This is a genomic window from Marinobacter nanhaiticus D15-8W (assembly GCF_036511935.1).
Taxonomy (GTDB): Bacteria; Pseudomonadota; Gammaproteobacteria; order Pseudomonadales; family Oleiphilaceae; genus Marinobacter_A; species Marinobacter_A nanhaiticus.
This window is the reverse complement of sequence record NZ_AP028878.1, coordinates 3054360-3169702: the sequence shown is the minus strand read 5'-3', so window position 1 is coordinate 3169702 and position 115343 is coordinate 3054360. Positions and strand designations below refer to the sequence as shown.

Annotated in this window: 97 protein-coding genes, 7 tRNA genes and 1 pseudogene (1 of these 105 only partly in view); 75 read left to right on the top strand and 30 right to left on the bottom strand. The window is 58.5% G+C overall.

Annotation, left to right across the window (positions count from 1 at the left end):
* Nucleotides 1-35 precede the first annotated feature (35 nt).
* Both lptF and lptG read left to right on the top strand, forming a co-directional pair.
* Nucleotides 36-1142: an LPS export ABC transporter permease LptF gene (lptF, locus tag RE428_RS14080; protein WP_004582658.1), complete on the top strand. Its 1107-nt coding sequence runs from the start codon at nt 36-38 to the stop codon at nt 1140-1142.
* Complete coding sequence (lptG, locus tag RE428_RS14075) at nt 1135-2196, top strand: LPS export ABC transporter permease LptG (protein ID WP_004582657.1); 1062 nt, start codon at nt 1135-1137, stop codon at nt 2194-2196. The genes lptF and lptG overlap by 8 nt, the downstream gene beginning before the upstream one ends.
* 3 nt (nt 2197-2199) lie before the next feature.
* Here lptG and RE428_RS14070 read toward each other — a convergent pair whose 3' ends face one another.
* A complete protein-coding gene (locus RE428_RS14070) occupies nt 2200-2691 on the bottom strand; it encodes an RDD family protein (RefSeq protein ID WP_004582656.1) in 492 nt (163 codons plus the stop codon).
* A gap of 190 nt (nt 2692-2881) precedes the next feature.
* Between RE428_RS14070 and RE428_RS14065 the strand changes: the two genes are divergently transcribed.
* The 7 genes from RE428_RS14065 (at nt 2882) to RE428_RS14035 (ending at nt 9604) form a co-directional block, all read left to right on the top strand.
* Nucleotides 2882-4081: a DUF5610 domain-containing protein gene (locus RE428_RS14065; RefSeq protein ID WP_154660772.1), complete on the top strand. Its 1200-nt coding sequence runs from the start codon at nt 2882-2884 to the stop codon at nt 4079-4081.
* Nucleotides 4082-4333: 252 nt separating this feature from the next.
* Nucleotides 4334-6961, top strand: a complete 2628-nt coding sequence (alaS, locus tag RE428_RS14060) for an alanine--tRNA ligase (RefSeq protein ID WP_004582654.1) — start codon at nt 4334-4336, stop codon at nt 6959-6961.
* Nucleotides 6962-7104: 143 nt separating this feature from the next.
* The gene (locus RE428_RS14055) at nt 7105-8340 is read left to right on the top strand and encodes an aspartate kinase (RefSeq protein ID WP_004582653.1); all 1236 of its coding nucleotides are present in this window, start codon (nt 7105-7107) and stop codon (nt 8338-8340) included.
* Nucleotides 8341-8526: 186 nt separating this feature from the next.
* Nucleotides 8527-8730, top strand: coding sequence for a carbon storage regulator CsrA (gene csrA / locus RE428_RS14050; protein WP_004582652.1), 204 nt, complete (start codon nt 8527-8529; stop codon nt 8728-8730).
* Between the two features lie 152 nt (nt 8731-8882).
* Nucleotides 8883-8973, top strand: a tRNA-Ser gene (locus RE428_RS14045).
* Between the two features lie 156 nt (nt 8974-9129).
* A tRNA-Arg gene (locus RE428_RS14040) sits at nt 9130-9206 on the top strand.
* A gap of 321 nt (nt 9207-9527) precedes the next feature.
* Nucleotides 9528-9604, top strand: a tRNA-Arg gene (locus tag RE428_RS14035).
* A 231-nt stretch (nt 9605-9835) separates the two neighbouring features.
* Here the strand turns inward: RE428_RS14035 and RE428_RS14030 are convergent.
* The gene (locus RE428_RS14030) at nt 9836-10354 is read right to left on the bottom strand and encodes a CHRD domain-containing protein (protein WP_040882715.1); all 519 of its coding nucleotides are present in this window, start codon (nt 10352-10354) and stop codon (nt 9836-9838) included.
* Between the two features lie 189 nt (nt 10355-10543).
* Here RE428_RS14030 and RE428_RS14025 point away from each other — a divergent pair, with 189 nt between their 5' ends.
* The 4 genes from RE428_RS14025 to RE428_RS14010 all read left to right on the top strand — a co-directional run bounded on the left by RE428_RS14025 (nt 10544) and on the right by RE428_RS14010 (nt 15118).
* Nucleotides 10544-11428 carry an alpha/beta fold hydrolase gene (locus RE428_RS14025; protein WP_205624623.1) on the top strand — a complete coding sequence of 295 codons (885 nt, stop codon included), beginning with the start codon at nt 10544-10546 and terminating at the stop codon, nt 11426-11428.
* Between the two features lie 251 nt (nt 11429-11679).
* Nucleotides 11680-11931: an OadG family protein gene (locus tag RE428_RS14020; RefSeq protein WP_004582649.1), complete on the top strand. Its 252-nt coding sequence runs from the start codon at nt 11680-11682 to the stop codon at nt 11929-11931.
* Nucleotides 11932-11973: 42 nt separating this feature from the next.
* Nucleotides 11974-13770 carry a sodium-extruding oxaloacetate decarboxylase subunit alpha gene (gene oadA / locus RE428_RS14015; RefSeq protein WP_004582648.1) on the top strand — a complete coding sequence of 599 codons (1797 nt, stop codon included), beginning with the start codon at nt 11974-11976 and terminating at the stop codon, nt 13768-13770.
* A gap of 13 nt (nt 13771-13783) precedes the next feature.
* Nucleotides 13784-15118, top strand: coding sequence for a sodium ion-translocating decarboxylase subunit beta (locus tag RE428_RS14010; RefSeq protein ID WP_319802692.1), 1335 nt, complete (start codon nt 13784-13786; stop codon nt 15116-15118).
* A 594-nt stretch (nt 15119-15712) separates the two neighbouring features.
* On the opposite strand, the gene RE428_RS14005 is transcribed toward RE428_RS14010, so the two are convergent.
* A complete protein-coding gene (locus tag RE428_RS14005) occupies nt 15713-16483 on the bottom strand; it encodes a DODA-type extradiol aromatic ring-opening family dioxygenase (RefSeq protein WP_004582646.1) in 771 nt (256 codons plus the stop codon).
* Nucleotides 16480-16920, bottom strand: a complete 441-nt coding sequence (locus tag RE428_RS14000) for a DoxX family protein (protein WP_051079872.1) — start codon at nt 16918-16920, stop codon at nt 16480-16482. The genes RE428_RS14005 and RE428_RS14000 overlap by 4 nt, the downstream gene beginning before the upstream one ends.
* 156 nt (nt 16921-17076) lie before the next feature.
* On the opposite strand from RE428_RS14000, the gene RE428_RS13995 reads away from it, so the two are divergent.
* Entirely contained in the window at nt 17077-17976 is a 900-nt protein-coding gene (locus tag RE428_RS13995; protein WP_004582644.1) for a LysR family transcriptional regulator, read from the top strand.
* A gap of 12 nt (nt 17977-17988) precedes the next feature.
* Here the strand turns inward: RE428_RS13995 and RE428_RS13990 are convergent, their stop codons facing one another.
* From RE428_RS13990 to imuA, 3 genes are read right to left on the bottom strand one after another with little or no spacing between them, the layout of a single operon-like run.
* The gene (locus tag RE428_RS13990; protein WP_004582643.1) at nt 17989-21114 is read right to left on the bottom strand and encodes an error-prone DNA polymerase; all 3126 of its coding nucleotides are present in this window, start codon (nt 21112-21114) and stop codon (nt 17989-17991) included.
* Between the two features lie 6 nt (nt 21115-21120).
* Nucleotides 21121-22533 carry a Y-family DNA polymerase gene (locus RE428_RS13985; RefSeq protein ID WP_004582642.1) on the bottom strand — a complete coding sequence of 471 codons (1413 nt, stop codon included), beginning with the start codon at nt 22531-22533 and terminating at the stop codon, nt 21121-21123.
* Between the two features lie 11 nt (nt 22534-22544).
* Nucleotides 22545-23237 carry a translesion DNA synthesis-associated protein ImuA gene (imuA, locus tag RE428_RS13980; protein ID WP_004582641.1) on the bottom strand — a complete coding sequence of 231 codons (693 nt, stop codon included), beginning with the start codon at nt 23235-23237 and terminating at the stop codon, nt 22545-22547.
* Between the two features lie 226 nt (nt 23238-23463).
* Between imuA and RE428_RS13975 the strand changes: the two genes are divergently transcribed.
* The 13 genes from RE428_RS13975 (at nt 23464) to pyrF (ending at nt 39094) form a co-directional block, all read left to right on the top strand.
* A complete protein-coding gene (locus RE428_RS13975; RefSeq protein WP_004582640.1) occupies nt 23464-23805 on the top strand; it encodes a 4a-hydroxytetrahydrobiopterin dehydratase in 342 nt (113 codons plus the stop codon).
* A 170-nt stretch (nt 23806-23975) separates the two neighbouring features.
* On the top strand, nt 23976-24830 hold the full coding sequence (gene purU, locus RE428_RS13970; RefSeq protein ID WP_004582639.1) for a formyltetrahydrofolate deformylase: 855 nt from the start codon (nt 23976-23978) through the stop codon (nt 24828-24830).
* Nucleotides 24831-25165: 335 nt separating this feature from the next.
* The gene (gene gyrA / locus RE428_RS13965; RefSeq protein ID WP_004582638.1) at nt 25166-27772 is read left to right on the top strand and encodes a DNA gyrase subunit A; all 2607 of its coding nucleotides are present in this window, start codon (nt 25166-25168) and stop codon (nt 27770-27772) included.
* A 47-nt stretch (nt 27773-27819) separates the two neighbouring features.
* A complete protein-coding gene (serC, locus tag RE428_RS13960) occupies nt 27820-28911 on the top strand; it encodes a 3-phosphoserine/phosphohydroxythreonine transaminase (RefSeq protein WP_004582637.1) in 1092 nt (363 codons plus the stop codon).
* Nucleotides 28904-30001 (top strand): prephenate dehydratase, encoded by a 1098-nt coding sequence (gene pheA, locus RE428_RS13955; RefSeq protein ID WP_004582636.1) that lies wholly within the window; start codon nt 28904-28906, stop codon nt 29999-30001. Before serC ends, pheA begins: the two co-directional genes overlap by 8 nt.
* 91 nt (nt 30002-30092) lie before the next feature.
* The gene (gene hisC, locus RE428_RS13950; protein ID WP_004582635.1) at nt 30093-31211 is read left to right on the top strand and encodes a histidinol-phosphate transaminase; all 1119 of its coding nucleotides are present in this window, start codon (nt 30093-30095) and stop codon (nt 31209-31211) included.
* Complete coding sequence (locus tag RE428_RS13945; protein WP_051079806.1) at nt 31204-33456, top strand: bifunctional prephenate dehydrogenase/3-phosphoshikimate 1-carboxyvinyltransferase; 2253 nt, start codon at nt 31204-31206, stop codon at nt 33454-33456. The genes hisC and RE428_RS13945 overlap by 8 nt, the downstream gene beginning before the upstream one ends.
* Nucleotides 33453-34133, top strand: a complete 681-nt coding sequence (gene cmk / locus RE428_RS13940) for a (d)CMP kinase (RefSeq protein WP_004582633.1) — start codon at nt 33453-33455, stop codon at nt 34131-34133. Before RE428_RS13945 ends, cmk begins: the two co-directional genes overlap by 4 nt.
* 131 nt (nt 34134-34264) lie before the next feature.
* Nucleotides 34265-35956: a 30S ribosomal protein S1 gene (gene rpsA, locus RE428_RS13935; RefSeq protein ID WP_004582632.1), complete on the top strand. Its 1692-nt coding sequence runs from the start codon at nt 34265-34267 to the stop codon at nt 35954-35956.
* Between the two features lie 397 nt (nt 35957-36353).
* Nucleotides 36354-36650, top strand: a complete 297-nt coding sequence (locus RE428_RS13930) for an integration host factor subunit beta (protein WP_004582631.1) — start codon at nt 36354-36356, stop codon at nt 36648-36650.
* A 170-nt stretch (nt 36651-36820) separates the two neighbouring features.
* Complete coding sequence (locus RE428_RS13925) at nt 36821-37123, top strand: lipopolysaccharide assembly protein LapA domain-containing protein (protein ID WP_004582630.1); 303 nt, start codon at nt 36821-36823, stop codon at nt 37121-37123.
* A complete protein-coding gene (gene lapB / locus RE428_RS13920; protein WP_004582629.1) occupies nt 37123-38292 on the top strand; it encodes a lipopolysaccharide assembly protein LapB in 1170 nt (389 codons plus the stop codon). The genes RE428_RS13925 and lapB overlap by 1 nt, the downstream gene beginning before the upstream one ends.
* A 73-nt stretch (nt 38293-38365) precedes the next feature.
* The gene (gene pyrF, locus RE428_RS13915; protein ID WP_004582628.1) at nt 38366-39094 is read left to right on the top strand and encodes an orotidine-5'-phosphate decarboxylase; all 729 of its coding nucleotides are present in this window, start codon (nt 38366-38368) and stop codon (nt 39092-39094) included.
* Nucleotides 39095-39376: 282 nt separating this feature from the next.
* Here pyrF and RE428_RS13910 read toward each other — a convergent pair.
* Both RE428_RS13910 and RE428_RS13905 read right to left on the bottom strand, forming a co-directional pair.
* Nucleotides 39377-39452: transfer RNA gene (locus RE428_RS13910), tRNA-Asn, on the bottom strand.
* Nucleotides 39453-39552: 100 nt separating this feature from the next.
* Entirely contained in the window at nt 39553-40737 is a 1185-nt protein-coding gene (locus RE428_RS13905) for a pyridoxal phosphate-dependent aminotransferase (RefSeq protein ID WP_004582627.1), read from the bottom strand.
* Between the two features lie 225 nt (nt 40738-40962).
* On the opposite strand from RE428_RS13905, the gene uvrB reads away from it, so the two are divergent.
* Nucleotides 40963-42987: an excinuclease ABC subunit UvrB gene (uvrB, locus tag RE428_RS13900; protein WP_004582626.1), complete on the top strand. Its 2025-nt coding sequence runs from the start codon at nt 40963-40965 to the stop codon at nt 42985-42987.
* A gap of 18 nt (nt 42988-43005) precedes the next feature.
* On the opposite strand, the gene RE428_RS13895 is transcribed toward uvrB, so the two are convergent.
* Nucleotides 43006-44127: a GNAT family N-acetyltransferase/peptidase C39 family protein gene (locus tag RE428_RS13895; protein ID WP_004582625.1), complete on the bottom strand. Its 1122-nt coding sequence runs from the start codon at nt 44125-44127 to the stop codon at nt 43006-43008.
* 278 nt (nt 44128-44405) lie between these two features.
* Between RE428_RS13895 and RE428_RS13890 the strand changes: the two genes are divergently transcribed.
* Nucleotides 44406-45908 carry a RimK family protein gene (locus RE428_RS13890; protein ID WP_004582624.1) on the top strand — a complete coding sequence of 501 codons (1503 nt, stop codon included), beginning with the start codon at nt 44406-44408 and terminating at the stop codon, nt 45906-45908.
* Between the two features lie 31 nt (nt 45909-45939).
* Here the strand turns inward: RE428_RS13890 and RE428_RS13885 are convergent, their stop codons facing one another.
* A complete protein-coding gene (locus RE428_RS13885) occupies nt 45940-47094 on the bottom strand; it encodes a cation diffusion facilitator family transporter (protein ID WP_004582623.1) in 1155 nt (384 codons plus the stop codon).
* A gap of 492 nt (nt 47095-47586) precedes the next feature.
* Here RE428_RS13885 and RE428_RS13880 point away from each other — a divergent pair, with 492 nt between their 5' ends.
* Entirely contained in the window at nt 47587-48630 is a 1044-nt protein-coding gene (locus RE428_RS13880; RefSeq protein ID WP_004582622.1) for a quinone-dependent dihydroorotate dehydrogenase, read from the top strand.
* A gap of 259 nt (nt 48631-48889) precedes the next feature.
* On the opposite strand, the gene rmf is transcribed toward RE428_RS13880, so the two are convergent.
* The gene (gene rmf / locus RE428_RS13875) at nt 48890-49099 is read right to left on the bottom strand and encodes a ribosome modulation factor (RefSeq protein ID WP_004582621.1); all 210 of its coding nucleotides are present in this window, start codon (nt 49097-49099) and stop codon (nt 48890-48892) included.
* Between the two features lie 452 nt (nt 49100-49551).
* Between rmf and rlmKL the strand changes: the two genes are divergently transcribed.
* Nucleotides 49552-51723, top strand: a complete 2172-nt coding sequence (gene rlmKL, locus RE428_RS13870) for a bifunctional 23S rRNA (guanine(2069)-N(7))-methyltransferase RlmK/23S rRNA (guanine(2445)-N(2))-methyltransferase RlmL (protein WP_004582620.1) — start codon at nt 49552-49554, stop codon at nt 51721-51723.
* Between the two features lie 18 nt (nt 51724-51741).
* On the opposite strand, the gene RE428_RS13865 is transcribed toward rlmKL, so the two are convergent.
* The gene (locus RE428_RS13865; RefSeq protein ID WP_004582619.1) at nt 51742-52365 is read right to left on the bottom strand and encodes an outer membrane beta-barrel protein; all 624 of its coding nucleotides are present in this window, start codon (nt 52363-52365) and stop codon (nt 51742-51744) included.
* A 155-nt stretch (nt 52366-52520) separates the two neighbouring features.
* Nucleotides 52521-53015 (bottom strand): hypothetical protein, encoded by a 495-nt coding sequence (locus RE428_RS13860; RefSeq protein ID WP_004582618.1) that lies wholly within the window; start codon nt 53013-53015, stop codon nt 52521-52523.
* A gap of 209 nt (nt 53016-53224) precedes the next feature.
* Here RE428_RS13860 and RE428_RS13855 point away from each other — a divergent pair, with 209 nt between their 5' ends.
* Complete coding sequence (locus RE428_RS13855; protein WP_004582617.1) at nt 53225-54520, top strand: M18 family aminopeptidase; 1296 nt, start codon at nt 53225-53227, stop codon at nt 54518-54520.
* 76 nt (nt 54521-54596) lie between these two features.
* On the opposite strand, the gene RE428_RS13850 is transcribed toward RE428_RS13855, so the two are convergent.
* Nucleotides 54597-54672, bottom strand: a tRNA-Asn gene (locus RE428_RS13850).
* 92 nt (nt 54673-54764) lie between these two features.
* On the opposite strand from RE428_RS13850, the gene RE428_RS13845 reads away from it, so the two are divergent.
* Entirely contained in the window at nt 54765-55775 is a 1011-nt protein-coding gene (locus tag RE428_RS13845) for a YheT family hydrolase (protein WP_004582616.1), read from the top strand.
* Between the two features lie 4 nt (nt 55776-55779).
* Here RE428_RS13845 and RE428_RS13840 read toward each other — a convergent pair whose 3' ends face one another.
* Nucleotides 55780-56409 (bottom strand): arylesterase, encoded by a 630-nt coding sequence (locus tag RE428_RS13840; RefSeq protein WP_004582615.1) that lies wholly within the window; start codon nt 56407-56409, stop codon nt 55780-55782.
* 52 nt (nt 56410-56461) lie between these two features.
* Here RE428_RS13840 and RE428_RS13835 point away from each other — a divergent pair, with 52 nt between their 5' ends.
* Entirely contained in the window at nt 56462-57247 is a 786-nt protein-coding gene (locus RE428_RS13835; RefSeq protein WP_004582614.1) for an ABC transporter ATP-binding protein, read from the top strand.
* Complete coding sequence (locus tag RE428_RS13830; protein ID WP_004582613.1) at nt 57247-59733, top strand: ABC transporter permease; 2487 nt, start codon at nt 57247-57249, stop codon at nt 59731-59733. The genes RE428_RS13835 and RE428_RS13830 overlap by 1 nt, the downstream gene beginning before the upstream one ends.
* 81 nt (nt 59734-59814) lie before the next feature.
* On the opposite strand, the gene RE428_RS13825 is transcribed toward RE428_RS13830, so the two are convergent.
* From RE428_RS13825 to RE428_RS13810, 4 genes are all read right to left on the bottom strand, one after another.
* Nucleotides 59815-60486 (bottom strand): substrate-binding periplasmic protein, encoded by a 672-nt coding sequence (locus RE428_RS13825; protein WP_227500251.1) that lies wholly within the window; start codon nt 60484-60486, stop codon nt 59815-59817.
* Nucleotides 60487-60888: 402 nt separating this feature from the next.
* Nucleotides 60889-62076: an iron-containing alcohol dehydrogenase gene (locus RE428_RS13820; RefSeq protein WP_004582611.1), complete on the bottom strand. Its 1188-nt coding sequence runs from the start codon at nt 62074-62076 to the stop codon at nt 60889-60891.
* A complete protein-coding gene (locus RE428_RS13815) occupies nt 62073-62621 on the bottom strand; it encodes a hypothetical protein (RefSeq protein WP_004582610.1) in 549 nt (182 codons plus the stop codon). Before RE428_RS13815 ends, RE428_RS13820 begins: the two co-directional genes overlap by 4 nt.
* A 284-nt stretch (nt 62622-62905) precedes the next feature.
* Complete coding sequence (locus RE428_RS13810) at nt 62906-64189, bottom strand: M48 family metalloprotease (RefSeq protein WP_004582609.1); 1284 nt, start codon at nt 64187-64189, stop codon at nt 62906-62908.
* A 201-nt stretch (nt 64190-64390) separates the two neighbouring features.
* Between RE428_RS13810 and RE428_RS13805 the strand changes: the two genes are divergently transcribed.
* The 7 genes from RE428_RS13805 (at nt 64391) to RE428_RS13775 (ending at nt 72040) form a co-directional block, all read left to right on the top strand.
* On the top strand, nt 64391-65122 hold the full coding sequence (locus RE428_RS13805; RefSeq protein WP_004582608.1) for a DUF599 domain-containing protein: 732 nt from the start codon (nt 64391-64393) through the stop codon (nt 65120-65122).
* Between the two features lie 25 nt (nt 65123-65147).
* Entirely contained in the window at nt 65148-65621 is a 474-nt protein-coding gene (locus RE428_RS13800; protein ID WP_004582607.1) for a PaaI family thioesterase, read from the top strand.
* Nucleotides 65618-66052: a PaaI family thioesterase gene (locus RE428_RS13795; RefSeq protein WP_004582606.1), complete on the top strand. Its 435-nt coding sequence runs from the start codon at nt 65618-65620 to the stop codon at nt 66050-66052. The genes RE428_RS13800 and RE428_RS13795 overlap by 4 nt, the downstream gene beginning before the upstream one ends.
* A gap of 193 nt (nt 66053-66245) precedes the next feature.
* Nucleotides 66246-68141, top strand: a complete 1896-nt coding sequence (gene htpG / locus RE428_RS13790; protein ID WP_004582605.1) for a molecular chaperone HtpG — start codon at nt 66246-66248, stop codon at nt 68139-68141.
* A gap of 118 nt (nt 68142-68259) precedes the next feature.
* Entirely contained in the window at nt 68260-68481 is a 222-nt protein-coding gene (locus RE428_RS13785; protein WP_004582604.1) for a DUF2835 domain-containing protein, read from the top strand.
* Between the two features lie 286 nt (nt 68482-68767).
* Complete coding sequence (gene katG / locus RE428_RS13780) at nt 68768-70942, top strand: catalase/peroxidase HPI (RefSeq protein ID WP_004582603.1); 2175 nt, start codon at nt 68768-68770, stop codon at nt 70940-70942.
* A gap of 120 nt (nt 70943-71062) precedes the next feature.
* Nucleotides 71063-72040, top strand: a complete 978-nt coding sequence (locus RE428_RS13775; RefSeq protein ID WP_004582602.1) for a tRNA dihydrouridine synthase — start codon at nt 71063-71065, stop codon at nt 72038-72040.
* A 110-nt stretch (nt 72041-72150) separates the two neighbouring features.
* Here RE428_RS13775 and RE428_RS13770 read toward each other — a convergent pair whose 3' ends face one another.
* Nucleotides 72151-73368 (bottom strand): integrase core domain-containing protein, encoded by a 1218-nt coding sequence (locus RE428_RS13770; protein ID WP_227500176.1) that lies wholly within the window; start codon nt 73366-73368, stop codon nt 72151-72153.
* 210 nt (nt 73369-73578) lie between these two features.
* Nucleotides 73579-75303 (bottom strand): proline--tRNA ligase, encoded by a 1725-nt coding sequence (locus RE428_RS13765; protein WP_004582601.1) that lies wholly within the window; start codon nt 75301-75303, stop codon nt 73579-73581.
* 203 nt (nt 75304-75506) lie between these two features.
* Between RE428_RS13765 and RE428_RS13760 the strand changes: the two genes are divergently transcribed.
* The 3 genes from RE428_RS13760 to RE428_RS13750 all read left to right on the top strand — a co-directional run bounded on the left by RE428_RS13760 (nt 75507) and on the right by RE428_RS13750 (nt 77195).
* Nucleotides 75507-75911: a PaaI family thioesterase gene (locus RE428_RS13760; protein ID WP_227500299.1), complete on the top strand. Its 405-nt coding sequence runs from the start codon at nt 75507-75509 to the stop codon at nt 75909-75911.
* A gap of 69 nt (nt 75912-75980) precedes the next feature.
* The gene (locus RE428_RS13755; protein WP_004582599.1) at nt 75981-76601 is read left to right on the top strand and encodes a TetR/AcrR family transcriptional regulator; all 621 of its coding nucleotides are present in this window, start codon (nt 75981-75983) and stop codon (nt 76599-76601) included.
* A gap of 24 nt (nt 76602-76625) precedes the next feature.
* The gene (locus RE428_RS13750) at nt 76626-77195 is read left to right on the top strand and encodes a lipocalin family protein (protein ID WP_004582598.1); all 570 of its coding nucleotides are present in this window, start codon (nt 76626-76628) and stop codon (nt 77193-77195) included.
* Nucleotides 77196-77232: 37 nt separating this feature from the next.
* Here the strand turns inward: RE428_RS13750 and RE428_RS13745 are convergent, their stop codons facing one another.
* Nucleotides 77233-77721, bottom strand: a complete 489-nt coding sequence (locus tag RE428_RS13745; protein WP_004582597.1) for an Lrp/AsnC family transcriptional regulator — start codon at nt 77719-77721, stop codon at nt 77233-77235.
* A 250-nt stretch (nt 77722-77971) separates the two neighbouring features.
* Between RE428_RS13745 and leuA the strand changes: the two genes are divergently transcribed.
* Nucleotides 77972-79654: a 2-isopropylmalate synthase gene (leuA, locus tag RE428_RS13740; protein WP_004582596.1), complete on the top strand. Its 1683-nt coding sequence runs from the start codon at nt 77972-77974 to the stop codon at nt 79652-79654.
* Nucleotides 79655-79770: 116 nt separating this feature from the next.
* Here leuA and RE428_RS13735 read toward each other — a convergent pair whose 3' ends face one another.
* From RE428_RS13735 to xseA, 3 genes and pseudogenes are all read right to left on the bottom strand, one after another.
* Complete coding sequence (locus tag RE428_RS13735; RefSeq protein ID WP_004582595.1) at nt 79771-79980, bottom strand: cold-shock protein; 210 nt, start codon at nt 79978-79980, stop codon at nt 79771-79773.
* 407 nt (nt 79981-80387) lie between these two features.
* Nucleotides 80388-82277: pseudogene (locus RE428_RS13730) on the bottom strand (propionyl-CoA synthetase); the annotation flags it as partial.
* A 235-nt stretch (nt 82278-82512) separates the two neighbouring features.
* A complete protein-coding gene (xseA, locus tag RE428_RS13725; RefSeq protein ID WP_004582593.1) occupies nt 82513-83895 on the bottom strand; it encodes an exodeoxyribonuclease VII large subunit in 1383 nt (460 codons plus the stop codon).
* 337 nt (nt 83896-84232) lie between these two features.
* Between xseA and guaB the strand changes: the two genes are divergently transcribed.
* The 6 genes from guaB (at nt 84233) to RE428_RS13695 (ending at nt 90882) form a co-directional block, all read left to right on the top strand.
* Nucleotides 84233-85696 carry an IMP dehydrogenase gene (guaB, locus tag RE428_RS13720; protein ID WP_004582592.1) on the top strand — a complete coding sequence of 488 codons (1464 nt, stop codon included), beginning with the start codon at nt 84233-84235 and terminating at the stop codon, nt 85694-85696.
* 149 nt (nt 85697-85845) lie between these two features.
* Nucleotides 85846-87423, top strand: a complete 1578-nt coding sequence (gene guaA / locus RE428_RS13715) for a glutamine-hydrolyzing GMP synthase (protein ID WP_004582591.1) — start codon at nt 85846-85848, stop codon at nt 87421-87423.
* Nucleotides 87424-87470: 47 nt separating this feature from the next.
* Nucleotides 87471-88004, top strand: a complete 534-nt coding sequence (tadA, locus tag RE428_RS13710; RefSeq protein ID WP_004582590.1) for a tRNA adenosine(34) deaminase TadA — start codon at nt 87471-87473, stop codon at nt 88002-88004.
* A gap of 65 nt (nt 88005-88069) precedes the next feature.
* Complete coding sequence (gene galE / locus RE428_RS13705) at nt 88070-89056, top strand: UDP-glucose 4-epimerase GalE (protein ID WP_004582589.1); 987 nt, start codon at nt 88070-88072, stop codon at nt 89054-89056.
* 39 nt (nt 89057-89095) lie between these two features.
* Nucleotides 89096-90445, top strand: coding sequence for a UDP-glucose dehydrogenase family protein (locus RE428_RS13700; RefSeq protein ID WP_004582588.1), 1350 nt, complete (start codon nt 89096-89098; stop codon nt 90443-90445).
* Nucleotides 90446-90447: 2 nt separating this feature from the next.
* Complete coding sequence (locus RE428_RS13695) at nt 90448-90882, top strand: HIT domain-containing protein (RefSeq protein WP_004582587.1); 435 nt, start codon at nt 90448-90450, stop codon at nt 90880-90882.
* 23 nt (nt 90883-90905) lie between these two features.
* On the opposite strand, the gene fabR is transcribed toward RE428_RS13695, so the two are convergent.
* Nucleotides 90906-91541, bottom strand: coding sequence for an HTH-type transcriptional repressor FabR (fabR, locus tag RE428_RS13690; protein ID WP_040882709.1), 636 nt, complete (start codon nt 91539-91541; stop codon nt 90906-90908).
* 406 nt (nt 91542-91947) lie between these two features.
* Between fabR and RE428_RS13685 the strand changes: the two genes are divergently transcribed.
* The 16 genes from RE428_RS13685 to nadA all read left to right on the top strand — a co-directional run bounded on the left by RE428_RS13685 (nt 91948) and on the right by nadA (nt 105034).
* Nucleotides 91948-92202 (top strand): FmdB family zinc ribbon protein, encoded by a 255-nt coding sequence (locus RE428_RS13685; RefSeq protein WP_004582585.1) that lies wholly within the window; start codon nt 91948-91950, stop codon nt 92200-92202.
* Between the two features lie 39 nt (nt 92203-92241).
* Nucleotides 92242-94056, top strand: coding sequence for an aspartate--tRNA ligase (gene aspS / locus RE428_RS13680; RefSeq protein WP_004582584.1), 1815 nt, complete (start codon nt 92242-92244; stop codon nt 94054-94056).
* A 118-nt stretch (nt 94057-94174) separates the two neighbouring features.
* Entirely contained in the window at nt 94175-94924 is a 750-nt protein-coding gene (locus RE428_RS13675; RefSeq protein ID WP_004582583.1) for a YebC/PmpR family DNA-binding transcriptional regulator, read from the top strand.
* A gap of 33 nt (nt 94925-94957) precedes the next feature.
* On the top strand, nt 94958-95476 hold the full coding sequence (gene ruvC / locus RE428_RS13670; protein WP_004582582.1) for a crossover junction endodeoxyribonuclease RuvC: 519 nt from the start codon (nt 94958-94960) through the stop codon (nt 95474-95476).
* Nucleotides 95477-95803: 327 nt separating this feature from the next.
* The gene (gene ruvA, locus RE428_RS13665; RefSeq protein WP_004582581.1) at nt 95804-96427 is read left to right on the top strand and encodes a Holliday junction branch migration protein RuvA; all 624 of its coding nucleotides are present in this window, start codon (nt 95804-95806) and stop codon (nt 96425-96427) included.
* A gap of 273 nt (nt 96428-96700) precedes the next feature.
* The gene (ruvB, locus tag RE428_RS13660) at nt 96701-97720 is read left to right on the top strand and encodes a Holliday junction branch migration DNA helicase RuvB (protein WP_004582580.1); all 1020 of its coding nucleotides are present in this window, start codon (nt 96701-96703) and stop codon (nt 97718-97720) included.
* Nucleotides 97721-97722: 2 nt separating this feature from the next.
* Nucleotides 97723-98160, top strand: coding sequence for a tol-pal system-associated acyl-CoA thioesterase (gene ybgC / locus RE428_RS13655; RefSeq protein WP_004582579.1), 438 nt, complete (start codon nt 97723-97725; stop codon nt 98158-98160).
* 45 nt (nt 98161-98205) lie between these two features.
* On the top strand, nt 98206-98898 hold the full coding sequence (tolQ, locus tag RE428_RS13650) for a protein TolQ (protein ID WP_004582578.1): 693 nt from the start codon (nt 98206-98208) through the stop codon (nt 98896-98898).
* 71 nt (nt 98899-98969) lie between these two features.
* Nucleotides 98970-99410 (top strand): protein TolR, encoded by a 441-nt coding sequence (gene tolR, locus RE428_RS13645; RefSeq protein ID WP_004582577.1) that lies wholly within the window; start codon nt 98970-98972, stop codon nt 99408-99410.
* 6 nt (nt 99411-99416) lie between these two features.
* Nucleotides 99417-100469, top strand: a complete 1053-nt coding sequence (gene tolA / locus RE428_RS13640) for a cell envelope integrity protein TolA (RefSeq protein WP_004582576.1) — start codon at nt 99417-99419, stop codon at nt 100467-100469.
* 39 nt (nt 100470-100508) lie between these two features.
* Nucleotides 100509-101798: a Tol-Pal system beta propeller repeat protein TolB gene (tolB, locus tag RE428_RS13635; protein WP_004582575.1), complete on the top strand. Its 1290-nt coding sequence runs from the start codon at nt 100509-100511 to the stop codon at nt 101796-101798.
* Between the two features lie 49 nt (nt 101799-101847).
* Entirely contained in the window at nt 101848-102417 is a 570-nt protein-coding gene (pal, locus tag RE428_RS13630; RefSeq protein ID WP_004582574.1) for a peptidoglycan-associated lipoprotein Pal, read from the top strand.
* Between the two features lie 24 nt (nt 102418-102441).
* Nucleotides 102442-103200 (top strand): tol-pal system protein YbgF, encoded by a 759-nt coding sequence (gene ybgF, locus RE428_RS13625; protein WP_040882707.1) that lies wholly within the window; start codon nt 102442-102444, stop codon nt 103198-103200.
* A 135-nt stretch (nt 103201-103335) separates the two neighbouring features.
* Nucleotides 103336-103411, top strand: a tRNA-Lys gene (locus tag RE428_RS13620).
* Nucleotides 103412-103469: 58 nt separating this feature from the next.
* Nucleotides 103470-103545: transfer RNA gene (locus tag RE428_RS13615), tRNA-Lys, on the top strand.
* Between the two features lie 427 nt (nt 103546-103972).
* On the top strand, nt 103973-105034 hold the full coding sequence (nadA, locus tag RE428_RS13610) for a quinolinate synthase NadA (RefSeq protein WP_004582572.1): 1062 nt from the start codon (nt 103973-103975) through the stop codon (nt 105032-105034).
* Nucleotides 105035-105526: 492 nt separating this feature from the next.
* Here the strand turns inward: nadA and RE428_RS13605 are convergent, their stop codons facing one another.
* On the bottom strand, nt 105527-106744 hold the full coding sequence (locus RE428_RS13605) for an integrase core domain-containing protein (protein WP_227500176.1): 1218 nt from the start codon (nt 106742-106744) through the stop codon (nt 105527-105529).
* Nucleotides 106745-106993: 249 nt separating this feature from the next.
* Complete coding sequence (locus RE428_RS13600; protein ID WP_004582571.1) at nt 106994-108472, bottom strand: M48 family metalloprotease; 1479 nt, start codon at nt 108470-108472, stop codon at nt 106994-106996.
* Between the two features lie 126 nt (nt 108473-108598).
* Between RE428_RS13600 and RE428_RS13595 the strand changes: the two genes are divergently transcribed.
* Together RE428_RS13595 and RE428_RS13590 are read left to right on the top strand one after the other, a co-directional pair.
* On the top strand, nt 108599-108826 hold the full coding sequence (locus tag RE428_RS13595; protein WP_004582570.1) for a sulfurtransferase TusA family protein: 228 nt from the start codon (nt 108599-108601) through the stop codon (nt 108824-108826).
* 37 nt (nt 108827-108863) lie between these two features.
* Nucleotides 108864-109934: an AI-2E family transporter gene (locus RE428_RS13590; protein WP_004582569.1), complete on the top strand. Its 1071-nt coding sequence runs from the start codon at nt 108864-108866 to the stop codon at nt 109932-109934.
* An 84-nt stretch (nt 109935-110018) separates the two neighbouring features.
* On the opposite strand, the gene RE428_RS13585 is transcribed toward RE428_RS13590, so the two are convergent.
* On the bottom strand, nt 110019-110489 hold the full coding sequence (locus RE428_RS13585; protein WP_004582568.1) for a peroxiredoxin: 471 nt from the start codon (nt 110487-110489) through the stop codon (nt 110019-110021).
* Between the two features lie 218 nt (nt 110490-110707).
* On the opposite strand from RE428_RS13585, the gene dapA reads away from it, so the two are divergent.
* The 5 genes from dapA to RE428_RS13560 all read left to right on the top strand — a co-directional run.
* Complete coding sequence (gene dapA, locus RE428_RS13580; protein ID WP_004582567.1) at nt 110708-111583, top strand: 4-hydroxy-tetrahydrodipicolinate synthase; 876 nt, start codon at nt 110708-110710, stop codon at nt 111581-111583.
* Between the two features lie 53 nt (nt 111584-111636).
* Nucleotides 111637-112695, top strand: a complete 1059-nt coding sequence (gene bamC, locus RE428_RS13575) for an outer membrane protein assembly factor BamC (RefSeq protein WP_004582566.1) — start codon at nt 111637-111639, stop codon at nt 112693-112695.
* Nucleotides 112696-112744: 49 nt separating this feature from the next.
* On the top strand, nt 112745-113458 hold the full coding sequence (gene purC / locus RE428_RS13570) for a phosphoribosylaminoimidazolesuccinocarboxamide synthase (protein WP_004582565.1): 714 nt from the start codon (nt 112745-112747) through the stop codon (nt 113456-113458).
* Between the two features lie 36 nt (nt 113459-113494).
* Nucleotides 113495-114259, top strand: coding sequence for a TIGR04219 family outer membrane beta-barrel protein (locus RE428_RS13565; RefSeq protein ID WP_004582564.1), 765 nt, complete (start codon nt 113495-113497; stop codon nt 114257-114259).
* A 202-nt stretch (nt 114260-114461) separates the two neighbouring features.
* A protein-coding gene (locus RE428_RS13560; RefSeq protein WP_004582563.1) for an NAD-dependent epimerase crosses the window boundary here: on the top strand, nt 114462-115343 show its 5' portion. It continues 126 nt past the right edge of the window; 882 of the gene's 1008 nt are visible here — the first part of the coding sequence; its start codon is at nt 114462-114464; its stop codon lies beyond the right edge, outside the window.

The following is a 115343-nucleotide window of genomic DNA, read 5'->3' as shown; positions in this document are numbered from 1 at the left end:
ACGCCGTCCATCCGTTTTTCTTGGGTAGGGATATTTTGCGCATTATCTTCCGCTATCTGACCCGCCAGGTCATTGTCAGCATGCTGGCCGTCACCGGTGTGCTGTTGCTCGTTTTCATGAGCGGCCGCTTTATCAAGTACCTCGCGGATGCGGCACAAGGCAAGCTGGCCGGCGACGTGCTATTCATGATCATGGCATACCGCTTTCCGGGTTTCCTCGAATTGATCCTGCCGCTGGGCCTGTTCATCGGCATTCTCCTGGCCTATGGCCGCATGTACCTGGAAAGCGAAATGACGGTGTTGTTCGCCTGTGGGGTCAGTGACCGGCAGGTGCTGACGCAGACGATGGTGTCCAGTCTGGTCGTCATGCTGATCGTCGGTGCCATGAGTCTCTGGATCACGCCCTGGGGCATGCAGAAGGTTGAGGACATCATCAACGAGCAGCGTCAGGCAACGGAGTTCGAGATGCTCTCGCCCGGACGCTTCCAGAGTCTGTCGTCCGGTAGCCGGGTGACCTACACCGAGGCGCTCAGTGAAGACAAGCAGCAGTTGATTGGCGTATTCATCGCGGAGTTTGGTGAGGATGGTTCAGGCCTCAGTTTGACCACCGCCGAGTCTGGTTCTCAGTTTGTGGATGAGGACACCGGTAGCCGGTTCCTGGTGCTGGAAAACGGTCAGCGCTTCCAGGGGGCGCCAGGCCGACTCGACTACACCGTAACCACCTTTGATGCCTATGGGCTGAAGATTCTCGGGCCCGAGTCGGTCCGGGAGAAGAGTGACGAGGAAGCGATCCCCACGCTGGAACTGATGCGCTCCGACGACCCTGAATTACGGGCGCTATTCCACTGGCGGGTGTCGTTGCCGCTGATCGTCCCGATCGTAACGTTGCTTGCGGTCAGGCTCAGCCGGGTCAATCCGCGACAGGGTCGCTTCTTTCACTTGCTGCCCGCGATGATGATCTACATCGTTTACCTGGGGTTGTTGATCGTTGCCAGGGACGCCCTGGCCAAGGGCGATGTGCCTGAATGGCTGGGGCTCGCCTGGGTGCACGTGCTGTTCCTGGCCATTGGGTTGTGGCTGCAGTACGGGTCTGACTGGCGGCGTCGGCGCAAGCTCGAGAAGGAGGGCGCCGCTCATGCGTAAGCTGGATCGCTACATCATCAAGACGGTCGGCGGCGCCATGATTCTGGTGATGCTGGTGGTGCTATCGCTGGACGTCATCTTTGCCTTCATCGCCGAGCTGGAAGACACAGAGAACGACTACCAGGTCCTGCAAGCACTGGGTTATGTATTGATGACCCTGCCGCGCCGGATCTACGACTACTTGCCGCTAGGCGCCTTCATGGGGTGCCTGATCGGGCTGGGCGCGCTGGCCAGCTCATCGGAACTTGTGGTGATTCGCGCCGCTGGCGTGTCCATACGCCGAATCGTCTGGTCGGCCATGAAGCCCACGCTGGTGGTGGTGATCATCGGTCTCCTGCTGGGCGAGTTCGTGGCACCGCACTTCGAACGGATTGCCCAGAGCCAGAAGGCGATTGCGACCGGAGCGGGCAGTAATGTGGCGTCTTCGGATGGCCTGTGGCACCGCGAACGCGATACCTTCATGCATATGAATGCCGTACAGCCTGATGGTGTGATCTACGGTTTGTCGCTGTTCGAGTTCGATGAGGAGCGCTGGCTCGTCGCAGCGACCTTCGCCGAAAAAGGCACCTACCACGGCGACTACTGGCTACTTGAGAATACCGTCACCACGAGGATCTCGAAAGACAGCACATCGCATCACGAGGCGCCCCAGTTGCGCTGGGAAACGGAACTGTCTCCCAGTGTTCTGAGTGTATTGATCGTCAAACCGGAGAACCTGTCGATCAGCGGTCTCTACACATACGCCCGCTATCTGGACGAACAGGGGCTCAGCTCAAATAGCTACTGGCTGGCATTCTGGAAGAAGGTTCTGGGCCCCGTCGCCATCGCCGTGCTAGTGCTGGTGGCCATCTCGTTCGTCTTCGGCCCGCTGCGCTCGGTCACCATGGGGTTCCGGGTGTTCACCGGGATTATCGTGGGGCTGATTTTCAAGTATATGCAGGACTTGCTTGGCCCCATGAGTCTGGTGTTTGGCTTCAATCCGATCCTCGCAATCGTGGCGCCGATTATTCTGAGTGCGATTGTGGGCGCGGTCCTTATGAGGCGTGCGGGTTAATTTTTATTTCTTCATTTCCTTCGGCACCCGCACCACTTTGCTATCCGAAAAACGATCCGTCCAACTCTTGCTCTCGCTATCCCAGAGCATCCACAGATACCCTAATCCACAGGCGAACCAGCTAACCCAGCCCATCAGGAAACGGAGCAGGGCCTGTGGCCAGCGGATTGAGGTGCCGTCCGGATTTTCGATGCGTACGCGCCAGACCTGCATGCCCAGGGTCTGGCCGGTGCGGGTCCAGAAGTAGCCGAAGAACAGGAAAAGCACGACGAACAGGAATGAGGTGAGCAGGGGATCGCTGTTGATCTGGCCGGATTCCGCCATCTGTTTGTAATCCTCGAAACCCACGACCCAGGCAGCCAGCATGGTGTAGCCCCACGTCGCCACGATAAGCACCGCGATACAGATCAAACCGTCGTACAGCATCGCCAGCAAACGTTTTAGCAGGCTGGCAGGGGGCAGGAGTTCTTCTTCCGGGTGAAAGCGGCGGGGCATAGGGGCTCCGGTTGGCGATGACTTCTATGGATACATCCTTCGCAGTCCGGAAGAGGGTATGCAACCGGGTGCTCTCGAGGGCGGCCAGTATACCGAATCGGTCCTAAAGTTTGACCTCTTCCGGCCGCTAAAGAGCCATAGCCAAGATTCCCAGTCCGGCTTTGAATCATTGATCGCGAGGGCAAGCGCCATGGTTTCTTCCATTAATAGTCCGGGATCTGATTACGCCACACGTCAGGGCGTGGACCGCCAGGGAGCGGGTAGCGCCAATCGTAATGCAGTGCCTGAACGCGTCCAGGGATCCGAGTCACCTTCGATCCGTACGCCTGAAGACGCGATCAATGTGCTGCGTGCACGACTGGATCAGCGTCTGGGGCAGGCATTGGGGGAATCCTCCGGTGCTGCGCGGGCGCCCCGTGGCGATTTCAAACCACCCAGCGCGGCGGATGTGGCCAGTCGGGTGCTGGGGTTTGTCCAGAGTCGGTTGCAGCAGGAAGCGGACGCCGGTGCCGACGCAGAGCGCCTGTCGAATCTTCTGGAGCAGGCTCGGGCCGGCATCGAACAGGGTTTTTCGGAAGCCCGCGAGCAGATCGAAGCGCTGGGTATGATGAACAAGGCCCTTTCTGCCGATATCGACGATAGCTTCAATCGTATTCAGCAGGGGCTGGAAGACCTTGATAACCGCTTTCTGGGCGAAGTCCCGGGTGGCGGACGGGTCGAGTCAGCATCGGCCACGCGCATTGAAGCCTCTTCACGTGAGCAGTTGGCCTTCGAAGTTCGTACCCGCGATGGGGACGTGGTGACGGTGCGTATGGATGAACTGCGTTACGCCGGCGCAAGCTCTGCATCGGTTAGCAATCAGCGGGGCTCGGCCAGTGAATCGTCCGCAGTGAGCCTTTTTGCCGGTCGTTATGAATTTTCGGTCGAGGGTGACCTGGATGCGGGGGAGCGCGAGGCGCTGACCGCGCTTTTTGAAGATGTGCAGAAGGTGGCCGGCCAATTCTTTGAGGGCGATGTCCAGGCGGCTTTCCAGTCGGCGCAGAAGCTTAATATGAGCGGTGATGAACTGGCGAGTTTCAGTCTCAACCTTTCATCAGTGCGTTCGGTGAGCGCCTCGACTTACGAGTCGATTTCCGAGCGACCGTCTACATCCACGCAGCTGAGACCGCTGGCCGGGGTGGCCAGGGACATCCAGAGCCTGGCGCAGGATGCTTTCGACAAGGGGCTGAATAGCGAAGCATTGAATAGTCTTATGGAAGAGATGATGTCTGATGCGCAGGCCCGTGCATCGAAAAACCTTGAAACCGGTAATCAAGACCTCATGGATAGCTTCTGGAAGGCGATTATTGGTTCGCTCAATCAGGCTGAAGGTGATACAAGCGAGAATTAATCTTGTTTGGCTTGCCAGTTAACCTCGAATCACTGTCTACGCCGCCTTCTGGGCGGCGTTTCTCGTTTTTAACCCCTACGGCCTGTGCTAGAGTAGCGCCCTTATGCATGGTATTTACGCCAGACTGAACGCTGACTAAAAACATCCAGGACGTACTCAGAGACGTGTCTATTTTGAAGGATGTGTTTAAGGGAAGGCGGTCAGTCTTGGCCTGTTGAATCGAATTTCTGACGAGGCGATCGGGACACGGCTATGAAAACCGCAGTATTGCGCCAGACTTTCCTGGAATATTTCCAGCAGCGGGGGCATGAGATTGTTCCCAGCAGCTCACTGGTTCCCCATGACGACCCGACCCTGCTGTTCACCAATGCGGGTATGAACCAGTTCAAGGATGTATTCCTGGGCCGTGAAGATCGGGGCTACAGCCGTGCCACCAGTTCCCAGCGTTGTGTGCGTGCCGGCGGCAAGCACAACGACCTGGAGAACGTCGGTTATACCGCGCGTCACCACACCTTTTTCGAGATGCTGGGTAACTTCAGCTTCGGCGACTACTTCAAGCAGGAAGCGATCGAATACGCCTGGACCTTCCTTACCGGGGCAGATTGGCTGAACCTACCCAAGGAAAAGTTGCTGGTTACCGTCTATGCCTCTGATGAAGAGGCCTACCAGATCTGGAACGAGCAGATGGGTGTGCCGGCGGATCGTATTGTCCGCATCGGCGACAACAAGGGCGCGCCCTACGCCTCCGATAACTTCTGGCAGATGGGCGATACTGGCCCCTGCGGCCCGTGTACCGAGATTTTCTACGATCATGGCCCAGAAATTCCCGGTGGCCCTCCCGGTACGCCGGAAGAGGATGGTGACCGGTTCATCGAGATCTGGAACGTGGTCTTCATGCAGTTCAACCGCACGGCTGACGGTGATATGCAGCCACTGCCCAAGCCTTCCGTTGACACCGGCATGGGCCTGGAACGTATCGCCGCTGTCCTGCAGGGTGTACACAGCAACTATGAAATCGATCTGTTCCAGGATCTGCTGAAAGCAGCATCGGACATCCTGGGTGGTGTGGACACCGAAGAAGCTTCACTACGGGTGGTTGCCGACCATATCCGCTCCTGCGCCTTCCTTATTGCCGATGGCGTAATGCCATCTAACGAAGGGCGTGGATTCGTCCTCCGCCGGATCATTCGTCGCGCTGCCCGGCACGGCAACAAGCTGGGTGCCCGCGAGCCCTTCTTCTACAAGCTGACCGGTGCGCTGGCCGATCTCATGGGTGAGGCCTATCCCGAGCTGGTCCGAACCCGTCCCCAGATTGAGAAGGTGCTGCTGCAGGAAGAAGAGCAATTCGCCCGTACCCTGGACAAGGGTTTGCGACTACTCGAACAGGATATCGCTGACCTGAAAGGAAGTGAGATTCCTGGCGAGACTATCTTCACGCTGTACGACACCTATGGTTTCCCGGTGGACCTGACTAACGATATCGCCCGCGAGCGGGGTCTCAGCCTCGATTACGCGGGTTATGAAAAGGCCATGGAGGCCCAGCGTGAGCGAGCCCGTGCGGCGTCCAAGTTTGGTATCGACTACAACGTTGCTGCCGGCATCGAGGGGAGCACCGAATTTACCGGTTACGAGCAGGTCGATGGTCACGAGACGATCCGTACCGTGTTGGTCGATGGCGAAGCGAAGAACGCCCAGGCCGGCGACGAAGCGGTCGTGGTGCTCGAGCGCACGCCGTTCTACGCGGAATCCGGTGGTCAGGTTGGCGATACCGGGCTGCTGACCTGGAGCGGCGGTCGCTTCCAGGTAACGGATACTCGCAAGGAAGGCGGCAACCACCTCCACATCGGTACGGTGATCGAAGGTGAGTTGTTCCCGGGACTCGAGGTCGACGCGCGCATCGATCATGCCCGTCGCCAGGCCATTGCCCTGAACCACTCCGCCACGCATCTCCTGCATGCGGCCCTGCGTAATATCCTCGGGGACCATGTGACCCAGAAAGGTTCGTTGGTCGAAGCAGAGCGTCTGCGTTTCGACTTCTCGCACTTCGAACCGGTGACGCCGGAGCAGCTCAAAGCGATCGAAGCTCAGGTCAACGACCAGATTCTAGCCAATGAAGCCGTTGGTATCGAAGTTACCGATATGGAGCAAGCCAAGGCCAAGGGGGCTGTGGCTCTGTTCGGCGAGAAGTACGGCGACGAAGTGCGCGTATTGAGCATAGGCCGGGACAACTTCTCCGTCGAACTCTGTGGTGGTACTCACGTCGCCCGCACCGGAGACATTGGTGCTTTCCGGATCACATCCGAGAGTGGAATCTCCTCCGGCGTGCGCCGGATAGAGGCGGTTACGGGCAAGGGTGCACTAGCCTGGATGGACGAAACCGAGGCCCGACTGCGTAAGGTCGCCGGCCTGGTCCGCGGTAGTCGCGACAGCGTTATCGAAAAGGTCGAATCCACACTGGAGCGCAATCGTCAGTTGGAGAAGGAGCTTGAGCAGCTCAAGGCCAAACTTGCGAGTTCCGCAGGGTCTGATCTGGCCGGATCAGCTGTCGACGTCAACGGCCTGAAAGTCGTGGCGTCAGAGCTGGAAGGGGCGGACCGCAAGGCGCTTATGGATACCGCCGACCAGCTGAAGAACAAGCTGGGCTCCGCCGTGGTTGTGCTCGCGAGCACGGAAGACGGCAAGGTAACGCTGGTTGCCGGCGTGACCAAGGACGCCACCAGTCGCGTACGCGCCGGTGATTTGATGAAGAAGCTGGCGGAAGCCGTAGACGGCAAAGGCGGCGGTCGCCCGGACATGGCTCAGGGAGGAGGATCCAATCCTGCCAAACTGCCTGATGCCTTGCAGCAGGTTGCCACCTGGGTCAACGAGGCCACGAGCTGAAACAGTATTCAGCACATTGAACTGCCTTTATAATCCCGTCGCTGTGCCCTAAGGTGGCTGGCGACGAGATTGAATGGCGGTGTGCTGGCCCCGTCGATGCACGGGCAGGACACGAGACTGACAGGCGGAAATTAAGGAAGACGATGGCACTTCTGGTCCAGAAATACGGCGGCACCTCGGTGGGCACTATCGAGCGCATCGAAGCAGTCGCAGAGCGGGTGGGGCGTTCCCGCGATCAGGGACACGACGTGGTTGTGGTCGTCTCGGCCATGAGCGGTGAGACCAACCGTCTGATCGGTCTGGCGAGTCAGATCATGGAAGAGCCGACCCCGCGTGAAATGGATGTTCTGTTGTCCACCGGCGAGCAGGTTACGATTGCGCTGCTTTCCATGGCGCTACAAAAGCGAGGACTCGAAGCGCGCTCCTATACCGGCTCGCAGGTGCGTATCCTGACAGACAACGCGCACACCAAGGCGCGTATCCAGAGTATCGACGAAGCCAACATGCGTGGCGATCTGGAAAAAGGTCGAGTGGTCGTGGTGGCTGGTTTCCAGGGCGTTGACGAGCTGGGTAACATCACGACCCTGGGTCGCGGGGGGTCCGACACGACCGCTGTGGCGCTTGCTGCAGCGCTGAAAGCGGACGAGTGTCAGATCTATACTGATGTGGATGGTGTCTACACGACCGATCCGCGTGTCGTGGACAGTGCGCGCCGCCTCAAGCGCATCACGTTTGAGGAAATGATTGAAATGGCGAGTCTGGGCTCCAAAGTGCTCCAGATCCGTTCGGTGGAATTTGCAGGCAAGTACAATGTGCCACTTCGGGTGCTCTCCAGCTTCGGCGAAGGTGAGGGTACCCTGATTACGCTTGATGACGAGGGTGACATGGAACAACCGGTGGTTTCCGGCATTGCGTTTAACCGGGATGAGGCAAAGCTGACGATTTCAGGCGTACCTGATACACCGGGTTGTGCCCTTCGTATATTGAAGCCGGTAAGCGATGCCAATGTCGAAGTCGACATGATTGTCCAGAACGTCGGCGTCGATAACCGTACGGATTTTACCTTCACGGTACATCGTAATGATTATAAGCGTGCACGAGCCATCCTTGAGCAGGTAGCCTCTGATCTGTCAGCCCGGGAAGTCAGCGGCGACAGCCGCATCGCAAAGGTCAGTATCGTCGGTGTGGGTATGCGGTCGCACGCGGGTGTAGCAACACGGATGTTCGAGTCCCTGTCCAACGAGGGTATCAATATCCAGATGATTTCCACCTCCGAGATCAAGATCTCAGTGGTGATCGATGAGAAGTATCTTGAGCTGGCTGTTCGTGCGTTGCATAGCGCCTTCGAACTTCACCAGCAGGATGATGGCGAGGCTTGATTGGCGGACTGATGGTTACTCCGTCCAGGTCTCGGCAAAGAAGGGAACGATTCGGTTTGCTGGCCCTCTTAGTGATTGTCCCTACGGATAATTCCGGGTTACGGAGGCTGCGTCGTCCCGTTATAAAGCAGGTAGTTTAATTTTAATCGTCGGAACAGGTAGCTCTGGACAAAAGGAGTAAAGGACATGTTGATTTTGACCCGCCGCGTTGGCGAGACCCTGATGGTTGGTGACGAAGTCACCGTCACGGTACTGGGGGTAAAGGGTAACCAGGTGCGCATTGGCGTCAACGCCCCCAAGGAAGTTGCCGTACACCGTGAGGAAATCTACCAGCGCATCCAGCGTGAGAAGACGGATCCGGACGCAGAACCAGAGCCGGGCAATATGTAAAAAGCCAGAAAAACCCGCCGCAGAACTGCTGGCGGGTTTTTTGTATCCAGACAACGCATCCATCACGTAAGAGATTGAAATCGATAATGGAAAAAAGCGTTGTCAACCCTATGAAAACAGAAAAATTGTGGTACTATACGCCGCGTTCTCAAGGAGAGGTGGGTGAGTGGCTGAAACCAGTTCCCTGCTAAGGAACCATACGCATTGCGCGTATCGAGGGTTCGAATCCCTCCCTCTCCGCCATTTTTCTCTCGGAGAGAAATAGAGGGCATCTGCTCTAGCAAGGCAGAAATAAGCTTTATTGGAAGTGCGGCTGTAGCTCACTGGAGCACCGGCCCACTGGATAAAGTACCTGGCTACGAACCAGGCGGTCAGAGGTTTGACTGAAAAGTTTTTTGCGCGGCTGTAGCTCAGCTGGATAGAGTACCTGGCTACGAACCAGGCGGTCGGAGGTTCGAATCCTCCCAGCCGCGCCACTATTCAAGATCAATGTCTCGTGTGTCCAAAGTTATTGGCGTCGAGAAGTTGATGGGATTCGAACCGAAAGAGGTTCGACCGAAGCATGCAGCGCATGCTGAGGAGCGCCGACGCGACGCGGCGGCGACCCCGAAGGGGCGAGGGTCACAGGCCCGAGTAATCCTCCCCTGGCAGTAACTGCCAAACTGGATGGCCGGGCCTTTCGAGGGTTCGACCAGAAAAAGTTTCAAGCGGCTGTAGCTCACCGGAGCGCCGGCCGGCTGGATAAAGTACCTGGCTACGAACCAGGCGGTCGGAAAATCGACCGATTTTGTTGTTACGCGGCTGTAGCTCAGCTGGATAGAGTACCTGGCTACGAACCAGGCGGTCGGAGGTTCGAATCCTCCCAGCCGCGCCATATCAAACAAAGAACCCCGCTCTGAGCGGGGTTTTTTGTTTGCATAGCGTAGAGTTCCGACGGGATTCGAGCCGAAAGAGGTTCGACCGGAGCGCGCAAAGCGCGCGGAGGAACGTCGGAGCCTGCGACGACGGCCCGGAGGGCTGGGCCGAAGGCCCATAGTCATCCTCCCAGCCGCGCCATATCAAACAAAGAACCCCGCTCTGAGCGGGGTTTTTTGTGTCTCCCTATTTACATCTCATGCGAATGCCCATGAGTCTCCATCAGCTGACCCCGAATCGCCCCCTTCTCAAAGTCCGGATTATGCACATTGATGTAGAACTCCTCCGGGTTCTGCAGTATGCGCTGTACGATGCCTGATTCGCCGGTCGGGAACTTGCCCTTTTCGCCTTCGGTCAGGCAGTCCCCGGCATTGCCGTCCTCCGGTCCGGCCAGATTGGCAACGACATCGCCATTTTCACCTTGTCTGGCCTCGTGGATATGGGCTGCCATGCCTTCTTTTACCGGCACCATTTCAATTTCGCTGACGACGATAACGTAGCAAAGCGTTGTCGGATCGCCGTCGACACCGAATACATAGCCTGTGCCGGTGCCATCCCTGTCTCCCTCCGAGCCCACCATCGCTGAGCCTTCAAGATTAGCCTTGAGAACCGGGTTTGTATGTCCGGCAAGGCACGTGGTCGCGGTGAGAAGCGAGCCGCATATGAGGCCGGCGAGGGTGAGTGCTCTTTTATGGGTTGGGTTGTCCATGAATCCTCCAATTAGCGTTGCTGTGCATCTTGTTGGCAGAGTCGCTGCCCTCTTCGAGAACGTTTGGGGATTCGGTATGGATGCACTGTGCAATTTTTTGGTTTGTGACGATTGGCGTGCTCGAGTGGAGTAAGGTAGCTTTGAGGCTGTCTCCAACCCACTCGCTGCAATAACCCATTGGAGAAACTCTTGCCGGAAACCACAGACTTTAAGCGGATAGTGCTCGCAGACTGGGTCAATCTGGCGCGCTTCAACACCCTTGGTGGCTTCAAGGTGGCTTACTGGACGGCGGGGAAGGGTGAACCGCTGGTATTGATCCACGGTTTTCCAGCATCATCGTGGGATTGGTCAAAGCTCTGGTGGCCCCTGGCGCAATCCTATCGGCTGATTGCGATGGATCTTCTCGGTTTCGGCTTGTCTGACAAGCCCTGGCCCCATCGCTACACCATCGGCGAGCAGGCGGAGCTGATACTGGCGCTGCTGGAGGCCCAGGGTATCGACCGCTTTCATGTCCTGGCCCATGACTACGGCGACACGGTGACGCAGGAGCTGCTCGCGCGCGACTTGCAGGGCGGTGAGCGGCGCATACGATCCGTCGCGTTACTCAATGGTGGATTGTTTCCCGAAGCACATAAGCCACTCTTCGTGCAAAAGCTGATGGCCAGCCCCCTGGGGCCCGTTACCAGTCGTTTAATGAGTCGGAGCGCTTTCGGCCGAAATATGACGCGTATTTTCGGGGTTGATAATCCGCCCGACGGTATCGAGCTGGATGGCTTCTGGCATCTGATCGAGCGTGGGCAGGGTGTGCGCGTCATGCCAGGCCTGATCCGCTACATGGCCGAGCGGGAGCAAAACCGGTCGCGTTGGGTGGGGGGCCTAGAGGGCGCGATTTGCCCTTTGCGGTTCATCGATGGCGTCGATGACCCGATTTCCGGTGAGGAGATGGCGAAGCGTTACGAGGCGGTGGTGCCCAATCCCGATGTCCTCCGTATCCCCGGTTGTGGCCATTATCCCCAGCTTGAGAAGCCGGCAGAGGTCTTTGCTGCTTATCAGTCTTTTCGTAAGTCTCAGTAAGCAACCAAAAACAATTACTTATGTGGGGTTTTAAGGGCCGGCGCGTAGCTGTGGCTCTGGCCCATTCTGACGGTTTTTACGGATTGCTTTGGTTGCTCACTAGTGTCGAAAACGGTAAATTACGCAGGATTTTGCCATCCGATTTTAAAAGGCCGCGCCTGGAACCCGCGCTGCAGGAGGCTTCCTGCGTTAGGGACCGCTATGGCGAGGCGGGCAGGATCGGGTAAATCCGCATAAAAAGGTATAACACCATGGACGATTTGATGACCAAGGCCTTCGAGCTGATGGTCGCAGGCATGGGATTCGTCTTTGTTTTCCTGATAATCCTCGTGTTTGCAACCATCTCGATGTCCAAGGTTGTGGCCAAGTTTACGCCACCGGAGCCGGCTACCCCGGCACGTACTCCGCGCGCCAAGCCTTCAGCGCCTGCGTCGGTTGATCCCGACACAGCCGAGGCCATCAAGCAGGCGGTCGCGAAGTTCAGGTCACGCCACAAGAAGTGACCCCAGAATACTATTAGAACCTTTAAACAGAAGGCTGACACGATGACAGATTCAAAGAAACCATTGGGGATTACAGACGTCATCCTGCGTGACGCGCATCAATCCCTTTTGGCCACCCGGATGCGGCTGGACGACATGCTGCCGATTGCCGAGAAGCTCGACAAGGTCGGTTTCTGGTCGCTCGAATCCTGGGGCGGAGCGACGTTTGACTCCTGTATCCGCTACCTGGGCGAAGACCCCTGGGAGCGTATACGCGAATTGAAAAAGGCCATGCCCAACACCCAGCAGCAGATGTTGCTGCGAGGCCAGAACCTGCTGGGGTACCGCCATTATGCGGATGATGTGGTTGACCGTTTCTGTGAGCGCGCCGCCGAGAATGGCGTCGACGTATTCCGTATCTTCGATGCGATGAACGACCCCCGTAACCTGGATCGCGCGATCAAGGCCGTTCGCAAGACTGGCAAGCACGCTCAGGGCACCATTGCCTACACTACAAGTCCGGTGCATACCATCGACATGTGGGTCGAGCTGGCGAAAGAAGTCGCCGCCATGGGCGCTGACTCCATCGCGATCAAAGACATGGCGGGTATTCTTAAACCGTACGTTGCCTATGATCTGGTCAGCCGTCTGAAGAAAGAGCTCGATATCCCGATTCACATGCAGTGCCACGCGACCACCGGCATGTCTACCGCTACTGCCATCAAGGCCGCGGAAGCCGGTATCGATAACGTGGATACCGCCATTTCCTCCATGAGTATGACCTATGGTCATTCGCCCACAGAGGCTGTCGTTGCGATCCTCAAGGGTACGGACCGAGATACCGGTCTGGATCTGAACTTGCTCGAAGAGATCGCCAGCTACTTCCGTGAGGTCCGCAAGAAGTACGCGAAGTTCGAGGGCAGTCTCCGGGGTACCGATTCCCGCATCCTGATTGCCCAGGTACCGGGCGGCATGTTGACCAACATGGAAAACCAGCTGCGTGAGCAGAATGCGAGCGATAAGTTCGACCAGGTACTGGATGAGATCCCCAAGGTTCGTGAAGACCTGGGCTTCATTCCGCTGGTCACCCCGACGTCCCAAATCGTGGGTACCCAAGCGGTACTGAACGTTCTGACTGGCGAGCGCTACAAGTCCATCTCCAAAGAAACCTCAGCCATCCTCAAAGGCGAGTACGGTGCGGCACCGGCGCCGATGAACAAAGAGCTACAGGAGCGTGTTCTGGATGGCAAAGAGCCCGTTACGTGTCGTCCGGCCGACCTGCTTGATCCGGAAATGGACAAACTGACCGAAGAGCTGAAGAAGCTTGCAGAAGAGAAGGGTATCAAACTGGCGGCAGACACTGTCGACGACGTCCTGACCTACGCGCTCTTCCCGCAGATCGGTCTCAAGTTCCTGGAAAACCGTGGTAACCCCGATGCGTTTGAGCCGGCACCGACTGCAGAAGACGCGAAAGCGGCAGCGGCACCAGCGAAATCCAGCGGCCCTGAAACCTACACCGTGACGGTCAGCGGCAAGGAATACGTTGTCGCCGTTTCCGAAGGTGGTGAAATTTCCCAGATCGAGGCGAAAGGTGGCGGCCAGCCTGCGGCTGCAGCTCCGACCCAGCCGGCGGCTCCTTCAGGTGGTGGCGAACCGGTGGTTGCACCGCTGGGGGGCAACATCTTCAAGGTACTGGTTTCACCTGGCCAGGCTGTGGAAGAGGGCGAGGTGATGATCATCCTGGAAGCGATGAAGATGGAAACAGAAATCCGCGCACCCCAGGCCGGTACCGTAGGTGAAGTCTTCATCAAGGTCGGTGACGCCGTCGCTGTCGGTGATGAAATGCTGACAATCGCATAAGGGCCAGCATTCCATGGATAAAATGATGACGCTATGGACAGGCAGTGGCCTGTTCAACATCGAGTTCGGCCAGGTGATTATGATCGCCGTGGGCCTTCTGCTGCTGTTCCTTGCCATTCGTAAGGGGTTCGAGCCGTTGCTGCTGGTCCCAATCGGGTTCGGTGGCATTCTGGCGAACATTCCGGAGGCAGGGCTTGCCCTGACTGCGGCTGAAAACGCAATCCATTTCGCGCTGAAGGACGGATCCACACAGATTTTGGCCGCCCTTGCTGCGCCGCTGGATGTAGCCTACCAAGCCGGGCAGGCGGTAACGCCCGAGCTGAAGGAGGCCTTCAAGGTAGCGGTTAAAGAGGCCAGCTACTCCGAAATGGCGATGGCGAACTCCATTGCTCAGGATTTCGGCTATGGCAATGGCATGCTGTATAACTTCTATTCCGTGGTTATCGGCAGCACCATCGGGCCCCTGGTCATCTTCATGGGTGTCGGCGCGATGACCGATTTCGGTCCGCTGTTGGCTAACCCGAAGACGATGTTACTGGGCGCTGCGGCGCAGTTCGGTATTTTCGGTACCGTTCTCGGTGCCGCGCTGCTGGACTGGACCGGCGTACTGCAGTTCAACATTCTGGAAGCGGCGGCGATCGGCATCATCGGTGGTGCAGATGGCCCGACCTCTATCTACGTCTCCAGTGTTCTGGCTCCGCATCTTCTGGGTGCGATTGCGGTGTCGGCCTACGCCTACATGGCCATGGTGCCGATGATCCAGCCGCCGATCATGAAGGCACTGACTTCCCAGAAGGAGCGCGCCATTAAGATGACCCAGCTGCGCCCGGTCAGCAAGCGAGAAAAGATCACCTTCCCGCTAGTGGTCCTGATTGCGGTGGTTCTGTTCCTGCCGGATGCAGCACCGCTGCTGGGTATGTTCTGTTTTGGTAATCTGATGCGTGAATGTGGTGTCGTTGAGCGGCTGAGTGACACCGCACAGAACGCACTGATTAACATCACGACCATATTCCTGGGTCTGTCCGTTGGCTCTAAGCTGATGGCGGATAAATTCCTGGACGCCCAGACCCTGGGTATTCTGGGCCTGGGTATTGTGGCTTTCGGGATCGGTACCGCCTGTGGCGTCCTGATGGCGAAGCTCATGAACAAATTGAGCAAGGAGCAGATCAATCCGCTGATCGGCTCAGCTGGGGTGTCGGCAGTCCCGATGGCGGCCCGCGTATCCAACAAGGTCGGTCTGGAAGCCAATCCCCAGAACTTCCTGTTGATGCACGCCATGGGCCCGAACGTGGCTGGCGTCATTGGCTCTGCAGTTGCAGCCGGTGTCATGATCAAGCTGCTTGGCTGATCAGTCTCAGCGAGAAACGAAGCCCCGCAATTGCGGGGCTTTTTTATGGTTCATCGCATTCTAGCGGGAATCCGCGTAACGGAAAGCATTCCGGGAATGGGCTGCCCGTCGGGCCGCTCCGAAGCTGAAGGGGGTGTTGTAAAAGTAGCCGTATCTCAAAAATATTGGCATAAACTCCCTCTCCCCTCGCGGGAGAGGGCCGGGGAGAGGGGGTAGCGCCGTCAGGCGCTCATCGTTGCCAGAGCCGACTTCTGGCGAGGCTTTGCCTCGTCCCCTCTCTCCAAACCTCCGCTCCGCGCCCCAGCCCGTCGCCAGAGGCTCTGGGCGTTCCGGCGGGCGAAGCGCTGCTTCGCTACTTCCGCCTACACCCCGCGAGGGGAGAGAGGCTTAAAGCCGCAAGTTTTTGCAGCGCCCTCTAAAGCGTCGGCTACATTTCCAAGATAACTCGAGTATGTAGCAGATGCTTTAGCTTCTGAGGCGCCGAAGGTGCCCATGGTCTTACGACTCGTGGAGGACTCTTGGCCCTGTCACGCTAATCGGCGATGAACCTTTTTTATGCCCGAACTATTGCCTCCTAAAAGTTGCAAGTGAGCTTCAAGCGAGAGCGGGTTGGCCAAAGGACCAGCAATCCATGGCAAGTGCGCCATACTCGATGCTTTGGTGCAGCCGTTGGGCTTTTCCCGGTGCGGCCGCGGCAATTAGGAGCGGCAGAAAGTGCTCCGGGCTTGGATGGTGATTTCGGGCATAGGGGAGTGCTCGCCAATTAATGATTCGCTCGCGCTCAGCACCTTCGAGAATCTCCTTCAAACCATCGACAAAAGGGGCCACATCCGGATGTGAAGGCGCATTCCAGTTAGGTGATAGGGCGCGCAAGTTGTGCGTCAGGCTACCGGTACCGATGAGCAGGTAGCCCTCACGTTCGAAGTCAGACAACGCCTTGCCCAGCGCCCAGAGCGCTCGTTCGTCGTAATCTACAGGGAGCGATACGGGAACTATCGGAATGGCAGCATTCGAGTCCAGTAGAGCCAGCGGTACCCATGCGCCATGATCAAGACCGCGGCCCGAAGTTAGCGTTGCCTGAAAACCTCGTGCCGCCAGGTGTGCCTGAATCTTCTCGGCCAACGCCGGATCTCCGTTAACTGGCCACTTGAATTCGTAGAGTTCCTTCGGGAATCCGCGAAAATCGTAGATCAGGTCGTGTTGCGCTGTGTGGTCGACCTGTAATTGGTCACTTTCCCAGTGGGCAGAGATGACGATGATGGCCTTTGGGCGGGGGAGCTCCCCGCCCAGTTGTTTCAGGAACCGGTGTGCCGGCGTCTCGTTGAGCAGAAGCGTCGGCGCACCATGCGAGATAAACAGGCTCATGATAAGGCAGGGCTCCGGTTTGCATGGATCAGGCCCAGTTTACTGGATCTACGCAGCGCCAGCGCACCGTCGCCGAGTAGCGCTTGCGCCAGGGTGGCTACCGTCAGGAACAGCGGGTACTCCCATCCGCCGCCTGCATTGGTGAACAGCCAGCCATTAGCTGCGTGTGCCCAGGTGGCGCCAGCCATAACTGGAACGGCGAGCAGGGCCGCCCAGCGGCTTTCTATCCCCAACACGAGTGCGATACCGGTCGTCGCTTCAACCAGAAAGACGGCATAGGCGGTGATCCCGGGAAGTCCGATGCTTTCGAAGAATGCGGCCGTTCCGGGCAGCGTGAAGATCACCAATTTAAGCCAGAGACTGTGGGCGATCAGGATAAGGCCCAGACTGATCCGTAGTGTAGTGATGCCATAGCTTTCTAGGGTTTGCTCATTCATTTCCGTATCCTCGATAAAGCGGTTCAGGTTCGGCGTTGCCGCCATTGATGGAGCTACTTTAGAATTGCGAATGAGCAAATAGAATGGTGAATATCGCATTCATGATTTGCAATAACGCAAAAAAATAGGTGCGGTCGTTAGTTGAGGTCTAGTGCTATGGATTGGGGACTTTTACCGGATTTCCTGATGATCGTCCGGGCCCATTCGTTGACGGGTGCGGCGGACCGACTTGGCGTCAATCACAGTACGATCTATCGGCGCTTGAATCAGTTGGAGGCGCAGCTTAACTGCCGCTTATTCGAACGTCTGAACACCGGCTACCGCCTGACCCCAGAGGGTGAGGCACTGCTATCCCATGCGGAAGCCATGGAAGCCGAAGCCTTCCACGCGGAGCGGCTGCTTGGTGGTGCGGACGTGACCTTACAGGGCGAGGTGCGGCTGACAGCGCCGGAAAATCTGGTTTATGACTTTCTGCCGGATTATCTCGAGCGATTTCAACAGCAATACCCGGACATCCGGGTAAGTGTGCTAGTGACCAATACCGACCTCGATCTCAATCGACGCGAAGCGGACCTGGCCCTGCGAGCTACACCGAGTCCGCCGGATTATCTGGTTGGTCGCAAGCTGACCGATATTGGCTGGGCGGTGTTCGGAGCGCCAAAGCTTATCGAAGTGAAGGGGGAGCCAGTGGATCTCAAGGCTGCTTGCGATTACCCGTGGGTTGGGCCGGAAGCCGCCTTGATGCACATACCGGGCTATCGCTGGGTTGTCAGTCAGGTGCCGGAGAAACTGATCGTCATACGCGGTAGTACGCTGAATGCCATTGCCCGCTTTGCCCAGGCGGGGCTGGGGCTGGCGGCGTTGCCAATGGATCAGGTCAGACAGGAACTGAAGCCGGTGCTGGCATTATCCACTACACCCCTGAGTGGCCTCTGGCTTTTGACCCACGCCGACCTGCGCAACGTAGCCCGCATCCGGGTGCTGATGGATTTCCTGGCAGACGCGTTTCGTGAGGATCCGCGCTGGCCTTCGTTTCGGGGTTTTAGTTCGACCTGAGGCTCGCGCTGTTCAGCGAAAATCCCTTGAGCGAACCTTTAGTGTACCCAGCAGGTGGCTGAGGTCGGTCAACTTACCGGCTATCACGTGAACGATGTCGCCTTCTCTTTCCAGAATACCCTTCACATGCAGCAGCCGTGACTTGATCAGCGGCTGGCGCTGTTGTCGGGCGGTATTGAGCCAGACCACCACGTTAGTGTTACCGGTTTCGTCTTCCAGGGTGATGAAAGTGACGCCTTTGCTGGAACCAGGGCGTTGACGGCCGGTTACCAGGCCCGCCACGTGTACTGGGCGCCCGTTGGGATAGGTTTTCAGGCTTTCGGCAGTATGGCAGTGCCGCAGGTGGCCTTGCTCTCGAAGCAGTATGAGAGGATGGCGCTGCAGTGTCAGACCCTGACTGGCATAGTCCTCCAATATGTCCTCACCCTCTGAAGGAAGGGGCATGCGAATGGCTTCGTTGTTTCTCCCGGATGTCACGGTATAGGTTTGCCGGCTTTCCTGCACGATCTGTGGGCTCCCCTGCACGAATAGGGGGGCAGGCGCATCGTATTCGAGAATGTCCCAACGAGCCTGGTGCCGGTTGTCGCTGAAAGTGCGTAAGGCTCCAGCGCTGGCCAGGCACTCCAGATCCTGGTTGTCGATACCAGTAAGGTGTCGGATCTGATCTATGGAGGCGTATCCCTGTTCGGGGCGTGAAGCGACGAGCTTCTCTGCGCCAGTCCGACTTAATCCTTTCACCAGTCGAAGGCCTAGGCGCAGGTGCTCATGCTGGTTCTCCAGGGTATGGTCCCAATCGCTGTGGTTGACGTCGATGGGATGGACAACGACATTATGGCGGCGAGCATCCTGTACCAGCTGCGAGGGGGAATAGAATCCCATGGGTTGGCTGTTGAGGAGGGCGCAGTAGAAAACGGGAGGGTAGTGGCATTTGATCCAGGCGGAAACGTACACCAGCAGTGCAAAGCTGGCTGAATGGGATTCAGGGAAGCCGTAGCCGCCGAAGCCGCAGAATTGCTTATAAAGCTTTTCCGCGAAATCCTGGCTATAGCCTTTGGCCCGCATCCCGTTGATAAGTTTGTCCCGGAAGGGCGTCAGGTCACCATCCGATTTCCAGGCAGCCATGGCCCGGCGTAGGTTATCCGCTTCGCTGCCACTGAAGCCAGCAGCCACCATGGCAAGCTTGATGGCTTGCTCCTGAAAGATAGGCACGCCAAAAGTCCGCTCCAATACCTCGCGGATATCGTCATTGGGGTAGTCCACGGGTTCCAGCTTGTGCCGACGTTTCAGGTAGGGGTGGACCATATCGCCCTGGATGGGGCCGGGCCGGACAATGGCTACCTGGATGACCAGGTCATAGTATTCGCGCGGTCGCAAACGCGGCAGCATATTGATTTGGGCTCGGGATTCCACCTGGAAAACACCAATGCTGTCGCCGGTACAAAGCATGTCATAGACGCGCTCGTCTTCCGGAGTGACATCTGTCATTCCAAAGGGTCGGTTTTCCTTCTTGCCGATCAAATCGAAGGCTTTACGAATGGCGGAAAGCATACCCAGCGCAAGTACATCGACCTTCATCAGATCCAGACTTTCCAGGTCGTCCTTGTCCCATTGGATGACCGTGCGATCCACCATGCTGGCATTTTCGGTGGGCACCAATTCCGCCAAAGGCCCTTCGCTGATAACAAACCCGCCGACGTGCTGCGAGAGATGGCGAGGAAAGCCCAGCAGGCTATTAACCAGTGCCATGAACTGCTCTACGGCCTTGGCTGTTTTCGCGATGCCTTTGGCCAGTAATTGCTCGCGCCAATCCTGACCTTTGTCGCGCCAGTTTACGCTGCCAATCATTTGCTCGAGCAGATGCAGGTCGAATCCCAATGCTTTGCCCACATCCCGGATGGCACTCCTTTGACGATAGCGAATGACGGTGGCTGCCAAGGCGGCTCGCTCCCGACCGTAACGCCGATAAATATACTGGATAACCTCCTCTCGGCGTTCGTGCTCGAAATCCACGTCAATATCCGGTGGCTCATCCCGATCTTCTGAAATAAATCGCTCGAAAAGTACTTTGATCTTGTCCGGTGCAACCTCGGTAATACCCAGGCAATAGCACACCACTGAGTTGGCTGCGGAGCCGCGGCCCTGGCAAAGAATGCCCTGTGCGCGTGCAAACTGGACAATATCATGAATCGTCAGGAAAAAGGGTTCATATTCTTTATCGGCAATGAGCTTCAGTTCTTTTTCAACGAGTGCACGAATAGGCAGGGAGAGGCCTCTGGGGAAGCGTCTCTGAATACCTTCTTCCGTAAGCTGGCGTAAATAGCTTGCGGGCGTGTGCCCCCGAGGGATCACTTCCGGCGGGTATTTATACTTGAGTTCGCCGGGACTGAAGGTGCATCGGTCAGCAATAACCAGGCTCTGTTCCAACCATTCTTCGGGAAACAGCCTTTCCAATGTTTTGATCGGGCGCAGGTAACGCTCGCCGTTGGCAAACAGGTGGTGACCGGCTTCGGCCACCGTGCAGCCGTGGCGGATGGCGGTCAGCACGTCCTGCAGGGGTTGCCGGCCGCGCTGGTGCATGTGCACATGGCCGGTGGCAACGATAGGCAGGCTTAGTTGGCGCCCGAGCAGCCGCCAGTTGGCCATGTTCTCCTCATCCTGGTCGGTCAGGCTGCGCTCAGCCATGATCCAGAGTCGACCGGGGAACAGCGACCTGAGCCACTGCCCCCGTTCTGTTTCTTCGTTGGACAGGGTGGGCGCCGCGCCCCAGAGCACCAGGCATTCATCCAGCGTGTGGGTGTCCAGGTCTTCGCCAAAGAGGGCATAGCTCCCTTTTTCCGCCCGGCGGCGTGCGGTGGTGATCAACTGACAGAGTTGGCCATAGCCTTTTCGGGTTTGGGCCAGTAGGACCAGTACGATGTCCGGATCTTGTAGGTAAAACTCGCTGCCAGTAATCAGTTTGACCTTCTCGTTTGCCTTGAGTGCAGCGTAGGCCCGGGGCATGCCGGCGACCGAACATTCGTCGGTGATCGCCAGTGCCGTGTAGCCCTGCTTCTCGGCTTCCTCCGCCAGTTCGTGGGGGTGGGACGCGCCGCGCAGGAAGGTGAAGTTGCTCAGGCAGTGGAGCTCAGCGTAGGCCATAAGGTTTCACGCAAACCAGCCATGGATATACCAGCCACCGGTGACGTCCCGGAACAGCCAGCTCGTTTGCCCGCTATGCAGGCGGGCGATGTAGTAGTCCCGCTGGATTCTTTCGCCGTCCCACCAACCGGCGCTGATGCGCTCCGGTCCGGTGAGCCATTCCTTAGGCATCTCAATCAGCGGTTGCGGCTTCCCCAGCAGCCAGAGTGGCCGGCGGGGCAGGGTGACTTCCGTACCCGCAGCCTTGCTCTGCACGGGGGCGGCGAGCCAGGCCTGCTCGGGGCGGTGATCGGCGTTCAGGCTCAGGGTATTCAGGGCCTCGTCTCCCAGACGGGCCTGCAAGCGACTGAGCAGGTGCTGCCGGGCTTCGTCCCGGGAGGCGGCGGATTCGCCGAACAGGTCATCGCCAATCGGTGCATCCCGGCGCATGAAGCGTCTGACCTTGATTGAAAGACCAACAGCTGGTGATCCCAGCTCGTGGCGTTCCAGTCTCAACCGCACCAGTGCAACGAAGGCGGAGGCGCGGTGCTCGGGCGCGGTTGAGCGAATCTGCAGTGGCGTCACTGGCTGGTGTCGATGGCGGATCTCAAGCTGGAGGGTGTCGGTATCCTGCTGACGCCAGCGCAATTCCTCTTCTAGCTCCTGCAGTGCACGTTGCAGGGGGAAGAGCAGGCCACTGCTGTGCTCGACATCCTCGGCAAAATCCAGGCGACGATGGAAATAGGGCGGCGGCAGCCAGTCGGTTTGCGGATCGGCGGCGCTGCCTTCGATCTTTTGCAGGGCCAGGCTGGTTTCTGGTCCCAGGCGTCGCGCCAGTTCCCGATCCGGTAGACGCAATACCGGGCCCAGGGTATGCAGCCCCATGCGTTGCAGGCGCTCGATAGCCTGTTCATCCAGATCGCTTTCGGTGACTGGGAGTTTGTCCAGCGAGTGGCGCAGACGTTGTAGGTCTTCGCTGCACTGCCCCATTCGGCCTCGGGCCAGGATGCGGGCGGCCTGAGGGGTTGGCCCGCAGGCGAGCCAGGCGGTCAGGTGGCGTTGTTTCAGGTTGGTCTGAAGTTTCTCCCACAGAGCCGGGAGACTGCCGTGCAGGCGCCTCAGGCTGCCGGCTTCGGTAAGAATGCCGTCTGGTGGGTAGAGCGTAATGCGGGCCACGTCTCGGTAGAGCCACACTGCCTGCTGTTCCAGGACCCTTGCCTGTTCCTCCATGTCGGCCTCGATCAGATGCAACCCTTCAGCCAGGGCGGATGCCGTCTGGGCGGTCTGGCCGACGGCGACGCCCAGCTTCTCCGCCTCCGGATTGAGCTGGAGCACTCGTGGCGGTCGGCCGCTGATCAGGGCCATGGGGCGGGAGGTTGCCTCGCTCTGGCTGAAATGCTCCAGCAGCAGGTGAGGAAAGTGGAGGTAGAGCCATAGCATGAGCGTCGATCTCAGGTATTCGGCCGCGACCAGGGGCCCTGGATGATTTCGGCGGTCCGGCTGCGGGGCAGGTCCACCACCGGCGGGATCGACACCTTGAGGTCCGCCACGGGCCAGCCGCCACGACGCTTGATAATGTCGGTCTGCAGTGTCCAGCCGTCCTGCGGTGCCAGTTTCAGGCGCAGGGCTGCGGGGGAGTGCTCCTCGGCATGGCGGGCATCGCGGAACAGGATACACAGGTTGTCCCCGGCTTCGGCGGCCAACTGGATGCGGCGGATATCGCTGCGCTTGATGCTGTCGAGCCAGACCATGACCAGGCCGGTGGTGGATGAGCGCAGGCAGTTTTCCAGGGTCCAGAGCTGGTCTTCCCGGCTTTGGGTGCGAACCTGGACGACGTGGGCGATGTCCACCTTGGCCCGGGCCAGGGCCGGGGCGTAGGGGATATGGGGTGCATCGATCCAGAAAGCGGTCAGGCCTTCCCCGGTGAGCTTGCGCAAGACCGGCAGGATCAGTTGGAGTTCGCCGATACCGTAATGCGGTAGCAGGCATTCGATCATGGCGCCGCGAGGCCAGCCGGCGCCGGGCAGGTGCTCGTCCAGCGGACTGAATCCGGTGGCTTCGGCGTCGGCCCGGGTCTGGCGCTTTTGCTGACTGGCTTGCCAGACCTGGGCGTTGTCCAGCAGTTTGTCGATGATTTCACTCATACAGCTGTCTTGCTCAATACTGTTTATTTATACAGTATATTGTCAGGTGACTGCTTTGCAAAGCCCGGTTCGGGTCGCAAGTCCTGGCTGGGTCTCCCGGGCCTTGGCGCAACTGGTCCAGCCCGGAGTCGGGTCTTGACCGTATCCAGCGGTGAGCGCAGGCTGACGCATTACCCGTGGCTATTCGTTCGAAACGACTATCAGCTACAGAAGCGAGGAGGGTGTTATGACTGAGTTGAAATCGCAGTCCTGTGAGGCCTGCAAGGCCGATGCACCGCAGGTCACCGGTGACGAGTTGGCCAGTCTTCAGAAAGAGGTGCCTGAGTGGGCACTGGTCGAGAAGGGAGGCGAGCAGCAGATCGAGCGCACCTTCAAGTTCAAGAATTTCGCCGAGGCGCTGACCTTTACCAACAAGGTGGGGGATTTAGCGGAGGCGGAAGGGCATCATCCAGCCCTGCTCACCGAATACGGCAAGACGACCGTCAACTGGTGGACTCACAAGATTGGCGGCCTGCATCGCAACGATTTCATTATGGCTGCCCGCACGGACGAGCTATTCGGCGAATGATGGGAATCACCGAGTAAATACGGATGCTTCCTGCCGGGTTGGTGGCTTACGCCGGCCCGGCCAATCCGTTATCATGCACCGTTTTCCAGGGGCGCATGCCATCCAGATTGGCTCTCTTAGGCATCCCGGATTCAAATGGTTTCAAGTAAGGCATGGGGCTGTGGTAACGCATGGAACATACGTATCGTCTGGTGATTTCCTGTCCTGACCGGGTTGGCATTGTGGCCAAGGTCAGTAATTTCCTGACTACCTATAACGGCTGGATCACCGAAGCCAGTCACCACGCCGACAACCAGGCCGGCTGGTTCTTCATGCGCCATGAGATCAAGGCCAGCTCGATTCCTTTCGGTCTCGACCAGTTCCGCGCTGCTTTCGAGCCGATCGCCCGGGAATTCGACATGACCTGGCACGTGGCTGACTCCGCGGTACCCAAGAAAGTGGTGCTGATGTGCAGCAAGGAATCCCACTGCCTGGCTGACTTGCTGCACCGCTGGCACAGCAAGGAACTCAACGCCGAGATCGTGGCGGTGATTTCCAATCACGACGATCTGCGCCGCATGGTGGAGTGGCATGATATTCCCTATCACCATATACCGGTGACCAAAGACAACAAGGCTGAGGCTTTTGCCGAGATCGGTGAGCTGTTCAGTGGCTATGATGCCGATGTCATCGTGCTGGCCCGCTACATGCAGATCCTGCCGCCGGAACTGTGCGAGCAGTATTCCGGCAAGGTGATCAATATCCACCACAGCTTCCTGCCGTCCTTCGCCGGCGCCCGGCCTTACCATCAGGCCTACAACCGCGGCGTGAAACTGATCGGTGCTACCTGCCATTACGTTACCCAGGACCTGGATGAAGGTCCGATCATCGAGCAGGACGTTATCCGCGTAAATCACAGCGACGCCATCGAGGACATGGTGCGTCTGGGTAAGGATGTGGAGAAAAACGTCCTTGCCCGGGGCTTGCGGGCCCATATCGAAGACCGGGTCATCACCCACGAGAACAAGACCGTGGTCTTCAATTGATCGTCTTTTGGTCAACTGCCGCTTCCCTTAATTGGCCGTTGATCAGTCCCTGAATAGTGCTGACTTGATTGTTTGCTTTCCGGGGGCCATCCCGCCCCCGTTTCCTTCCTTTCCCGACATCACCTGAACGTTATTTGCCTGTCACTCTGAGGGCCCGAGTGTGGTATGATTGCGCGCTTATAAATGCCCTTTGGATTGGGGAAAGAGAGCGCCAGCAACATCGAATCAGGCGCAAGCTCCCCAAGGGTGAAATCCGCGTTCCATAACGCGCGAATCGTCATGTCGCGATTCCATAAAAACGACGACTTCCAGCAAACGCAAAGGAACCTTTCTCGATGGGTGAATTAGCCAAAGAGATCCTGCCCGTAAATATTGAAGATGAGCTGAAACAGTCCTACCTCGATTACGCCATGAGCGTTATCGTCGGTCGTGCTCTGCCCGATGTCCGGGACGGACTCAAGCCCGTTCACCGCCGTGTCCTGTTCGCCATGTCCGAGTTGAACAACGACTGGAACAAGGCCTACAAGAAGTCCGCCCGTGTGGTGGGTGACGTTATCGGTAAATACCACCCCCACGGCGACTCTGCGGTCTATGACACCATCGTGCGTATGGCTCAGCCGTTCTCTTTGCGCTATCCGCTGGTCGACGGTCAGGGCAACTTTGGCTCCATCGACGGCGACAATGCGGCGGCCATGCGTTACACCGAAATCCGCATGGAGAAGATTGCCCATTCGCTGCTGGCGGACCTGGACAAGGAAACCGTCGATTTCGTACCGAACTACGACGGCGCCGAGCAGATTCCCGATGTGCTGCCGACCCGCATTCCCAACCTGCTGGTCAACGGTTCCTCCGGTATTGCCGTAGGGATGGCGACCAATATTCCGCCCCATAACCTGACCGAGATCGTCAACGGCTGTCTGGCGCTGATCGACAACCAGGACATCACCATCGACGAGTTGATGGAGCATATCCCGGGGCCGGATTTCCCCACAGAGGGCATCATCAACGGTCGCGCCGGCATTATCGAGGCCTACCGTACCGGTCGGGGTCGTATTTATATCCGCGCCCGCCACGAGATCGAGCAGGACAAGAAGACGGGCCGCGAATCCATCATCATTACCGAGTTGCCGTACCAGTTGAACAAGGCGCGCCTGATCGAGAAGATCGCCGAGCTGGTCAAGGAAAAGCGGCTGGAAGGTATTACCGAGCTGCGCGACGAGTCCAACAAGGAAGGTATCCGCGTGGTGATCGAGCTGCGTCGCGGGGAGAATGCCGAGGTTGTCGTCAACAACCTGTTCGCCCACACGCAGTTGGAAACCGTCTTCGGTATCAACATGGTTGCCTTGATCAACGGCGAGCCGAAGATCCTCAACCTGAAAGAAATCCTCGATGCGTTCGTCCGTCATCGCCGCGAAGTGGTGACCCGTCGGACCATCTACGAACTGCGTAAGGCCCGCGAACGCGGCCATATCCTGGAAGGCCTCACAGTCGCCCTGGCCAACATCGACGAAGTGATCGAGCTGATCAAGCAGTCACCGAGCGCCGCCGAAGCCAAGGAAAAGTTGATCGCCAAGGGCTGGGAGCCTGGCCAGGTTTCCGACATGCTGGATCGGGCCGGCCAGGACGCTTGCCGTCCAGACGACCTGCCGGAAATCTACGGCCTGCGTGACGGACTCTACCACCTGTCACCGGAACAGGCCCAGGCTATCCTGGATCTGCGTCTGCACCGCCTGACCGGTCTGGAAACCGAGAAGCTGCAGAACGAGTACAAGGAAATCATCGACAAGATCGCCGAGCTGCTGCATATCCTCAGCGAGCCGGCCCGGTTGATGGAAGTCATCCGCGAAGAGCTGGAAGCGGTCGTCTCCGAATTCGGCGATGCCCGTCGTACTGAAATCATCAGCTCCCGCCGCGACCTGACCATTGCCGACCTGATCGACGAAGAAGACCTGGTGGTCACCATTTCCCACAACGGCTATGCCAAGACCCAGCCGGTGGAAGCCTACCAGGCCCAGCGCCGCGGTGGCCGCGGCCGCTCCTCGACCACCATGAAGGAAGAGGATTTCATCGAGAAACTGCTGGTTGCCAACTCCCACGACACCATCCTGTGTTTTACCAACAAAGGAAAGGTGTACTGGCTGCGGGTGTTCGAGATTCCCCAGGCCAGTCGCGCGGCTCGTGGTCGCCCGATGGTGAACATCCTGCCGCTGGACGAGGACGAGCGTGTCACTACCTTCCTGCCGGTACGCGACTATCCGGAAGATCACTACGTACTGATGGCAACCTCTGCCGGTGTGGTCAAGAAGACGCCGCTGCCGAACTTCTCGCGTCCGCGTTCCAACGGCCTGATTGCGCTGTCCCTGGATGAAGGCGATACCCTGATCGGCGCCGCGATTACCGCGGGCGAATCCGAAGTCATGCTGTTCTCCTCCGCTGGCAAGGCGGTGCGCTTCAAGGAAGAGCAGGTTCGCGCCATGGGTCGTACGGCGCGGGGTGTGCGCGGTATCCGTATGCCGGAAGGTCACACTGTCGTATCCCTGATCATTCCGGAAGAAAGTGGCATGATCCTGACCGCCAGTGAAAACGGCTACGGTAAGCGCACCCAGATCGAAGAGTTCCCAGCCTATAGTCGTGGCAGTCAGGGTGTTATCGCCATGCAGTGCTCCGAGCGGAACGGGAATCTGGTTTCGGCTACCCAGGTGTTCGAAAGTGACGAGATGATGCTGATCTCGGACAAGGGCACCCTGGTGCGTTCAAGTACCGAGGAAGTCTCTGTCCTGAGCCGGAATACCCAGGGCGTGCGTCTGATTCGTCTGACCCAGGAAGACGAGCGTCTGGTTGCAGTCCAGCGGATTGCCGACAGCGGCCTGGACGAAGACGGTGAGGAAGGCGAAGCGAGCGACGGCGACGATGCGCCGGCGCAAGAGGGCGATGCGGACTGAGACAGGTCCGCTTGTCACGAACACGGAAACGGAGAGATCAGGCGGTAATGACCAGAGCGTATAACTTCTGTGCAGGCCCGGCGACCTTGCCGGCAGAGGTGCTCCAGCAGGCCCAGGAGGAGATGCTGGACTGGAGAGGTACGGGCATGTCGGTGATGGAGATGAGTCACCGCAGCGACGAATTCGTCGCCATCGCCCAGACTGCCGAGCAGGACCTGCGGGAGCTGGCCGGCATTTCCGACGATTATGCAGTCCTGTTCATGCAGGGTGGTGCCAGCAGCCAGTTTGCGACGGTGCCGCTGAACCTGATGCGCGGCAAGTCGCCGGCGGATTACGTCAACACCGGGATCTGGTCGAAGAAGGCCATCGCCGAAGCCAGGCGTTTTGGTGAGGTGAATGTGGCAGCGTCCAGCGAAGAGCAGGGCTTTACCACGGTTCCCGATCAAGCTTCCTGGAAAACCAATCCGGAGGCCGCCTACCTGCATTACACGCCGAACGAGACCATCGGTGGGCTGGAGTACGATTTCATCCCGGATTCCGGTGACGTGCCGCTGGTGGCGGATATGTCTTCCTCCATGTTGTCACGTCCGCTGGATATTTCGAAGTTCGGCCTGATCTACGCCGGCGCCCAGAAGAACATCGGTCCATCCGGGCTGGTGGTAGTGATTATCCGTAAGGATTTGCTGGGTCATGCCCAGTCCGGCACGCCGACCATGCTGGACTACAAGGTCATCGCCGACAACGACTCCATGTACAACACGCCGGCTACCTATTCCTGGTACCTGGCCGGCCTGGTGTTCAAGTGGCTCAAGGCTCAGGGCGGCGTCGCCGCCATGGGCGAGATCAATAAGCGCAAGGCGGACAAGCTGTACGGCTATATCGATAACAGCGACTTCTACGCCAATCCCATCGAACCGAGATTCCGCTCCTGGATGAATGTGCCGTTCACCCTGGCGGACGACAGCCTCAACAGCGCTTTCCTGAAAGGCGCGGAAGAGCGCTTCCTGCTTAACCTCAAGGGTCACCGGACGGTGGGCGGTATGCGTGCCTCTATTTATAACGCCATGCCGGAAGCGGGAGTCGATGCGTTGATCGACTACATGAAGGCCTTCGAGAAGGAGCGGGCGGGACATGAGTGACGAGCAGACCCGCCTGGCCGAATTGCGCGACCGTATCGATAGCCTCGATAAGCAGATCATGGACCTGATCAGCGCCCGGGCCCAGTGCGCCCAGGAGGTGGCTCACGTCAAGATGGCGTCGCGCCCGAATGAGGATGTGTTCTTCTATCGGCCGGAGCGGGAAGCCCAGGTGCTGCGCCGCATCAAGGCCGAAAATCCGGGGCCGCTGTCCGGCGAGGAAATGGCGCGTCTGTTCCGGGAAATCATGTCCGCTTGTCTCGCACTGGAAAAGCCGATGCATATCGCGTTCCTGGGTCCGGAAGGCACTTTCACCCAGGCGGCGGCGCTCAAGCACTTTGGGCACTCGGTTGTCAGCATTCCGTTGCCGGCGATCGATGATGTATTCCGCGAAGTTGAATCGGGCGAGGCGCATTACGGGGTGGTGCCGGTTGAGAATTCGACCGAGGGTATGATCAATCACACCCTTGATATGTTCATATCTTCGTCCCTGAAAATTTGCGGCGAGGTCCAGCTGCGCATCCACCATCATCTCTTAATTGCAGATGGTACGGACAAGAAAGCCATCAAGCGGATCTATTCCCATCAGCAGTCGTTTGCCCAATGTCGCAAGTGGCTGGATACCCACTGGCATGAAGTGGAGCGCGTCGCGGTCAGCAGTAACGCCGAGGCTGCGCGGCGGGCAGCCAGCGAGCCTGGCGCCGCAGCCATTGCAGGCGATATGGCGGCCGAACTCTATGATCTGCGCAAGCTGGCTGCGACGATCGAGGACCGGCCGGACAACACCACGCGTTTCCTGATCATCGGACGCGAAGAGGTGGGCCCCAGCGGTCACGACAAGTCCTCCATTCTTGTGTCCATGCGCAACAAACCGGGCGCGCTATACGAGCTTCTCGAGCCTTTCCACCGTCACGGGCTGAGCCTGACCCGGCTCGAAACCCGGCCGTCGCCAAGCGGCACCTGGGCCTATGTGTTCTATATCGATTTCGAGGCCCACGCCGACGATCCGCAGGTTCAGACGGTGTTGCAGGAAGTCGATGCCGAGGCCGTCGAGCTCAAGCGGCTGGGATCCTATCCAATCGGCGTGCTTTGATGCGCGTAATGACGCGCTAAGGTGTGAGGTCAGCGAATTAACCGAACGGCACACTAGGCCTCGCATGAATTGGACTCTGTCAGGAGATGATATGTCGATCGATTTCAAGTCCCGGGCAGTGGCCGGGGTGCGTGGCCTCCAGCCTTACCAGCCGGGGAAACCCATCGACGAAGTCGCCCGGGAGCTGGGGCTGGATCCCTCGCAAATCATCAAGCTGGCCAGCAACGAGAACCCACTCGGCCCCAGCTCCAAGGCGCTGGAAGCGGCTCGCAAGGCGCTGGACGAGATGTGTCTCTATCCTGACGGCAACGGTTTCAACCTGAAGCAGAAGCTGGCCGCCCGTCTGTCCGTATCCCCGGCCCAACTGACGCTGGGCAACGGCTCCAATGACGTGCTGGACTTGGTGATCCGTGCCTTTGCCGATGCTGGCGACGAAGTCATTTTTTCTCAGTACGCCTTTGCCGTTTATCCGATTTCCACCATGGCCGTCGGCGCCACCGGCGTGTCTGTTCCCGCGAAAGAGTGGGGGCACGACCTTGACGCCATGGCCGCGGCCATTAACGACCGCACGCGCATCGTCTTTGTTGCGAATCCCAATAACCCTACCGGCACCGCTGTCGGACGCGATGCTATCGTCCAGTTCCTGCGCAAGGTGCCGGAGCATGTGGTGGTCGTACTCGACGAGGCCTACTGCGAGTATTTCGAGGGCGACGAATTCCCCGATGGCATTGACCTGTTGCCGGATTTCCCCAACTTGGTGGTGGCCCGTACCTTCTCCAAGGCCTGGGGCCTGGCCGCGCTGCGTGTGGGCTATGCCGTTTCGTCCGCCGCTATCGCGGATGTTTTGAATCGGGTCCGTCAGCCGTTTAATGTGGATACAATAGCCTTGGCGGCGGCGACCGCGGTGCTGGATGACGAGGACTACCTGCAGCGCTCCCGTGAGGTCAATCGTAGCGGTCTCAGGCAACTGGCTGCGGGTTTTGAAGCCCTGGGACTGGAATATATCCCGTCCAGCGGTAATTTTATCGCTGTCGATGTCGGTGAGCGGGCAGACCAGGTTTTCCAGGGTCTGCTGCAGCGTGGCGTTATCGTCCGGCCCATCGGTGGCTACGGTATGCCGCGGCATTTGCGGATTTCCGTTGGTCTCGAGGCAGAGAATGCCCGCTGCCTTGATGCGCTCAAAGAGGTGTTGGAGTCACTGAATGGCTGACCCTATGCAATCGCTGACTTCGTCAGGACCGCTATTCCAGCGCATGGCCGTTATCGGTCTGGGGCTGATTGGCGGCTCGCTGGCCAAGGCTGTGCGAGAGCAGGGGTTGGCGGCATGGGTTGTCGGTGTCGATCAACGGCAGGGTGAGGTCCAGCGTGGTCTTGAACTGGGCGTTATAGACGAGGCCGCCGAATCGGTGGCGACGGCAATAAAGGATGCGGACCTGGTGGTTGTGGCCGTGCCCGTACGCGCCATGGAGACCGTGTTGGCCGAAATCCGGCCCCACCTTGCATCGGACGTGTTGCTGACCGACGTCGGCAGTACCAAAGGCAGTTTTGTCAGTGCCGTGCAATCGGTGTTTGGTCGTTGGCCCGACTGGGTGATCCCGGGGCATCCCATTGCTGGGTCCGAGAAAAGCGGGATTTCTGCCGCTCGTGCCGACTTATTCGCCAAACACAAGGTGATCCTGACGCCGTCGGAAACCAGTGATTCCGCAAAACTGGAGCGTCTCAAGGCACTCTGGGGCGGATGCGGCGCGACGGTGCTCACCATGCCGGTGGCACATCATGACGAAGTGCTGGCGGCCACCAGCCACTTACCGCACCTGATCGCGTTCTCACTGGTCGATACCCTGGCAGGTGAGGACGACAACCTCGAAATCTTCCGTTATGCCGCTGGCGGTTTCCGCGACTTTACCCGCATCGCAGCCAGCGATCCGGTAATGTGGCATGACATCTTTCTTTCCAATCGGGACGCAGTCCTTCGTGTTATCGATCATTTCAACGCGGATCTCGCCACGTTGCGCAATGCGATCGAGACTGGAGACGGCAAACGGCTCCTTCAGGTGTTCAGCCGTGCCAAGGCGGCGCGGGATCATTTTTCCAAGATGCTTTCAGGACAGGCGTACGTGACAACCATGAGTCAGAAACAGGTAACCTTCAAGCTCCAGTCCGGCGGTGAAGTGCGGGGTGATATCCGCGTGCCCGGCGACAAGTCCATCTCCCACCGTTCCATTATGCTGGGTGCGCTTTCCAAGGGAGTCACCGAAGTTGAGGGTTTCCTCGAGGGTGAGGACAGTCTGGCCACCCTGCAGGCTTTCCGCGATATGGGGGTGACTATCGAGGGGCCGGACAAGGGCTTCGTGCGCATCCACGGTGTCGGTCTGCACGGCCTACAGGCCCCGCGCGGCCCGCTTTACCTGGGTAACTCCGGAACGGCGATGCGCCTGTTTGCGGGGTTGTTGGCGGGGCAGGCGTTCGATACCGAGTTGACGGGTGACGAGAGTCTGACCAAGCGGCCCATGGGGCGGGTCGCCGACCCCCTGCGTAAGATGGGTGCTGTAATCGAGACCGCTGAAGGCGGTCGACCTCCGCTCCGGATCAAGGGTGGTCAGACGCTGAAGGGCCTCAACTACGTGATGCCTATGGCCAGTGCCCAGGTGAAATCCTGTTTGCTGCTGGCAGGGCTCTATGCCGACGGCGAAACCCGCGTCACCGAGCCTGCGCCGACACGGGATCATACCGAGCGCATGCTGAACGGGTTCGGTTATAGCGTTGGGCGCGATGGCGCAACGGCTTACCTGAAGGGCGGCGGTCACTTGACTGGCGGTCCTATCGATGTGCCAGCGGATATTTCCTCTGCGGCTTTCTTCCTGGTGGCCGCGTCCATCACGCCGGGTGCCGATCTGACATTGCGCCATGTCGGTATTAACCCGACTCGGGTAGGCGTCATCAATATTCTTAAGCAGATGGGTGCCGACATCGTGGTGGAGAGCGAGCGCGAGGTCGGCGGTGAGCCGGTGGCTGACCTGCGAGTGCGTCATGCGAAGCTCAAGGGGATCCAGATCCCGGAAGATCAGGTGCCCTTGGCAATCGACGAATTTCCGGTTTTGTTCATCGCGGCTGTCTGTGCCGAAGGTGAAACCGTCCTCACCGGTGCAGAAGAATTGCGGGTGAAAGAAAGCGACCGTATCCAGGTGATGGCTGACGGTCTGGCCCAACTGGGTGTCAAGACCACGGTGACGCAGGACGGGATCGTGATCCAGGGCGGTCAGGCGATGCAGTCCGGTACAGTGAACAGTCATGGAGATCACCGCATTGCCATGGCCTTTTCGGTGGCATCGCTCCGCTCAGAAGGGGATGTCGTTATCACCGATTGCGCCAATGTGGCGACTTCTTTCCCGAATTTTGTTGACCTTGCCAGGACCGTGGGTATTCGCATCCAGGTCGAGGAGTCCGGGGCATGAACCCGCAGGATATTCCCGTGATCGCCATCGACGGACCGAGTGGTTCCGGTAAGGGAACTATTACGCAAATGGTCGCTCGAAGACTTGGGTATCACCTCCTGGACAGCGGCGCGTTGTATCGGTTGACAGCGTTGGCGGCGCAGCGTCAGGGTATTGGCATTGCCGACATCGACGGTTTGGTCCGCGTAGCGGGCAAACTCGATGTCGCTTTCCTGCCGACGCCGCCTGGTGAGCCGGCACGGGTATTGATGGGTGGCGATGATGTTACGGCCGATATCCGGACCGAGACTTGCGGTGAAAATGCCTCTCGGGTCGCCGCTATCCAGGCTGTACGCGACGCATTACTCCAGCGCCAGCGGGATTTTCGCCAAGCTCCGGGTCTGGTAGCAGATGGTCGCGATATGGGGACGGTGATTTTCCCCGATGCGCCGGTAAAAATTTTCCTTACCGCAAGTGCAGAAGAAAGGGCGGAACGACGCTATCGCCAGTTGCTGGACGCCGGTGTCGATGTTAGTATTGACGCCCTTTTAGAGGAGATACGGGCACGGGACGACCGGGATATGAACCGGGCGAGTGCTCCGCTTAGACCCGCCGATGATGCGCAAGTCATTGACTCGACGGGATTAAGCATAGAAGAGGTGCTGGAAAAGGTTATGGCCGCAGCAGGTCAGGCCTGACCGCACCCTTTTGTCGTTGGAAGCCGGAAGTCTGCGTATTCTGCCAGCCTGTGGCAGGTTTTCGGCAAATTTGAACAGACCGTGTTGCTGGTATCACGGAGCACACTTGCGTTGATCACATAGGACACATAATGAGCGAGAGCTTTGCGGATCTTTTTGAAGAAAGCCTGAAAGAAATTGACATGCAACCGGGTTCCATTGTCCAGGGAACCGTGGTTGATATCGACAACGACTGGGTCACTGTTAACGCAGGCCTGAAGTCGGAAGGCGCTATTCCTGCCAGCCAGTTCCTGAACGACAAGGGCGAACTGGAAATCCAGATTGGTGACGTTGTCGATGTGGCTCTCGACGCGGTAGAAGACGGTTTCGGTGCAACCCGTCTGTCCCGTGAGAAGGCCAAGCGCGCTGAAGCCTGGAAAGTGCTCGAGAAGAGCTTCGAGGCCGAAGAAGTCGTTAAAGGTGTGATCAATGGCAAGGTCAAGGGCGGCTTCACGGTCGACCTGAGCGGCATCCGTGCATTCCTGCCGGGTTCCCTGGTTGATGTTCGTCCGGTTCGCGACACTGCGCACCTGGAGAACAAGGAACTCGAGTTCAAGGTGATCAAGCTGGACCAGAAGCGCAACAACGTGGTTGTTTCACGTCGTGCGGTACTGGAAGCTGAGAACAGTGCCGAGCGCGAAGCCCTGCTGGAAACCCTGACCGAAGGTCTGGAAATCAAGGGTATCGTCAAGAACCTGACCGACTATGGCGCATTCGTGGATCTGGGCGGCGTTGACGGCCTGTTGCACATCACCGACATGGCCTGGAAGCGCATCAAGCATCCGAGCGAAATCGTCAATGTTGGTGACGAGATCAACGTCAAGGTCCTGAAGTTCGACCGTGAGCGCAACCGCGTTTCCCTGGGTCTGAAGCAGCTGGGCGAAGATCCCTGGGTGGATATCAAGGGTCGCTATCCGGAAGGTTCCAAGGTCAACGCCCGCGTGACCAACCTGACTGACTACGGTTGCTTTGCTGAGCTGGAAGAAGGTGTTGAAGGTCTGGTTCACGTATCCGAAATGGACTGGACCAACAAGAACATCCATCCGTCCAAGGTTGTTCAGGTCGGTGATGAAGTTGAAGTGATGATCCTGGATATCGACGAAGAGCGTCGTCGTATCTCCCTGGGTATCAAGCAGTGCATGTCCAACCCGTGGGAAGACTTCTCCAGCAACTTCAACAAGGGTGACCGCATCACCGGTAAGATCAAGTCCATTACTGACTTCGGTATCTTTATCGGTCTGGACGGTGGTATCGACGGTCTGGTTCACCTGTCCGACATCAGCTGGAACGAGCCTGGTGAAGAAGCGGTTCGTCAGTACAAGAAAGGCGACGAAGTTGAAACCGTCATCCTGTCTGTTGATCCGGAGCGTGAGCGTATCTCCCTGGGTATCAAGCAGCTCGAGAGCGATCCGTTTGCTGAGTTCGTGCAGCTGAACGATAAGGGCTCCATCGTCAAGGGTACTGTAACTGCTATCGACGCCAAGGCAGCGACTGTTGCCCTGAACGACGAAGTTGAAGCGGTGCTGAAGGCCTCTGAAATCAGCCGTGACCGTGTTGAAGATGCGCGCAACGTGCTGAACGAAGGCGACGAGGTTGAAGCCAAGATCATTAGCATCGATCGTAAGAACCGCGTGATCAACCTGTCCGTGAAGTCCAAGGACGTGGAAGATGACAAGGCGGCTCTGCAGAGTGTTCGCGAGAAGTCTGCTGAAACTTCGGGTGCCACCACCATCGGTGACCTGATCAAGGAGCAGATGCAGCAGCAGAATGCCAACAAGGAATAATTGGCAATTTTGTTGAAATGTAAAAAAACGGGCTGTAACAGCCCGTTTTTTTTGTCTTTTTTTTGAGTTTGTCTAAACTAGGGGGGTGCGTCACCCTAATTGGCTTTTTTCTCGAGTGCCGTCGGGGTTGATTGAGGTGCGGCGGGAGCCAGGTTTCAATCCCTGCTTGAACCCCGGGAATCCTGGCACATTTGCTCGAGAAAACCTGCACAAACGAAGGTTCTCGTGTGGGTTGGATATCGAGAACCGAGAGGGATGATTTCGGTGCGGGTATCTTGTCATCGCGCGTTATGTGGGTCTCTTCACGTTTAGACAAAGGAGCGATGCATGGCACTAGGACGAAAGGGAAGTGGTCCCGGCACTGATTTAGCGATAAGAATCAGAAGGAACAATCGCAATGACAAAGTCTGAGCTGGTCGAACTGATCGCCTCCAAACAGACGCAACTGTCCGTGAAAGACGTTGAACTTGCCGTCAAGACCATTATCGAGCATATGTCCCAGTCGTTGGCTGAAGGGCATCGCATCGAGATTCGGGGTTTTGGCAGCTTCTCCCTGCATCACCGGGCTGCCCGGACCGGGAGAAACCCCAAGACCGGTGAAGCGGTGCAGTTACCGGCCAAGTTTGTTCCCCATTTCAAGCCAGGCAAGGAATTGCGGGAGCAGGTCAACGACAGCATGAAGAACGGATACTGAGGCTGAAATCGACGCCTCAAGGCCTCCCTGCTACGTTGGGGGTGCCTGTTTTGGCCGTGTAACAGCCGGGCGCCGCTGGGTCTCCTGTGCTAACATGGCAGCCCCTCCGTTACGGATGCTAACTGCTGGACGCAAACCGCTGTACGTTAACCACTTGGGAGCCGTTAAGTATGGCCTGGCTGCAAAAGGTGATTATTGGCCTCGTCGTGATCTTCCTGATCCTGGCCGCCCTTGTTTTTTCCCTGAATAATCAGGTTTCCGTTTCCCTCAACTTTCTCTTTTTCGAAACACCCGCCTATGGCGTGGCTTTCTGGTTGATCCTGTCATTTGTTGCGGGCGGAATTATTGGTATGTTACTGACGTCACTTGCCATGATCCGGACGTCCGTAAGTAGGCGTCACTTGCAGAAGAAACTGGATCACACCGAAAAGCAGCTTGAGAAAGCCAGGTTGGAAGCCGGCCGGACCCCCTGATGGAAACAGTGCTTCATTGGCTGCTACTTGTCATAGCGGTTGCAGCAGGTTGGTTTATGGGGCGCTGGGGTCGCGACGGCTCCGTTGGGCGCCAGCGTATCGACGATGAAGAGGCGGTTCGTGATCGCCTCCAGTTCCTGTTTACCAATTATTCTGACGAAGCTATCGAAAATTTTGTCCAGGCTCTTGCCGTCAATCGAGAGACCGTGGGATTGCATTTGTCCGTCGGTGCCCACTTCCGGCTGAAAGGCGAAACTGAACGCGCCATACTCATCCACCAGAACCTGCTTGCCCGCCCCGAACTACCTGCCCGTTACTCGCAGCAGGTGACTTATGAACTGGCAATGGACTACATGAATGCCGGTCTGCTGGATCGGGCCGAATCCCTATTCCACCAGTTGCTCGGTACAAGGGACTACAGTCGCCAGGCTTCCGACCAACTGATTGAACTTTATCAACAGGAGCGCGAATGGGATAAGGCTCGCCAGGTAGCCAGCACCCTGACCGTAGGTTATCCCGAAGCCGAGCTGCATAAGCAGCTAGCCTACCTGACCTGCGAGCTTGCCGAAGATACCCTACGCCACGACGACCGCTGGGGCGCCCAGAAACTCGTCAAGGAGGCTCTGGAACAGGATCGGACCTGTGTTCGCGCCAGTTTCCTTCAAGCGGATATCCAGAAGCGTCAGGGCAACGTATCCGATGTGGAGCAATCGCTGCTCAAAGTGTTCGACCAGAACCCCGCCTTTGGGTCGGAAGCTATCGACCGGTTGATGAAATTTACCCGTGATAAGGGGGACGTGGCCAAATTGGCCAAGCGCCTGCGCAAACTCTATGAAAGCTGGCCCAGTACCAGTTTGCTGCTGGCGCTGGTGGAGGCGGTCGAGCGCGCTTCCGGTCGCCCCGCGGCCATCGATCTGCTGCGGGAAGAGCTTGAGATACGGCCGAGTCTGAAGGGGTTGTTACGCTTGGTTGAAATGGCCGGCTACGAGAAGGGAATGACGACGGACGAGGGGCGGCTTGTCAGCCGCATGGGCCAGTTGTTGCTGGCCAATCGTCCGGTGTATCGCTGTATCAGTTGCGGTTTCGAAGGGCGTCAACTGCACTGGCTGTGCCCAAGCTGTAAGAAATGGGAAAAGGTTCAGCCGATTCAGGGTGTCGAGGCCGAGTAGGTTTTTCAGGGTTTCATACATGTCAGGCGGGGCGCGGGATTCTGCGACACCGCACCAAGAGACAGAGTTCGCTATGTTTGACCATAAAGGAGAGTTGGGGCCGCGTATTATCGTGGCTCTTGATTTTGCAGATCAGGCCCAGGCGTTGGCGCTTGCCGATTCACTGGACCCATCACTATGTCGCGTCAAGGTAGGCAAGGAGATGTTTACCCGCTTTGGGCCGGACTTGGTGCGCCAACTCCATAACCGTGGTTTTGAGGTCTTCCTGGATCTCAAGTTTCACGATATCCCCAATACCACGTCGGCTGCTGTAGCCGCTGCTGCAGATCTCGGCGTGTGGATGGTGAATGTCCATGCGTCGGGCGGCGAGACCATGATGGCTGCCTGCCGGGAGCGGTTGGAAAGCTACGGTGATGATCGCCCCTTGCTCATTGCGGTGACGGTTCTGACCAGTATGTCCGCGGATGACTTGAAGGGCATTGGTATCAGCGAGTCGCCGGAAGCGCATGTTTCCAGGCTTGCGGCGATGACGTACAACGCTGGTCTTGATGGCGTAGTGTGTTCGGCGCAGGAAGCGACAATGCTGCGTTCAGAGCAGGGCGAGCGTTTCCGGCTGGTTACGCCGGGTATCCGTCCAACGTTCGCCGCCGCCGCGGGAGACCAGCAACGCATCATGACGCCTGTGGACGCTTTGCATGCGGGTAGCGACTACCTTGTGATTGGTCGGCCGATAACCCAGGCCGACAAGCCCCTGGAGGCGTTGGAGGCGATCCAGGCGGAGATTCAGTTGGCGGAGGAGTGAGGTGCGCCGTTTGCTGCACGCTGTTGCCTGCCAGACGGAAAGTCTCTTCGTGAATGACTATGGATCGAGCCCCGCGATGGGCGTGTAAGTTGGGGCGCCTTCGGCGCCTCAGAAGCTAAAGCATCTGCTACATACTCGAGTTAGCGGGACAATGTAGCCGACGCTTTAGCTTCGGAGCAGTCTGAAAGACTGCCTGATTTCAGGATCGGAGTTGGGGGGAACTCGCTACTTTTCGACAAGCCATAAAAAAAGCCGCTGGGTTTCAGCGGCTTTTTGGAATAGTGGCTCCCCGAGCTGGGCTCGAACCAGCGACAAACGGATTAACAGTCCGTTGCTCTACCAACTGAGCTATCGGGGAACGTCATCAGTGATGAGGCGCGTATATTACGGCCGCGCCCCGTCACCGTCAACCCCTTAATCGATAAACCTTTTATCTTTCACGTCAGGGTCAAAGCTGCTCAGCCGAGAGCTTTTTGCAGGCGCTCGATCGCGTTCTGGAGGTTCTCCATGCTGGTGGCAAAGCTCAGGCGCATGTGGCCCGGAGCACCAAATGCAGAGCCCGGGACGAGCGCGACGCCGGCTTCCTTGAGCAGCATTTCCGCCAGCTCGACATCGGACTCGATGTTTTCACGCGCGTCGATGGCGCCCTGGAAGCTGGGGAACGCATAGAAGGTACCGTCGCCTTTCAGGCACTCAACGCCCTGGATCTTGTTCAGCGCGTCTACCAGGTAGTCGTGGCGTTCCTTGAAGGCCTTGACCATTTCGCCGACGCACTCCTGGGGGCCTTCGAGCGCAGCCTGGGCTGCAGCCTGGGAGATCGACGCCGGGTTGGATGTGCTTTGGGACTGGATCTTCTTCATCGATCCGATGATCTTGGCCGGGCCTGCGGCGTAGCCGATACGCCAGCCGGTCATGGAATAGGCCTTGGATACCCCATTGAGCACGAAGGTGCGGTCGTAGAGTTCCGGGGTTGCGTTCAGGATGTTGCAGAACGGCTGGCCGGTCCAAAGGATGGGCTCATACATATCGTCCGTCGCCACCATGACCTGCGGGTGCTTCTTCAGAACTTCACCGATCGCTTTCAGCTCGTCCAGGCTGTAGGCCATGCCGCTGGGGTTCGACGGGCTGTTGATCACGAACAGGCGGGTACGCTCGGTGATGGCGTTTTCGAGCTGCTCCGGCGTGATCTTGAAGCGGGTTTCGGCTGAGGTCTCGATAATGACCGGCTTGCCTTCAGCCACCAGTACCATGTCCGGGTAGGATACCCAGTAGGGCGCCGGGATGATGGCTTCGTCGCCTGCGTTCAATGTGGCCAGGGCCAGGTTGAAGAAACTCTGTTTGCCCCCACTTGATACTAGGATCTGGTTCGGTTCGTAATTGAGGCCATTGTCGCGTTTGAACTTCTCGATAATCGCTTTCTTCAGCCCGGGCGTACCATCGACAGCGGTGTACTTGGTTTGACCGGCCTTGATGGCCTCGATAGCGGCTGTCTTGATGTGATCCGGTGTATCGAAATCCGGTTCGCCGGCGCCAAGGCCAATGATATCGTGACCGGCAGCGCGCAACTCAGCCGCCTTATTGGTCACGGCCAGGGTCGGTGAGGGCTTGATCGCTTGTACACGGTTCGAGAGTTGAACGTCCAAACTAGCGCTCCTTAAGATGCGTCATGAGGGGCGACCCCGGTGGCTGTATTAAATCCGTTTGAGCATGGACCGGGACGCCGGATAAATGCAAAACGTACAAATGTTACCATGAAGCCTGCAGCAGGATAAGTTGGCGCGGGCTGGAATACGCCATTTACCGGGACCAGAAACCACGTCAGGCATCCTGCTTGACGCCATGAGCGACAACGGGGGCACCAACGCCACATGTTCGAGGTTGAATCTGCTTACCAACCAGCCGGCGACCAGCCCAAAGCAATCGACGGCCTGGTCGACGGTATCGAGTCCGGCCTGGCTCACCAGACCCTGCTGGGGGTCACCGGTTCGGGCAAGACGTTCACCATTGCCAATGTCGTCGAGCGCATCAAGCGCCCGACCATCGTGATGGCCCACAACAAAACGTTGGCGGCCCAGCTCTATGGCGAATTCAAGGAGTTCTTTCCCAAGAATGCCGTGGAGTACTTCGTTTCCTATTACGACTACTATCAGCCCGAGGCCTATGTACCGTCGTCCGATACGTTCATCGAGAAGGACGCCTCCATCAACGAGCATATCGAGCAGATGCGTCTCTCGGCCACCAAGGCACTTCTGGAGCGCGAAGATGCCCTGATCGTAGCAACGGTTTCGTCTATCTACGGTTTGGGCGATCCCCAGTCCTACCTGAAGATGATGCTGCACCTGGACCGGGGCGACCAGATCGATCAGCGCTTCATCCTGCGCCGTTTGGCTGAGCTGCAATACACCCGCAACGATGTGGAATTCCATCGCGCCAATTACCGGGTGCGCGGCGATGTAATCGATGTGTTCCCGGCGGAATCCGAGAAAGAGGCTATCCGCATCGAACTCTTCGATGACGAGGTGGAGAATCTCAGTTACTTCGATCCGCTCACGGGCGAGGTTCTGCGCCGGGTGCCCCGAGTGACCATTTATCCGAAGAGTCACTATGTCACGCCCCGCCAGACCGTGCTGGATGCGGTTGAGAATATCAAGGTGGAGCTCGACGAGCGTCTCAAGCAGCTGCGTGACAACAACAAGCTGGTCGAGGCACAGCGCCTGGAAGAACGTACCCGTTATGACATCGAAATGATGCTGGAGCTGGGTTACTGCAACGGCATCGAGAACTACTCGCGCTATCTCTCAGGGCGCCGCCCAGGTGAAGCGCCGCCGACGCTGTTCGACTACCTGCCTCCGAACGCGTTGCTGGTAGTGGACGAGTCCCACGTCACCATCCCCCAAATCGGTGCGATGTACAAAGGCGACCGTTCACGCAAGGAAACGCTGGTCGAGTATGGTTTCCGGCTACCTTCTGCCCTGGACAACCGGCCCATGCGTTTCGACGAGTGGGAGCGTATCGCACCGCAGATGATCTTCGTCTCCGCCACGCCGGCGGACTATGAAGCCCGGCACGCAGGCCAGGTTGTTGAGCAGGTCGTACGACCAACAGGACTTGTCGATCCGGAAATCGAGGTTCGTCCGGCCTCGACCCAGGTTGACGACTTGTTGTCGGAGATCCGCAAACGGGTGTCGGTGGACGAACGGGTGTTGGTGACCACGCTGACAAAGCGCATGGCCGAAGACCTGACCGACTTCCTGCAGGAACACGACGTTCGCGTGCGCTACCTGCACTCGGATATCGATACCGTGGAGCGGGTGGAAATCATCCGCGACCTTCGCCGGGGCGAATTCGACGTTCTGGTGGGGATCAACCTGCTTCGGGAAGGCCTGGATATGCCGGAAGTCTCCCTGGTTGCCATCCTCGATGCGGACAAGGAAGGTTTCTTGCGTTCCGAGCGTTCTCTGATCCAGACCATCGGCCGCGCCGCGCGGAACGTCCACGGCAAGGCGATTTTATACGGCGATAAAATTACCGGCTCCATGCAGCGGGCGATCGATGAGACGGGGCGGCGCCGCGAGAAGCAGATCGCCCATAACGAAGAGCATGGCATTACGCCGCGCGGCCTGGAGAAAAGGGTCACGGACATCATGGAAGGGGCCCGGGGCGGGGCGCCGGGACGTCGTCGTGGTGGCGAGCGTCCGGGTCAACAGGCCGCCGAGGAGGCGGAAGAGTACCGCATCAAGGCCCACGGCAAGACGCCGGAGCAGTTGCTCAAGGATATTACGAAGCTGGAGGATGAGATGTACAAGGCCGCCTCGGACCTGGATTTCGAAAAAGCGGCACGGTTGCGCGATGAGATCGCCTCCCTCAAAGAGGCGACTATCCGAACAGCCTGATGAGTCCCGGGATATGGCTCAGGCGGCCATCTCCCGGCGGGCGCCCACGATCACGACGGCCTGGAGCCGTTGCTGATGGCCATACCGGGCCATCTTCTCGAATACACCGCGGTCGACAGGCAGATATTGTTTGTCGGCCACGGTCTCTCCCTCTTCCACATCGATCTCAGGATCGTGCAGGTAGACGAACTGGTCGTCCATCGCGCACACCGTAACCCAGTGAGGTACCCGGCTTCGATTGAGATGCCAGGTACTGACGAGGATCACCGGTACGTCGCCGCGAGCCAGCGCGTCCTCGATCACCGATATGGTTATGGGTTCGTGGTGCAGTTCGATATCGGTTTGCGCCAGGTCGTAGATAAACCCTTCGTGCACCAGGTCCAAAACCCGCTTCTTTTGCTCGCTACGCACCGTGTCCTTGAACAGCGCGCCTTCCTGGCTGACGTAGGCCGTGATATCGAAACCCCGGTGCCAACCGGCCAGCGCCAGCCCGTGCGGACCACATCCGCCGTGCCCAGCCAGCATGAAAATGGTGGTGGCCTCCCGCCATATGCGCAGTTCTTCCAGTGTCGTCAGACGCCGCTCAGGACACTGGGCGGCCATGGCCATCATCAGCGCGGCCGGACCGCAGGTGAAATCCGTGGTCTGGGGGTAATAGGGAACAGGACGGACGGCACCCTTGGGTTCGAAGAAAAGGATGCGCCTCTCGAAACGCAGGGCCGTACCATGGTCCTCGTAGTAGTCCCGGTAAGTGCCGAACTGGCGATAGCCCAGGCGGCGATAGAGACGTATCGCTGACGCGTTGTCTTCCCGTACTTCCAATCGCATGATAATGCGCCCGGCCTCGACGGCCACGGTTTCACTTTGCCGCACCAGGCGCTCACCAAGACCCTGGCCTCGGGCTTCGTCAGAGACCGCAATTGAATAGATGCGCGCCAGGCGCGTCGCCTTGTGCATCAGCACCAGGCTGTAGCCCAGCAGCTTTCCGTCCTGCTCGGCAACCAGGACGCGATCCCGTGGCACTTCGATGAAGCGGCGGAAACTGCGGCGGGAAATACGATCTTCGCTAAAACAACGGTTTTCAAGGGCGACCAGGGCGTCCAGGTCGGTTAGCTCGGCCAAGCGGATAACACTGCTCATTTCTCTTCCTTCAAAGCCTGCACAGCTCAACGGGACGGCTGACAGCAAAAAACCGGCGCTACCTTTTACAGGCTAGCGGAACAGAGGCGCCTCTGGACCGTCTCATGGTGCCTTCATATGACGGATGTGAATGCAAGGCGGAACTCCTAAGCTATTATGGGTCGTGACTGCCACTTGCGAAAGGTGAGTGAAATCCGCTATGTGCGCCTGATTGTGCCGCCGTCGGCCGCGGCGTATCTTCGCGCTTTCAGGACCGTTTCAGGAAGGAAACCGGTGATATGACCCGTCTTCTTATCGTTGTAGACCGTGACAAGGATTGGGCGCCTTACTACCCAAGCTCTGACGTCATGACGTTTGATCAGTATGTGCAGCTTTCGCTGAACGCCAATCAGCGCGTGCGCGTTATCAATCTTTGCCAGAGCGCGCGTTACCTGAGTCGTGGCTACTATTGTTCATTGCTGGCGGAAGCGCGGGGGCATAACGTGGTTCCTTCTGTGATGACGCTCAATGATCTGCGCCGAAAGGACCTGTTCTCCCTTGAGTTGGAAGAGCTCGATCCGAGGGTGGTGCAGTGGTTGGAAAAGTCGGCTGAACCGGTTACCGAAAACGACGAGGGCAAGGAGACTGTACGTAAGGTCAAAGTGCGCACGTTCTTCGGCAAGTCCGTTGACGAAGCGCTCAAGCCGGTGGCCCGTGCACTTTTCGAGCGGTTTCCATGCCCCATTCTCGAGGTGGTGTTCCGCTATCGTAAGACTTGGCAGATCGAGTCCATGAAACCGGCTTCGCCGGCGGATCTGTCTGAAGCCGAACAGGACGTCTTTGCGTCCGCGCTGGACCGCTTCAGCAGCGCACTGTGGCGCAAGCCGCGCTCGCGCCGACAGTACCGGTTTGACCTGGCGATGCTGGTCGACCCTGAGGAGAAACTGCCACCCAGCGATCCCCAGGCGCTGGAGTATTTCATCAAGGCAGGCAAGAAACTGGGTATCCATGTGGAGCCGATTACGCGCAAGGACTACATGCGCCTGCCGGAATACGATGGCCTCTTCATCCGCGAGACCACTGCCATCGACCACCACACCTATCGCTTCGCCCGCAAGGCTGCGGCAGAGGGCATGGTAGTCATCGACGACCCGGTATCGATCCTGCGCTGCACCAACAAGGTGTTCCTCGCCGACCTGTTGAAGAACAACAAGGTGCCGACGCCTAAAACCCTGATCCTGTCCAAGGACCAGAAGGACAGCGTACGTGAGGCGATCGAGCATCTCGGCTTCCCGATGGTGGTAAAAATCCCCGATGGTGCCTTTTCCCGCGGCGTCATGCGCGCCGAGAACGAAGCCCAGCTAAAAGATGCGCTCAAGACGTTGTTTCGCCAGTCTGCCCTGGTGTTGGCGCAGGAGTATTTCTACACGGAGTATGACTGGCGTATCGGCGTACTTGGTGGACGGGCGATCTTTGCCTGCAAGTACTACATGGTGAAGGGCCACTGGCAGATCTACAGCCACGGCGAGAACCAGCAGTTCGACAGCGGCGACTTCGATACGCTGCCCACCTATGAGGTTCCTCGCAATGTCATCCAGGCGGCGCTGAATGCGACGCGGCTGATTGGCGATGGCCTCTATGGCGTGGATATCAAGCAAGCAGGTAACCGGGTGGCCGTCATCGAGGTGAACGACAACCCGAACGTCGATGCCGATGTGGAAGACCGTTTCCTCGGTGGCGAGTTGTATACGCTGATCATGCAGGAATTCCTCTCCCGTATGGAGGCCCGTCGGCGCGCTTGATTCGCCCTTCGCGGTTTGCCAGGCCCGGCGATCAATGAGGCGGCGTCCAGACCCGGACGTCGCCGAGCCAGGGCAGATGCGCTGCCCGTTCCCGTAAAGCCCGTGTATCGAACCGGTTTGCATGTGCTGCCGGGTTGTGGATAAATACTTCCACCGAGATGTGGCGTCCGAGGTAGTGCAGTCTCAGGGTCTGTAAGGCTTCCGGCGCCAGCAGGTCTTGCCAGGTGGATTGCAGCGTCTGGATCACCTCCCGTCGCGAGGGTAGATCGGAAGCGTGGGGTTCGTTCCCGGCATCGTTTTCAGCGTCGATATGGAAGGTGATATCCCGAATTTCGGGAAAGGCTTCACGGATACGCTGGATAGCATTGACACCAATTTCATGACCCTCCGATACGCTGATCACTGGGCTGACCATCAGGTGCAGGTCGATCAGTACATCCCCGCCCATTCGCCGGCTGCGCAGGTCGTGCACATTGCGCACACCCTCGGTGCCCCGGGCTATTCGTTCGATTTCCTGGCTGGTGTCCGTATCAAGAGCCGTATCCACCAGTTCCTTCACGCTGCTCCAGGTGAGTCGCCACCCGACATGGCCAATGATAACGGCCACCGCCACGGCGGCTACCGCATCGAGCCAACTCACGCCCGTCATGGCGCCGGCGACCGCTATCAGTACGATAATCGATGAGAATGCATCCGTACGGCTATGCCAGGCATTAGCGACAATGAGATCGGAGCGGATAGCCTCGCCCACACGGCGGGTGTAGCGGTAAATCCATTCCTTGCTGAGCACGGACAATGCTGCAATGACCAATACCGGCCAACCGGGGAGGGGGAGTTCCCGTGGGGCGCTGAACAGCGGCTGCAGGTTGTCCCATGCCAGGGCGCCACCTAGCGCTAACAGGAAACTGCCCAACACCATCGTACCCAGGGTTTCAAAGCGCTGATGGCCATAGGGGTGGTCAGTGTCGGGCCCTTTGCGGGCTGCACGCATGATCGCAAGTACCAGAAGGTCTGAGGCGACATCAGAAAAAGAGTGGATACCATCGACGACCAGTGCCTGGGAATGAAATACCCACCCGACGACGCATTTGAAGAGACCCAAGGCCGCATCGAGCGCCATGCCTATCAACGTCACCTTCGTAGCCGCGTGTCTTTCTGAAGCCTGTTCACCTTCAAACACAGCCATTAATTATCCTTAAAATATGATAGTTCCGGTCCTGACCTGATTGTCTTATGCACAAAGTGGCGAAGTAACGATCAAAATTTCAAATTGTTTCATCTGCCGCTGAACTGGCCTCTTGTTCTTGTAAGCTCATGAAATAAATGAAAAAAATAGTTGGTCAAAAAATAGTCAATTTGTAGGGCGGCCCGGTTCCCAAGGGATCTCAAAATTTCGGGGCCTATTTTCAACAGGGTTATCCACAGATTTCGTGGAAAAGGTCACAACAGCTTCACCTTACAGTCATTTAGCCGTCATATCCTCATGTTGGGCTGTCCTGTGGAAAACGCTCCCGAGTCACCAGGACTTCATATGATGCGTCGCTGACTACAGATGTTAGCTGATTCATCTCCGTCCGGCTGGGGCTTTTCCAACTCCGCAAAAATGCCCTCCCAGTGGCTGCTCCTACTGTACTTCCGTTATACTCGCGCCCCATTACAGGTGTTGGAGCGAATACGAATGTACGGGCTGATCCGCGATCTACTTTTCAGGCTTCCGCCGGAGCAGGCGCACGCGGTGGCATTGCGCTCGATGGATCTGGCTGCGCGGATCGGTTTGATGCAGCGCCTATTCCCGGCCGTGCCCGACTCGCCTGTGGAGGTTATGGGTCTGCAGTTCCCGAATCCGGTGGGACTCGCTGCCGGGCTGGACAAGAATGCGGAGCATATCGACGCCCTTGCGGCTCTGGGCTTCGGTTCTATCGAAGTGGGTACGGTGACACCGCTCGCCCAGCCGGGCAATCCCAAGCCACGGCTGTTCCGCCTGCCAGAGCACGAAGCGTTGATCAATCGCATGGGCTTCAACAACGCCGGTCTCGACGTGCTCCTGGCCAATGTCCGCAATGCCCGTTTTGACGGTGTTCTGGGGATCAATGTCGGCAAGAACAAATTGACGCCAGCCGAGGAGACCGCCTCCGATTATCGCAAAGGGATCGCAGCGGTTTACGAGCTGGCCAGCTACATCACAGCCAATGTCTCCTCCCCTAACACGCCCGGTCTACGTGAGCTGCAGTTCGGAGACTCCCTCAAACAGTTGCTGGAGGCGATCAAGGACGAGCAGCGAATCCAGCACGAACGCCAGGGCCGGTATGTGCCCATAGCGGTGAAAATCGCGCCCGATATGGATGATACCGCTATCCGCTTCGTGGCAGAGGCATTACTGGAGACCGGAATAGACGGGGTGATCGCAACCAATACCACCATAGAGCGGGGTGCACTCCAGGGCCACCCACTGGCGGCCGAGCAAGGTGGGCTGAGTGGCCGACCCGTGCGGGAGCCCTCCCTGCGGGTGATTGAGCAGCTGCATAGCATCCTTGGTGACCGTTTGCCTATCATCGGTGTCGGTGGCATCAGCGACGCAGAGAGCGCCGCTGAGAAGGTTAGGGCGGGAGCCAAGCTGGTGCAGGTCTATACCGGCTTTATCTATCGTGGTCCGGAGCTGATTCGGGAAGCCGTTGAAGGAATTCGGGCACTAGGGCAAGGAAGCAAGCAGGGCAGCCGGTAATAATAACCGGACGGATAAGGTAAAGGAGCGCCGTTCAACGTACGCTCCTTGTAAAAGAGTGGGCCCGCTTAGCGGGCCCGTGCGGGGGATAAACCCCGTGGCGTTGCATTTTTGCTGGTAAGGGTCGAGTGGACCCTTCTGGGTTTTTGCTTCTGATTTTCCAGTTTAGCGTTCTCTGCTAACGCTTATGGTTCGTGAGTTTAGGTTCCGTTCTGTGCGTAGCGATGTTCAGATCATCAAGAGACAATGGATTATCGGACTAAGCCGTTATGTTTGGCAGTTTGTGGATGCCTGAGACGCCGGTATAGCCTTCCCAGTTATCCGTTCTTCCTTCGCGCCATCCATTCAGCCATTCCTGCCGGCTCTCCGACCGTTCAAGAGGGCAGCTGTCTTTGGATTTACCGGATATGCCGGCCAGATAACCCCGTTTGAATGCACGAGCACTCATATCTCTTTTCTGTCTTTTCATGCTGTTCCTCACCTCATGGATTTACAGGTCATGAGTGTGCACACATGCCGAGTAGCCCGGCAGGATTGTTGGATGGGCTCCGCCCTCGTCCGCAAACCTGCCCGCCTGGGCACCAGGATCCCGACGCTGGCGTTTTGACACCAGCGTTTGAAAAGACGCGTCAGGAACAAGGTAAGACGAAACCGATCAGGATGTACACTATTAATTTCATCTAGATGACCGCTGCTTTATGTTTGTGTGACATAAAAATGTCAGCGCTTAGCGCTGAATGCGCTCAATTCATGCAGTTACGCTTCTTCATTCACAGCAAGAATGAGGCTGATATTGCAAGGCGGTTAACAATTAACATGTGATGTTGCGTCAATGCCTAGGATTGAGTGCTGAATTCCAGGGTAGAGGCGTTGGGAAATCGGTCAAGAATCCGGTTTCGCAAGTTCAAACAGGAGTTCCAAGTGTCGCGACACGAGTTTTTTGTCAGTTGCCCAAAAGGTATTGAGTATCTGCTGGCGGACGAGCTGACAGCATTAGGCCTGGAGGTCTTGCGTCACGCCCCCGCGGGTATCTGGGCAGCCGGTACCCTGGAAAAGGGTTACAGCATCTGTCTCTGGTCCCGTTTGGCCAACCGCGTCATCCTCCATTTGGCTACGGTCGATGGTCGGTCCGGCGACGCGCTCTATGACGCGATCCACGGCATGGACTGGGACGCCCACTTACTGGTTTCAGGGAAGTTTCGGGTCAACTTCATCGGCCAGAACGAAAGTATCAGGAACACCCAATACGGTACCCAGCGAGTCAAGGACGCCATCGTCGACCGGTTGCGCAAACCGTCGGGCATTCGCCCGGCAGTGGATACGAAGGACCCGGATATCACGGTCTCCGTTCGACTGAACCGGGGGGAGGCGCAAGTCGGCATCGACCTGAGCGGCGAAAGCCTACACAAGCGCGGCTACCGTACCGAGAAGGGGGTAGCCCCACTACGGGAGAACCTGGCTGCTGCATTGCTGATACGTGCCGGCTGGCCGGGTATTTTGGCGAGTGGAGGGGACCTGGCTGACCCCATGTGTGGCTCCGGCACATTGCTTATCGAAGGCGCGATGATGGCCTGCGACATGGCCCCGGGCCTCAAGCGCGACGAGTTCGGTTTCCGGCGCTGGGGAGGGCATGATGCCCGGTTGTGGGACAAGCTGATGGAAGATGCCCGCGAGCGGGCGGCCATCGGTCTGCAAACCAGTCGCGCCCGGTTCCGCGGTTACGATGAGAATGCCCGTGTCATTGCCACCGCCTGGCGCAACATCGAGCGCATGGGTCTGAATGACAGGGTCCATGTGGAAAAGCGCGCGGTCGCTGAATTCCGTAACGAGTCTCAGGCCGATACGGGGCTGGTCCTGACCAATCCGCCCTATGGAGAGCGTCTCAGCGAGCGCAAGGCGCTTGGCCCGCTCTACGAGACCTTGGGCGAGGTACTGCGTCAGGAGGCCCAGGGTTGGGAGCTGGGCGTGTTTACCGGCGCGCCGGAGCTTTGTCACGGGCTCGGATTGCGCAGCCATCGGCAGTACAAGCTCTTTAATGGCCAGTTGCCGGCTCAGTTGCTGTTGTTCACGATCAGTGCCGAGAATGAGGCCCGTGTTCGCCGGCCGGGAGAGGCCGACGAGGTTCGGCCACGCATCGCCAACCCCGAGCGGGCGGATATGCTACGCAATCGCCTGCGCAAGAACATGAAGCAGGTCGGCCAGTGGGCGCGCAAGAACAATATCGAGTGCTACCGGCTCTATGATGCGGATATGCCTGAGTTCGCCCTGGCGATCGACTGTTACGGTGATCGGGTGCATGTGCAGGAATACGCCCCCCCTAAGTCAGTCGACGCACGAGCCGCCCGCGAACGGCTGGGTGAAGCCCTGGCGGTGATACCGGACACCCTCGGTGTCGATCCGGAGTCAGTCGTCTGCAAGCAGCGCCAGCGCCAGAGCGGTACCTCGCAGTACGAGAAGCAGTCCGCGTCAGGCGAGTTCTTCACCGTCCATGAGGCGGGCTGTGCTTTGAGAGTCAACCTCAAGGACTACCTGGATACAGGCCTGTTCCTCGATCACCGCCCCGTTCGCCAATGGCTCCAGGCTAATGCCCAGGGCCGGCGTTTCCTGAACCTGTTCTGCTACACCGGTGCGGCAACCGTTCATGCCGGCGTCGGCGGTGCCCGCGAAACTCTGAGCGTGGACATGTCCCGGACCTATCTCAATTGGGCCCGGGAGAATCTAGAGCTGAACAAGCTGGATGAGAAGCGCCACCGGCTATTGCAGGCGGACTGCCTCAAGTGGCTGGAGGAAAGGCCTGGCAAGGGAGAAAGCGATTTCGACCTGATCTTCATGGATCCGCCCACCTTCTCGAATTCCGCGCGCATGGAGGGGGTGCTGGACGTCCAGCGGGACCACGGTCACTTGGTGCGTCAGGCGATGGCGAGGCTCAAGTCCGATGGTGTGCTTGTGTTCTCCAATAACTTCCGCAGGTTCCGGCTGGACGAATCACTTTCGACCGAATTCGACGTGGAAGACGTAACCCGTCAGACGATCGACAAGGATTTCGTCCGCAACACCCGTATCCACCAGTGCTGGCACATCCGGCATCGATAGCGATTCGGTGAAGGGTGATCAGAACTCGTAGCGCAGGCCGCCATTGAACTGGTACCCGCTGGCGGAGGTGTCCGTATCCTCGAACAGGCGGCCACCCTCCAGCACCAGGTAAGTGCTATCCATCACCTCAAGGTCGACACCGGCGAGCCAACTGAAGGCAAAGGAACTGCCTGGAAAGTCCTCGTCGAAATCATCGTAGGCATTGTTCTCGGGTTCGTCGCGGTTCTGGAGGTCGGCGCTACCTTGGACGTGGGAGAAGCCGACCTGGGCATAGACATTGGAGAAGTTGGTCAGCCCGTAGTGTATGCCCATATACCAGCTGGCAAACCAATCGATTTCCAGCGTCAGGTCATCGGTAACTTCGGAGTCGGTGAGCCCCGTTCCGGCACGCAATTCGACATGGAACAGGTCCGATATGTGCGAGCCCAGTACGATACTGCCGGTGCTCAGCCAGCCTTCGCCATCCTCATCGGCCGCCTCGCCGACTTTCCGATATTCCAGTGCAGTACCCAGCACGCCGATGTAATCCAGGCCGGCGCGGCTTTCTTCTGATGGGTCCTCGCGCTGCTGGGCAAAGGAGAGTGGGCAGTTGAACAGTAAAACAGCGGATACGGCGGCAAGCGACAAGCGTTGGGGCGACATAGTGGGCTTTCCTGGCCTGGGAGTCTGACCGCGCGAGGCGGTTCTTCTGCTTATTGTCAGTGCAGGGTGTGCGGACGATAGTGGAGACGAACCATGCCGCCCCTGACATGGTCACTGATTCTGCCGACTACAACGCCTGGATGCGTCGACCCAGGTCACAAATCCCCGTCTTCTGGAATGAGGCCTTCGTCCCGCGCCAGCATCAACAGGGCGAAGACGCCGCTTTCCGGCAGTTGCGGATCGAGGCCGTGGGTGAACAGCAATTCCCGGCGCCAGTCCTCCAGTTCGCCTCGGGACAGGTGTTTGACCAAGTGATCGACGGTTGCCAGTTCGAACGGCACCGGCATCTCGATGGCATCGAACAGTAAATCCACCAGGCCTTCGTCTGGATCCAGGCCGTCGACGAAAATGGTCTGATCGGAGAGGTCTTCGTTGAGCTCGCGGGCCAGTTCCAGAAGCGGCACGCCCTGTTCCTGCAGGTACCGCAGGTCAACATCGACGCTGTCCGGATCGTCTGGCAGCCAGGCTTCGTCGGGTTCGATCACCACGGTCTTCATCGAGCCGTCAGCCAGTGACCAGGCGATAGCCGTTGGGAAGCAGAGTTCTTCGGTGTCCACGAATTCGATGTCAAGAAACTGGGGGAAGCGCATGCAGAGATTCCACAGGGACTGAATGGGCAGCGTAGGATAACAGAATGGAGGCACTATTGATGAGGTGGCGATAGCCCGAGCGCCCGCACGGCCTTCGCATTTACGACTTCAGTGAAAGGCGCAATTTCAGCGTATTGGCGGATCATGCGATACTGACGCCAGAGGATTCCCGAATCCAGTTTCACTTTCCAACAGATGCATGGACCACGATGGATAACGCGGTTTTCAATCAACAGCTTTTTGATTTCCTCAAGAATTCACCGACGCCTTATCACGCTGTCGAGCAGATGGCCCAACGCTTGGAAGCTGCCGGTTTCGAGCGGCTGGATGAGCAGGCCGAATGGAGCCTGGCTAGTGGCCAGCGCTACTACGTCACCCGTAATGACTCAACCATCATTGCCTTCCAGACCGGACATGGCGACCCGGTAAAGCAGGGTGTCCGGATGATCGGTGCGCACACCGACAGCCCATGCCTGCGGGTCAAGCCGAACCCGGAGCTGTTCCGTAAGGGATACTACCAGTTGGGTGTCGAGGTCTATGGCGGTGCATTGCTCAGCCCCTGGTTCGACCGGGACCTTTCCCTCGCCGGCCGGGTTAGCTACGTGGATGGCAAGGGTCGCTTGCGCGACGGACTGATCAATTTCAGTAGGCCGGTGGCGACGGTCCCCAGTCTGGCGATCCACCTGGATCGGGAGGCGAACAATAGCCGCACGGTCAACCCGCAGACGGATATTCCGCCACTCCTTATGCAGGCGCCCGAGAAAGACGCAGTGCCGTTCAAGGAACTGCTGGCGCACCAGCTCCGGGAAGAGCATCCGCAGGCGGACGTGGCCAAGGTGCTGGACTACGAATTGAGTTTTTACGACACCCAGCCACCGTCCACGGTGGGGCTCAACGGCGAATTTATCGCTTCGGCCCGACTGGATAACCTGCTGAGCTGCTTTATCGGTCTGCAGGCATTGCTCGATGCGGATTCCGCCCAGCCGGCGGTGCTGGTTTGCAACGATCATGAGGAAGTGGGCAGCATGTCAGCGGAAGGCGCCCAGGGGCCATTCCTGTCGTCGCTGCTGGATCGTTGGGTCGGCGCAGCGCAGCGGCCGCGAGTGATTGCCCGATCCATGATGGTATCCGCCGACAACGCCCATGGCGTGCATCCCAATTATGCAGACCGTCATGACGGCAACCATGGCCCGCTGTTGAATGCCGGGCCGGTGATCAAGGTGAACAATAACCAGCGCTACGCCACCAACAGTCGGACGGCAGCGCTGTATCGCCATCTGAGTGAAACCCTGGACCTGCCGTGCCAAACCTTTGTGGTGCGTACGGATATGGGGTGTGGCAGCACTATCGGGCCGTTGACGGCCGGCAACCTGGGCGTCCGCACCCTGGATATCGGTGTGCCGCAGTTTGCCATGCATTCGATCCGGGAAATGGCCGGTGCAAAGGACGGCTACACGCTCTATCAGGTGCTTCGTCGGTATATTGAATTGGAGAGCCTGGACTGAGGGCAGGGGACGTCGTTCCGGGAACGGTGTCCGTAAACGAAAAAGGCCGCTCGATTGAGCGGCCTTCGGAATTCGGTGGCTCCCCGAGCTGGGCTCGAACCAGCGACAAACGGATTAACAGTCCGTTGCTCTACCAACTGAGCTATCGGGGAACAGCTGTGTCTCAGCAGGCGCGCATATTAAGGAAGTTGTAGGAAGGGGTCAACCCTCTGCCAGGGAAAATTGAGGACATCGCAATACGACCATGACCGGGCATCCATCCGATTTCTATCCACTCCCAGCCGATCTCGCCAGTGACAGCCAAAGTTATCGGCCCCCGCTCTGGTTGCGGAGCGGCCACCTGCAATCCGTGTGGCCCACGCTTTTCAGGCATGTCGAACTCATGATGCCCCGGGAGTCGGTGTTGAAGACCAAAGACGGCGATGAGTTGCATCTCGACTGGTACGAGCAGGGCAGCGACCGGTTGGCGATACTGTCCCATGGGCTGGAGGGGCATAGCCGGCGACCCTATGTTCTCGGTCTGGGCCGGGCCCTCCTGGCAGATGGTTGGGACGTGCTGGCATGGAACTTCCGCTCCTGCGGAGGCCATATGAATCATCTACCACGCTTCTATCACAGCGGTTCTACGGAGGACCTGAGGGCGGTGGTTCGGGCTGCACTGGATTCGCCCTCACGGTATCGATGCCTGGGGCTGTCCGGGTTCTCCATGGGTGGCAACCTGACGATGTTGTACCTGGCGGAAGAGGGCGCCCAACTTGACAGCCGTATCCGCGGCGGCCTGACGTTTTCGGTGCCTTGCGACCTGGCTGGCAGCGCCTCGATGCTGGCCCGCCCCAGCCGCAAGGTCTACATGCAGCGATTCCTCAGGGACCTGCACATCAAGATGAAGGAAAAGGCCCAACGTTTCCCGGATCTGATCGACATCGACGGCTATGAGCAGATCCGTAGCTTCCAGCAGTTCGACGACCGCTACACGGCGCCGCTGCATGGTTTCCGTGATGCCGAGCATTACTGGTCCCAGGCGTCCTGCCTGCCGCGCCTACCGGAAATCCGGGTGCCGTCGCTGATCGTGAATGCGATGGACGACCCTTTCCTGTCGCCCTCGTGCTTTCCCTCGAAGAAAACGCAGTTGGGCGACCGTGTGCAGTTGGAAGCGCCGCGCTGGGGTGGCCACGTGGGTTTTGTCGAACTGGCACGTGACGGCTACTACTGGTCCGAACGGCGGGCGTTGCAGTTCTTCCGTGGCCTGGTCTAGATGCTCATTGTCCGGATTCAGCCTCGAGCAGAGGTTTGAGGTGCGGCCAGACGTTGTCGAGCAGAACCGGTTGCGCCTCTGCGGTGGGGTGGATGCCATCGTCCTGCATGAACCCCTCACGGTTATAGATCCCATCCAGGAAGAAGGGCACTAGCGCCGTGTCATGGGCCTCAGCGAGGTCGGGATAGATTGCGGCAAAGGCCTGGGTAAATCGCTCGCCATAATTCGGCGGCATCTGGATACCCACCAGCAGGACGCGGGCGCCGCTTTGCTTCGACTGCTCGATCATGTCTTCCAGGTTGGTACGGGTCACCTTGGGCGGGAACCCGCGTAGACCGTCGTTACCGCCCAGTTCGAGGATGACGATCTGGGGATCGTGCCGCTCCAGCAGATCGGGCAGCCGACGTTCACCACCGTCGGTCGTCTCTCCGCTGATACTGGCGTTGGCCACTTGCCACTGTTTGAAGCCTTGCTGTTCAAGCCGCTGGCGCAGCAGGTTGACCCAAGCCTTTTCCGTCTGAACGCCATAGGCGGCGCTGAGGCTATCGCCCATTACCAGGACCGTCGGTTGATTGGCCATGGCAAGCTGGGCGAACAGGGCGAGAAAACAAAAAACGATTGATCTCCGGAACATAAATCCCGTATCCATTGTCAGATTGAACCGTTGTTAATCAAGAAACCGTCTGATGAAGCGCCTGTCATGGTATCGCCTATGGCAGCCTGTCATCGGACCCCGTTATTTCTACCGTCGAGGAGTGGCCGTGGCAACCAGAACAGACATACTCAAGGTGACCGATCTCAGTCACGAGGTTGATCTGGGAAGCGATACGCTGAGAATCCTGCACAAGGTCAATCTCACGATCGAGAAGGGCGAATCGGTGGCGATTGTCGGTCGTTCCGGCTCGGGGAAGACCACGCTACTGGGGCTGCTGGCCGGCCTCGATACCCCAAGCCATGGCCGCGTCGAACTGGACGGACAGCCCATCAGCGAATTCAGCGAGGATGAGCGAGCCAGTCTGCGGGCCCAGCGCGTCGGCTTCGTGTTCCAGTCGTTCCAGCTGTTGCCCGCCCTGACAGCCCTTGAAAACGTGATGCTGCCGCTGGAGCTGTCCGGGCAGTCAGATGCCGAGTCACAGGCGCGGGAACTACTGCAGCGGGTCGGGCTCGGTGAACGTCTCCAGCATACGCCACGTCAACTTTCCGGTGGTGAACAGCAACGCGTGGCGATTGCACGGGCGTTTGCCGCACACCCAAAGATTCTCTTCGCCGACGAACCTACAGGCAACCTCGACAATAATACCGGACAGGCCGTGTCCGACTTATTAATGGCGCTCAACCAGGAGCAGGGGACCACGTTAGTGATGGTGACCCACGACGAACACCTGGCGGCGCGCTGTGAACGGCAGCTATCGATCGAGGCCGGTGAAGTCTCTGAGACCCGGGGCGTTGCGGCGCAGGGGGTTGCCGTCTGATGGCTGCCTCGAAACGCTTGACGAACACGGGTCGCGACTGGCGCGAACGGGATGTCCGCGTCCTGGTCGCGGCCCTGGTTGTCGCGGTGGCTACGGTCGCGACTATCGCACTGTTTGCCAGCCACCTGCAGCATACGTTGGTGACGTCGGCCTCTGCGTTCCTCGCGGGTGACCGCCAACTGGAAAGCGAGAACGGCGAACCCATACCCCAGGCCTGGCGCGACGAGGCGGAAAGCCGTGGCCTTGAAACCGCACGAATGGTCGAGTTTTCAACCATGGTTTTCGGTGCCGGCAACTTTCAGCTGGTATCGGTGAAAGCCGTTGATGCCGATTACCCGCTGCGCGGTGAGGTTGAGTTCCAGTCCGGCCCGGATGCGCCGAGACAAATGGTAGGTGGTGGGCCCGGTCGCGGTGAGGTCTGGATCAACCCGCGCCTTCTTCGCCTGCTCGAAGTCGATATCGGTGGTACCGTGGAGGTCGGCAATTCCTCCCTAAAAGTGACCGGCCTGCTGATTCGTGAGCCTGACGGTGGTTTCAGTATGTCCGCCCTGGCGCCACGCATCATGATGCATGCTGACGATGTGCCCGCCACCGGTGTGATCCAGCAGGGCAGTCGCGTCGAGTATGTGAATCTGTTTGCGGGCGAGTCGGACGTGCTGGATAGCTACTATGAGTGGCTGCAACCGCGTTTCTCGCCGAGCCACGAGTGGGAGAGCATCGAAGACGGCGAGACCCTGTCGGAATCGTTGGCCAAGGCACGGCGGTTCCTGCTGCTTGGCGGCAGTCTCGCGGTGCTGCTGGCGGCGGTGGCGGTGGCGGTGGCGAGTCGCCAGTATGCCCTTGGCCAACGGGACACGGTGGCGCTGCTTAAAACGCTGGGGGTACCTGGCCGCCGGATTTCCGGTGTGTATATCCGACGACTCGCGCTGTGGGGTGTCGTCGGTACCCTGGTGGGACTATTGGTGGCACTGCCCATTTTCTGGGGGCTGGCATCGCTGACCGCCAACGTGCTCGAGCGCGAAGTGGATTTCCGCGTCGATATCGGTGCGCTGGGGCCGGCCCTGATTACTGCACTGGTCTCACTGTTTGCCTTTGCCTATCCACCCATCCAGCGTTTGCGCCAGGTGCCGGCCATGCGGGTATTGCGCGCGCAGCCCGGTGAGGGCGGCAGTGGTGTACTGCGGGACGGCATTATTGCGGTTGTAGCTATCTTTGGTCTGGTCTGGCTCTACGCTGGCGAGCTATGGATGGTGCTGGCGCTGTTGGGTGGCCTGACGGCGCTGCTCGTCGTCCTGGCGGTGCTCGGTTGGCTGCTGGTGCTGGGCCTGCGTCGTATGGTCGGTGGGGGCAATGCCTGGCGGCTGGCACTGGTGGGCCTCTATCGCCATCGCAAGGCGAGTTTGTCGCAGATCGCGGTTTTCGCCATGACGCTGATGTTGGCCGCAACCTTGATTCTTGTGCGCTCGTCGCTCCTGGACGACTGGCAGGCACAGTTGCCGGCCGATGCGCCCAACCATTTCCTGATCAACATCAGTCCGGATGCGGTCGACGATGTTCGAGAATTCCTCACCGACCATGATCTGACCACGGATACGTTGTACCCGATGGTGCGTGGCCGCCTGACGGAGCTCAACGGCCAGCCGGTGCGCGAGGCCGTCAGCAAGGATCGGGATGTGAATGCGCTCAACCGCGAACTGAACCTCACGTGGATGGACGATTTGCCGGAAGACAACCGTGTCGTCAGGGGGCAGTGGTTTGCCCCGGGCACCACCGAGGGCGTGTCGATCGAAGCGGAGCTGGCGGACCGGCTCGGGGTGAAAGTCGGCGATGTGCTGGGCTTCACCATTGGCTCACAGAAGATCACCGAACCGATCAAGAGCATCCGCACCGTTCAGTGGGACAGCATGAAACCGAATTTCTACATGGCATTTCCGCCTGGCGGTGCGCTGGAGAGTATGCCGGCGACGTGGATTACCAGCTTTCACCTGGAGCCTGAGCGCAAGGAACTGTTGAATGCGTTCACCCGCGAGTTCCCCACGATCTCGGTGCTGGAGATCGATCATATCATCGAACGCATCCGGGAAATCGTGGCGCAAGTGACCCAGGCTATCGAGGCCATCCTGGCCCTGATCCTGGCGGCTGCAATCGTGGTCATGGCAGCGGTGGTGAGTGCTACGCTACAGGATCGGCAACGGGAAGGTGCGCTGCTGCGGACCCTGGGCGGGCGCCAGCGTCTACTGGTCAACAGCACCATGCTGGAATTCGCCCTCTTGGGGCTGTTTGCCGGTATCCTCGGAGTGCTGGCGGCGGAAGTGGCGGTGTGGGCCCTGCAATACCGGATGTTCCAGGGCACCTTCCAGTGGCATTGGAACGTAGTCATCGGTCTGCCGCTGATCAGTGCGGTGGTGCTTGCGCTGTTCGGTCGCTGGCAGCTCAATCCGGTGCTCCGGGTGTCGCCGATGCTGCTCTTGCGCCGTTTGGAGTGACGACCCGGTAGCGGTGATCAACTGGGTACGGACGTCCGCTATCCCTTTCGGGAACTCCTGAAGCGGACGTCCCGGGTGCTTTTAACGGTAGGCGTCCATGATCCTGTCGAGCTCGCCGCTGGACTTCATGGTGGCGAGTTCGGCATTGAATTTCTTGGCGAACCCGTTCATTTCCGGGCGAAGCATCAGGCGGAGCCCGAAATCGGTCAGGGCTTTATCGCTGGCTGAAAATTTGCCGCGCCAGCCGTTCTTGCGGATGATCCACTGGCCCACCAGCTTGTCGGCAATGGCGAGATCGAAGTTGTCGTCACCATGCAGCAGGTAGCTGAAAATATCCTTGTCCTGCGGCACATCAAAGCGATGAGCGCGCTTGCTCTCGAACATCTTAAGCAGGTAAGGGTATTTGTAGCCGAGGTGGGTCAGTATTGTCTTGCCACCAATATCATCCGGTCCATCGTAGACAAACTTGTCTTCCCCCAAGGTAAAGAAAACTTCCCGCACACGGACGATCGGGTCGGTAAATACGAAGCGCTCTGGACGATCTGTCCACTCCTTAGCCCGGGCTGTGGCGTCGACATAGTCCTCGAGCAGCATATCGTCCACACGCTTGCGGGGAATCTTGTAGGCTTCGAGTCGATAGCCCAGCCGTTCGGTAATACGCTGGGCAACATCCCAGATAATGCCAGAGGTTTCCTGGCCTTCAACGATGGTGTAGGGCGGGTAGCCCTGAGGCGAAACGTTGAGGCGGAGCACGGGGGCCTCCGCTGCAAAGGTGGCGGACGCGGATCCCAGTAACAGGAAGAGTCCCGTGGCGGAGATAAGTAGCAAGGTACGCAGCATGAACAGTCGGCCCAGAAAGCAAAAAACCCGAGGTCGCGCCACGTTTCTCCGTCGTGGGGTCGGCCAGCGGGCAGGTGTGTGCATCTAGGAGTTTGCGCCTGATTAACTCTTGGATCGCCTGTCGTTCAGAGCAGTCGAGAAGATCGAGAAGTTAACCAGAGACTCCTGATTTTGCGTCCGTGCACGAAGATGTATTCTGCCAGAAGCTTTAGGACTCAGTCTCGTTCTTTATTGTAAAAATCACGTTTCGAATCAGCGAACAAGGTGTGACGAAAGACCGTTGATCACACCCTGTTCGACTTGGTTTAAATTTGCTCAGCCCCAGGCACGCTTGAGCACGGCCATGGCGTCGTCCAGCGTCACTTCTCTTGGATTGAACATGATCGAACCGTCGTCCAGTGCCAGGCGGGCAATGCGTTCGAGCTGGTCCTCAGTCACCTGGCCGGTTTCCTGCAGCGTGCGCGGCAGCTTGGCGCGCTTGTAGAGTTCGTCCCGCAACTTACGAATCTCCGAAATGCAGGCCTCCGCACGGCGGGCTGCCGGCGTGGTGGCGTAGACGTCCGGACCGGCCATGTAGATCAGCAGCTCGCTCAAAGGTTCGCGGATCGTCTCCAGGTTGTACTCCAGCACGTAGGGCAGGTAGACACTCATGCAAAGGCCGTGGGGTAAATGACAGATCGCACCCGTTGCGTGGCCAAGTGAGTGGACCAGTCCGACCATGGAATTGGAGAAGGCAATGCCTGCCATGGTTGACGCCTGCGCCAGCTCCAGGCGGGCGTCCCCGTCCTTGGGATTCTCCATGACCGTTAGCAGGTTGCCGCTAATTTTCTTCACTGCAGCGGTGGCGTAAGCGTCGCTCAATGGATTCTTCGCCATGCAGGTGAAGGCTTCGGTAGCATGGGTCATCGCATCCATGGCGGTCGCGGCGGTGATATGTGGCGGCAGGGTGAGCGTCATGCGTGGATCTATGATCGCTGCGTCCGGCAACAGGAATGAAGAGGTAAACGGGAGCTTGACTGACTTTTCCGTGTCGGCGATGACGGCGACTGCAGTCACTTCGGAGCCGGTGCCGGCGGTCGTCGGCACTACCAGGAACGGTTTCAGTGGCCGCTTGAGAACGCCCGCCCCGGCGTACGCAGCCAGGTCGTCACCACCCTCGGACACCAGGATATTAACCGCCTTTGCCGTATCGATGGATGAGCCTCCCCCAACGGCAATGATCGAATCGCATTTTTCTTCGCGGTAGATGTCAGCGATGGCCTTGACGACGTGGGTGGAGGAATCCGGAGGCACGTCGTCGTAGATGCTGACGATATCCTGGCCGCCTTCCTCACAGGCCTCCAGTACCGGCTCAAGCAGGCCCGCTGCACGAACGCCTTTATCGGTAATTAGCAGGGTACGGGTGGCGGCCACGCCGGAGAGTTCGTAAGGAATGTGTTCCAGCGCTGCCTTGCCGGCAATGACCTTGACCGGACAGAAGAACTCGTAATAAGACTGGCTCATGAAGCCCTCGCTGTATCGAAGAAATGGGTCGCAACTTTGAGGTAAATGCGGGCGGCGCTGAGCGCCTTCTCCGGCAGCTTCAGGTTGTTCGGGTATTCCTTTACCGCCCGCTTGGCGATCAGCTTGGGCAGGATGAACGCCTCAAGCCGGTTGAGGATGCGCGTCATACGCACCGCGTAGCCGATATCGCCATCCACAAGCATCCGGTCGTTGGCAAAGGCCACGGATGTCTTTTCCTGGAAGGAAACGACAAGGTACGCATGGGCGATATGCTTGAACTGAATCGACAGGTCCACCGGCCGTGGTGAACCTGTCCCGACGTAGCGCAAGCGTCCATTACCGAGATGTTCCACCACCAGCCGGGGGCCCTTTGGACGCACAAGCATTTCGAACAGGAAGCCGTCGGGCAAATGCCTGGCTTCGTCCTGGGCCGTCTTATCAACCTCGCTGATACCCTGCAGGGCACGGCCCATTACCTGGAACATGAGCTCTACATATATACGCCGGGCCTGGATGGCCATGGGTCTGAGTCGTGTGGCGATCATGGTTTACCCGCCTTGTTGTTTTACGTCATATCGATTTTTAGAGCTTTTGCTCTAGAAGTCAACTGGTCAACCTGTAACCTGTGATGTCGTATTGGGCCGTTAGCGATGGCCCCTTTTCAAAGTCACTTGGTATTGGGTGCCCGTTGACCGCTATTAAGCGCATTCAAGGAGAGGTCCCTTTCCGTGAACTCTGGAGACGGCGCCATACTTAAAAGGAGGAGGTCATTGCCAATCGGAGGAAGGACCGGCTCGCCGGATGCGAGCCGGATACGGTGGGATGACGGTCAGCCCTGGGTGAGTTGCGCCAGCTTCCTGCGGGCCTCTTCGGCAATCTCGCCACTTGAGTCAGCGGCGACCTGATAGTACTGGACGGCTTCCTCGAGCTGGCCTTGCTGCACGGCAATATCGCCCAGGCGCAAGAAGGCGATGGAAGTGGGCACCACATCGTTGGCGGCCTTAAGGTCGGTCTCAGCGGCGTCCAACTTCTCATTGCCGAGATAGCCAAGGCCACGGTTGATGCGGTAGCTGAACATTTCCGGGTAGAGGCTGACGGCCTTGTCGAAATCCTGCATGGCCTGGTCGTCCTTTCCCTGTTCGCTCAGGATCTGGCCACGCAGGGCGTAGAATGCCGCCTCCTTGGGTTCGATCTTGATGGCTTCGTTGATCTTGGCCAGGGCGGCATTCATGTCGCCGGATTTCGCCAGCTCGCGCGCCTTGACCTCGGCCTCATAGGCGGGCTGCTTGCTGCGCAGGTAAGCCAGTTTTTCGCTGTAGGTTTCCTTGCCCAGGTAACCTTTGGGATTGCCCATCTGGTCGACTAGTTCCTGGTTCTCTTCCACACGCTTTTCTGACGGCGGGTGAGAGGCAAACAAACCGTCGACCCAGCCGGCCGAGTTGCCTTCCGAGAGCTTCACAAAGATTTCCTGCAGTTCTACCGCGGCCTGCGGGTCATAACCCGCCTCGACCATATATTCGATGCCGTAATGGTCGGACTCCAACTCATGGCTCTGGCTGTACTGTGCCATGGTTAACTGGCTGCCTACGGCAGCGCCGCCCATGATCAGTCCTGCATAGTCGCTATCCGAGACGGCCAGGCCCAGCCCCGCAATGCCGGCATTGAGCAGCATGCCTTGCTGCATACGCTGGACACTATGACGTGCCGCCGCATGGACGATCTCGTGCCCAAGCACGGCGGCTAACTGTGCTTCGTTCTGCAATTCGGTGAGCAGGCCACGGTTAATGGCAATCTTGCCACCGGGGAGGGCCCAGGCATTGGGCACCGAACTGTTGAGGACGGTAAATTCGTAGGGCAGGTCGGGTCGGTCGCTGACCTTGGCCAGCTTCTGGCCGACGGAGCTCACGTAATCTGTAAGTTCCTGATCGATGTAGTACTTGCCGCCCTGAACCTGCTGGGTGGGTTGATATTGCTCAGCGCCCATCGACAGTTCCTGGCTTTCCGAAATAAGGGCGAGCTGACTCTCGCCGGTGACCGGATTCGTGGTGCACCCGGCCAATACCATGGCCAGCAGCACGGCCATGACCACTTTGCAGGGAAAGATCAAACGCACGGTTCACTCCATGATCAGTTAACGGACAGGTTCAGGTTATAACATAGTTAGGGATTATCGAGCTTGAACACCCGTTTACCCGTGCCATTCGTCGAGCGTTGGGTCAGGGATCGTCGACTCTCGTAGAATGGCGGCCCTGCTGGCCGGTCGGTATTATCAGGTATCAATCCTCTTGAATATTGACCCTCCGGAAGTTGGCGAATGATACCCATCCTCGACCTGATCGCTCTGGTCTGGTTTCTGGTCTGCTGGATCGGCTACAGCGAATATTCACGCCGCAAGGCGCATGTGCGGCCCTGCCTGTCCAATACGCTCGACCTCTATTGCCGGGATTGGATGCGCGGCATGCTGCTGCGCGGCAATCGTATTGCCGACACCAGTGTCGTGGGAAATCTGGAACGCAACGGTGCCTTCTTTGCGTCGAGCTGCCTGCTGATCCTGGCCGGTTTACTGACAGCCATGGGCTACACTCAGGAAATCATGGAAGTGTTCGGTACGCTGCCCTTCGCCAGCTCCAGCAGCCGCATTGTCTGGGAAATCCGTTTGTTGGTGCTGATGCTGGTGTTTGTCTACGCCTTCTTCAAGTTCACCTGGTCCATGCGTATGTACAACTTCGCGGCGGTGATGGTCGGCGGCGCTCCGCTTAGCGACGACAATAAGGTGTCGCCGGCGGCCAGAGAGGCCTTTGCCCAGAGTTCGGCCAACGTCTGCAGCCTGGCGGGCGATGCATTTAACCTTGGGCTGCGATCCTATTATTATGCGCTCGGCATTGTGACCTGGTTCGTCCATCCGGTGCTGTTCATCTTTGCCTCCAGTTTCGTGGTTTTCGTCCTTTATCGCCGGGAATTCCATTCCGACGCGCTGGTTGCCTTGCGGTCTGGCAAGGTATTCGAGGAGCCGGCGACCAGGCAGGACGAGAAAGCGGAGGCGTAAGTGCGCCCTTAAAGGTAGTTGGTAAATGACAGACGACATTCGATTTGGCCGGGTTACCCGGTTCCTGGAGACGCTGGCCCAGGTGAGAACCCTGGGTATCGAGGCGACTGAAGCGCGGGAGAATCATCTGGTGCTTCGCTTGCCCTACAGCGAGAAGATCATCGGCAATCCTGAAACCCGAGTCATTCATGGCGGTGCGATCACCACGCTGATGGATACTGCGTCCGGCTCCGTCGTGATCTGTGCCCTCGATGATTTCGAACTCTGTCCAACCCTGGATCTGCGGGTCGACTACATGCGCCCGGCAGAACCGGATCAGCCGGTGTTCGCCCGTGCCGAAGCCTATCGGGTAACCCGAAATATCATCTTTACGCGCTGCGAGGCGTACCAGGAGACCGACGGTCAGACGATCGCCAATTGTGTGGCCACCTTCATGCGTATTGGCCGCGAAGCCACGCCGAAGGCCTACCGTGACCTGATTACCGGAGGTGAGGCATGACCAATCCCGAAGTCCTGCGTTACACCCAGGAGAGCGGCGACTTTTCCCGCCTGCTTTCGAGCATTCCCTATGCCGAAACCATCGGCCTGGCCTGCGACCGCTTTGGTGACGACCTTATTTTCCGGCTGCCGCGCAAGGCAGAAAATCTGGGCAACCCCATCCTGCCAGCGATCCACGGTGGGGTGATTGGTGGCTTTATGGAACTCTCCGCCGCGATCTACCTGATGATGTCCCAGGATGCGCTGCGCATGCCGCGGATCGTGGATTTCTCACTGGATTACCTGCGTGCCGGGCTGGATCGGGAAACCTACGCTGAGTGCCGATTGACGCGGCAGGGCAACCGTGTGGCCAACGTTCAGGTCACGGCCTGGCAGAAGTCCCGCACCCAGCCTATCGCCACGGCGCGGGCTCACTTTCTGCTCGAAGACTAGTCGCCCCTGCCGCCCGAATAGTAACTATTCGGGCGGCAGGATCAGGCAATCGCCCCAAAGTCTTGAAATGGGGCAGGCCGCCCCAATCTCCTTTGCCAGACCTGGTGTGGCCGATCCCGGGGTCGGCCCACCCATAAGCAACATTGTGTTTAACACATAACACTGTGGTACTGAGCAAGGAGATAGATCCGCCATGACGGTCGAAACGCAGAAAGAAACTCTGGGCTTCCAGACCGAAGTGAAGCAGCTGCTTCACCTGATGATCCATTCGCTGTATTCCAACAAGGAAATATTCCTGCGGGAACTGATCTCGAATGCATCGGACGCTGAAGACAAGCTGCGCTTTGCCGCCCTGAAGGACGACAGCCTGTTCGAGAACGAGCCGGACCTGAAGATCCGCCTCGACTACGACAAGGAAGCCAATACCGTCGCCCTGACCGATAACGGTATCGGCATGAGCCGTGACGATGTCATCCAGAACCTGGGCACGATCGCCCGTTCTGGCACTGCGGAGTTTCTCAGTCAGCTCACCGGTGACGAGAAGAAGGACAGCAAGCTGATCGGCCAGTTCGGGGTGGGTTTCTATTCCGCGTTTATCGTGGCCGACCGGGTGGAAGTCTTCACCCGTCGCGCGGGTACACCGATTGAGGACGGCGTGCACTGGGAGTCCACCGGCGATGGTGAATTCACCATCGAGTCCGTCGAGCGCCCCGCACGTGGCACGCAGATCGTCCTGCACCTGAAGCCGGATGCCAGTGAATTCGCCGATGGCTGGCGCCTGCGTAACCTCGTCAAGAAGTATTCCGACCATATCTCGTTCCCGGTGGTCATGAAAGCCGAATCCGAGGACGACAAGGAGGGCGAAGCCGAAGACGAGACCGTCAACGAGGCGACCGCGCTCTGGACCCTGCCGCGTACCGAGATCAAGGAGGAGGAGTACAAGGGCTTCTACAAGCACATCGCCCACGACTTCGAAGACCCGCTGACCTGGTCCCACAACAAGGTCGAGGGCAAGCTGGATTACACCAGCCTGCTGTACATCCCGGCACGCGCGCCGTTCGACCTGTACAATCGCGAAGCGCCACGTGGTATCAAGCTGTATGTCCAGCGCGTGTTCATCATGGATCACGCCGAGCAGTTCCTGCCCCTGTACCTGCGTTTCGTGAAGGGGGTGGTGGACTCCAACGACCTGTCCCTGAACGTTTCCCGGGAAATCCTGCAGAACGACAGCACCGTCGAGAACATCAAGACCGCGCTGACCAAGCGGGTACTCGACATGCTGGCCAAGCTGGCGAAGAAGGAGCCGGAGCAGTACCAGAAGTTCTGGGACGAATTCGGCACCGTGATGAAGGAAGGTCCGGCGGAAGACTTCAGCAACCGCGAGAAGATCGGCGGTCTGCTACGCTTCGCCTCGACCCACACCGGCGAGCCTGCCCAGAACGTCTCCCTGGCCGACTACATCGGTCGTATGAAGGACGGACAGACCAAGATCTACTACATCACGGCTGACAACTTCACCGCCGCCAAGAGCAGTCCGCACCTGGAGATTTTCCGCAAGAAGGGCGTCGAAGTGCTGATCCTGTCCGATCGCATCGACGAGTGGATGATGGGTTACCTCACCGAGTTCGATGGCAAGCAGCTGCAGGATGTGGCCCGTGGCGAACTCGACCTGGGCGAGGTGGAAACCGAGGAAGATAAGAAGCACCAGGAAGAAGCGACCGAGGCCCACAAAGGCCTGCTGGAGCGGATCAAGACCGCGCTGGACGATCGGGTCCAGGAGGTTCGCGTCACTAACCGCCTGACCGAATCACCGGCGTGTCTTGTCGTGGGCGACTATGATATGGGCGCCCAGATGAAGAAGATCATGGAAGCCGCCGGCCAGAAGGTGCCGGAGAGCAAGCCGATCTTCGAGATCAACACGGATCATCCGCTGGTCGCGCGACTGGAGCAGGAAAAATCGGACGAGCAGTTCACTGACCTTGCGGCGGTCCTGCTCGATCAGGCGACCCTGGCCAGTGGCGAACAGCTCAAGGATCCGGGCAGTTATGTCAGCCGCCTTAACCGGTTGCTGTTGGACCTGTCCAACTAACGTTGCTACCAGAAGATGAGGGGGAGGCGTTATCCTCCTCATCTTCCGGGTATTGTTAGCGGCAACACCCATCCCTGAATATCCGATCTTCCCGCACCCGGACACAACGCCCCAGCCCATGCAACAGATCATCGTGGACATTCACATCAGCCCGGACGAGTGGGTCAAGCTCTATAACGGCACCGCAACCGACGTCCACACCACATCCCGGGATGGTCGCTCCGTGCGATTTCCGGCCCGAATCCTCTCCCGCTTTTACCTCCGTCACGGCATTCACGGGTCCTTCCGCATCCTGTTCGACGACCAGGGAAAGTTCGCTTCCGTAGAGCGCCTGGGATAAAGCGCGCCTATCAATTTTCCAGTCGCTATTGCGCTTAATTATAGATAAAAGCTTTTACGAACCTATTTTTAATTAATTTCATCTCATGCAACGCCGCGGATAACCTTTTTCTCGTTCCCCAGCGAAGGAGTTGTCCGATGTCGTCTCAAAAGGTTCGTCTACCCACATACGTTCTCGGCGTCTTCGACATCCTTGTGACCTATTACGGGAATTACGCCCTGGCCCGTTAAAACAGCAAAAACGATCCAAGCAGTAGAAACGGCAAGTAGTAGAAACGGAGAGCAATATGTCTCAGAACAGCAGTACTGGTGGCAAGTGTCCTGTCATGCACGGTGCCAACACCACCTCAGGGGCAACCAACATGAAGTGGTGGCCCAATGCACTGAATCTCAACATCCTGCACCAGCACGACACCAAGACCAATCCAATGGGTGCGGACTTCGACTATCGTGCCGAGCTGAAAAAACTGGATATCGAAGCCCTGAAACGGGACGTCACCGCGCTGATGACCGACAGCCAGGACTGGTGGCCGGCGGACTGGGGTCACTATGGCGGCCTGATGATTCGGATGGCCTGGCACTCAGCCGGTTCCTACCGGATGGCGGACGGCCGGGGCGGCGCCAGCACGGGCAACCAGCGTTTTGCGCCGCTGAACTCCTGGCCGGACAACGCCAACCTCGATAAGGCTCGCCGTCTGTTGTGGCCAATCAAGAAGAAGTACGGCAACAAGATCAGTTGGGCCGATCTGATGATCCTGGCCGGCACAATCGCCTATGAGTCCATGGGGCTGAAGACGTTCGGCTTCGCCTTTGGCCGTGAGGATATCTGGCACCCGGAAGAGGATATCTATTGGGGTTCCGAAGACGAGTGGCTGGCGACCAGCGATAATCCCAAGAGTCGTTACTCCGGCGAGCGTGACCTGGAGAACCCGCTTGCGGCAGTGATGATGGGACTGATCTACGTCAACCCGGAAGGTGTCGACGGCAACCCGGATCCGCTCAAGACCGCAGCAGATGTGAGGGACACCTTCGCCCGCATGGCAATGAATGATGAAGAGACCGTGGCTCTGGCCGCTGGCGGCCACACGGTCGGCAAGTGTCATGGTAATGGCAACGCCGCCAACGTTGGCGCGGATCCGGAAGCCGCGGGCGTCGAAGAGCAGGGCCTGGGCTGGAACAATCACACCAGCCGTGGTATCGGCAGCGACGCGGTGACCAGCGGCATCGAAGGGGCCTGGACGACCAACCCGACCCAGTGGGACAACGGCTATTTCCATCTGCTGCTCAACTACGACTGGGAGCTGAAGAAAAGTCCGGCAGGTGCCTGGCAGTGGGAACCGGTGGATATCCGTGAAGAGGACAAGCCGGTCGACGCCGAAGATCCGTCCATCCGCCGTAACCCGATCATGACCGACGCGGACATGGCCATGAAGATGGACCCGATCTACCGCGAGATCTCCGAGCGCTTCTACAATGACCCGGCTTACTTCAGCGACGTATTCGCTCGCGCCTGGTTCAAGCTGACGCACCGTGACCTGGGACCGAAGGTACGCTACATCGGCCCGGATGTGCCCCAGGAAGACCTGATCTGGCAGGATCCGATCCCGGCCGGCAATCAGGACTACGATGTCGACGCGGTGAAGGCCAGGATTGCGGCTAGTGGCCTGAGCGTCCAGGACATGATCACCACGGCGTGGGACAGTGCCCGTACGTTCCGCGGCTCTGATTTGCGCGGTGGTGCCAATGGTGCCCGTATCCGCCTTGCGCCCCAGAAAGACTGGGAAGGTAACGAGCCAGAGCGTCTGGCCAGGGTACTCGACGTACTGGGCGGCATTGCTGCCGAGACGGGCGCCAGCGTGGCGGACGTGATCGTGCTGGCCGGCAATGTGGGTATCGAGCAGGCCGCGAACGCCGCAGGTGTGGAGGTGGACGTCCCCTTCCTGAAGGGACGTGGCGATGCCACTGACGAAATGACTGATGCGGACTCCTTTGAGCCCCTCGAGCCGACTCATGACGGCTTCCGTAACTGGCTGAAGAGGGACTACACGATACCCGCCGAAAAGCTGTTGCTCGACCGCGCTCAGTTGATGGGGCTTACCGCGCCGCAGATGACCGTGCTGATCGGGGGTATGCGAGTGCTGGGAGCCAATCATGGCGGCAACGCGCAGGGCGTATTCACGGACCGGGTCGGTGTATTGACCAACGATTTCTTCGTCAACCTCACCGATATGGCTAACACCTGGAAGCCGGTTGGGGAGAACCAGTACGAGATCCGGGATCGCAAGACAGGTGAAGTGAAGTGGACCGCGAGCCGGGTGGACCTGGTCTTCGGCTCCAACTCCATCCTGCGCTCCTACGCGGAAGTGTACGCCCAGGACGACAACCGCGAGAAGTTCGTGAAGGACTTTGTCGCAGCCTGGACCCAGGTGATGAACGCCGATCGTTTCGACGTGCAGGCCTGAAGCTGATCCGACGCCCTCGCTATGACGGGGCGTCGGTATCTCCCGATCTATTATCCTTTCCCGAATTTCCTTACAATCCGCTCCCGTTCATTTCCTGATCAATTCATACCGGGAGCAACCATGCGCATTATCCTGGCCCCCATGGAAGGCCTGGTCGACTCGTATATCCGTGAACTGCTCACGGGCGTAGGCGGCATCGACCGTAGCGTGACCGAGTTTATCCGGGTCACCCATGGCATGTTGCCCTCCCGCGTCTTCTACAAGTATGCACCCGAGCTTCATAACGGTTGTAGTACCGCAGCGGGCACGCCCGTAGCTATACAGTTACTGGGTTCCGACCCGCATATGATGGGACTGCATGGCCTTCGTGCCGTCGAGCTGGGTGCGCAGCAGGTGGACATCAATTTCGGCTGCCCGGCCAAAACCGTCAACAAACACAAGGGCGGCTGCGTACTGATGCGCGAGCCTGAGTTGATGCATGCGCTGGTGGCTGCCGTCAGAGCTGCGGTCCCCGTGGAGATCCCGGTCACCGCAAAGATGCGCTTGGGCTACGACGACCGGTCCATGGGCGTTGCGTGTGGCGAAGCTCTGGAAGCGGCGGGCGCAAGCGAAATCTGCATCCATGCCCGCAGCAAAGTGGACGGTTACCGTCCGCCCGCCTATTGGGAGGAAATCGCTCGGGTCAGGGAGCGCGTCGCTACGCCGATTATTGCCAACGGCGACATCTGGTCGGTGGAGGATTACTGGCGCTGCCGTGAGGTGTCCGGATGCGATGACGTCATGATTGGCCGTGGCCTGGTTGCCCGGCCGGACCTGGCGGCGCAGATCAAGGCCAGTCAGGAAGGCAGGCCCGTAGCCGATCTGCCGTGGTCAGGGGTGGTGGAGTTGCTGGTGGATTACTGCCGCACGTTGCAAACGTTCCTGGAACCGCGTTACGCCACGGGGCGTATCAAACAATGGCTGAACTATACCCGGCGAGAGTATCAGGAGGCTGAGATCTGCTGGGGCAAGGTTAAGCGGACGAATGATCCGGATGCGGTTTGCGCCTTGCTCGAGGCAAGCGTTGAAGCTCTGGACCCCATCTTAGCCATCGGCTGAGCGGAGCCTGAAAGCCGTTCGAGAGTATTATAATGGCGCCAACTAACTGGCCTCAGGGGTTGTGCAACCGGAACATAGGTAACACTTTGAACCGGCAACATGGGTTACACCTATTCCCCCGCATGCCACTCGCATGCGGGCTCCAATCGCGCGGTTTTGAGGTTAATATGACCGAGCAGATGGGTGCTGTATCGCACCTCGACCCGGTCATTCTCCACCTCTTGCAGGCCTACGCGATGTCTGGCTAACAGCCCGCTGATGTAGATCAGATGGCCCTGCCACTTGATTTCGCCGTTGTGACGAACGTTGCGAACCGCCTGGTCCACGTTATATTCAATCGGGCGCAGCACGGGCGAGTACCGACGCCTTGAGGGCTGATACACGCTGGCCGGTGTTTGCCTGCCCAGCGCCTCATGGCTGCGTTGTTCGTTAAACTCCTCACGGAATGCCTGCAGCGTGGTCTGTTGCTGCATCAAGCTTGTCCCGCGCATCCGTCCACCCACTGCTCGATTCAGTGAACCGTGCATGCGCTCGTGACGGGCATTCTGTGTGGGCGTTCCCGGCTTGCTACGATGCACCCCAATGCCCAGCTCGACCCACCATTTCGACAGTCGCGTCAGACCTCCTGCTGAGCGACTGGCGAAGGGCGCCCCGTTGTCGGACAAGATCCCCTCCGGCAGACCGTACTCATGGAAAACCCATTCCATAATCGGCTTCGCCTGGACGTAGTCTGTTGCGCTCACGCCATGACAGCCCAAGACATAACGGCTGGCATTGTCGGTTACCGTGAGCGGATAACACCAGCGCCCGCCGGCCGTCCGGTACTGCCCCTTGTAGTCCACACTCCACAGCGCATTATTGCGATCACCCAGTTCAAACGGTTGCGGGTCGGCCGGGTACGGCCGCTTGTAGCGCCGTTTCTTGACCAGACCCGCCGCTTTGAGTATCTCACCGGCCGTGCTGTCTGCCGGCAATGCCATCGCCGGTTCTAGCTCACGCAAGCGGTCCAGAACCTTCTTGGGGCCAAAGCTGGGATGGACTTTCTTGATCGCCACAATCTGTTCAGCCACGTCCTCCGTCACTGCATGTGGGCAATAGTGCGGCGCTCGGGAGCGCTCCTGCAGCCCACCGGCACCTTCCTCCTGGTAGCGCCTGATCCACTTGTAAGCCGTCTTGCGGCTAATGCCGTAGCCGCGGGCCAGATCGCTTACACCGTGCCCGCCCTGCAGCCAGGCCGCGATCAACTGCATCTTCAGATCCATTACACAAGTCTCTTTCCAGGGCATGGGCGCGTCCTCCTTGCCCATACCGTAACTTGTGTAACCCATGTTCCCGGCTTGAGGTGTTACCTATGTTGCCGGTTTGCACAGGTAAACTCCCTCTCCCCTTGAGGGAGAGGGCCGGGGAGAGGGGTAGGCGCCGCAAGGCGCCCCTTGAGCCCCTATACGCCTCCTGGCCGAGTCTGGCGCCTCGGTTCCCCTCTCCCCAAGCCCCTCTCCCGCAAGGGGCGAGGGGCTTAGATGGCCGCGAATGTTGGATCAGCGGGACAGGGCCTTCATCAGGAACGGCAGCGCCTCGTCTACCGGAATATCCTGCTTGTCCGCATCGCTGCGCCCCTTGTACTCGAGCGTACCAGCGCCGAGGCCGCGATCGGAAACGACGATGCGGTGCGGGATACCCACCAGTTCCATGTCGGCAAACTTCACCCCGGGCCGCTCGTTGCGGTCGTCCAGCAGTACATCCAGACCGGCATGACGCAACTCGTCGTAGAGCTTCTCAGCGGCTTCCATGACCGTCGGTGATTTGTGGGCGTTCAATGTCACCACGGCCACTTCGAACGGCGCGATGGCTGCCGGCCAGAGAATGCCGCGCTCGTCATGGTTCTGCTCGATGGCGGCTGCGACGATACGCGAGACACCAATGCCATAACAGCCCATCTCCAGGATGGCCGACTTGCCATGCTCGTCCAGCACCGTGGCATTCATCGCTTCGCTGTACTTGCTGCCCAGCTTGAAGATATGGCCCACCTCGATGCCGCGCTTGATCTCCATGTGGCCGTCGCCTTCGGGGCTGGGGTCGCCTTCGACGATGTTGCGCAGATCTTCCACACGGCCCAGTTCCACGTCGCGACCCCAGTTGACGCCGGTCAGGTGGACGTCCTGTTTATTGGCCCCACAGATGAAATCGGCCAGGTGTGCCGCGCTGCGGTCGACGATGACCGGAACCGATATATCGACCGGTCCAATGGAGCCCGCCTTACAACCAACGGCCGCCTCGATTTCCTCGTCGGTTGCCATGGTCAGGGGCTCGGCAATGCCTTTCAGGTTTTCCGCCTTGATTTCATTAAGCTCGTGGTCGCCGCGCAGGATCAGCGCCACCAGAGATGATTTACCTTCTTCGTCCGCTTCGCCCTTGACCAGCAAGGTCTTCACAGTACGGGTCGCATCGACATTGAGGAAAGCGGCGATATCAGCGATGGTGCGCTGGTTCGGGGTGTCCACCGCCTTCATGTCTTCTGATGGAGCAGGGCGCTCGCCAGCCGGAGCCACAGCCTCGGCCTTCTCGATATTCGCGGCGTATTTGCCGCCTGTGCTGAAGGCGATGGCATCTTCGCCGGAAGACGCCAGCACATGGAACTCATGGGACGCGCTGCCGCCGATAGCGCCGGAATCGGCCTGAACCGGGCGATAGTCCAGGCCCAGGCGATCAAAGATGTTGCAGTAGGTCCGGTGCATGACCTGGTAGGTCTCGTCCAGGGAATCCTTATCGATGTGGAACGAATACGCGTCCTTCATGATGAATTCACGGGCACGCATCACACCGAAGCGGGGGCGGCGTTCGTCGCGGAACTTGGTCTGGATCTGGTAGAAGTTTGCCGGCAGTTCCTTGTAGCTTTTCAGCTCGTTGCGGATCATGTCGGTAATGACTTCTTCGTGGGTAGGACCGAAACAGAAATCCCGCCCATGCCGGTCATTCAGGCGTAACAGTTCGCCGCCGTACTGCTCCCAGCGTCCGGACTCCTGCCACAGTTCCGCCGGCTGGATCGCTGGCATCAACACTTCCTGGGCACCGCTCTTGTCCATCTCCTCACGCACGATCCGTTCGACCTTGCGCAGCACGCGCAGGCCCAGTGGCAGCCACGTATAGAGGCCGGAGGCGAGTTTGCGGATCATGCCCGCGCGGAGCATAAGCTGGTGGCTGATGATTTCGGCATCGGCCGGCGTTTCTTTCAGTGTGGCGATCAGATAACGGCTTGCGCGCATCTTTCGGAGTCCGTGTCCAGCGTGTGAATGGTCGGTGGAGTCTCTACCGGCTTACGCCCGTTGCCGAATGCGAAGCCGCGTGAAAGCCCGGTAAAGTATTCCTATGATTCAATAAGCCCGTTATTGTACGGAGCCAACAGGATTACGTACAGGCGGCGCGATGGCGCTGAGAAGCAAGTTTCCGCGGGAGAGAGTGAATGACCCTGAGTGCCAGTGAAGTCCAGGCCCTGATCCGGGGCGGTGTTCCCATGGCGGAAGATATCGGTTTCACGGTGGAAGATGTTCGGGACGGCTTCGCGCGGGCGATCGTGCCATTTGCGGATAACTTCGTACGTCCCGGTGGTACGCTCTCCGGCCCGCTACAGATGGCGTTGGCCGATGCGACCATGTACGCTGCCATTCTGGCCTCTCTGGGCAAGGTGGAGATGGCTGTGACCAGTAACCTGAATATCAATTTCCTGCAGAAGCCCGCGCCTGCCGACCTGGTGGCCGAGGCTGTCGTCCTGCGGATGGGGCGCCGCCTGGCGTTCTGCGAAGTCCGCCTTATGTCCGGCGAGGAAGAACGACTGGTCGCCCATGTGACCGGCAGCTACGCGCTGCCCGCCTGAGCCTTGTGCCGGGTGTAAGATAGAGACGGGGCTCTACGCCCGAGACCTAACCAGAGGTTCCCTGTCAGCATGAGCGAACGCAACAGTATCTCGCCGCGCCGCAAACCCTTGCAGGCGCGTAGTCGGGAGCGCGTTGAAACCATTCTGGAACACGCCACCCTGATCTTCCACGAGCACGGTGTCGACGGCACCAGCATGTCCGCCATTGCGCGCAGTGCGAACATGTCGCTTGCGTCCCTGTACCGCTACTTTCCCAACAAGTCGGCTATTGTGAAGGCCATTGCCGAGCGGCATGTGGAAAAGCTGGAAGCGATGCTCAAGTCCCGGCTCGATCAATTTGGTCCGGAGACCATCGTTGAAGTGCTGCTCGACGTGTACTTCGAATTTTACCGGAATGAGCCGGCCTACAAGGCGATCTGGTCCGGCGTCGAAGCCATGCCGGAGTTGCATGATCTCGACCTGCGCGAACTCCGGGCAAATGCCACCGATCTGCACCACTACCTGGCTCGCCAGTTCCCGCACCTGCCGGCGGGCAGGCGTTGGTCGGCCAGTATTATGTTGCCGCGGGCTTGCGGCAGTTTGCTCCGGCTCGCGGTGACGCTGCCCGAGGACGAGGCCAGCGTGCTGCTGGGTGAACTGAAACTGATGGTGCGGGCGTATCTGGATCAGTTGATCGACGAGAAATCTTAAAACCAGCCTTTTTCAGGGGGCAGCTTGAAGCACTTATTCCACCATGTTCGCAGTTTATGCGCGCTCGGCCTCGTGGTCGTTGCGTTCCTGTTGGGGGCCTGCACCGGTATCCCGGAGCGCGTTGAGCCGGTTACCGGCTTCCAGCCCCAGCGCTATCTTGGTACCTGGTATGAGATCGCCCGACTGCCGCACCCGTTCGAGGACGGACTGAGCTACGTCCAGGCCACCTACACGCTGCAGGACAATGGAACGATCGACGTACTCAATCAGGGCTTCAATGCCGAAAGTGGCGAGTGGGAGCAGGCCGAAGGTGTTGCCAAATTTGTCGGGGCGCGGGACGTGGGGCATCTCAAGGTATCGTTCTTCGGGCCGTTCTATGCCAGCTACGTAGTGATGGCGCTAGACAAGGAAGACTACCAATACTCCCTGGTGACGGGACCTGACCACGACTACCTCTGGCTGTTATCGCGCACCCCCGAGATGGATCCGGAGGTACAAGACAGGCTAGTGGACCAGGCGCGCGAGGCTGGCTATCCGGTGGACGACCTGATCTGGGTCGAACAGTCTGGCCAACCACCGGTCCCGCGGCCCTGAACCATTGTTTCGGCTACAGCCTGTCTCATACTTTCGATTACAGATAGCCTAGTGGAAGCGCCGTGCTATCGATCACACGGCGTAGCACGAAGCTCGAGTGTACGCCGGAAACGCCCTGGATTCTTGTGATCTTGTTCAGCAGGAACTCGTGGTAGTCATCCATTCCCGGCACCACCACCTTGAGCATGTAATCCGCATCCTGACCGGTGATCAGGTAGCATTCCTGAACCTCCGGATACTCGTTCACCTGGCGTTCGAAAGCCTCGAACCGCTCTGGTGTGTGCCGGTCCATGCCGATCAGGATAATGGCCGTCAGCGATAACCCGAGTTTCTTGTGATCGAGGATCGTCACTCGCCTGACGATGATCCCCGCGTCTTCCAGCGCCTTGACCCGCCGCGAGCAGGGCGAGGGCGACAGACCGACCCGTTCCGACAATTCCTGGTTGCTGAGTTCCCCGTGCCGTTGAAGTTCTTCCAGAATTTTGCGGTCTGTTCTGTCCAGTTTGATCAGCTTTTCGTCTTTCATGGCAGCAATCGCTATTTTTTCGCTAAAATTTGGCAGATGTTTCCAATATTGGCCATGCCGGGAGAAAATTAGCAAGCACATTGCGTGGTGAATAGCCTAAGCTATTCACGTTGCCGGTCGACTCGATCGCTTATCGGCGGATCTGTTGTCGTCACGGACTGTCCGGGCCACAAGCCGCAGGGCATCACAAGGCCCGTCAGCGTCAGCAGACGGGCTCGTTTCCGTTAAAAATACTCAGCAAGGAATCGTTATGGGATTTGATCATCGCAAATACGTTGCCTTCCAGCCGGTTCGCAAGACGGATCGCCGCTGGCCCGACCAGGTCATCCAACAGGCGCCCACCTGGTGTGCCGTTGACCTACGGGATGGCAACCAGGCGCTAGTCAAACCCATGACCGTGGCGCAGAAGCAGCGTCTGTTCGACTTGCTGGTCAAGCTGGGTTTCAAGGAAATCGAGATCGGTTTCCCCGCGGCAAGTCAGCCGGATTTCGATTTTTGCCGCAAATTGATCGAGGAAAATCGTGTTCCGGATGATGTCCGTATCCAGGTCCTGACCCAGGCGCGCCCGGAACTGATCGCACGAACGTACGAAGCCCTGGAGGGCGCGAAGAATGCGATCGTTCACGTCTACAATTCCACTTCGACGGTCCAGCGCGAAAAAGTATTCGCCATGGACCGGGAAGGTATCCGCGAGATTGCCGTCAACGGCGCGCGTATCGTCAAGGCACATGCCGAGAAGCAGCCGGGCACCAACTGGACGTTCCAGTACTCGCCGGAAAGCTTCACCGGAACCGAGCTGGATTTTGCCGCCGAGGTGATCGATGCGGTGAATGATGTCTGGCGTCCGGATCAGGGCCAGGAAGTCATTATCAACCTGCCCGCGACCGTGGAAATGGCGACGCCTAACGTATTCGCCGACCAGATCGAGTGGATCTGTGATCGCGTCAAATACCGTGAGCATATCCAGATCAGCGTCCATACCCACAACGATCGGGGCTGTGCGGTGGCGGCTGCCGAGCTGGCAGTCATGGCCGGTGCTGACCGGGTTGAGGGCACGTTGATGGGCAACGGCGAGCGCACGGGCAATATGGACCTGGTCACCATGGCCATGAACCTGTATTCACAGGGTATCGACCCCACGCTCGACTTGTCCGGCATGGCTGAAATCACGGATGTGGTTGAAGCCTGTACTGAAATCCAAACCCACCCACGCCATCCGTATGCCGGCGAGCTGGTGTTTACTGCCTTTTCGGGCAGCCATCAGGATGCCATTCGCAAGTGCCTGTCCAAGTACAAGGAAGGTGACAAGTGGGAGATTGCCTACCTGCCGATCGACCCGCGGGACCTGGGGCGTCGCTACGAGGAGGTGGTGCGCATCAACAGTCAGTCCGGTAAAGGCGGTGTCGCCTATGTACTGGAACGTGACTACAAGATTTCCATGCCGCGTTGGCTACAGATCGAATTCAGCAAGGTGGTCCAACAGGCGGCGGAAACCGAGGGTGGGGAGGTGGATTCCCACACCATCCACCGTCTGTTCGAGGACAAGTACCTGGCGGTTCGGCCGGAATGGCGGCTGCGCACCTATGACCTGCATCGTACGGACGATGGCGTAACAGCGTCTATCGAGTTCGGTGAGAAGGAGCGGCTCCAGCTGGCCGGTGAAGGTCTTGGGGCTGTGGAAGCCGTAGCTGCAGCGCTTGAGCGCCGTTTCGGTGTCACGCTGGCGGTGGAAGCTTACGAAGAGTTCGCCTTGAGTGAAGGGACCAACGCCAATGCCATGGCATGTATCCGTATCCAGGTCGATGGAGCTCCGCACAGTGCGGCAGCCCTGGCTGAAGATACGACATCCGCCACCCTGCAGGCTCTATTGTCGGCGGTAGCCAACCACGTGGTGGCCGCCGCGCCTGAGAAGGCTCGCGAGAGTACTGCCTGAGCCACGTAGCAAGCTATTTCAGGACGAGTCAAGTGAACGAAAAAAGCCGACACAAATGTGTCGGCTTTTTTGTGTGCCAGCCATGCCAAACCGTGGCTGGCGGGATAAAGCTCTAATCAGACCGGAGTAACGTTCTCGGCCTGGGGGCCTTTCGGTCCCTGGGTCACGGTGAACTGAACCTGCTGGCCTTCGTTCAATGTACGGAAGCCAGACGCATTGATTGCGCTGTAGTGAACGAATACGTCACTGCCGCCTTCCTGAGCGATGAAGCCAAAACCTTTGGATTCGTTGAACCACTTGACGTGGCCGGTTTTAGTATCTGACATGAATCTTTCCTGTATTCCTGAGATTTAAGCCCGCAACGGACTGCCTCTTCGTCATGAAGAAGCGGATTGCTGAGAATTACAGAGAGTACTGAGGGAAGGGACCAACGCAGAGCAATTCAAGCCGACCGTGGTAACGCTTTCACTGAATACCGCTGCCTTTCACAGCAAATTCAGTATAGACCGTGTCAAGGGTCCGTCAAAGAAAAATTTTAGCCGGAAAAACAGTGATTTCCGGCCTATCATAAGTTAATTCTCAGGTTGTCCGACACCCGGTTTTTGACCGTTTGGGTAGAAAGCTAATACCTGTTTTCCTGATAGTTAGCTGTAAGTTTGGTGTCTTGTTGTTTGAATTTTAGATGCTTTTTGTGTCTAAAAAATGACCTGTTTGACGCTCCGCGGGCGTAAATTTAATGACGGAAGCGGTCCTTGATATCGTCCAGGATCGTCGGATCATCGATCGTCGATGGGACGGAATATTTTTCTCCGTCGGCAATACTGCGCAGTACGCGTCGCAAAATCTTGCCTGAACGGGTCTTGGGCAAGCGGTCGACAATCATGGCCCGGCGGAAGCACGCAACGGCACCAATATGCTCCCGCACCATCTCGACCAACTCATCCTCGAGTTCGTCGTGCTCGATAGTTGCTCCATCTTTCAGTAGCACGAGCCCTATCGGTAGCTGGCCTTTGAGTTCGTCATGCACGCCGATGACGCAGCACTCGGCAACGGCGGGGTGGGAGGCAACGACCTCTTCCATCTCGCCTGTGGACAGGCGGTGGCCCGCGACGTTGATCACATCGTCCGTGCGGCCCATGATGAAGACATAACCTTCGTCATCAATATAGCCTCCATCTCCAGAGTGGTAGTAGCCCGGTAGGGGCTCCAGGTAGGTCTTGATAAACCGGGACCGATCTCCCCAAATACCGCTGAGGCATCCGGGCGGTAACGGCAGCCTGATTGCGACCTGACCCTGATCGCCTCGACGCATCGGCGAGCCGTCGACATCGAGAATCTGCACATCGTAGCCGGGGGAGGGTGCGGTGGCTGAGCCGGGCTTCGGTTGCATCATGCCGATGCCAACCGGATTGCAGCAGATTGCCCAGCCGGTTTCCGTTTGCCACCAGTGATCGAGGATCGGCAGGCCGGTTTTGTCCCGGAGCCAGTCGTAAGTTGGAGGGTCCAGTCGTTCGCCGGCCAAGAGGATGCGTTTGAGCGAGCTGATATCGTAACGATCGAGGGCATCCGCCTCCGGGTCTTCCTTGCGCACGGCGCGAAACGCGGTCGGAGCAGTAAACAGGATGTTGACCTTGTGATCGGCCACTACGCGCCAAAAGGCGCCGGCGTCCGGTGTCTTGACCGGCTTGCCTTCATAGAGAATGGTCGTGCAGCCCGTAATGAGCGGACCATAGACGATGTAGCTGTGGCCTACGACCCAGCCAACGTCGGAAGCGGCCCAGAACACGTCTCCTGGTCGCGCACCGTAGACCAGATCCATGCTGTAGCGCATGGCAACGGCATGGCCGCCGTTGTCCCGGACCACGCCCTTGGGTTTGCCGGTCGTGCCGGAGGTATACAGGATGTACAGCGGATCGGTGGCGTTGACGGGAACCGGGTCGACCGACTCCGCGTTGGCTTCCAGTTCGCTCCAGTCAAAATCGCGGCCGTCCTTCAGGTCCGCCGCCACCTGTTCCCGTTGGAGGACGATACAGCACTCGGGCTTGTGTTCGGCCTTGTCGATGGCCGCATCCACTAGGGGTTTATATGGAATGACCTTCTGAACTTCGATACCGCAGGAGGCGGTGAGGATTGTCTTCGGCGTCGCGTCGTCAATCCTCACGGCCAGCTCGTGGGCCGCGAAGCCACCGAAAACCACGGAATGAACGGCGCCGAGACGGGCGCAAGCCAGCATGGCCATCACCGCTTCCGGGATCATGGGCATATAGATGATCACCCGATCGCCCTTGGTCACCCCGCGATCCTGCAATGCGCCAGCGAAGCGGGCGACACGAGCGTGAAGCTCGGTGTAGCTGAATTTCTGCTGCTGACCCGTTACCGGTGAGTCGTAGATCAGCGCGGTTTGCTCGCCGCGCCCGTTGCGTAAGTGGGCGTCCAGGGCCAGGTCGCAGGTGTTGAGTTCGCCATCCTCGAACCAGGTGTAGGTGTATTCATCGGTGCGGGTGAGGATCTTCTCGGGCGGGCGATGCCAGTCGATCAGTCGGGCTTTGTCCTTCCAGAAGGTTTCCGGGTCGTGGATAGACTGCCGGAACTCATCGCGATAACTCATGGAACCACCTCGTTTATTGTTGGCCCGATGGTTGCGGGCCTTCTTGTTATCGAAAAGTGCAAGGAGATATTCCGCAGGGAAGGACTGCGACGCTCGCTTCCCGGATGCTCTCCCCCACTTTAGGTGGTTGTTTTCATCCCGCTACTAGACCATGGGCTAAGGGACCTCGGATCCAGTCTGTTGGCTACTCTGGCCAGTTCCTTCAAGACGCGCAGAGTAGCCAACAGACTGGATCCGAGGCCCTGGTTGCTTATAGCTTTCGGTTTGAGGAGTTTGGTGGTTCATCGCCGGGATGCACCGCGGTTACGAGAGCCTCGATATGGCCCTTGCCCAACCGGGCCGTAATGCCATCTCCGGCATAGAGGTCCGATGCCTGCCGCACGACCGGCTGCTTATCGGTACCGACGATGGCATAACCCCGATCGAGAGTGGCCAGGGGGCTAACCAGGTGTAGCGACTGCGAGGCGTGAGCCAGGCGCTCGCGGTGGTCATTGAGTTGCCAATGCACCTCCCGTCTAAGGCGATCGCCGAGATTGGCGATGTGTTCCAGGCGCTGGGCCAGCAAGCGCCCGGGGCTCTGTGCGGCCAGCCGTTGTTGATCATGGCCCAGCCGCTGGTTCAGTTGCTGTATCTGCTGTCTCATTGCGCCCAGTTGGCGGCTCTCAAGTTCGTCCAGGCGTTGCTGGTAGATCTGCAGTTCGCGGCGCGGATCACGTAGGCGCTGGCTGAGGTGTCCCAGTTGCTGGCGCATATCGCGCAGCAGCCGGTTCATGACCGATTCCAGGCGATGCAGCTGCTGTTCGAGGGTGCGTACCCAACCAGATTGGTCAGGCGCCAGATGCTCAGCGGCAGCGGAAGGCGTTGGTGCACGCAGGTCGGCGACAAAATCGGCAATACTGAAATCCACCTCGTGACCGACCGCGCTCACGGTGGGGAGCGCGCATTCGGCAATCGCGCGGGCCACCTTTTCTTCGTTGAAAGGCCAGAGGTCCTCCAGCGAACCGCCCCCACGGCCGATGATCAGTACATCTGCGACGCCATGGCGTTCGGCGTTGCGAATGGCGGCTACGATTTCGTCGGCGGCACCCTGGCCTTGCACGGCGGTCGGGTAAAGGGTTATGGGGATACCCGGGCAGCGCCGCTTCAGCACGGTCAGGATGTCGTGTATTGCTGCACCGGTAGGCGAGGTGACTACACCGATGTGGCGCGGGAGCGTGGGAATGGGCTTCTTGCGTTCGGCTTCGAACAGACCCTCCGCCTGGAGTTTCTGCTTTAGTGCCTCGAACGCCTGCTGCAGCGCCCCCAGGCCGGCCGGTTCGAGGCTTTCAACGATGATCTGGTAGTCACCCCGGCTCTCATAAAGCGTGACCTTGCCACGAATCAGGATCTGGTCACCTTCCTTCGGCGGTTTTCCCACGCGCTGATTGTTGCCCTTGAACATGGCGCAGCGGACCTGGGATTTTGCGTCCTTGAGCGTGAAATACCAGTGGCCGGAGGCGGGGCGCGAGAAGCTGGACAGCTCCCCTTCAACCCAGGCTTGTAGGAAGCTGACTTCCAGCAGGTGACGAACCTGATGGTTGAGTTCGCTGACGGACAGGGCGCGAGGACGGGCGGCTGAAGCGGTTATATCCATAAAATATAGGGATTTTCCGAAGATTGGTAACGGCAAAAAAGGCGCAATTTCAAAAACATGCAAAGAGTACGGGGAAGATTGCAGGTTTACTGTCCAACCCGTCCCCCATATAATAGATCGATTAAAGGGAGCGATGATAAACGCGCTCTGGCGGATCCTCCATAATATCGGCTGTTTCGGTCGTTTTTTCTGGTGGGCGCCGGGGCGTTTCGTTTTTCTGATATCCCTGATTTCTGCCGGACCTGGCGCACGCTGTCTCGACTGCAAGGGTTTCCAGTGCCGGGGTTTTCAGGACAGGCCTCCCGGAAATTTAGCACGTTAAATTAAGGCGGGTCCCATGCTGCGTATTGCCGAAGAAGCCCTGACATTTGATGACGTCCTCCTCGTTCCCGGTTACTCCGAAGTCCTGCCCAAGGATGTCAGCCTTGAGACGCAGCTGACAAAGGGTATTTCACTCAATATCCCCCTCCTTTCCGCCGCCATGGACACCGTAACCGGCTCCGAGCTGGCGATTGCCATGGCTCAGGAAGGCGGTATCGGCATCATTCACAAGAACATGTCTGTCGAGCAGCAAGCTGCTGCAGTCCGCAAGGTCAAGAAGTTCGAGAGTGGTGTGGTCAAGGACCCCATTACGGTATCACCCGATACCACCGTACGTGAGCTGCTCGATATCACCGCCGCCAACAGTATTTCAGGTCTGCCCGTCGTTGATGGTCGTGACCTGGTGGGTATCGTCACGGGTCGCGATATCCGTTTCGAAAGCCGCCTGGACACCAAGGTGGCGGAAATCATGACTCCGAAGGAAAAGCTGGTGACCGCTCGCGAAGGCGCCAGTCTGGACGAGGTCAAGAACCTGCTGCACCGTCATCGCATCGAGAAGGTGCTGGTGGTCAACGACAACTTCGAGCTGCGCGGCCTGATCACCGTCAAGGATATCCAGAAGGCCAAGGACTATCCGTTGGCCTGTAAAGATGAGCAGGGCCGCCTGCGCGTCGGCGCTGCGGTAGGTACCGGTGGCGACACCGAGGCGCGTATTGCAGCCCTGGTGGAAGCCGGCGTCGACGTGATCGTAATCGATACGGCCCACGGCCATTCCCGTGGCGTCATCGAGCGTGTCCGCTGGGCCAAGCAGACCTATCCGGAAGTCCAGGTGATCGGTGGCAACATCGCGACTTCCGAAGCGGCCATTGCGCTGGCGGATGCTGGTGCGGATGCAGTGAAGGTCGGCATCGGTCCCGGTTCCATCTGCACCACGCGTATCGTTGCTGGTATCGGTGTGCCCCAGATTTCCGCGGTTTCCAACGTTGCAGCCGCATTGAAAGATCGTGGCGTACCGTTGATTGCCGACGGTGGCGTTCGTTTCTCAGGCGACCTGGCCAAGGCGCTGGCGGCCGGAGCATATAGTGTAATGGTCGGCAGTCTGTTGGCGGGTACCGATGAGGCGCCGGGCGAAGTCGAACTGTTCCAGGGTCGTAGCTATAAGGCGTATCGCGGCATGGGCTCCCTGGGCGCGATGGGGCAGGGCTCCAGTGACCGTTACTTCCAGGATGCCAGCGAAGGCGTCGAGAAGCTGGTGCCGGAAGGTATCGAAGGCCGCGTTGCCTGCAAGGGCCCGATGCGCGCCATCGTTCACCAACTGATGGGTGGCGTACGTGCCTCCATGGGTTACACCGGCTGCCGCAATATGGATGAAATGCGTACCCGTCCGCAATTTACCCGAATCACTAATGCGGGCATGCGTGAGAGCCACGTCCACGACGTGACCATTACCAAAGAAGCGCCTAACTATCGGGTTGGTTGATCGAGTCGCACCTACGGTGCAAATCGGTTAAGAGGCTGTAAGAAGATCAGCGCAGCCAGTTGCTATAGAATGCGGCCCGAAGGGCTGTGATGATCCGGGGTTCGGGAGTGTTCTCGCGCCCCGTTTGCATTTTCTGAGTTGAGGATTTCATGGTTCAAAACATTCATGACCACCGTATTCTGATCCTGGATTTCGGTTCCCAGTACACCCAACTGATCGCCCGTCGGGTGCGCGAGATCGGTGTCTACTGTGAAATCCGCCCCTTCGATGTTTCCCTCGGGGAGATCGAAGAGTTCAATCCCAAAGGTATTATCCTTGCCGGTGGTCCTGAGTCGGTAACCCAATTGGGCGGGCCGCGTGCGCCGGAAGGCCTGTTTGATGGCCGCCTGCCAATCCTCGGCATATGCTACGGCATGCAGACCATGGCTGAGCAGCTCGGGGGTAAGGTGGCGAGTTCCGAGAAGCGGGAATTCGGCTATGCGCAGGTGAAAGTCCGCGCCGGCGGTCCATTGCTTAAGGACATCACTGACCATCTCACCGAGCAGGGCGAATCGTTACTGGATGTCTGGATGAGCCACGGCGACAAGGTCGTCACCCTGCCGGAAGGTTTTGAGCTGCTCGCATCCACGGAAAGCGCGCCTATCGCTGCTATGCAGAATCTGGATCGCAATCTTTTCGGTGTGCAGTTCCATCCGGAGGTGACGCACACCCTGCAGGGCAAGCGCATCCTCGAGCACTTCGTACTGAATATCTGCAACTGTGAAGCTTGGTGGACGCCGGCCCAGATCGTCGACGACGCCATCCGCCAGATCCGTGAGCAGGTGGGTTCCGAGAAAGTGTTGCTGGGACTCTCCGGTGGTGTGGACTCGTCGGTTACCGCAGCCCTGCTGCACAAGGCGATTGGCGACCAACTGACCTGCGTATTTGTGGACAACGGTCTGCTTCGCCTGCACGAGGGCGACCAGGTCATGGACATGTTCTCGCGCAATATGGGCGTGAAGGTCATCCGCTCGGATTCCGAGGATCTGTTCCTGAACAAGCTCAAGGGCGTCAGCGACCCGGAGCAGAAGCGTAAGATTATCGGCAACACCTTTATCGACGTGTTTGATGAGGAAGCCGGTCGTATCAAGGACGTGAACTGGCTGGCCCAGGGCACCATCTATCCGGATGTGATCGAGTCCGCCGCCTCCAAAACCGGCAAGGCCCACGTGATCAAGTCCCATCACAATGTCGGTGGTCTGCCGGAAACCATGAAGCTCAAGCTGGTCGAACCCCTGCGCGAGTTGTTCAAGGACGAGGTGCGTCGTATCGGTCTGGAGCTGGGGCTGCCATACGACATGCTCTATCGGCATCCTTTCCCGGGACCGGGTCTGGGAGTCCGCATCCTGGGCGAGGTGAAGAAAGAGTACGCCGAGATCCTGCGCCGCGCCGACGCTATCTTCCTCGAAGAGCTGCATCGCGCCGACCTGTACCATAAAGTCAGCCAGGCGTTTGCCGTATTCCTCCCGGTGAAGTCCGTGGGGGTGGTCGGTGACGCGCGGCGCTATGAATATGTGATTGCGGTTCGTGCCGTCGAGACCATCGATTTCATGACGGCCCGCTGGGCCCGACTGCCGTACGAGCTGCTTGAGACAGTATCCAACCGTATCATCAACGAGATCTCCGGTGTCTCCCGGGTCACTTACGACATTTCCTCCAAGCCACCGGCGACGATCGAATGGGAGTGATGCGGTCGATAAACGGCTAGCCCACGGTTGAAGGAGTAGGCGCGACGATGGCAGTAGCGGAAACGGTTGATCAGGCGCGTGAGGACGCGCGCTGGATGGATCGTGCGCTTGCATTGGCCGGCCAGGCGGCCTCAATCGGCGAAGTGCCGGTTGGGGCCGTCGTCGTGTTGGAGGGGCGGGAAGTCGGAGCCGGGTTCAACGCACCCATTTCCGGCAGCGACCCTACGGCGCACGCTGAAATTCGCGCCATTCGCGATGCCGCTTGCCGTGTTGGCAACTACCGTCTGAGCGGCGCCACCCTCTATGTCACCATCGAGCCTTGCACCATGTGTGCGGGCGCCATAGTCCACGCGCGTATTTCCCGGCTGGTCTATGGCGCTACCGAGCCCAAGGCTGGTGCGGTTGAGTCTTCCGCGCAGATACTTGATAGTGACGCGATGAACTGGCGTGTGGCCACAACGGGTGGCGTACAGGCCGAGCGGTGCAGCGAGGTTATCAGCGACTTCTTTGCAGCGCGGCGCAGGGCAGCAAAGGCAAGACGGAAGTGTAGCGCCCAGGCGCCAAGGCCGTCTGGACCATAAAACGAAGCCTGTTGGCATTGGATGATGCCGGATGAAATAGCAGGCAATGACGGAAAGGGAAAGCTATGAAAGTTCTGGTCACCGGCGGAGCCGGGTACATTGGTAGTCATGTCGTACGCCAGCTCGGCGAGGCCGGTCACGATGTGGTGGTCTATGACAACCTGTCCACGGGATACCGCTGGGCCGTAACCCATGGCGAGCTGGTCGTTGGCGATGTCGCCGATGAAGGTGCGCTGGACGAACTCTTCGGCGCGCACGATTTTGAGGCAGTGCTGCACTTCGCCGCGAACATTGTGGTGCCGGAATCCGTTTCCAATCCGCTGAAATACTACAGTAACAACACCCGTAATACCCTCAATCTGCTCAAGGCCATCGAGCGGTACAAGACGCCCTACATGGTGTTTTCGTCCACCGCAGCGGTTTATGGCATGCCTGATGCACAGGTCCTTACGGAAGATATGCCCCTGGCGCCAATCAATCCCTACGGGGCGTCGAAGATGATGAGCGAGCGCATGATCATGGACCTGGCGGCAGCCTCATCGCTGAACTACGTCATACTGCGCTACTTCAATGTGGCGGGTGCCAATCCGGATGGGCTCCTGGGACAGGCGACGCCGGAAGCCACGCACCTGATCAAAGTGGCCTGCGAATGCGTCAACGGGATACGCGACGGTATGCAGATCTTTGGTACCGACTACGACACCCGCGATGGCACCTGCGTCCGCGACTACATCCACGTCGAAGATCTGGCCAAGGCTCATGTCATGGCTCTCGACTACATGAAACGCGGTGGTCAGTCCGAAGTACTGAACTGCGGCTACGGCCGTGGGTTCACCGTGCGTGAAGTGATCGATGTGGTGAAACGCTTGTCCGGCAGCGATTTCCCGGTCAAGGAAACCGACCGCCGGGCTGGCGATCCTGAAGCCCTGATGGCTGATAATTCAAAGATTACAAGAACCCTGGGTTGGCAACCCGATTACGACGAACTCGACACGATTGTGGGGAATGCGCTGGCCTGGGAAAAGATCTGGCAAGCTCGTCAGAAACGCTAAACGGATTTGCGAATCTAGAACGTTTAAAAGGAAAGCTGCATGAAGATTACGATTTTCGGAACGGGATATGTTGGCCTCGTTACAGGCGCCTGTTTGGCGGATGTGGGCCACGAAGTGCTGTGCATGGACGTCGATCCGGGAAAGATCGAGAAATTGCGCAATGGCATCATCCCGATCTACGAGCCCGGCCTCGAGTCCATCGTGACCCATAACGTCTCGGCGGGCCGCCTGCTGTTCACCACCGATACCGCGGAAGCGGTCAATCATGCCGAAGTTCAGTTCATTGCCGTCGGCACGCCGCCGGACGAGGATGGTTCGGCAGATCTGCAGTACGTTACTGCGGTGGCGCGTTCCATCGGTGAACACATGACCGGTTACAAGGTCGTGATCGATAAATCCACGGTTCCCGTGGGAACCGGCGACAAGGTACGCGGCGCTGTGCGTTCCGAGCTGGACAAGCGCGGTATGGAGCTGGAATTCGACGTGGTGTCCAACCCCGAATTCCTGAAGGAGGGTGCCGCGGTGGCCGATTTCATGAAGCCGGACCGCATTGTCGTCGGTACCGAGAGCAAGCGGGCCGAGGACGTCCTGCGGGAAATCTACTACCCGTTCAACCGCAACCACGATCGCATGATCTTCATGGATCTGCGTTCGGCCGAGCTCACCAAGTACGCTGCCAACGCCATGCTGGCGACCAAGATCAGCTTCATGAACGAAATTGCCAACCTGGCAGAGCGTCTGGGCGCCGATATCGAGCACGTACGTCGTGGCATTGGTTCCGATCCACGGATTGGCTACCACTTTATCTACCCCGGTTGCGGTTATGGCGGTTCCTGTTTTCCAAAAGATGTCACTGCGCTGACACGCACGGCCCGTGACTGTGATTACGAGGCCAAGCTGCTGACGGCTGTGGAGCACGTCAACATGGCGCAGAAGCACGTCCTGTTCGACAAGGTCAGCCACTACTTCCGCGGTGAGCTAGAAGGCAAGACGATCGCCCTATGGGGGTTGGCGTTCAAGCCCAACACCGACGACATGCGCGAAGCGTCTTCGCGTCGTCTGATGGAATCCCTGTGGAAGGTCGGGGCCAAGGTCCAGGCATTCGACCCGGAAGCCATGGAGGAAACCCAGCGTATCTACGACAATGAGCCGGGACTACAACTGTGCGGCACCAAGGAGCAGGCCCTGAAAGGCGCCGATGCCCTGGTGATCTGTACCGAGTGGAAGGAATTCCGTTCGCCGGATTTCGCTTCCATTGCCCAGACACTGTCCCATCCGGCGATCTTCGATGGCCGTAACCTGTATGCACCGGAGATGGTCGAGCGTCACGGACTTGTCTACTACGCTATAGGTAGAGGTAAGAATCAGTTCTCCGCTACTGGGAGTTAACTATGAGTGGGGCAGAAGCTTTTGTCCTGCATGAAAAACTGGCCGAAGATACCATCCCGTTGGCCAAGAGTGAGTTAAGTGAGTTGCGGTTGATGAACGACCGCAACTATCCCTGGCTCCTGCTCGTCCCCCAGCGGGTAGGCGTCCGGGAACTCTACGAACTCTCACCGCCAGACCAGCAACGCCTACTGCGCGAATCCAGTGCCATCGGCGAAGCCATGATGAACGCCTTTGAAGGGCATAAGCTGAATATTGCGGCGCTGGGAAACATGGTGCCGCAACTTCACCTACATCACGTCGTTCGCTATGAGAGTGATCCGGCGTGGCCGGGCCCCGTGTGGGGTGTGGTGCCGCCTGCGGCGTACACCGAAGCGGAATTGCGTGAGGTGCAGAAGAAACTGGTGCCGGTGGTTTCGGCTTTCCGTTCGGTTTCCTGAGGCAGGGAACCGAACCGGACTTATTAGCGCCTTCCCGCCGTCCTGGCGCTCTGGCGAGCGAGGCTTTGTGCCCCCAGCAGAATCATCCTAAGTTCGGTCTTCAGTTTAGTCTGCAGCTCTTCCTTTTCCCGCGTCGTGGCGTCGAGGGCCTCGGCTCCCTGGTTAAATACCAGGGTTACCATCGCTTCCGCCACCATGCGCGCATCGGAAAGCGGCTTGCCCCGTTCTTCCGCAAATCGTCGCAGGTCATCGGCCAGTTCGGTGACGAAATGGTCGATTTCCGCCTGGATCGCCGTCCGGAATGTTTTCGAGACCCCCGTCCGCTCCCGCAGCATGAGTCGGAACAGGTTGGCGTTGTTGTTCAGGTACTCCATGAAGGTGTCCACGGAGGTATTGATGGCGCTGCCATTGCGGGCAATACGTTTACGCGCTTGTCGCATCAGTTGGCGCAGCGCTACACCGCCTTCGTCCACCAGTGCCAGGCCCAGTTCGTCCAATTCGGCGAAATGACGATAGAACGACGTGGGCGCGATCCCAGCCTCCCGAGCCACTTCCCGCAGGCTCAGGCTGCCGAACCCGCGATCGGCGCTGAGCTGGCGCAAGGCGGCGTCCATGAGGGCGCGGCGGGTCTTCAGTTTTTGTTCGGCACGGGCAGACACATCGTTCTCCAACTGCAGTTTTCAGGCGACAACATGTTACCGTTCGCGAGAGAGGGCGTCATCTACCCGTCATGAAGAAGGTTTTCGCCATCACGCCAGACGGATTGATGGAAATCACTGGTTCGCCTGCCTGATTTTGCCGGCGGTTATGTTTATAATATGCGGCCTTTCACGGGGGGCGGATGCCGATGGCCGATCTTGGCTAGCAAACAGGTGGCTTTCCCGTGGCTGAACCCGCTCTGGCCAGTTTCCAGAAGCGTGTGCTGACGCCCAGAAGGGTTGATCGCGCCGTTTCCGCAGGCTCGGCGGTTTTCCGATGATATGACCAGCGCTCCAGTGCGACGGGGTTAGAGTGCCCTGAGCGGGGTGAGTTCGCTGGTGTTGGTTGTGTTGTGGGGAGTAGTCCATGCCGATTTATGAGTATGTCTGTGACGCGTGCGGTCACGAGAAAGATGTTATCCAGAATATGAGCGATGCGCCGTTGAAGGTGTGTCCCGCCTGCGACGCCGAATCTTTCCGTAAGCGGATCTCGGCCGCGGGTTTTCGTCTGTCCGGCACCGGCTGGTATGAGACGGATTTCAAGACGGGCAGCAAGAAGAATCTGGTGGAGAAGGGCGGTGAGTCCGGCTCCAAGAGCAAGACTGAGCCCACCGCCGGCTGAGTCTGTGAACACACTGAAAACTGATTAACGGGAAAGGGTATGCGCAGTCACTATTGCGGTGGAATCAACGAATCACACATCGATCAGGACGTAACCCTCTGCGGCTGGGTTCATCGTCGCCGCGATCATGGTGGGGTTATCTTCCTGGATCTGCGTGATCGTGACGGCATGTCCCAGATCGTGGTGGATCCGGATACTCCCGAAAGTTTCGAACTGGCTGAGAAGGTGCGCAGCGAGTTCGTTATCCAGATCAAGGGCCGCGTTCGCCGTCGCCCGGCGGGTACTGAAAACGCGAATATGCCGACCGGCCAGGTGGAAGTGCTGTGCAAGTCGCTGGTTATCCTCAACGCTGCCGCCACCCCGCCGTTCCCCCTCGATGAGCACGTGGATGTGGGCGAGGACGTACGCCTGCGCTATCGCTTCGTCGATCTGCGCCGTCCGGAAATGCTCAACCGTCTGCGTTTCCGCTCCAAGGTGACCAGCTACATCCGCAATTTCCTGGACCGCAATGACTTCATGGATGTGGAAACTCCCATCCTGACACGCGCCACCCCGGAAGGCGCCCGCGATTATCTGGTGCCGAGCCGGACTCACGAAGGGTCCTTCTTCGCGTTGCCGCAATCGCCTCAGCTGTTCAAGCAGTTGCTGATGGTGTCCGGTGTCGATCGCTACTACCAGATCGCCAAGTGTTTCCGTGACGAGGACCTGCGCGCCGATCGTCAGCCGGAATTCACCCAGGTGGACCTGGAGAGCTCCTTCATCGATGAAGAGGGCATCATGGGTATCACCGAAAGCATGATTCGCGAGCTGTTCCGTGATCTGCTGGAAGTTAACCTTCCGGAATTCCCGCGCATGAGTTACGCCGAAGCCATGAAGCGCTACGGCAGTGACAAGCCTGACCTGCGTATCCCGCTGGAACTGATCGACGTGGCAGACCTGGTCGAAAGCGTCGACTTCAAGGTCTTTGCCGGACCGGCAAAGGATCCCAAGGGCCGTGTTGCAGCGCTGCGCCTGCCCAAGGGCGGCGAACTGACCCGCAAGCAGATCGACGACTACACCAAGTTTGTCGGCATCTACGGCGCCAAGGGCCTGGCCTATATCAAGGTCAACGATCTTGGCCAGGGCGCTGCCGGTCTGCAGTCGCCGATCATCAAGTTCCTGGGTGACGATGTGGCGCTGGCGGTCATCGAGCGCGTTGGTGCAGAAGACGGCGATATCGTCTTCTTCGGCGCGGACAAGACCACGGTCGTCAACGAAGCGCTGGGCGCACTGCGGATCAAGCTGGGCCATGACCTAAACCTGCTGACCGCCGAATGGTCGCCGCTGTGGGTGGTGGACTTCCCGATGTTCGAGGAAGATTCGAACGGCGAACTGACCGCGATCCATCATCCGTTCACAGCGCCTTCCTGCTCTCCGGAAGATCTGGCGGCGGAACCTGCCAATGCGCTTTCCCGGGCCTACGATATGGTCCTAAACGGCACAGAGCTGGGCGGTGGTTCGATCCGTATCCACGACGAGAACATGCAGCAGGCGGTCTTCCGTATCCTCGGTATCGGTGAGGAAGAGGCCCGTGCCAAGTTCGGCTTCCTGCTGGATGCCCTGAAGTTCGGCTGCCCGCCTCACGGCGGCCTGGCCTTCGGGCTCGACCGTCTGGTCATGCTGATGACCGGCGCTTCGTCCATCCGCGACGTGATTGCTTTCCCCAAAACCCAGAGCGCGACCTGCCTGATGACGCAGGCGCCGGGTGAAGTGGATGAGCGTCAACTGCGTGAACTGCACATCCGTCTGCGCAAGCCAGCCCTGGCCAAGGAGCCGAGCGAGGCAGACGAGAAAACGGTTTCCAAGAAAGCCTGATGCAGAGACGTTCCGCTCCGACGACGACGTTGGGGCGGATCGTCGATTCGATGGCGTGACGCGTCGATTTTTGCAGCGATACGAGTTCTTGAAGCGACAAGATCTGTTGGAGTGACACATGGCAGGACACAGCAAGTGGTCCAACATCAAACATCGCAAGGCTGCCCAGGACGCCAAGAAAGGCAAGATCTTTACCAAGCTGATTCGTGAATTGACCGTCGCTGCCCGCCAGGGCGGTGCTGATCCCAACGACAATCCCCGCCTTCGCGCCGTCGTCGACAAGGCGCTCACCGCCAACATGAAGAAAGACACCATGGAGCGGGCCATCGAGCGTGGTGCGGGCAGCGCCGACGATACCAATTACGAAGAGCTGACATACGAAGGCTACGGACCGAATGGCGTGGCCATCTTTGTCGAGGCCATGACCGACAACCGTAATCGCACGGTGGCGGAGGTGCGCCACGCCTTCAATAAGTTTGGCGGCAACCTGGGTACCGACGGTTCGGTGGCCTTCCTGTTCAGCAAGCAGGGCATTATCAGCTACGGCCCGGAGACCGACGAAGACGCCCTTATGGAAGCGGCGCTTGAAGCAGGCGCCGAGGACGTGGCGGAGCAGGACGACGGCTCCTATGAAATCGTGACCCTGCCGGAGCAATTCCTTGACGTAAAGGAGGCACTTGTTGCTTCGGGTCATACGCCGGATAACGCTGAAGTCACCATGGTGCCGGCGACCTATGTCACCCTTGATCGGGAGACGGCGGAAACCATCCTCAAACTCATCGACATGCTCGAAGACTTGGACGATGTCCAGAATGTCTATTCCAATGCGGACATACCCGCCGAGATCATGGACGAGTTAAATGGCTGACGGTTGGCGGTCCGCCGGAACCCGGGGCTGGTTGTGTCGATAATCCTTGGCGTTGACCCCGGCTCGCGTATTACCGGCTATGGCATCATTCGCAATGCGGGCAGGCACACAGAGTATTTGGACAGCGGCTGTATCCGCATGGGCGAGAAGTCCATGGCGGAACGGTTGCAGATCATCTACCAGGGTCTTGCCACCCTGATCGACCAGTACCGGCCCGACGAGTTTGCCATCGAACAGGTCTTTATGGCGCGCAATCCGGACTCGGCATTAAAACTCGGCCAGGCCCGGGGCGTGGCCATCGTGACCGCTGCCAATAGTGGTCTTGCGGTGCACGAATACTCGGCGCGCCAGGTCAAGCAGGCGGTGGTCGGCAAGGGTGGGGCGGACAAGACCCAGGTCCAGCACATGGTGCAAAGCATCCTGTCCCTGGGGCGTAAGCCCCAGGCCGATGCCGCCGACGCCCTGGCGATCGCGCTCTGCCATGCTCACATGAGCCAGAGTATCGGGCGTATATCCGCCGGCAGCCGCGTCCGCAGGGGGCGGTTGAGCTAGTGTCCCGTCTGGTTAATTCGCTGATCTACTGAGCGTCTGAACGCTTTGAGAGCAAGGCGCGGCAGCGAAGGTTTGGTGGTTCCAAATCGAGCTGGCGCAACACCGCTCTCAAAGCGTTCAGGCGCTCCCGGAGGGCGTGGCGCTGGCCGCTCTGGATCTGCGTTGCCAGTCCTTGATGTGGAACCACCACACCTGCGGCCTGTCGCCTTGACCAGAGCGGCCAGCGACACGCAGTAGGTCAACGAATTAACCAGACGGGACACTGGTCTGGTTACCACAATAATGTACCGGCTCGTTGAATAGGGGCGGTTTGCAGGGAGTGTTGTCGTGATAGCACAGATCCGGGGAAGACTGATCGAAAAAGTGCCGGGCCATGTCCTGGTCGAATGCGCCGGCCTCGGCTATGAGCTGGATATACCCTATACCACCTTCTTTCATCTGCCGGAGACCGGGCAGGACGTTACCCTCTATACCCATCTCTCCATCCGCGAGGATGCGCATAACCTCTATGGTTTTGCTGCCCGCCTTGACCGGGATCTGTTCCGTCTATTGATCAAAGTGAACGGTGTCGGGCCTAAAATGGCGCTGGCGATTCTTTCCGGACTCGACTCACAACAGTTCGTCCGCTGTGTCGACAACCGCGATGCGGCCGCTCTGGTCAAGATTCCTGGGGTCGGCAAGAAAACGGCAGAAAGACTGCTGATCGAGATGGGCGACCGTCTCGGCAAGTTGGAAGGCATGCCACAAATCAATGCGCAAACGCCGGATCTATCCACGAGCCCGGAATCCATGCCGGTACATAAGCCGGAAGACGAGGCGGAGGCCGCGCTGATAACCTTGGGTTACAAGCCGCAGGAAGCAGCCAAGGCCGTCAGCCGTGTCGCAGAAAAAGGGATGAGCTCGGAGGATATGATCCGTCTTGCCCTGAAGAGCATGATCCCGGCCAGCTAAATGGTGCCTGGCCACCTGGCGCGAGATTCTCTATTCCTCTGTTGCAGTCCAGGGCTCGTGTTGCTGGACTTGGCCACCGATTCCTTGGTTTGATTAGCATTTTTATTGATGAGTTAATGGATTCTGTCCGGAGCGTAACGTGACAGTCGTAATGGCGTTTGTAAAATGAACATCAAACAGCGTTGAAGCGTCGCCGCAGAATACAGATTAGGGAACCCGCAACCAACATGCACAAAGGTTCCTAAACACAACGGATGCCCGCGAACCAATGCCATGATTGAATCCGATCGCCTGATTTCACCGCAAAGCAGTGCGTTTGAAGATGTACAGGATCGTGCTATTCGACCCACCTTGCTGTCCGAATACGTTGGTCAGCCGACGGTTCGTGAGCAGATGGAAATCTTCATCTCTGCGGCTCGTGGTCGCCGGGAAGCCCTCGACCATGTCCTCATCTTTGGCCCGCCCGGTCTCGGTAAGACCACTCTTGCCAATATTATTGCCAATGAGATGGGGGTTGCCATTAAGACCACCTCCGGCCCGGTGCTTGAAAAGGCCGGCGATCTGGCGGCGATGCTGACCAACTTGGAAGAGGGGGATGTCCTCTTCATCGACGAAATCCATCGTTTGAATGCGGCGGTAGAGGAAGTGCTCTATCCGGCGATGGAGGACTATCAACTGGATATCATGATTGGCGAAGGGCCCGCGGCCCGTTCCATCAAGTTGGACCTTCCGCCATTCACGCTGGTTGGTGCGACGACCCGGGCCGGTTTGCTGACCTCGCCTCTGCGGGACCGTTTCGGCATCGTACAGCGCCTGGAATTTTACAACACCGCCGACCTGACCCATATCGTCAAACGGTCAGCTTCGTTGTTGGGCGTGTCGGTTGAAGGCGACGGCGCCCTGGAAATTGCTCGCCGTTCCCGTGGTACCCCGCGTATCGCCAACCGCTTGCTGCGCCGGGTACGTGACTATGCGGAAGTTAAGTCTGATGGCGTGATTACTTCAGAAGTGGCCGATCTGGCACTGAATATGCTGAAAGTCGACAATCAGGGCTTCGACCACATGGACCGGCGCCTGCTGCTGGCCATGATCGAGAAGTTTGATGGCGGTCCTGTGGGTGTCGAAAGCCTGTCCGCTGCCATCAGTGAAGAACGTGGCACGATCGAGGATGTACTCGAGCCGTTCCTGATCCAGCAGGGGTACATGGTACGCACACCGCGTGGTCGCATGGCAACAAATCAGGCCTATCTCCATTTCGGTGTGACACCGCCGAAAGCGGAAGAGGGAGCATGAGGATGGCGGTAACCCCAGATTCGTTCCGTTGGCCAATACGCGTCTATATCGAGGATACGGATGCCGGTGGTATCGTCTATCACGCCCGATACCTGCATTTTATGGAACGGGCCCGTACCGAATGGGTGCGCAGCCAGGGTGTGGCGCTGCGTAGCGGGCTGGAAGAAAACGTCAGCTATGTGGTTCAGAAAATGTCGATCCATTTCCGGCAGCCAGCCAAACTGGATGACGAGATATGGGTGACGGCGGACCTGGTGGAATGCGGCCGGGTCTGGATGGGCTTCAACCAGCGGGTTATCCGCCAGTCAGATGGAGCACTGCTGACCGAAGCCGATGTGAAAGTTGCATGTGTCGCACTCGATACCGGCAGGCCCCGGGCACTGCCGGACGCTATGCGGGCGATCGCGGGTGCTGAAAGCGCAAAGGAAAAAACAGAATAGAACCGGCCTTGCGGGGCCAGCAATGACAAGAGCCAGGAGTAAAAAGTGGAGTCACATCTGTCGGTTTGGAGTCTTATAGCCAACGCCAGTTTGCTAGTGCAACTCGTCATGCTGCTGTTGGTGCTGGCGTCGGTCATTTCCTGGGGGTTGATCTTTCAGCGTCTCCAGGTATTCAAGAAGGCCCGTAAGGCCCAGTTGGCGTTCGAGGAACAGTTCTGGTCCGGCATGGATCTGGGTCAGCTGTACCGTGATGCCAGCAACAAGCCGACGCCCCACAGTGGTATGGAATCCGTTTTCCGTGCCGGCTTCCGTGAATTTTCCCGCCTGCGCCAGCAAAGCCAGGACCCTGATGCGGTGATGGACGGTACCCAGCGAGCCATGCGCGTTGCCCTGTCGCGGGAGCAGGAGCGTCTGGAAGCGCACCTTCCATTCCTGGCGACGGTTGGCTCCACGAGCCCATACATCGGCCTGTTCGGTACCGTCTGGGGGATCATGAATTCATTCCGCGGTCTTGCACAGGTTCAGCAGGCTACACTGGCGACGGTTGCGCCGGGGATTTCCGAGGCCCTGATTGCCACGGCCATGGGTCTTTTCGCGGCCATTCCGGCGGTCATTGCCTACAACCGTTTTGCGGCCAAGTCGGATGCGCTGCTGAAAAACTACGAAACCTTCGCTGAAGAATTCTCCAGCATCCTGCACCGTCGCGTGCATAGCTCCGAAAAGGGCCGGGCAGCCTGAATGCCGGCTGATACGATCAACCATGGGGCCCTGCCAGGCAGGGACTTCACGACTGAAAGGGGTGAGGTGCGATGAAAAGCGCAGGTATAACGTCGGTTCCCCGCCGCAAACCCATGGCCGAGATCAACGTCGTGCCCTATATCGACGTCATGCTCGTGCTGCTGGTTATCTTCATGGTCACGGCGCCGATGATGACCCAAGGGGTCAAGGTCGATCTGCCAGAGACTACATCCGATCCTATTCAGGCACAGAAAGACGTTGAGCCTGTCATAGTGTCTGTCGATGCCAACGGCGCCTATTATATGGAGGTCGGCGACGAAGAATCCGAACCCATGGCGCTGGGCGATCTGAATCAACAGGTAAGCAAGATACTGGCCGGCCGTAGTCAGCGCGATGTATTGGTACGTGGCGACGAGAATGTCGACTATGGAACGGTGGTGCGCCTCATGGCGACGCTGCAGACGGCAGGCGCAACGAGTGTCGGCTTGATCACTGAGGAGCCGCAAGGTTAACCGGTTGTGTTGGAGAATAAACGCGAGCCCAACGACTACGTTGCACGTCCACCCTGGAAGAGCCCGATTGCATTATCGCTGGTATTGCATGCCGCGATCATGTTCTTCGCGCTGGTGGGCTGGACCTGGTCGACACCCAGTCATGAGCCGCCGCCGCGGAATATATCGGCCCGGCTGATTATGCCTGAACCTCAGGCGCCACAGGCGCAGCCTGCACCGCAGCCTAAAGCCCAACCTCCAGAACCCGAGCCTGAACCCAAGCCGGATCCTGAGGAGGCGCGCAAGAAGGCCGAACAGCGGGCGCAAGAGGAAAAACGCCGCCAGGAAGAGGAGCGCCAGAAGCAGCTGCTGATAGAGAAAAAGAAGCAGGCGGAAGCAGCGGCAAAAGCTGAAGAAGCCCGCAAGAAGGCGGAAGCCGAAGCCAAGGCCGCAGCCCAGCGCAAGGCGGAAGAGGAACGGCGAGAGGCAGAGGAGGCCCGTAAGGCCGAAGAGGAGCGCCAACGGAAGGAAGCTCAAGCCAAGGCTGCTGAAGAAAAACGTAAAGCCGAGGAACAAAGGCGCAAGGAAGAGGCCGAACGTCAACGGCGGGAGCAGGAAGAGCGCGAACGCCGATTGGCTGAGCAGAAGCGTCAGGAGGAAGAACGGCGCCGCCGTGAGGAACAATTGGCGGCCCTGGCAACTGAGGCGCAACAGGAGCAGGCTGCCGCCGCTCAGGCCAGGAAAGAAGCCGCGGCAGCGGCGAGAGCTCGCGAGGCACGCATGGCGTCTGAGAGCGAAAAATACGAAGCGTTGATCCGTCAGCGCTTGACCAATGCATGGTACATCCCGTCGTCGGCGACGGACGACATGGCGACTACATTGGAGATTACCTTGCTGCCTACAGGGGAGCTAGTGACTGTCAGAATTGTCGAGGGCAGTGGTAGCAAAGCTTTCGATGATTCGGCGCTGAGTGCCGTGCGCAGTGTGGAAACTTTCCCTGTGCCTGAGGACCAGCAGGTCTTCAACAGCTATTTCAGGACGTTCCGGATCCAGTTTGATGAAGAGCAACTAGGTCGCTAAGCGCGAGTTGCTAAATACGAAGAGAGACAGGTGCCCAGAATGATGCGTGTGATTGTGACCCTGATACTGGCAGGCTTGATGGCCCTGCCTGTCCAGGCTGAGCTACTGATCCGGATAACCGAGGGCGCGGAGAATGCGATTCCCGTTGCTATAGTACCTTTCGGCGAGTCCGGCGGCGTTCAGGTCTCGGAGAACATCGGTCAGATCGTGCGCGATGATCTTGCCATGAGCGGTGAGTTCGACCCTCTGGAAACGAGCCGCATGCTGAGCCTGCCGACGAGCTCGGATGACGTCTTCTACCGTGACTGGCGATTGCTGGGACAGAAATACCTGGTCGTAGGCCAGCTTTCACCGGGCGAGGGGGGCAAGGTCCAAGCCCGCTTCGAGGTGTTCGATGTTAACCGCGAGCAGCGGATTCTTGGTGGAACGGCTTCGTCGTCCAGCGACAACTTGCGGGGATTGGGGCACCACATCAGTGATCGCATCTACGAAGCCATTACCGGGAACAAGGGTGTGTTCTCGACCAAGATCGCTTACGTCACCCTGGATATGGAGAGTAATCAGCGGGTTTACCGGCTAAACGTCAGTGATGTCGATGGCAAACGGACCCGCGTGCGGCTGAAGTCGAACGAGCCGATCCTGTCGCCGGCATGGTCGCCGGACGGGCAAAAGCTGGCCTACGTGTCTTTCGAGACCGGTCGCCCAGCAATCTATATCCAGAACCTGAGAAGTGGCGACCGGGTGCGTATCGCACAGTTCCCCGGACTTAACTCAGCGCCAGCCTGGTCGCCAGATGGCGAATCCATGCTGATGACCCTGTCCCGTGACGGTAATGCGGAAATCTACAAGATGGATATCGACAGCCGCCGCCTGACCCGTCTGACCGATCATTGGGCTATCGACACAGAGGCTAGCTGGTCTGCTGATGGCGATCAGATTGTCTTTACGTCAGATCGTTCAGGTGGCCCTCAAGTCTACGTGATGGATGCCGATGGCGACGATCTTCGGCGCCTGACCTTCGGCAGCCGTTACAACGCCCGTCCGCGCTTCGGTCCGGACGGCGACAACGTCTTCTATGTTCATCAGCGTGATTCGGCGTTCCATATCGCGCGGTTGAATATCGAAACCGGACAGGAAACGGTCCTGACCCGGAGCAAACTGGATGAGTCACCTAGTGTGGCTCCCAACGGACGTCTACTGATCTATGCAACGCAACAGGAAGGCAAGAGCGTGCTTGCGGTCATCTCTGCGGATGGTGGTTCCAATTACATCCTGCCATCCCGTTACGGGGATGTACGTGAGCCGGCCTGGTCTCCCTTTATCAATTGACGTCAATAAAGCGCTAAACTCTAAGCAACCCAATCAAGGATAAGACAAAATGATTCGTACCTATTCGAAGTTTCTCGCACTGCTGGTTGCCATGGGCGTCATGGCCGGCTGTAGTTCGACCGCTACCCAGGACGAGGGGTACGGTTCCGACGTGTCCGCCGTCGACCAGCAAGGCGGCAGTGAAGTATATGGCGGCGAAGGTTCCGACGGCGTGACTTCAGGCACCATGACCGATGAAGAGCGTGCGGCCCAGGCCGAGCGCGCTTCGCAGCAGGAACAGGCTGCCATGCGCAAGATCACGACCTTCTATTTCGATTTCGATACATCTGAAATCAAGCCGGAGGCGCGCGATGTGCTGATCGCTCACGCCCAATACCTGGCCAACAACCCTAGCGCCAGTGTGCGTCTGGAAGGCCACGGCGACGAACGCGGAACCAAGGAATACAACCTGGCGTTGGGCGAGCGTCGCGCCATGGCCGTTGAGCGCTTCCTGGTCGTGAACGGCGCATCCCGTGACCAGATCGAAACCGTCAGCTATGGCGAAGAGAAGCCTGCGGCGATGGGTAGCTCCGAGAGCGCCTATGCCCAGAACCGCCGTGTAGAGCTGATCTACCAATAAAACCAGCAATGGGGTGTATGGCACATGAGACGATATCTCATGGCCGCTGTGGCGCTATCGCTTTGCGGTAGCGCCCTGGCGCAATCGACAGTACCGGCTTACCAGAATGCCGATTCCGAAGCGCGCCGGCAGGCGGGCGGAAATCAGGCCAACGCCGAGCTGTATTTCATGATCGAGCGATTGCAGCAGGAGGTTCGACGGCTGCAGGGTGAGGTCGAAGAACAACGGCACAAGCTCGAGCAGCTCTCACGACAATCGCGCGAGCGGTACATCGACCTGGACCAGCGTCTGCTCGATTTGTCGCGAAAGCAGGCGGAAGCGCCTGCAGCACCGTCTGAGGCTCCGCAGGAGGCGTCTGGCTCCACGGCCCAGCAACAACAGGATACCCGTGAGTACCGCCAGCCAACCGAGCAGGAACAGGCGGCCTACAATGCCATTCTCGACCTGATTCGTAACGACAGAGCCTACGATCAGGCCATCGACCGGCTCTATTCGTTTATTTCCGAGTATCCCGAAGGCGATCTGACCGTCAACGCCTACTATTGGCTGGGCGAGGTCTATCTGGTCAAGCCCCAGTTGCAACAGGCCAAGCAGGCCTTCTCCATCGTGGCCACTCGCTTTGCCGACCATCGCAAGGCCCCGGATGCCCTCTACAAGCTTGGTGTCGCCGAGGCAAGGATGGGCGATAATCAGGAGGCCCGGCAGACTCTCCAGTCCGTGTCCAGCAAATACCCGGATTCCAATGCTGCACAACTGGCGAGCGAATATCTGACCAAGCTTTGATCATCTCGGGCCGTGAGGTGATCAGTCTTTAAACAGGTCGCCGGCGCGGAGAGAATTTTTGTTGGAGAAGCGCGATTTCCTTTATGAAAAGGGCTTGCCAACCCGCAAAAAATCCGTACCATATGCGCCTCGTTTGGGTCGTTAGCTCAGTTGGTAGAGCAGTTGGCTTTTAACCAATTGGTCGATGGTTCGAATCCATCACGACCCACCACCTGATTCCGAAAGGCTTGTCGAGCATCGTCTGGCCTGGCATATCGCCACACTGTTTCGGGTCGTTAGCTCAGTTGGTAGAGCAGTTGGCTTTTAACCAATTGGTCGATGGTTCGAATCCATCACGACCCACCACATAAACAGCACGCAAGCGTGTGCTGGTGCGAAAAGGGAGCCTGCAGGGCTCCCTTTTTCGTTATAGCGCCTCTGAATTGTAAACACCCGGTTTCTCCGTATACTCCCACACGTTTCGGCATCTACGTAGCGTTGGAGCCGTACCGTTCTGTGCCTGTTATTTGCTGAGGTGAAGTCGAATTTCGATCCGTATTTCCTGAGCTTATCGAGTTCCAGCGCGGCGCACTGTATGCAGCGGAAGGTAGGCTCGCCTTATCATAGGCTTATGACGAAATAATGTCTGATCCGGGGTGGTATAATGGCGTATTGCCCATATAAACAAAGAAATCGATAAAGCGTGATTGCGCGTAACCGGACGCGAGCCCGGCCTCCGCTGATCCAATCGGAGGGCAGGCGAAACCGGGTATTGACTGAGAGACGAGATTCCATGACAAACGCCGACAACAGAATTCTGGTTAAGGAACATCTCGCGCACGAGGCGGAGCCCCGTTCGTTGAGCGCTGACGAAAAGCACCGTCTGGAGGGCGAGATCAAGGCCGAGTTGAAGGCGCGGGACGCCGTGCTGGTCGCCCATTACTACACTGATCCGGATATCCAGCGTCTGGCTGAGGAAACGGGTGGCTGTGTCTCGGACTCCCTTGAAATGGCCCGTTTTGGCAACCAGCATCCTGCTTCCACCATCGTTGTTGCCGGCGTGAAGTTCATGGGCGAGACGGCCAAGATTCTGAACCCGGAAAAGACCGTGCTGATGCCGACGCTGGAAGCTACATGCTCCCTTGATATTGGTTGTCCGCCGGAAGATTTTAGCGCCTTCTGCGATCAGCATCCTGACCGGACGGTGGTGGTGTATGCCAACACGTCAGCCGCCGTTAAGGCGAGGGCGGACTGGGTCGTGACGTCGAGCTGCGCCCAGAGCATCGTCGAGCATCTTGATTCACGTGGCGAGAAAGTCCTGTGGGCTCCTGACAAGCACCTCGGTCGCTACATCGAACGCACGACTGGTGCGGACATGCTGCTTTGGGATGGCTCCTGCATCGTTCACGAAGAATTCAAGTCTCGCGGTGTCGAGGACCTGAAGGCGTTGTACCCCGATGCGGCGATCCTGGTTCATCCGGAGTCTCCGGAGTCCGTCGTCGAGATTGCGGATGTGGTAGGTTCGACCTCCCAGTTGATCAACGCTGTCCAGACCTTGCCCAACGAACGCTTTATCGTTGCTACCGATAACGGCATCTTCTACAAGATGCAGCAATTGGCGCCAAACAAAACGCTGATCGAAGCCCCGACCGCCGGCAACGGCGCCACCTGCCGCAGTTGCGCTCACTGCCCCTGGATGGCGATGAATGGCCTGGAGAACCTGCTGCACGTCCTGCGCACGGGGGATCAGGAAGTTCTTGTCGATGGTGCACTGCGTGAGGATGCGTTGCGACCGCTACGCCGGATGCTGGACTTCACTGCATCCATGAACCTCAAGGCGGCGGGTAACGCCTGACCGACGGTAGGGCTTTCCCTGACTACAAGGTTGCCCAGGAGGAGTGAAAGTTCCTCCGTAGAACGTCTGTTTGCAGGAAAAACGCTGGTTTCCTGCAGCACGAACTTCTTCTTAACCCCGGCAAAAAAATTGTTATCGCACTATAGCGGGAATCCGTGTAACGGAAAGCGTTCCGGCAATGGGCAGTCCGGTGGGCTGCTCCGAAGCTGAAGGGGGTATTGCAAAAGTGCCGGTGCTCCCTAAGTACCGTCATAAACTCCCTCTCCCCTCGCGGGAGAGGGCCGGGGAGAGGGGGTAGCGCCGTCAGGCGCTCATCGTTGCCAGCGCCGACTTATAGCGAGGCTTTGCCTCGTCCCCCTCTCTCCAAACCTCCGCTCCGCGCCCCAGCCCGCCGCCAGAGGCTTTGGGCGTTTCGGCGGGCGAAGGCGCTGCTTCGCTACTTTGTGCAACCGGAACATAGGTAACACTTTGAACCGGCAACATGGGTTACACCTATTCCCCCGCATGCCACTCGCATGCGGGCTCCAATCGCGCGGTTTTGAGGTTAATATGACCGAGCAGATGGGTGCTGTATCGCACCTCGACCCGGTCATTCTCCACCTCTTGCAGGCCTACGCGATGTCTGGCTAACAGCCCGCTGATGTAGATCAGATGGCCCTGCCACTTGATTTCGCCGTTGTGACGAACGTTGCGAACCGCCTGGTCCACGTTATATTCAATCGGGCGCAGCACGGGCGAGTACCGACGCCTTGAGGGCTGATACACGCTGGCCGGTGTTTGCCTGCCCAGCGCCTCATGGCTGCGTTGTTCGTTAAACTCCTCACGGAATGCCTGCAGCGTGGTCTGTTGCTGCATCAAGCTTGTCCCGCGCATCCGTCCACCCACTGCTCGATTCAGTGAACCGTGCATGCGCTCGTGACGGGCATTCTGTGTGGGCGTTCCCGGCTTGCTACGATGCACCCCAATGCCCAGCTCGACCCACCATTTCGACAGTCGCGTCAGACCTCCTGCTGAGCGACTGGCGAAGGGCGCCCCGTTGTCGGACAAGATCCCCTCCGGCAGACCGTACTCATGGAAAACCCATTCCATAATCGGCTTCGCCTGGACGTAGTCTGTTGCGCTCACGCCATGACAGCCCAAGACATAACGGCTGGCATTGTCGGTTACCGTGAGCGGATAACACCAGCGCCCGCCGGCCGTCCGGTACTGCCCCTTGTAGTCCACACTCCACAGCGCATTATTGCGATCACCCAGTTCAAACGGTTGCGGGTCGGCCGGGTACGGCCGCTTGTAGCGCCGTTTCTTGACCAGACCCGCCGCTTTGAGTATCTCACCGGCCGTGCTGTCTGCCGGCAATGCCATCGCCGGTTCTAGCTCACGCAAGCGGTCCAGAACCTTCTTGGGGCCAAAGCTGGGATGGACTTTCTTGATCGCCACAATCTGTTCAGCCACGTCCTCCGTCACTGCATGTGGGCAATAGTGCGGCGCTCGGGAGCGCTCCTGCAGCCCACCGGCACCTTCCTCCTGGTAGCGCCTGATCCACTTGTAAGCCGTCTTGCGGCTAATGCCGTAGCCGCGGGCCAGATCGCTTACACCGTGCCCGCCCTGCAGCCAGGCCGCGATCAACTGCATCTTCAGATCCATTACACAAGTCTCTTTCCAGGGCATGGGCGCGTCCTCCTTGCCCATACCGTAACTTGTGTAACCCATGTTCCCGGCTTGAGGTGTTACCTATGTTGCCGGTTTGCACACTTCCGCCTACACCCGCCAGGGGAGAGAGGCTTAATACCGCAAGCTTTTGCAACACCCTCTGAAGCGTCGACTACATTTCCAGATAACTCGAGCATGTAGCAGATGCTTCAGCTTCTGAGGCGCCGAAGGTGCCCATAGTCTTATGACTCGTGCGGACGACCCCGGCTCCCTGTCACGCTAATCCGCGATGAACCAAAAGACTGTTCCTTAACGACGTTGGGCCAGTGCGTCTGTTACCTGGGATAGGCGCTGGCTCACGATTTCCCGTACCGGCGTACCAGGTGGAACCTTGCTTTGAGCTTCCTGCAGTTGTCGGCGGGCGGCTTCCAGGTCACCCATCAGGATGTAGTATTCAGCCCGGGCCCGGTGCACGCCGACGATATTTCGGGCCTGACCTTCGGCGTCGGCCAGTTTCTGCCACAGGTCGACGCTATCCGGAAACTGGTTCGTCAGTTGGGTGTAGAGGTCGGCTGCCTGCTGTGCATGGCCGGCCTCATACTGGGCGGCTGCAAGCTGGTAGAGGATAGGGTAGTTGCCGGGATTGCGGTGCAGCGCGGATTGCATCAGTGCGATCGCTTCATCGACCTTGCCGTTCTTCATCAAGGCTTCGGCCAGCGTGACTTGATAAGTGATGCGCCCCGGCGTTTTATCCAGAAGATCGCGAAGGATGGCCTCCGCCTGTCCCGGCTGATCAGCGCGCAAATGGGCGACGGCCAGACCGTAATGGGCCGTCGGCTCCGCCATTTCGCCGCGTCCGTCGATATAGGCCTGGAAGACTTCCACGGCTTGCTGCGGTGACTGGGAGTAGAGTACCTGGAGCCTCGCGCGCACGAGATGGTATTCCAGGGTGTCGTCGTGTTCCTTGTTCGGATACTGACTGGCCCGGTTTCGGGTGTCGGCGATACGGCTCTGGGTCAGGGGGTGCGTGGACAGGTATTCGGGCGGTTGCCCACCCTGGATGCGGTTCTGACGCATCATGATTTCGAACATCTCTGGCATGCCGCGCGGGTCCATGCCCGCGTCAGCCAGGATATCGAGACCAACCCGGTCCGCTTCCTGCTCGTTGGCCCGGCTGTATTGCAGCATGTTCTGCACCGCCAGGGCTTGGGTGCCTGCGATGGCGGCAATGCCAACGTCGGATTTGGTCACCGCTGACAGGATAATGCCAGCCAGCATGCCGGCGATCGTCATGGGGGCACTGGTTTCCTGTTGCTCCATCCGCCGGGCAAAGTGGCGCTGGCTCAGGTGGGCTAATTCGTGGGCCATCACGGACGCAAACTGCTGCTCTGTCTCGGCATTGAGGAACAGGCCGCCGTTGACGCCGATGATGCCGCCGGGTACCGCAAATGCGTTAATGGCGGGACTATCGATGACGACCATCTTAAGGTCGCGGTTTTCCAGTGGGGCGTACGGCACCAATCGGTACACAACGCTGGCCAAATAGTCCACGACCAGCGGATCATTGATCTGCTCAGCGGATCTGCGCAACGACTGCATGACCTGCCGTCCGATTGCGGCTTCCTGCTGATCGGAAATCAGACCGCCACCGACGCCACCGAGGGTCGGCAGGGATGTATCCTGGGCGTGGAGGGGGGTTAGCGCGGATACGCTCAGGACTATTCCCGCGGCGAGCCCCCTGATGTACTTATTGTGAAGTCGGCGGCGGGGGACTGAAGCAAGATGCATAACAGGCCTGATATACTCCCAAGTACGTGACAAGGCTGGCATAACTGAAGTGTAACGCAGTAGCGCCAGCGCGGATCATGACAGATTTAAAAGACTTTGGAAGCATTCCACGATTTTAAGGAACCCATGTCAGATCATTTTCTGGATACCAGCGGGCTACGCTGCCCGATGCCTCTACTCAAGACCAAGCTCCAATTGAACGCGATGCAGCCGGGTGAAACGCTCGAAGTTATCGCTACAGACCCCGGATCTGCGGAAGATATCCCGTCGTTCCTGAAATTGTCTTCTCATTCCCTGGAAAAGTCAGAAGAATCAGAGGGTCGGTACCGATTTTTGATACGCTGTGGCAATTAGGGGGCCGCTCAAGGTTCCTCACTAACCGGAGTTGTTAATGGTCAGAATTATTCGGGGCCTGGCCCACAAGTACTTTTCCGATGATGAAGCCGTCATCCTCTTTCTGCTGCTGATCATCGGGACGCTGGGCATTATCTGGCTGGGCCATACGTTGGCGCCGGTAATCGCTTCCGTCATCATTGCGTTCATTCTCCAGGGTCTCGTGACCAAGTTGACTGATCATGGTGTGCCCAACGCCGTCGCGGTCATCCTCGTATACCTCCTGTTTCTCGGTGTGCTGGTCGGTTTCCTGCTGGGTATGTTGCCGTTGCTCTGGATTCAGCTAACGTCGCTTGCCGGCGAGGCGCCCAGGATATTCCGTGAGATGCAAAGCTATCTGGAGCTTCTGCCGCAGGAGTACCCGAACCTTATCTCCATGGAGTCGATCAACAGTCTTTACCAGCAGGTGACTTCAGAGGCAGCCAACTTCACTCAGTGGCTGGTGTCTTTCTCGCTGTCCAGCATTCCGGACGTCATGGCGATCCTGATATACCTGGTTCTGTTGCCGATACTGGTGTTTTTCTTCCTCAAGGATCGGGATGTGCTGATGAGCGCGCTGGCGTCCACGCTGCCTCAGCAGCGTCCAATGATGCGTCGTATCTGGCATGAGGTGAACGAGCAATGCGCCAATTATGTACGCGGTAAGGCGGTCGAAATCGTCATTGTCGGAGGCGTGACTTTTGTTGCCTTTCGCATCATGGGGTTGCCTTACGCCGCGTTGTTGTCGCTGTTGGTGGGGCTGTCCGTGGTGATCCCGTACATTGGTGCGGCCGTTGTCACCGTACCGGTGGCCATGATCGGCCTGTTTGCCTTCGGCTGGAGCAGCGAATTCATCTGGCTGATGGTGATTTACGGCATTATCCAGGCGCTCGACGGCAACGTACTGGTGCCGGTGCTATTTTCCGAGGTCAATAACCTCCACCCGGTGGTCATTATCGTCGCAGTGTTGTTTTTTGGTGGTATCTGGGGGTTGTGGGGCGTCTTCTTCGCGATTCCCCTGGCGACCATGCTCAAGGCCATCTTTGCGGCCTGGCCGGTTCACCATGGATCACAGAACGAAGCAACGTAAAGTCGCTTGTTCGGATGGTGTGTAATGCGGGTAGATGACAGGCGCGGCGGGGTTCGCCGCGCCCGATATCGAAACTCCGAATGCCTATAGGCTCTGTACGGCTTCCAGCACTTCCTCAACGTGGCCTTTGACCTTTACACCACGCCATTCCTTCCGCAACACGCCTTCTTTATCGATAATGAATGTGCTGCGTTCTACGCCCAAGCTCTCCTTGCCGTACATCTTCTTGAGCTTTATCACGTCGAACAGCTTGCAAAGACTTTCGTCCTTATCGGACAGCAGATCGAACGGGAACGATTGCTTGGCCTTGAAGTTTTCATGAGATTTGATGCCGTCCCGGGAGACTCCGAGGATAACCGTATCGGCTTTCTCGAAGGCATCGTGATGATCGCGGAAGTCTCCCCCCTCGGTAGTGCAGCCCGGCGTGCTGTCCTTGGGGTAGAAGTAGATCACCACGTTATTGCTGCCGCGAAAATCAGACAGGCTGATGTTCTTGTCGCCCGTCGCTGGGGCGGTGAAATCCGGGACCGTCTTGTTGAGTTCAACAGCGCTCATTGCGTCTCCTTCCATTTTTTCAGGTTATCTCATAAGGCAAGTTTATAGGGTCGACCACCCCAATTGGATCGAATCTGCATGTGGTTTACGTTAGACGACCCCCGTACTTCTATAAAAAATACGCACGGGTATAAAAAGTAAGCTCGGGCGGCCCAAGGAATGGTTGTTTCGCCAGTCACCCGCAATTACCATTACCGTTTTACGCGAACGGAGTCTTTATGATCACTGGTAGCCTCGTCGCTCTGGTCACCCCCATGCACCCGGATGGCGAAGTGCACTGGGAACAGCTGGATAATCTGGTTGATTTCCATCTGGAAAACGGTACGCACGGTATTGTAGCCGTGGGAACCACCGGTGAATCGTCCACACTGGATCCAGATGAGCATTGTCGTGTTATTGGTCACATTATCAAGCGGGTCGAAGGTCGTATTCCGGTGATCGCCGGTACGGGCGGCAACTCTACCCGTGAAGCCATCGAGCTGACTACCGAGGCCCATAAACTGGGTGCCGATGCCTGTCTGCTGGTCGTGCCGTACTACAACAAGCCGACGCAGGAAGGACTCTATCGCCATTTCCGCACCATCGCCGAAGCCGTTCCAGTAGACCAGATTCTCTACAATGTCCCGGGCCGCACCGCCTGCGACATGATGAACGAGACGGTCGAGCGCCTGGCGGATATCCCCAATATCGTTGCTATCAAGGACGCGACCGGCAATATTCCCCGGGGCGAGGAACTGATCCGTCGTGTCGAGGACCGTATGGTGGTCTACTCCGGGGACGACGCAACAGCAGCCGACCTGATGCTATGTGGGGGCAAGGGTAATATCTCCGTTACCGCCAACGTCGCCCCACGGGGCATGGCTGACCTTTGCGAGGCGGCTATTGCCGGTGACCGCACACGCGTGGAGAGCATTAATGAAAAGTTGATGCCGCTGCATCGTAAGCTCTTCCTCGAGGCCAACCCCATTCCGGTCAAATGGGCCCTGCATCGCATGGGCTTGATTGGCGAGGGTATCCGCCTGCCACTGACACCGCTCGATCCCAAGTTCCACGCTGAGGTTGAGGAAGCGCTGAATAGCGCAGGTGTTCTTTGAGTCCACACAAACAGGTGGGGGCGGGCGAAACAGGCCTGTCCCGGAGTCGTTTGATGCAAGCCTACCCACGTCGTGCCCGCTTGGTTGCGGGCGCCCTTATGCTGGGCCTCCTGACAGGCTGCGGCCTGATTCAGGACCGTTCCGACGAATACCGCAACGCGCCTGCAGGCGACACCGTCAAGGTGCCGGATTGGCAAAGCAAGGCGCGTATCCAGCCGGCCTATCCGGTTCGCGAGGCCCGGGCAGGAGACGCTGTCGCCCAGGGTGAGTTCTCCGTACCGCGCCCGCCGGACATGACCTCGGAGATCCTCGACGAGAACTACGTGGTCGAGGAACTCAACGGCCAGGTCTGGCTGCTGGTCAACGAAGTGCCCGGCCGGGTCTGGCCCATGGTGTCCTCGTACCTTACCGAGCGTGGTCTGGGGGTCGCCCAGGAAAACCCGCAGATTGGCCTGTTGCAGACCGATATCGCCAACTATAGCCAGCGTGCACGCGCGCTACTGGGTATAAATGGGGAAAGCGCAAACGATGAGCTGACGCTTGTGCAGGCCCGGGTCTCGCCCGGCGTACGGCGCAAGACCACCGAAATCCAGTTCCGGGTGCGGGATCTGGCGAACCGCCCCGAGAGTATGCTCCAGTGGCCGTCGGAAACGTCTGTGATGGCACAGGAGCGCGATCTGCTTGCTGACCTGGGTGACTACCTGAGGCAACGGGAAGACACCAAGTCTTACTCACGCGCAGCACTGAACATACCTAGCGCACCTAAGGTCAAGCTGGTTTCAGGGCAGAGCGACGACCCCCGCATCGAGATGGAACTGAGCTTCGATCGGGCTTGGTCGGAGGTGAATCGGGCGCTCTCCGAAGCTGATATTCCGCTGGTGGATATCGATCGTAGTGCGGGTCAGTTCTACGTCGACTACCGCAGCGAGGAAGAACTCGAATCCGGCTGGTTCGACTGGTTTGCAGACGAGCCGGAACCGGAGTACACCTACCTCGTGACCATTCGTCAGGAGGACGGCGTGGTGAACTTGCGTACCCAGATGGCACCGGATCATGACGGCGAGAATCGATCCGCTCGTCTGCTGTCGGAATTGTTCGAATACCTCTATTAACAGCTTTATCGGCAGCCTGTCGGGCTGCCGTGCTTATCGGAGAACGAAGATGGAAAAGCGCGAGGCGCTCTATTCAGGCAAAGCCAAATCGGTTTACACCACCGACGACCCCGAACGCTTCGTACTGCTATTTCGCGACGATACCTCGGCCTTCGACGGCGAAAAGAAAGAGCAGCTGGCCCGCAAGGGTATGGTGAACAACCGCTTCAATGCATTCGTCATGGAAAAGCTGGAAGAGGCGGGGATCCCGACGCATTTCGAGAAACTGCTGTCGCCGGTCGAGTCGTTGGTCAAAAAGCTGGATATGATTCCTGTCGAGTGTGTCGTGCGTAACTATTCCGCTGGCAGCCTTTGCCGCAGGCTGGGCGTGGAAGAGGGGCTGGAGTTGACTCCGCCGACCTTTGAGCTGTTCCTCAAGAACGATGCCATGCATGACCCGATGATAAACGAGTCCCTGGCGGAGACTTTTGGGTGGGCCACGGCCGACGACCTGGCCCAGATGAAAGTGCTGACCTACCGTGTCAACGAGGTACTCAAGAGGCTGTTCGATGACGCCGGTATGCTCCTGGTGGATTACAAGCTTGAATTTGGCCGGAGCAACGGCCAGATTGTGCTGGGCGATGAGTTCAGCCCGGACGGCTGCCGTATCTGGGATAAGGAAACTCGCAAGAAGATGGACAAGGACCGCTTCCGGCAGGGTCTGGGAGAAGTCATCGAAGCCTATGAAGAGGTCGGCCATCGACTCGGTATTCAATTCGATTGACTTGACGCGAGGGGGCCTGACGGGGTCGCCCTCATTATGGACGAACAAGTACAGGTGAGCTTCATGAGAAAAACTGCATTAGTCTTACTCGGCGGCGTGACCTGCTTTAGCTCGGTAGCGGCAGCCGATGTCCTGGGGCTGGGAGCCAATGTCAGCTATTGGGATTCGGATCTAACGGGCACGGCACGCCAGGGTGGCGATTCAGTAAATGTCGATAACGATCTTGATCTGGACAGCGACAGCAACGCCAATCTGACGGCGATTTTCGAACATCCGGTTCCGCTGCTTCCGAACGTGCGACTGAACTACACGGCTATCGAGCAAAGTGGACGTGGAGAATTAGGCGCGGGCGGTTACGATAATCTCCCCGCTGATGCCGAGGTCAATTCCGATCTGGACTTGGATCAGCTCGACCTGACGATGTATTACGAAGTTCTGGACAACTGGGTCAACCTCGATGCAGGTCTAACCGTTCGGAAAATGGATGGCGAACTGACGATAAGAGATGTGGCGCGTTTGTCTCCTGTGAGCAAAACAGAGATTGATGCTGTCGTTCCGATGCTCTATGCCGCGGCCCGTTTCGATTTGCCACTGACAGGTTTGTCGGTTGGCGTCGAAGGTAATGGTGTCAGTTACGGTGGCGATTCCATCGTCGATGGGGCCGGCTATGCCCAGTATGACCTTTCCGTACTGCGGCTTCGGGCGGGATATCGCCAGATGAACATCGATTATGAAGATGGCGACGAGGCCCTGGATATCGAGCTCGGTGGCCCGTTCATCAGCGCTGGTGTCGATTTCTGATCGGTTCCTTTCGCGTTAAGTGTCAAAGAGCGCCTGTCGGCGCTCTTTTTTTGAAAGGCTGCTTGGCATACGCTTGAGGTCTTGCTCCCTGTCCTGCGCGATCAGCTTGGACCGTGACGGAAGTAGGGCAGTGAGAGTCTAGCGCCTTAGACAATTCACCCGGGTTTGGCCCGACAGCGTGGATAGAAACAGGGAGATTACCTTGAAAATTTTGGTTACCGGCACTGCAGGCTTTATTGGCTCTCATCTGGCGCATCGGCTCTTGGCCCGTGGCGATGAGGTGATCGGCGTTGACAACGTCAACGACTACTACGATGTAAACCTGAAGGAAGCCCGCCTGGCGCGTCTGGTCAACCAGGAAGGATTTACCGAGATTCGGCGCGATGTGGCCGATCGTGAAGCGATGGAAGATGTGTTCCGCGAGTTCCAGCCCGAACGTGTCGTCCATCTGGCAGCCCAGGCTGGCGTGCGTTACTCCCTTGAAAATCCCCACGCCTATGTGGATGCCAACCTGGTTGGTTTCATGAACATCCTCGAAGGCTGCCGCCACAACGACGTCAAGCACCTGGTCTACGCCTCCAGCAGTTCGGTCTACGGTGCCAACGAATCCATGCCGTTCTCCGTCCATGACAACGTGGATCACCCGCTGAGCCTCTACGCAGCCTCCAAGAAGGCCAACGAGCTGATGGCCCATACATACAGTCATCTTTACCGACTGCCGACCACCGGCCTGCGCTTCTTCACCGTCTACGGCCCTTGGGGGCGTCCTGACATGGCCCTGTTCATCTTCACCAAGAAGATCCTGGCCGGCGAACCCATCGACGTCTTCAACCACGGCCACCATAAGCGAGACTTCACCTATATCGATGACATCGTCGAGGGTGTCATTCGCACGCTTGATAGCGTCGCCCAGCCCAATAGCGAGTGGAGTGGTGCCGACCCTGACCCGGGCACCAGCAACGCGCCATACCGGATCTACAATATCGGCAGTAACAATCCGGTCGAACTGAGCCGTTTCATCGAAATCATTGAGGAGCGCATTGGCCGTAAGGCTGAGAAAAACTTCCTTCCCATGCAGCCGGGC

Coding starts and splice junctions, on each gene's coding strand:
- lptG (WP_004582657.1), top strand. CDS start 1,135: ATGCGTAAGCTGGATCGCTACATCATCAAGACGGTCGGCGGCGCCATG.
- RE428_RS14070 (WP_004582656.1), bottom strand. CDS start 2,691: ATGCCCCGCCGCTTTCACCCGGAAGAAGAACTCCTGCCCCCTGCCAGC.
- RE428_RS14065 (WP_154660772.1), top strand. CDS start 2,882: ATGGTTTCTTCCATTAATAGTCCGGGATCTGATTACGCCACACGTCAG.
- alaS (WP_004582654.1), top strand. CDS start 4,334: ATGAAAACCGCAGTATTGCGCCAGACTTTCCTGGAATATTTCCAGCAG.
- RE428_RS14055 (WP_004582653.1), top strand. CDS start 7,105: ATGGCACTTCTGGTCCAGAAATACGGCGGCACCTCGGTGGGCACTATC.
- csrA (WP_004582652.1), top strand. CDS start 8,527: ATGTTGATTTTGACCCGCCGCGTTGGCGAGACCCTGATGGTTGGTGAC.
- RE428_RS14030 (WP_040882715.1), bottom strand. CDS start 10,354: ATGGACAACCCAACCCATAAAAGAGCACTCACCCTCGCCGGCCTCATA.
- RE428_RS14020 (WP_004582649.1), top strand. CDS start 11,680: ATGGACGATTTGATGACCAAGGCCTTCGAGCTGATGGTCGCAGGCATG.
- oadA (WP_004582648.1), top strand. CDS start 11,974: ATGACAGATTCAAAGAAACCATTGGGGATTACAGACGTCATCCTGCGT.
- RE428_RS14010 (WP_319802692.1), top strand. CDS start 13,784: ATGGATAAAATGATGACGCTATGGACAGGCAGTGGCCTGTTCAACATC.
- RE428_RS14005 (WP_004582646.1), bottom strand. CDS start 16,483: ATGAGCCTGTTTATCTCGCATGGTGCGCCGACGCTTCTGCTCAACGAG.
- RE428_RS14000 (WP_051079872.1), bottom strand. CDS start 16,920: ATGAATGAGCAAACCCTAGAAAGCTATGGCATCACTACACTACGGATC.
- RE428_RS13995 (WP_004582644.1), top strand. CDS start 17,077: ATGGATTGGGGACTTTTACCGGATTTCCTGATGATCGTCCGGGCCCAT.
- RE428_RS13990 (WP_004582643.1), bottom strand. CDS start 21,114: ATGGCCTACGCTGAGCTCCACTGCCTGAGCAACTTCACCTTCCTGCGC.
- RE428_RS13985 (WP_004582642.1), bottom strand. CDS start 22,533: ATGCTATGGCTCTACCTCCACTTTCCTCACCTGCTGCTGGAGCATTTC.
- imuA (WP_004582641.1), bottom strand. CDS start 23,237: ATGAGTGAAATCATCGACAAACTGCTGGACAACGCCCAGGTCTGGCAA.
- RE428_RS13975 (WP_004582640.1), top strand. CDS start 23,464: ATGACTGAGTTGAAATCGCAGTCCTGTGAGGCCTGCAAGGCCGATGCA.
- purU (WP_004582639.1), top strand. CDS start 23,976: ATGGAACATACGTATCGTCTGGTGATTTCCTGTCCTGACCGGGTTGGC.
- gyrA (WP_004582638.1), top strand. CDS start 25,166: ATGGGTGAATTAGCCAAAGAGATCCTGCCCGTAAATATTGAAGATGAG.
- serC (WP_004582637.1), top strand. CDS start 27,820: ATGACCAGAGCGTATAACTTCTGTGCAGGCCCGGCGACCTTGCCGGCA.
- pheA (WP_004582636.1), top strand. CDS start 28,904: ATGAGTGACGAGCAGACCCGCCTGGCCGAATTGCGCGACCGTATCGAT.
- hisC (WP_004582635.1), top strand. CDS start 30,093: ATGTCGATCGATTTCAAGTCCCGGGCAGTGGCCGGGGTGCGTGGCCTC.
- RE428_RS13945 (WP_051079806.1), top strand. CDS start 31,204: ATGGCTGACCCTATGCAATCGCTGACTTCGTCAGGACCGCTATTCCAG.
- cmk (WP_004582633.1), top strand. CDS start 33,453: ATGAACCCGCAGGATATTCCCGTGATCGCCATCGACGGACCGAGTGGT.
- rpsA (WP_004582632.1), top strand. CDS start 34,265: ATGAGCGAGAGCTTTGCGGATCTTTTTGAAGAAAGCCTGAAAGAAATT.
- RE428_RS13930 (WP_004582631.1), top strand. CDS start 36,354: ATGACAAAGTCTGAGCTGGTCGAACTGATCGCCTCCAAACAGACGCAA.
- RE428_RS13925 (WP_004582630.1), top strand. CDS start 36,821: ATGGCCTGGCTGCAAAAGGTGATTATTGGCCTCGTCGTGATCTTCCTG.
- lapB (WP_004582629.1), top strand. CDS start 37,123: ATGGAAACAGTGCTTCATTGGCTGCTACTTGTCATAGCGGTTGCAGCA.
- pyrF (WP_004582628.1), top strand. CDS start 38,366: ATGTTTGACCATAAAGGAGAGTTGGGGCCGCGTATTATCGTGGCTCTT.
- uvrB (WP_004582626.1), top strand. CDS start 40,963: ATGTTCGAGGTTGAATCTGCTTACCAACCAGCCGGCGACCAGCCCAAA.
- RE428_RS13895 (WP_004582625.1), bottom strand. CDS start 44,127: ATGAGCAGTGTTATCCGCTTGGCCGAGCTAACCGACCTGGACGCCCTG.
- RE428_RS13890 (WP_004582624.1), top strand. CDS start 44,406: ATGACCCGTCTTCTTATCGTTGTAGACCGTGACAAGGATTGGGCGCCT.
- RE428_RS13885 (WP_004582623.1), bottom strand. CDS start 47,094: ATGGCTGTGTTTGAAGGTGAACAGGCTTCAGAAAGACACGCGGCTACG.
- RE428_RS13880 (WP_004582622.1), top strand. CDS start 47,587: ATGTACGGGCTGATCCGCGATCTACTTTTCAGGCTTCCGCCGGAGCAG.
- rmf (WP_004582621.1), bottom strand. CDS start 49,099: ATGAAAAGACAGAAAAGAGATATGAGTGCTCGTGCATTCAAACGGGGT.
- RE428_RS13865 (WP_004582619.1), bottom strand. CDS start 52,365: ATGTCGCCCCAACGCTTGTCGCTTGCCGCCGTATCCGCTGTTTTACTG.
- RE428_RS13860 (WP_004582618.1), bottom strand. CDS start 53,015: ATGCGCTTCCCCCAGTTTCTTGACATCGAATTCGTGGACACCGAAGAA.
- RE428_RS13855 (WP_004582617.1), top strand. CDS start 53,225: ATGGATAACGCGGTTTTCAATCAACAGCTTTTTGATTTCCTCAAGAAT.
- RE428_RS13845 (WP_004582616.1), top strand. CDS start 54,765: ATGACCGGGCATCCATCCGATTTCTATCCACTCCCAGCCGATCTCGCC.
- RE428_RS13840 (WP_004582615.1), bottom strand. CDS start 56,409: ATGTTCCGGAGATCAATCGTTTTTTGTTTTCTCGCCCTGTTCGCCCAG.
- RE428_RS13835 (WP_004582614.1), top strand. CDS start 56,462: ATGAAGCGCCTGTCATGGTATCGCCTATGGCAGCCTGTCATCGGACCC.
- RE428_RS13830 (WP_004582613.1), top strand. CDS start 57,247: ATGGCTGCCTCGAAACGCTTGACGAACACGGGTCGCGACTGGCGCGAA.
- RE428_RS13820 (WP_004582611.1), bottom strand. CDS start 62,076: ATGAGCCAGTCTTATTACGAGTTCTTCTGTCCGGTCAAGGTCATTGCC.
- RE428_RS13815 (WP_004582610.1), bottom strand. CDS start 62,621: ATGATCGCCACACGACTCAGACCCATGGCCATCCAGGCCCGGCGTATA.
- RE428_RS13805 (WP_004582608.1), top strand. CDS start 64,391: ATGATACCCATCCTCGACCTGATCGCTCTGGTCTGGTTTCTGGTCTGC.
- RE428_RS13800 (WP_004582607.1), top strand. CDS start 65,148: ATGACAGACGACATTCGATTTGGCCGGGTTACCCGGTTCCTGGAGACG.
- RE428_RS13795 (WP_004582606.1), top strand. CDS start 65,618: ATGACCAATCCCGAAGTCCTGCGTTACACCCAGGAGAGCGGCGACTTT.
- htpG (WP_004582605.1), top strand. CDS start 66,246: ATGACGGTCGAAACGCAGAAAGAAACTCTGGGCTTCCAGACCGAAGTG.
- RE428_RS13785 (WP_004582604.1), top strand. CDS start 68,260: ATGCAACAGATCATCGTGGACATTCACATCAGCCCGGACGAGTGGGTC.
- katG (WP_004582603.1), top strand. CDS start 68,768: ATGTCTCAGAACAGCAGTACTGGTGGCAAGTGTCCTGTCATGCACGGT.
- RE428_RS13775 (WP_004582602.1), top strand. CDS start 71,063: ATGCGCATTATCCTGGCCCCCATGGAAGGCCTGGTCGACTCGTATATC.
- RE428_RS13770 (WP_227500176.1), bottom strand. CDS start 73,368: ATGGGTTACACAAGTTACGGTATGGGCAAGGAGGACGCGCCCATGCCC.
- RE428_RS13765 (WP_004582601.1), bottom strand. CDS start 75,303: ATGCGCGCAAGCCGTTATCTGATCGCCACACTGAAAGAAACGCCGGCC.
- RE428_RS13755 (WP_004582599.1), top strand. CDS start 75,981: ATGAGCGAACGCAACAGTATCTCGCCGCGCCGCAAACCCTTGCAGGCG.
- RE428_RS13745 (WP_004582597.1), bottom strand. CDS start 77,721: ATGAAAGACGAAAAGCTGATCAAACTGGACAGAACAGACCGCAAAATT.
- leuA (WP_004582596.1), top strand. CDS start 77,972: ATGGGATTTGATCATCGCAAATACGTTGCCTTCCAGCCGGTTCGCAAG.
- RE428_RS13735 (WP_004582595.1), bottom strand. CDS start 79,980: ATGTCAGATACTAAAACCGGCCACGTCAAGTGGTTCAACGAATCCAAA.
- xseA (WP_004582593.1), bottom strand. CDS start 83,895: ATGGATATAACCGCTTCAGCCGCCCGTCCTCGCGCCCTGTCCGTCAGC.
- guaB (WP_004582592.1), top strand. CDS start 84,233: ATGCTGCGTATTGCCGAAGAAGCCCTGACATTTGATGACGTCCTCCTC.
- guaA (WP_004582591.1), top strand. CDS start 85,846: ATGGTTCAAAACATTCATGACCACCGTATTCTGATCCTGGATTTCGGT.
- tadA (WP_004582590.1), top strand. CDS start 87,471: ATGGCAGTAGCGGAAACGGTTGATCAGGCGCGTGAGGACGCGCGCTGG.
- galE (WP_004582589.1), top strand. CDS start 88,070: ATGAAAGTTCTGGTCACCGGCGGAGCCGGGTACATTGGTAGTCATGTC.
- RE428_RS13700 (WP_004582588.1), top strand. CDS start 89,096: ATGAAGATTACGATTTTCGGAACGGGATATGTTGGCCTCGTTACAGGC.
- RE428_RS13695 (WP_004582587.1), top strand. CDS start 90,448: ATGAGTGGGGCAGAAGCTTTTGTCCTGCATGAAAAACTGGCCGAAGAT.
- RE428_RS13685 (WP_004582585.1), top strand. CDS start 91,948: ATGCCGATTTATGAGTATGTCTGTGACGCGTGCGGTCACGAGAAAGAT.
- aspS (WP_004582584.1), top strand. CDS start 92,242: ATGCGCAGTCACTATTGCGGTGGAATCAACGAATCACACATCGATCAG.
- RE428_RS13675 (WP_004582583.1), top strand. CDS start 94,175: ATGGCAGGACACAGCAAGTGGTCCAACATCAAACATCGCAAGGCTGCC.
- ruvB (WP_004582580.1), top strand. CDS start 96,701: ATGATTGAATCCGATCGCCTGATTTCACCGCAAAGCAGTGCGTTTGAA.
- ybgC (WP_004582579.1), top strand. CDS start 97,723: ATGGCGGTAACCCCAGATTCGTTCCGTTGGCCAATACGCGTCTATATC.
- tolR (WP_004582577.1), top strand. CDS start 98,970: ATGAAAAGCGCAGGTATAACGTCGGTTCCCCGCCGCAAACCCATGGCC.
- tolB (WP_004582575.1), top strand. CDS start 100,509: ATGATGCGTGTGATTGTGACCCTGATACTGGCAGGCTTGATGGCCCTG.
- pal (WP_004582574.1), top strand. CDS start 101,848: ATGATTCGTACCTATTCGAAGTTTCTCGCACTGCTGGTTGCCATGGGC.
- ybgF (WP_040882707.1), top strand. CDS start 102,442: ATGAGACGATATCTCATGGCCGCTGTGGCGCTATCGCTTTGCGGTAGC.
- nadA (WP_004582572.1), top strand. CDS start 103,973: ATGACAAACGCCGACAACAGAATTCTGGTTAAGGAACATCTCGCGCAC.
- RE428_RS13605 (WP_227500176.1), bottom strand. CDS start 106,744: ATGGGTTACACAAGTTACGGTATGGGCAAGGAGGACGCGCCCATGCCC.
- RE428_RS13600 (WP_004582571.1), bottom strand. CDS start 108,472: ATGCATCTTGCTTCAGTCCCCCGCCGCCGACTTCACAATAAGTACATC.
- RE428_RS13595 (WP_004582570.1), top strand. CDS start 108,599: ATGTCAGATCATTTTCTGGATACCAGCGGGCTACGCTGCCCGATGCCT.
- RE428_RS13590 (WP_004582569.1), top strand. CDS start 108,864: ATGGTCAGAATTATTCGGGGCCTGGCCCACAAGTACTTTTCCGATGAT.
- RE428_RS13585 (WP_004582568.1), bottom strand. CDS start 110,489: ATGAGCGCTGTTGAACTCAACAAGACGGTCCCGGATTTCACCGCCCCA.
- dapA (WP_004582567.1), top strand. CDS start 110,708: ATGATCACTGGTAGCCTCGTCGCTCTGGTCACCCCCATGCACCCGGAT.
- bamC (WP_004582566.1), top strand. CDS start 111,637: ATGCAAGCCTACCCACGTCGTGCCCGCTTGGTTGCGGGCGCCCTTATG.
- purC (WP_004582565.1), top strand. CDS start 112,745: ATGGAAAAGCGCGAGGCGCTCTATTCAGGCAAAGCCAAATCGGTTTAC.
- RE428_RS13565 (WP_004582564.1), top strand. CDS start 113,495: ATGGACGAACAAGTACAGGTGAGCTTCATGAGAAAAACTGCATTAGTC.